Annotated in this window: 81 protein-coding genes, 5 tRNA genes, 2 other RNA genes and 2 pseudogenes (1 of these 90 cut by a window edge); 67 read left to right on the top strand and 23 right to left on the bottom strand. The window is 41.6% G+C overall.

The genetic code is table 11. The features are described 5' to 3' along the window. Positions 1-804: 804 nt before the first annotated feature. The 4 genes from C2M30_RS11910 to C2M30_RS11895 all read left to right on the top strand — a co-directional run bounded on the left by C2M30_RS11910 (position 805) and on the right by C2M30_RS11895 (position 9,797). Positions 805-2,220, top strand: coding sequence for an efflux transporter outer membrane subunit (locus tag C2M30_RS11910; protein ID WP_105171763.1), 1,416 nt, complete (start codon positions 805-807; stop codon positions 2,218-2,220). Further along, positions 2,210-3,514, top strand: coding sequence for an efflux RND transporter periplasmic adaptor subunit (locus tag C2M30_RS11905; RefSeq protein ID WP_105171762.1), 1,305 nt, complete (start codon positions 2,210-2,212; stop codon positions 3,512-3,514). Before C2M30_RS11910 ends, C2M30_RS11905 begins: the two co-directional genes overlap by 11 nt. Next, on the top strand, positions 3,511-6,624 hold the full coding sequence (locus tag C2M30_RS11900) for an efflux RND transporter permease subunit (protein ID WP_105171761.1): 3,114 nt from the start codon (positions 3,511-3,513) through the stop codon (positions 6,622-6,624). Before C2M30_RS11905 ends, C2M30_RS11900 begins: the two co-directional genes overlap by 4 nt. Positions 6,625-7,061: 437 nt before the next feature. Continuing rightward, positions 7,062-9,797 (top strand): TonB-dependent receptor plug domain-containing protein, encoded by a 2,736-nt coding sequence (locus C2M30_RS11895; RefSeq protein ID WP_010559628.1) that lies wholly within the window; start codon positions 7,062-7,064, stop codon positions 9,795-9,797. Positions 9,798-9,903: 106 nt separating this feature from the next. Here the strand turns inward: C2M30_RS11895 and C2M30_RS11890 are convergent, their stop codons facing one another. After that, positions 9,904-14,826 carry an ImpA family metalloprotease gene (locus C2M30_RS11890; RefSeq protein WP_158683390.1) on the bottom strand — a complete coding sequence of 1,641 codons (4,923 nt, stop codon included), beginning with the start codon at positions 14,824-14,826 and terminating at the stop codon, positions 9,904-9,906. 144 nt (positions 14,827-14,970) lie between these two features. Then, positions 14,971-15,153, bottom strand: a non-coding RNA gene (gene ssrS, locus C2M30_RS11885) — 6S RNA. Between the two features lie 176 nt (positions 15,154-15,329). Here ssrS and C2M30_RS11880 point away from each other — a divergent pair. The 8 genes from C2M30_RS11880 to C2M30_RS11845 all read left to right on the top strand — a co-directional run bounded on the left by C2M30_RS11880 (position 15,330) and on the right by C2M30_RS11845 (position 22,623). Continuing rightward, a complete protein-coding gene (locus tag C2M30_RS11880; protein ID WP_010559630.1) occupies positions 15,330-15,890 on the top strand; it encodes a UPF0149 family protein in 561 nt (186 codons plus the stop codon). A gap of 15 nt (positions 15,891-15,905) precedes the next feature. Continuing rightward, positions 15,906-17,225, top strand: coding sequence for a Xaa-Pro aminopeptidase (gene pepP / locus C2M30_RS11875; RefSeq protein WP_105171759.1), 1,320 nt, complete (start codon positions 15,906-15,908; stop codon positions 17,223-17,225). A gap of 16 nt (positions 17,226-17,241) precedes the next feature. Next, positions 17,242-18,414 carry a 2-octaprenyl-6-methoxyphenyl hydroxylase gene (gene ubiH / locus C2M30_RS11870; RefSeq protein WP_105171758.1) on the top strand — a complete coding sequence of 391 codons (1,173 nt, stop codon included), beginning with the start codon at positions 17,242-17,244 and terminating at the stop codon, positions 18,412-18,414. Continuing rightward, a complete protein-coding gene (locus tag C2M30_RS11865; RefSeq protein WP_105171757.1) occupies positions 18,414-19,580 on the top strand; it encodes an FAD-dependent oxidoreductase in 1,167 nt (388 codons plus the stop codon). Before ubiH ends, C2M30_RS11865 begins: the two co-directional genes overlap by 1 nt. 21 nt (positions 19,581-19,601) lie before the next feature. Further along, the gene (gene zapE, locus C2M30_RS11860; RefSeq protein ID WP_105171756.1) at positions 19,602-20,753 is read left to right on the top strand and encodes a cell division protein ZapE; all 1,152 of its coding nucleotides are present in this window, start codon (positions 19,602-19,604) and stop codon (positions 20,751-20,753) included. A gap of 121 nt (positions 20,754-20,874) precedes the next feature. Beyond that, complete coding sequence (locus tag C2M30_RS11855; protein WP_054980885.1) at positions 20,875-21,105, top strand: TIGR02647 family protein; 231 nt, start codon at positions 20,875-20,877, stop codon at positions 21,103-21,105. A gap of 76 nt (positions 21,106-21,181) precedes the next feature. After that, positions 21,182-22,009 carry a DUF4124 domain-containing protein gene (locus C2M30_RS11850; protein ID WP_105171755.1) on the top strand — a complete coding sequence of 276 codons (828 nt, stop codon included), beginning with the start codon at positions 21,182-21,184 and terminating at the stop codon, positions 22,007-22,009. Between the two features lie 230 nt (positions 22,010-22,239). Then, entirely contained in the window at positions 22,240-22,623 is a 384-nt protein-coding gene (locus tag C2M30_RS11845) for a DUF1842 domain-containing protein (RefSeq protein ID WP_100913786.1), read from the top strand. Between the two features lie 95 nt (positions 22,624-22,718). Here C2M30_RS11845 and speB read toward each other — a convergent pair whose 3' ends face one another. Both speB and speA read right to left on the bottom strand, forming a co-directional pair. Then, a complete protein-coding gene (speB, locus tag C2M30_RS11840) occupies positions 22,719-23,648 on the bottom strand; it encodes an agmatinase (RefSeq protein WP_105171754.1) in 930 nt (309 codons plus the stop codon). A 3-nt stretch (positions 23,649-23,651) separates the two neighbouring features. After that, positions 23,652-25,565: a biosynthetic arginine decarboxylase gene (gene speA, locus C2M30_RS11835; protein ID WP_105171753.1), complete on the bottom strand. Its 1,914-nt coding sequence runs from the start codon at positions 25,563-25,565 to the stop codon at positions 23,652-23,654. A gap of 249 nt (positions 25,566-25,814) precedes the next feature. Here speA and C2M30_RS21745 point away from each other — a divergent pair. The 4 genes and pseudogenes from C2M30_RS21745 to C2M30_RS11815 all read left to right on the top strand — a co-directional run. Continuing rightward, a pseudogene (locus tag C2M30_RS21745) lies at positions 25,815-25,943 on the top strand (RMD1 family protein); the annotation flags it as partial. A 164-nt stretch (positions 25,944-26,107) separates the two neighbouring features. Then, positions 26,108-27,118 (top strand): GlxA family transcriptional regulator, encoded by a 1,011-nt coding sequence (locus C2M30_RS11825; protein ID WP_105171752.1) that lies wholly within the window; start codon positions 26,108-26,110, stop codon positions 27,116-27,118. Beyond that, positions 27,115-28,362, top strand: a complete 1,248-nt coding sequence (locus C2M30_RS11820; protein WP_105171751.1) for a S41 family peptidase — start codon at positions 27,115-27,117, stop codon at positions 28,360-28,362. Before C2M30_RS11825 ends, C2M30_RS11820 begins: the two co-directional genes overlap by 4 nt. Continuing rightward, a complete protein-coding gene (locus C2M30_RS11815; RefSeq protein WP_105171750.1) occupies positions 28,362-28,670 on the top strand; it encodes a DUF1272 domain-containing protein in 309 nt (102 codons plus the stop codon). Before C2M30_RS11820 ends, C2M30_RS11815 begins: the two co-directional genes overlap by 1 nt. 195 nt (positions 28,671-28,865) lie before the next feature. Here the strand turns inward: C2M30_RS11815 and C2M30_RS11810 are convergent, their stop codons facing one another. Together C2M30_RS11810 and ssrA are read right to left on the bottom strand one after the other, a co-directional pair. Next, on the bottom strand, positions 28,866-29,819 hold the full coding sequence (locus C2M30_RS11810; protein ID WP_105171749.1) for a hypothetical protein: 954 nt from the start codon (positions 29,817-29,819) through the stop codon (positions 28,866-28,868). Between the two features lie 325 nt (positions 29,820-30,144). Then, positions 30,145-30,500: a transfer-messenger RNA gene (gene ssrA / locus C2M30_RS11805) on the bottom strand. Between the two features lie 216 nt (positions 30,501-30,716). On the opposite strand from ssrA, the gene C2M30_RS11800 reads away from it, so the two are divergent. Next, positions 30,717-32,015: a hypothetical protein gene (locus tag C2M30_RS11800; protein WP_158683388.1), complete on the top strand. Its 1,299-nt coding sequence runs from the start codon at positions 30,717-30,719 to the stop codon at positions 32,013-32,015. An 84-nt stretch (positions 32,016-32,099) separates the two neighbouring features. Here C2M30_RS11800 and rnt read toward each other — a convergent pair whose 3' ends face one another. Continuing rightward, the gene (gene rnt / locus C2M30_RS11795) at positions 32,100-32,759 is read right to left on the bottom strand and encodes a ribonuclease T (RefSeq protein ID WP_010559647.1); all 660 of its coding nucleotides are present in this window, start codon (positions 32,757-32,759) and stop codon (positions 32,100-32,102) included. 228 nt (positions 32,760-32,987) lie between these two features. Between rnt and C2M30_RS11790 the strand changes: the two genes are divergently transcribed. Beyond that, entirely contained in the window at positions 32,988-33,824 is an 837-nt protein-coding gene (locus C2M30_RS11790; protein ID WP_084616552.1) for a flagellar protein MotY, read from the top strand. A gap of 53 nt (positions 33,825-33,877) precedes the next feature. Here C2M30_RS11790 and C2M30_RS11785 read toward each other — a convergent pair whose 3' ends face one another. Both C2M30_RS11785 and C2M30_RS11780 read right to left on the bottom strand, forming a co-directional pair. Then, the gene (locus C2M30_RS11785; protein ID WP_010559649.1) at positions 33,878-34,207 is read right to left on the bottom strand and encodes a hypothetical protein; all 330 of its coding nucleotides are present in this window, start codon (positions 34,205-34,207) and stop codon (positions 33,878-33,880) included. A gap of 28 nt (positions 34,208-34,235) precedes the next feature. Then, positions 34,236-34,655 carry a CBS domain-containing protein gene (locus C2M30_RS11780; RefSeq protein ID WP_105171747.1) on the bottom strand — a complete coding sequence of 140 codons (420 nt, stop codon included), beginning with the start codon at positions 34,653-34,655 and terminating at the stop codon, positions 34,236-34,238. A 372-nt stretch (positions 34,656-35,027) separates the two neighbouring features. Here C2M30_RS11780 and C2M30_RS11775 point away from each other — a divergent pair, with 372 nt between their 5' ends. After that, the gene (locus C2M30_RS11775; protein ID WP_105171746.1) at positions 35,028-37,826 is read left to right on the top strand and encodes a collagenase; all 2,799 of its coding nucleotides are present in this window, start codon (positions 35,028-35,030) and stop codon (positions 37,824-37,826) included. Between the two features lie 67 nt (positions 37,827-37,893). Here C2M30_RS11775 and mnmC read toward each other — a convergent pair whose 3' ends face one another. Continuing rightward, on the bottom strand, positions 37,894-39,876 hold the full coding sequence (mnmC, locus tag C2M30_RS11770; protein WP_105171745.1) for a bifunctional tRNA (5-methylaminomethyl-2-thiouridine)(34)-methyltransferase MnmD/FAD-dependent 5-carboxymethylaminomethyl-2-thiouridine(34) oxidoreductase MnmC: 1,983 nt from the start codon (positions 39,874-39,876) through the stop codon (positions 37,894-37,896). A 207-nt stretch (positions 39,877-40,083) separates the two neighbouring features. On the opposite strand from mnmC, the gene fabB reads away from it, so the two are divergent. The 10 genes from fabB to purF all read left to right on the top strand — a co-directional run bounded on the left by fabB (position 40,084) and on the right by purF (position 53,874). Next, positions 40,084-41,298, top strand: a complete 1,215-nt coding sequence (gene fabB, locus C2M30_RS11765; protein WP_105171744.1) for a beta-ketoacyl-ACP synthase I — start codon at positions 40,084-40,086, stop codon at positions 41,296-41,298. 116 nt (positions 41,299-41,414) lie between these two features. Continuing rightward, entirely contained in the window at positions 41,415-42,542 is a 1,128-nt protein-coding gene (locus tag C2M30_RS11760; RefSeq protein WP_105171743.1) for a 4-phosphoerythronate dehydrogenase, read from the top strand. 1 nt (position 42,543) lies between these two features. Continuing rightward, a complete protein-coding gene (locus C2M30_RS11755) occupies positions 42,544-43,560 on the top strand; it encodes an aspartate-semialdehyde dehydrogenase (protein WP_105171742.1) in 1,017 nt (338 codons plus the stop codon). Between the two features lie 321 nt (positions 43,561-43,881). After that, positions 43,882-47,928, top strand: coding sequence for a FimV/HubP family polar landmark protein (locus C2M30_RS11750; RefSeq protein ID WP_105171741.1), 4,047 nt, complete (start codon positions 43,882-43,884; stop codon positions 47,926-47,928). 100 nt (positions 47,929-48,028) lie between these two features. Further along, on the top strand, positions 48,029-48,820 hold the full coding sequence (truA, locus tag C2M30_RS11745; protein WP_100913774.1) for a tRNA pseudouridine(38-40) synthase TruA: 792 nt from the start codon (positions 48,029-48,031) through the stop codon (positions 48,818-48,820). Between the two features lie 131 nt (positions 48,821-48,951). Beyond that, positions 48,952-49,827, top strand: coding sequence for an acetyl-CoA carboxylase, carboxyltransferase subunit beta (gene accD, locus C2M30_RS11740; RefSeq protein ID WP_010559658.1), 876 nt, complete (start codon positions 48,952-48,954; stop codon positions 49,825-49,827). Between the two features lie 29 nt (positions 49,828-49,856). Beyond that, a complete protein-coding gene (gene folC / locus C2M30_RS11735; RefSeq protein WP_105171740.1) occupies positions 49,857-51,125 on the top strand; it encodes a bifunctional tetrahydrofolate synthase/dihydrofolate synthase in 1,269 nt (422 codons plus the stop codon). A gap of 2 nt (positions 51,126-51,127) precedes the next feature. Beyond that, positions 51,128-51,778: an SPOR domain-containing protein gene (locus C2M30_RS11730; protein WP_105171739.1), complete on the top strand. Its 651-nt coding sequence runs from the start codon at positions 51,128-51,130 to the stop codon at positions 51,776-51,778. A gap of 60 nt (positions 51,779-51,838) precedes the next feature. Next, the gene (locus C2M30_RS11725) at positions 51,839-52,327 is read left to right on the top strand and encodes a CvpA family protein (RefSeq protein WP_010559661.1); all 489 of its coding nucleotides are present in this window, start codon (positions 51,839-51,841) and stop codon (positions 52,325-52,327) included. 26 nt (positions 52,328-52,353) lie between these two features. Further along, positions 52,354-53,874 carry an amidophosphoribosyltransferase gene (gene purF / locus C2M30_RS11720; protein WP_010559662.1) on the top strand — a complete coding sequence of 507 codons (1,521 nt, stop codon included), beginning with the start codon at positions 52,354-52,356 and terminating at the stop codon, positions 53,872-53,874. A 92-nt stretch (positions 53,875-53,966) separates the two neighbouring features. Here the strand turns inward: purF and C2M30_RS11715 are convergent, their stop codons facing one another. Continuing rightward, the gene (locus C2M30_RS11715; RefSeq protein ID WP_010559663.1) at positions 53,967-54,569 is read right to left on the bottom strand and encodes a Yip1 family protein; all 603 of its coding nucleotides are present in this window, start codon (positions 54,567-54,569) and stop codon (positions 53,967-53,969) included. A 262-nt stretch (positions 54,570-54,831) separates the two neighbouring features. On the opposite strand from C2M30_RS11715, the pseudogene miaE reads away from it, so the two are divergent. Further along, positions 54,832-55,606 (top strand): annotated as a pseudogene (gene miaE / locus C2M30_RS11710) (tRNA isopentenyl-2-thiomethyl-A-37 hydroxylase MiaE). A 24-nt stretch (positions 55,607-55,630) separates the two neighbouring features. Here miaE and C2M30_RS11705 read toward each other — a convergent pair. Both C2M30_RS11705 and C2M30_RS11700 read right to left on the bottom strand, forming a co-directional pair. Then, entirely contained in the window at positions 55,631-56,356 is a 726-nt protein-coding gene (locus C2M30_RS11705; protein ID WP_105171738.1) for a UDP-2,3-diacylglucosamine diphosphatase, read from the bottom strand. 44 nt (positions 56,357-56,400) lie between these two features. After that, entirely contained in the window at positions 56,401-56,895 is a 495-nt protein-coding gene (locus C2M30_RS11700) for a peptidylprolyl isomerase (RefSeq protein ID WP_010559666.1), read from the bottom strand. A 141-nt stretch (positions 56,896-57,036) separates the two neighbouring features. Here C2M30_RS11700 and cysS point away from each other — a divergent pair, with 141 nt between their 5' ends. Beyond that, positions 57,037-58,413 (top strand): cysteine--tRNA ligase, encoded by a 1,377-nt coding sequence (cysS, locus tag C2M30_RS11695; protein ID WP_105171737.1) that lies wholly within the window; start codon positions 57,037-57,039, stop codon positions 58,411-58,413. Positions 58,414-58,481: 68 nt separating this feature from the next. On the opposite strand, the gene folD is transcribed toward cysS, so the two are convergent. Continuing rightward, positions 58,482-59,336: a bifunctional methylenetetrahydrofolate dehydrogenase/methenyltetrahydrofolate cyclohydrolase FolD gene (gene folD / locus C2M30_RS11690; RefSeq protein ID WP_010559668.1), complete on the bottom strand. Its 855-nt coding sequence runs from the start codon at positions 59,334-59,336 to the stop codon at positions 58,482-58,484. 271 nt (positions 59,337-59,607) lie between these two features. Here folD and C2M30_RS11685 point away from each other — a divergent pair. The 11 genes from C2M30_RS11685 to C2M30_RS11635 all read left to right on the top strand — a co-directional run bounded on the left by C2M30_RS11685 (position 59,608) and on the right by C2M30_RS11635 (position 69,005). Then, positions 59,608-59,684 (top strand) — tRNA-Pro (locus C2M30_RS11685). 43 nt (positions 59,685-59,727) lie between these two features. Next, positions 59,728-59,804 (top strand) — tRNA-Arg (locus tag C2M30_RS11680). A gap of 37 nt (positions 59,805-59,841) precedes the next feature. Further along, a tRNA-His gene (locus C2M30_RS11675) sits at positions 59,842-59,917 on the top strand. Between the two features lie 20 nt (positions 59,918-59,937). Continuing rightward, positions 59,938-60,014: transfer RNA gene (locus tag C2M30_RS11670), tRNA-Pro, on the top strand. 26 nt (positions 60,015-60,040) lie between these two features. Next, positions 60,041-60,117 (top strand) — tRNA-Pro (locus C2M30_RS11665). Positions 60,118-60,423: 306 nt separating this feature from the next. Beyond that, positions 60,424-61,728 (top strand): trigger factor, encoded by a 1,305-nt coding sequence (gene tig, locus C2M30_RS11660; protein ID WP_010559669.1) that lies wholly within the window; start codon positions 60,424-60,426, stop codon positions 61,726-61,728. A 190-nt stretch (positions 61,729-61,918) separates the two neighbouring features. Next, on the top strand, positions 61,919-62,530 hold the full coding sequence (gene clpP, locus C2M30_RS11655) for an ATP-dependent Clp endopeptidase proteolytic subunit ClpP (protein WP_105171736.1): 612 nt from the start codon (positions 61,919-61,921) through the stop codon (positions 62,528-62,530). A 111-nt stretch (positions 62,531-62,641) separates the two neighbouring features. After that, positions 62,642-63,925, top strand: coding sequence for an ATP-dependent protease ATP-binding subunit ClpX (gene clpX / locus C2M30_RS11650; RefSeq protein ID WP_010559671.1), 1,284 nt, complete (start codon positions 62,642-62,644; stop codon positions 63,923-63,925). Between the two features lie 173 nt (positions 63,926-64,098). Further along, on the top strand, positions 64,099-66,456 hold the full coding sequence (gene lon, locus C2M30_RS11645) for an endopeptidase La (protein ID WP_105171735.1): 2,358 nt from the start codon (positions 64,099-64,101) through the stop codon (positions 66,454-66,456). A 204-nt stretch (positions 66,457-66,660) separates the two neighbouring features. After that, positions 66,661-66,933, top strand: a complete 273-nt coding sequence (hupB, locus tag C2M30_RS11640; protein WP_010559673.1) for a nucleoid-associated protein HU-beta — start codon at positions 66,661-66,663, stop codon at positions 66,931-66,933. A gap of 164 nt (positions 66,934-67,097) precedes the next feature. Continuing rightward, positions 67,098-69,005, top strand: a complete 1,908-nt coding sequence (locus C2M30_RS11635) for a SurA N-terminal domain-containing protein (RefSeq protein WP_105171734.1) — start codon at positions 67,098-67,100, stop codon at positions 69,003-69,005. A gap of 79 nt (positions 69,006-69,084) precedes the next feature. On the opposite strand, the gene C2M30_RS11630 is transcribed toward C2M30_RS11635, so the two are convergent. The 6 genes from C2M30_RS11630 to pspF are packed head-to-tail and all read right to left on the bottom strand — an operon-like array spanning position 69,085 to position 75,504. Continuing rightward, positions 69,085-69,846: an ATP-binding cassette domain-containing protein gene (locus C2M30_RS11630; RefSeq protein WP_100913753.1), complete on the bottom strand. Its 762-nt coding sequence runs from the start codon at positions 69,844-69,846 to the stop codon at positions 69,085-69,087. Continuing rightward, a complete protein-coding gene (locus C2M30_RS11625) occupies positions 69,846-70,844 on the bottom strand; it encodes a peptide ABC transporter ATP-binding protein (protein ID WP_010559676.1) in 999 nt (332 codons plus the stop codon). Before C2M30_RS11625 ends, C2M30_RS11630 begins: the two co-directional genes overlap by 1 nt. Further along, positions 70,845-71,738, bottom strand: coding sequence for an ABC transporter permease subunit (locus C2M30_RS11620; protein ID WP_105171733.1), 894 nt, complete (start codon positions 71,736-71,738; stop codon positions 70,845-70,847). Then, the gene (locus tag C2M30_RS11615; RefSeq protein WP_100914537.1) at positions 71,725-72,759 is read right to left on the bottom strand and encodes an ABC transporter permease; all 1,035 of its coding nucleotides are present in this window, start codon (positions 72,757-72,759) and stop codon (positions 71,725-71,727) included. The genes C2M30_RS11620 and C2M30_RS11615 overlap by 14 nt, the downstream gene beginning before the upstream one ends. Continuing rightward, complete coding sequence (locus C2M30_RS11610) at positions 72,759-74,441, bottom strand: ABC transporter substrate-binding protein (RefSeq protein WP_105171805.1); 1,683 nt, start codon at positions 74,439-74,441, stop codon at positions 72,759-72,761. Before C2M30_RS11610 ends, C2M30_RS11615 begins: the two co-directional genes overlap by 1 nt. Continuing rightward, entirely contained in the window at positions 74,425-75,504 is a 1,080-nt protein-coding gene (gene pspF, locus C2M30_RS11605; RefSeq protein ID WP_105171732.1) for a phage shock protein operon transcriptional activator, read from the bottom strand. Before pspF ends, C2M30_RS11610 begins: the two co-directional genes overlap by 17 nt. A 184-nt stretch (positions 75,505-75,688) precedes the next feature. Here pspF and pspA point away from each other — a divergent pair, with 184 nt between their 5' ends. The 8 genes from pspA to C2M30_RS11565 all read left to right on the top strand — a co-directional run bounded on the left by pspA (position 75,689) and on the right by C2M30_RS11565 (position 82,360). Beyond that, positions 75,689-76,354, top strand: coding sequence for a phage shock protein PspA (pspA, locus tag C2M30_RS11600; protein WP_010559681.1), 666 nt, complete (start codon positions 75,689-75,691; stop codon positions 76,352-76,354). Positions 76,355-76,385: 31 nt separating this feature from the next. Further along, positions 76,386-76,619: an envelope stress response membrane protein PspB gene (gene pspB / locus C2M30_RS11595; RefSeq protein WP_010559682.1), complete on the top strand. Its 234-nt coding sequence runs from the start codon at positions 76,386-76,388 to the stop codon at positions 76,617-76,619. Then, a complete protein-coding gene (gene pspC / locus C2M30_RS11590) occupies positions 76,616-77,026 on the top strand; it encodes an envelope stress response membrane protein PspC (RefSeq protein WP_105171731.1) in 411 nt (136 codons plus the stop codon). The genes pspB and pspC overlap by 4 nt, the downstream gene beginning before the upstream one ends. 37 nt (positions 77,027-77,063) lie before the next feature. Then, entirely contained in the window at positions 77,064-78,500 is a 1,437-nt protein-coding gene (locus C2M30_RS11585) for a YcjX family protein (RefSeq protein WP_105171730.1), read from the top strand. Then, positions 78,497-79,528 carry a TIGR01620 family protein gene (locus C2M30_RS11580; RefSeq protein ID WP_105171729.1) on the top strand — a complete coding sequence of 344 codons (1,032 nt, stop codon included), beginning with the start codon at positions 78,497-78,499 and terminating at the stop codon, positions 79,526-79,528. The genes C2M30_RS11585 and C2M30_RS11580 overlap by 4 nt, the downstream gene beginning before the upstream one ends. A 125-nt stretch (positions 79,529-79,653) precedes the next feature. Further along, positions 79,654-80,835 carry a trans-sulfuration enzyme family protein gene (locus C2M30_RS11575; RefSeq protein WP_105171728.1) on the top strand — a complete coding sequence of 394 codons (1,182 nt, stop codon included), beginning with the start codon at positions 79,654-79,656 and terminating at the stop codon, positions 80,833-80,835. A gap of 372 nt (positions 80,836-81,207) precedes the next feature. After that, positions 81,208-82,005 (top strand): phenylalanine 4-monooxygenase, encoded by a 798-nt coding sequence (phhA, locus tag C2M30_RS11570; protein ID WP_010559687.1) that lies wholly within the window; start codon positions 81,208-81,210, stop codon positions 82,003-82,005. Positions 82,006-82,018: 13 nt separating this feature from the next. Continuing rightward, positions 82,019-82,360 carry a 4a-hydroxytetrahydrobiopterin dehydratase gene (locus tag C2M30_RS11565; RefSeq protein WP_010559688.1) on the top strand — a complete coding sequence of 114 codons (342 nt, stop codon included), beginning with the start codon at positions 82,019-82,021 and terminating at the stop codon, positions 82,358-82,360. A 71-nt stretch (positions 82,361-82,431) separates the two neighbouring features. Here the strand turns inward: C2M30_RS11565 and dapD are convergent, their stop codons facing one another. The 3 genes from dapD to map are packed head-to-tail and all read right to left on the bottom strand — an operon-like array spanning position 82,432 to position 86,687. Next, the gene (gene dapD, locus C2M30_RS11560) at positions 82,432-83,259 is read right to left on the bottom strand and encodes a 2,3,4,5-tetrahydropyridine-2,6-dicarboxylate N-succinyltransferase (protein ID WP_105171727.1); all 828 of its coding nucleotides are present in this window, start codon (positions 83,257-83,259) and stop codon (positions 82,432-82,434) included. A 9-nt stretch (positions 83,260-83,268) separates the two neighbouring features. Next, positions 83,269-85,884 carry a [protein-PII] uridylyltransferase gene (glnD, locus tag C2M30_RS11555; protein ID WP_105171726.1) on the bottom strand — a complete coding sequence of 872 codons (2,616 nt, stop codon included), beginning with the start codon at positions 85,882-85,884 and terminating at the stop codon, positions 83,269-83,271. An 11-nt stretch (positions 85,885-85,895) separates the two neighbouring features. Next, entirely contained in the window at positions 85,896-86,687 is a 792-nt protein-coding gene (map, locus tag C2M30_RS11550) for a type I methionyl aminopeptidase (RefSeq protein ID WP_100913748.1), read from the bottom strand. Positions 86,688-86,991: 304 nt separating this feature from the next. On the opposite strand from map, the gene rpsB reads away from it, so the two are divergent. The 17 genes from rpsB to dnaE form a co-directional block, all read left to right on the top strand. Next, the gene (gene rpsB / locus C2M30_RS11545) at positions 86,992-87,720 is read left to right on the top strand and encodes a 30S ribosomal protein S2 (RefSeq protein WP_010559692.1); all 729 of its coding nucleotides are present in this window, start codon (positions 86,992-86,994) and stop codon (positions 87,718-87,720) included. A gap of 111 nt (positions 87,721-87,831) precedes the next feature. Next, positions 87,832-88,683, top strand: a complete 852-nt coding sequence (gene tsf, locus C2M30_RS11540) for a translation elongation factor Ts (RefSeq protein WP_010559693.1) — start codon at positions 87,832-87,834, stop codon at positions 88,681-88,683. A 119-nt stretch (positions 88,684-88,802) separates the two neighbouring features. After that, the gene (gene pyrH / locus C2M30_RS11535; protein ID WP_010559694.1) at positions 88,803-89,540 is read left to right on the top strand and encodes a UMP kinase; all 738 of its coding nucleotides are present in this window, start codon (positions 88,803-88,805) and stop codon (positions 89,538-89,540) included. A gap of 22 nt (positions 89,541-89,562) precedes the next feature. After that, positions 89,563-90,120, top strand: a complete 558-nt coding sequence (gene frr / locus C2M30_RS11530) for a ribosome recycling factor (RefSeq protein ID WP_010559695.1) — start codon at positions 89,563-89,565, stop codon at positions 90,118-90,120. 111 nt (positions 90,121-90,231) lie between these two features. After that, on the top strand, positions 90,232-90,993 hold the full coding sequence (uppS, locus tag C2M30_RS11525; protein WP_010559696.1) for a polyprenyl diphosphate synthase: 762 nt from the start codon (positions 90,232-90,234) through the stop codon (positions 90,991-90,993). 50 nt (positions 90,994-91,043) lie between these two features. Then, the gene (locus tag C2M30_RS22140; RefSeq protein ID WP_442792808.1) at positions 91,044-91,373 is read left to right on the top strand and encodes a hypothetical protein; all 330 of its coding nucleotides are present in this window, start codon (positions 91,044-91,046) and stop codon (positions 91,371-91,373) included. After that, a complete protein-coding gene (locus C2M30_RS22135; RefSeq protein WP_442792807.1) occupies positions 91,373-91,879 on the top strand; it encodes a phosphatidate cytidylyltransferase in 507 nt (168 codons plus the stop codon). The genes C2M30_RS22140 and C2M30_RS22135 overlap by 1 nt, the downstream gene beginning before the upstream one ends. Next, positions 91,879-93,084: a 1-deoxy-D-xylulose-5-phosphate reductoisomerase gene (ispC, locus tag C2M30_RS11515; protein WP_105171725.1), complete on the top strand. Its 1,206-nt coding sequence runs from the start codon at positions 91,879-91,881 to the stop codon at positions 93,082-93,084. Before C2M30_RS22135 ends, ispC begins: the two co-directional genes overlap by 1 nt. Further along, positions 93,084-94,430, top strand: a complete 1,347-nt coding sequence (rseP, locus tag C2M30_RS11510; protein ID WP_105171724.1) for a sigma E protease regulator RseP — start codon at positions 93,084-93,086, stop codon at positions 94,428-94,430. Before ispC ends, rseP begins: the two co-directional genes overlap by 1 nt. A gap of 18 nt (positions 94,431-94,448) precedes the next feature. After that, complete coding sequence (gene bamA, locus C2M30_RS11505; RefSeq protein WP_100913743.1) at positions 94,449-96,920, top strand: outer membrane protein assembly factor BamA; 2,472 nt, start codon at positions 94,449-94,451, stop codon at positions 96,918-96,920. Positions 96,921-96,933: 13 nt separating this feature from the next. Further along, positions 96,934-97,455, top strand: a complete 522-nt coding sequence (locus tag C2M30_RS11500; protein WP_010559701.1) for an OmpH family outer membrane protein — start codon at positions 96,934-96,936, stop codon at positions 97,453-97,455. 8 nt (positions 97,456-97,463) lie between these two features. After that, positions 97,464-98,483 carry a UDP-3-O-(3-hydroxymyristoyl)glucosamine N-acyltransferase gene (gene lpxD, locus C2M30_RS11495; protein ID WP_105171723.1) on the top strand — a complete coding sequence of 340 codons (1,020 nt, stop codon included), beginning with the start codon at positions 97,464-97,466 and terminating at the stop codon, positions 98,481-98,483. Between the two features lie 75 nt (positions 98,484-98,558). Then, positions 98,559-99,011: a 3-hydroxyacyl-ACP dehydratase FabZ gene (gene fabZ / locus C2M30_RS11490; RefSeq protein ID WP_010559703.1), complete on the top strand. Its 453-nt coding sequence runs from the start codon at positions 98,559-98,561 to the stop codon at positions 99,009-99,011. A 3-nt stretch (positions 99,012-99,014) separates the two neighbouring features. Further along, complete coding sequence (lpxA, locus tag C2M30_RS11485; RefSeq protein ID WP_010559704.1) at positions 99,015-99,785, top strand: acyl-ACP--UDP-N-acetylglucosamine O-acyltransferase; 771 nt, start codon at positions 99,015-99,017, stop codon at positions 99,783-99,785. Then, positions 99,785-100,945, top strand: coding sequence for a lipid-A-disaccharide synthase (lpxB, locus tag C2M30_RS11480; RefSeq protein WP_105171722.1), 1,161 nt, complete (start codon positions 99,785-99,787; stop codon positions 100,943-100,945). Before lpxA ends, lpxB begins: the two co-directional genes overlap by 1 nt. Continuing rightward, positions 100,938-101,540 (top strand): ribonuclease HII, encoded by a 603-nt coding sequence (gene rnhB / locus C2M30_RS11475; protein ID WP_105171721.1) that lies wholly within the window; start codon positions 100,938-100,940, stop codon positions 101,538-101,540. The genes lpxB and rnhB overlap by 8 nt, the downstream gene beginning before the upstream one ends. A gap of 31 nt (positions 101,541-101,571) precedes the next feature. Next, on the top strand, positions 101,572-102,513 hold the beginning of the coding sequence (gene dnaE / locus C2M30_RS11470) for a DNA polymerase III subunit alpha (RefSeq protein WP_105171720.1). It continues 2,550 nt past the right edge of the window; only the first 942 of its 3,492 coding nucleotides appear in the window; the start codon lies at positions 101,572-101,574; its stop codon lies off the right edge, out of view.

The raw sequence follows: 102,513 nt of genomic DNA, 5'->3' as shown, positions 1-102,513 counted from the left end.
TAACATGTAGTGTTCTACATAAGAATTTTTTAACGCAGTTAATGAGGCGTTTAACTCGCTAGAATGACAAAGTAGTTAATAAAATTGGTAGGAGTCCGATGAGAAAATACCTCCTTGTATTTTCCAAGCCATGCTGCGCATGTTCAAAATTGTTCCTGACAATTTTGTCCGCCTCCATTGTTGGGCACCACTTATTCTAAAACTCAGGCCTTTAGGTCGGTTTTTTTATGTCTGAAATTTAGTGTTTTGCGAAATCTCATTATACCAATTGCATTAATTGATAGGTCACTTATTGCGACAGAGAAACGGTTCATAAACAAGGCGAAAAATTTAACATGTAGTTGTTCTACATAAGAATTTTTTAACGCAGTTAATGAGGCGTTTAACTCGCTAGAATGACAAAGTAGTTAATAAAATTGGTATGAGTTCGATGAGAAAATACTTCCCTGTTTTTTCCGAGCCATGCTGCGCATGTTAAAAATTGCTCCTGACAATTTTGTCCGCCTCAATTGCTGAGCAGCACTTATTTTAAGTTCCTTTATTTATTTTTTCTTTTAATTTATGTCTTTGTAAGTGGCTGTTTTAAATTGACTTTAAGCTATTTTATCTATTGGCGACTAGTTCAATCGTCCATTTACTTGTCACGTACTCGATTAAGTTTTGACTGTTAGTCATAATGATCTTATTGGCAGGTGTTTCTGTATTAGCAATGAATGTAAGTCTATGTAAAGTTTATTGAGACACTTCTTAGACAATTATTAAACTATGATATTGAAGATATTTATTCTCTAGTGAGAAGACACCATGGGCAACAGGTTGAAGCCGCTTTTCAAAGTAAATCTCGCTGTAGGTTTACTGATAACATTAGCTGGCTGTAATACAACAAATAAAATAACGTCAGATTATCGGACTAACATAAATACCCCCGAAGCATGGCAGGCGCAAAGCCAATACTTGGCTGTGAAAGGTAATTGGTTGAACGAATTGCAAAATACGCAAGCGTTCGAGTTGGTTGAAAAAGCACTTGCGAATAACCGCAGTTTGCAGCAAAAGGCATTAGATATTGCCGTTTCGAAACAACAACTCATCGTGACTGGTAGTGATTTATGGCCAACTCTTGATTTATCGCTTGCAAGTAATCGCCGCTATAATCCAACTACAGATAGCTACTCCAATGGTAATGGGCTAGACCTAAATTTATCTTATGAATTAGATGTTTGGGGAAAGCTATCGGCAAAAGAGCGAAATGCTAATTTAAATGTGATGGCATTAGAAGCCGATTACTTATCGCAAAAACAAGCATTAGTTGCCGCTGTCGTTAAAGCTTGGTTTGCCGTAATTGAGGCGAATAACCAAGTTGCACTTCTAAACGAACGACTTGTGCTTGCACAACAAAATTTAGAGATCATAGAGTCGGGATACCGCCAAGGACTCAATGACGCGCTAGATGTGTACTTAACACGCAACGAACTTAACAACGAAAAATCTCGCTTAGTTGCGCAGCAAAATACGCAAGTAGAGCGCATTAGGGATTTAGAGTTGCTGCTAGGTGACTACCCATCGGGTTTACTTTCGGTGACTGCTGAGCTTCCGTTATTAACATCAGATATTCCACTTGGTATGCCGTCAGAGTTAATCACTCGAAAGCCATCGCTTATTGCAAGTTGGTATAACTTGCTGGCAAAAGATGCGGCGCTTGCCTATGCCCATAAACAGCGTTTCCCTAGTTTAAAATTGACCGGCAGCATTGGGCCAGATAGCAGTGATATCAGTGATTTACTGGCTGGTGGTAATGTTGCGTGGTCGTTGGCGGGGTCACTTACTGCGCCATTATTTAATGCAGGCCGCTTACAAGCCAACGAAGAAAAAGCATTGCTTGAACTTAATAAACAAGAACTTAGCTATTTAGATACTCTCTATTTAGCATTCCAAAGTGTTGAAAATGGCATTTCAGCCGAGCGTAATTTGCAGCAAAGGTACGAATCAACTTTACTCGCTGCTAATAACGCTAAGCTCGCTGAAACCTTATCATTTGAACAGTATTTGAAAGGTTTGGTGAGTTATACCACGGTACTTGATGCGCAGAAGCGTTCTTTTGACGCACAAAGTAGCTTAATAACGATAAAAAATTTACTGATAGCAAACCGTGTTGACTTACATGTTGCACTCGGTGGCGATTTTAACGTCGCAGAATTAAAGGAAAACGCTAATGCCAATTAATAAAACACGATTCCCACGTTTTGTAATGCCAGTTTTAATTTTGATTGTGGCGGGCATTATCGTCAGTGTTATTTTTAAAAATCCACCCACAGCAAAGCGTTTTGGTGGCGCTAAGCAAGCGCAACTTATTGTTGATGCAAAGACTATTGAACCGCGTTCTTACCGAGTACAGGTAGCAAGCTATGGAATTGTAAAACCGCGCACGCAAAGCATTTTAGTGGCACAAGTGTCAGGCGAAATCAGCTTTATCAGCGATAGCTTGCGCGATGGTGGTTTTTTTGAAAAGGGTCAAATGTTACTCAGCATTGATGAGCGCGACTATCTTGCTGAAGTAAAAATTGCAGAGGCCAGTTTATTATCGGCAAAGCAAGCGTTAGTTGAAGAGCAGGCGAGAGGAAAACAAGCGCTGGCTGATTGGCAGCGTTTAGGAAGTGGCGATGCTCCCAGTGATTTAGTGTTACGTAAACCGCAATTAGCCGCTCAGCAGGCTAACGTATTGTCGGCGCAAGCAAAACTTGAAAAAGCACAGCTTGTACTTGAGCGCACAAAAATTGTCGCGCCGTTTTCTGGGCGTGTACTTAAAAAGCATGTTGATATTGGTCAGGTGGTGTCAAACAATGCCCAACTTGCCGAGATTTTCGCCACCGATAAAGTCGAAATTCGATTACCGATTAATAATAAAGATTTAGCCTTTATAAATTTGCCAGAAGTGTATCAAAGTGGTGAAAAAACAAATCAAAATAGCCTTGTTACGTTTAATTCTGATCTAATTGGCGAGCAAATATGGCAAGGCACCTTAGTGAGAACGGAAGGGGCAATTAATGATGCATCACAACAACTTTATGTGGTTGCTCAAATTGAAGACCCGTACTCAACGCCGGTATCGGGACAAAATCCAGTGAAAATTGGCCAATATGTTAGCGCTACTATTACAGGTCGTGAAATTTCAAACGCCTTGGTCATTCCAAATAACGCGATTTATCAAGGTAGCTACGTTTATGTGTTGGATAAAGAAAATCAATTACTAAGAAAAGATATTGCTCTTGCTTGGCAGGGCGAAAGTGAGAGTTTGGTCGCGACCGGTTTAATGGCGAATGAGCGCTTGGTAGTAACACCGCTTGGTCAAGTAAGTAGTGGCACACGTGTTGCCGTTATTGGCGAAATGCCAGCAAAAAAACGCGACTCAGAGCAACGCGTAACTAAGTTAAAAGAAATTGCAAAACAGCGCGGAATTACCGTAGAGCAATTAAAAGCTGAACGTAAAGCCATGCGTGAACAGGAGAAAGCACTATGATCGCCTGGTTTACACGCAATCATGTTGCCGCAAACTTGTTGATGATCAGCATTTTAATCGGTGGCCTGTTTTCGCTAACAACACAATTACCGCTTGAAGTGTTCCCGTCGTTTGAAACCGACCGTATTAGCGTCAGCATGTCATTGCGCGGGGCAACACCGGAAGATGTAGAGCAAGGTATCACTATTCGCATAGAAGAAGCGGTGCAGGATTTAGAGGGCATTAAAGAAATCCGCAGTCGCTCCTCTGAAGGTTCGGCGTCAGTCACAATCGAAGTCGACACTGGTTACGACCCTCGCGATATGCTGGCCGACATAAAAAGTCGCGTAGATGCAATAAATACCTTTCCAAGTGATGCCGAAAAACCCGTAGTATCACTTGCCCAGCGAAAACGCGATGTGATTAACGTGACTGTTTCAGGCAATTATTCAGAGAAAGAAACCCGTGAATTTGCTGAACAGGTTCGCGATGATTTATTGCGTATTCCGGGCGTAACTCAGCTTGAGCTTGACGGTGTTCGTAACTATGAAATTGCGGTCGAAATAAGCCAAGATAAACTGCGTCAATATCAATTAAGCATTGCAGATATTAGCAATGCGATTGATCGTTCAAGTGCTGATATTTCGGCGGGTAATTTACGCTCAAGTGGCGGTGATATTTTACTGCGCTCGAAAGGCCAAGCGTACTACAAAGATGAATTTGCAAGTATTATTGTAAAGAGCTTGCCAGATGGCTCACTGATCCGTTTATCTGATGTGGCCAATATTCAAGACGGCTTTGAAGAATCACCCGTTCGCACGCGTTTTAATGGTAAACAAGCTGCGTTTATTGAGGTGTATCGCATTGGCGACCAAAGTGCGATTGATGTGGCTGATAAAGTAAAAGAGTATATTCAAAGTCAGCAAGGCAAATTACCAGCAGGGTACGAGCTAAGTTACTGGGATGATGACTCTGTTATCGTCAAAAATCGTATTTCAACATTAACCTCAAATGCATTACAAGGCGGCATTTTAGTGCTTGCTTTATTGACCTTATTCTTACGTCCCGCGATTGCGTTTTGGGTGTTCATTGGTATTCCTGTGTCATTTATGGGCGCATTTCTAGCCATGCCACTTTTTGGCATCACACTCAATATTATGAGTCTGTTTGGCTTTATATTGGTACTTGGTATTGTTGTTGATGATGCCATTGTTACCGGAGAAAACGTTTATACTCACTTAAATGGCTCTGAGTCAGGAGAGGAAGCGGCCATAAAAGGCACACAAGAAGTTGCAACGCCTGTAACGTTTGGCATCTTAACCACAGTAGCGGCGTTTTTACCGCTCGCATTTATTGATGGCGCTCGTGGCGCATTATTTGCGCAAATTCCGGTTGTTGTTATCCCAGTTCTACTTATGTCGTTGGTGGAATCTAAATTTGTATTACCGGCTCACCTTAAGTACTTAAAGTTGCGTAAGGAAAAAGGGCAGGTAAGCAAATTTAGTCAGTTTCAACAGAACTTTGCAGATGGCTTTGAACGCAAAATTTTTAAATACTACCGTCCTCTTCTAAATAAAGCAGTGAGTAATAAAGGCATCACATTATCTTTATTTGTGGCGATATTTTTTATTATTTTGTCATTGATTATGAGCGGCTGGACTAAATTTATTTTCTTTCCGCGAATTCCGAGTGAAACCGTGCGTGCAAACCTCACCTTACCAACCGGTACGCCTTTTAACGTGACGGCAAAATACATTGACTTAATGGCTGATAAAGCAGAGGTATTGCGAGAAAAGTATCGCGATCCCGATACCGGTGAGAGTGTCATTATAAATGTACTTGCTACCACAGGCGGGCGCGGTGGCGCAACAAACACCGGTGGCGTGCGTTTTGAAATAACGCCACCAGAATCTCGCGCCCTTGATATTGGCTCGCGCGAATTGGTATCCGAGTGGCGCGGTCTAATAGGACAAATTCCAGGAGCCGAAACGCTAACATTTAGAGCCGAAATTGGTCGTTCAAGCGATCCAATAGATGTGCAACTAACGGGTATGTCTCTGACTACTTTGCAGGAAGTGGCCGACCAAGTTAAAAAGCATTTGGCAACGTACCCTACCGTTTTCGACATTGCTGATAGCTTAAGTGATGGTAAGCAAGAGTTACAATTAGAGCTTACCGCGCAGGGGAAGGCGCTGGGTTTAACCCGTACGGATGTAACACGTCATGTACGAAATGCATTTTTTGGTGTTCAGGTGCAGCGTATTCAACGTGGTAGAGACGATGTACGCGTAATGGTGCGTTTACCACTCAGTGAGCGCAGTTCACTTACTACATTAAATGCGTTGCTGATTGATACGCCAAGCGGTGGTCAAGTACCGTTAAATCATGTAGCAACATTAACGCCGGGTAAAAGCCCATCGAGCATTTATCGTATTGACCGTTTCCGTACGGTAAATATCACCGCGGATATTGAAAAAGCCAATACGAATATGACCGTATTGCAGGCAGAGTTAAAAGACTTTTTAGATGGCTTAGTCGCAAAGTATCCTGGTGTGCGTCATTCACTGGAAGGTGAAGCAAAAGAGCAGCGCGAGTCGTTTAGCTCCCTCGGATGGGCGCTGATTTTCGTATTTTTTGTCATTTATGCGCTATTAGCGATACCTTTTAAATCGTATATTCAACCGCTTATTGTTATGAGTGTAATTCCTTTTGGCATGATTGGTGCGGTACTAGGTCATTGGATAATGGCAATGGAACTAACCATTATGAGTTTACTCGGTATGCTTGCGTTAATTGGCGTAGTAGTTAACGACTCCTTGGTATTGGTTGATTATATTAATAAACGACGAAATGATGGCCATGATCTTATGGAAGCCGTGTTAACTGCAGGTGTATCGCGCTTTAGACCAGTAATGCTTACAAGTATTACCACGTTCTGTGGCTTAATGCCGTTATTGTTTGAACAGCAAACTCAAGCGCAGTTTTTAATTCCAATGGCCGTATCACTTGGCTTCGGAATAATTTTTGCCACGTTAATTACGCTAATTCTGGTGCCAGTAAATTACTTAATTGTTGAGAAGTTAAAGACGGGATATGCAAAACTAACCGAGACAAATCAGCAAACAGCTTAAGTAGCGAGTTACTCTAGTGCCCTAAATATAGCGTACTGAGTGTACTTAAATTTATTGCATTCGAATGGTTATATTTGAGAACTTTGCGCATATTTGGTTGGTACTAAATCTGTTGATGTTCCTAAGGCAATAGGTTCGCTAATCAAAAACGTCATTTATAAAAAGGAGCTTCGGCTCCTTTTTTATTCTTTTTATAAAAATTTTTCGTGATTATATTTAGTCACATGCCTTTTTCTATCTTACTGATAAATAAGTATTAAAAGTACTGTTGCAGTCAAATCAATAAACGTCTTATTAATATTTTGTATACAAAAGTGTAAAAAAGTATTAATTTATGTAGAAAGTATACAATATATTTTATATAAAGTGTTGCGTGTTACAAACTCTCACATCAGTAACACGTACGTAAATTATTTTTATAAATGGCGAGTAAAATAATGAAAACAAATAAATGGGGTTCTCAAACGGGCTTTAAAAAGGCATTACTACCTTTCACGATTTCTTCACTTCTTCTTGGTGCACCAGCACTTATGGCTGCCGAAGAAGATGCAGCAGCAGAACAAGTAGAACGTATTGCAATTACTGGTTCGCGTATTAAACGCGTTGATATGGAAGGGGCGTCACCGGTTATTTCAATTACTGCGGCTGATATGGAATTATCGGGCTTTTCAACAGTAAGTGACGTTTTACGTAACTCAACACTAAACAGTTTTGGCTCATTTGGTGGCGCATCAAACAATGGGTGGAGCTCGCAAGCGCAAGTTGCACTGCGTGGTGCCGATCCTCGTCAAACTTTGGTTTTAATCGATGGCGTTAGACTGACTAAATCACCAGTTACGGGTGGCTCTGCAAACTTAAATATGATCCCAACTGCGGCAATTCAGCGCATTGATATTTTAACTGATGGTGCGTCGGCGGTGTACGGTTCAGATGCCGTAGCGGGTGTAATCAACGTAATTTTAAAACGTGATTATGAGGGTGCTGAGTTTTCAGCAAAACTTGAAACGCCAGATACAATCGATAGCGGCGATTCGCAGCGTTATACGTTTACAGCTGGTGGTTCGTCAGATAAAACATCGTTTGTATTTGCTTGGGAGCACTATAAAGAAGAACAAGTTCTATACGCTGACTTACCTTATGCGAAAGCGCAACTTAAAGAAGAAGGGTTAGATCCACGTTATCTTGATAACTGGCATGGTATTAGTCCAACAGGTCGCGCATTAGAGCAATGGAGCAATGGTTGGGTAACGCAATCACTAAACCAAGAAAATAACTGTGATGTATATAACGGTCAAGGCTCTGGCACATTTATCGGTCCATTAACGCGTTTATCTGATGAAAGCTACTCAATTTGTGGTTACGACTGGACGCAAGCGGCGCAAGTTTTACCAGAAACGCGTCGTGACTCTGTAATGGCTAACTTCACTTATTCATTAACTGAAGATACAAGCATGTTTGTTCGCGGTATGTGGATGAACCAAAATACAGTCGATGTTTCGGCCGGCGACCCTGCATGGTTCCCAGTAGATGACGCATTGCCAGCACGCACAATTACCACATCTGATGGAACAACACTTAACTTAACGCCGGTGGAAGCGGGCGGTTGGTTCGGCTACCGTATGAATTCAGCGGGCGACCGTACTGCAGATCACAATGACAACTCGCTTGATTTAGCAGTTGGTTTTGACGGTAACTTTGGTGATGTTTACTGGGACCTAAGCGCTAACTATGCACGTTACGATGCATTTACATGGGGCACAAATTACACAAGTACGCCACAGCTTTCAGGTTCAGTAGGTGGTTTTGATGACGACGGTGTATGGCAAGGTTGGGATCCGCGTGACCCTGAATCTCGTCCACCAGCATCAGTATCAGCAAACTTTGATAAGTTCCGCCGTGCAACACAAACAGCCGTTCGCGGTGGTTTACAATTTGATATCGTAGAATTACCGGCAGGTGCATTGTCAACTTATGTTGGTGCATCACATACTCGTGAAACTTACTACAGCAAAATCGATGGTCAGGCTGAAGCGGGTAACGTAAGTGGTGGTAACGGCGGTAGCGGTGGTGTTGGTTCACGTACTGTTTCTGCAGCATTTACTGAGGTGGCTATTCCTGTTATTGAAGGCATGGAAGTGAAACTAGCCGCTCGTTATGATGATTACAGCGACTTTGGTGGCACATTTAATCCACAAGCAAATATTAGCTACCGTCCAATCGATAGTCTATTACTTCGCGCTTCAATAGGTAGTGGTTTCCAAGCACCATTATTAACCGATTTATACAGCGATGTAGTGCGCGGTTATGCTGAAAACGAAGTAGATTTTATTGGCTGTTATCAAGATGGCATTAGTATTGGCGATTGTGAATATCGTACATCTTACTGGGCAAGTTCAGGTGGTAACCCAGACTTAGAGCCAGAAGAATCAGATAACACGAACTTGGGTGTAGTTTGGCAGTTCTCAGACGGTTGGTCACTTTCAGCCGATTACTGGACGCTTGATGTAGAAGGCCGTGTAGATACGATTGACCACGAATTACTGCAAATTATGCAAATTCAAATTTGGGAAACTGAAGGTCAAAACGTACCAATTTCAGCGCGTTTACCGGGTGTTGATATTCTTTACCGTGGTGACAATGTTTCTGAAATTATTAGCCCATTAGCAAACGCTGGTTTACGTGAAAGTGCCGGTCTTGATATGACACTGACAGGTAAGTTTGACTTTGAAGCTGCAGGTGAACTTGATTTTGACCTAAATTGGTCGCACATGGTGGCGTACAAAACCAGCTTTATTAATGAAGAAGGTGGTGTAGAGCTTGGTGAAGATGAACTTGGTGATGTTTACCGTCCACAAGATCGAATCAACGCTAACATTACTTGGTCACTTGGCGATCACGCTGTAAACCTATACTCATACTACATTTCTGCACAAGAAAATGCGTATGTTGATGATAACGGTGAAAAGCAAGTTACCAATGAGTTGGATTCGTTTACTGGTCACAACTTAACGTACACCTATAACGCGCCGTGGGATGCAACTGTGTCAATTGCTGCGTTAAATGTACTTGATGAAGATACGCCACGCGAAACCAGTTCACCGCGTGAACCTGTGTTATCGCTTTATGATGTACGTGGTCGCGTATTTACGTTGAACTACACACAGCGTTTCTAACATCAACCTAATTATTAACTCTCTTAATTTCCCTGGAGTTAGTTAGCGAAAGCCCAGTTATAATAACTGGGCTTTTTTTTGTTGCTGTTGTAAAAGGGTGGAGTGGTTAGTTATGTGGCCATGTTTGTGTGCCATCAACAGGTAATTCAGTTTGATTTAAACTCGAGCAATAACCTGTGCCTTCACTTGTGTAAAATACTTCTGCTAGTTCGTTAAAACCATTCGATTTTACCTGTGTTTGCGCTTTATCTGATACGGTGAATCCGTACATGGTAAACCACTTGGTTAAATCAAGCTGCGTAATGTGGCTCAATGAAATATACAGCCAATCGTTGCGCGCAATACTGGCAACTTCCGCTCGGGTGTAATTGGCAAAGCCCAAGCCTACTTTTTTACTTTCCCACGCGCTATCTGAATCATCAGCTCGATAAAATTCTCGCTCCCAAATATGCAGACGTGGGTAAACAAACCAGCCGTTATTTAGGGTATTTTGTGCTTGTGCGGCCATCATAAGCTGCATGTAAATAGCATGATGTTCAGACCAGCTTTTCGTTAAGTTAGCTTGCATATAAGCGACAGGATCGGCATCAAGTTTACTTTGCTGCAACGTATTAAATAGCTCTTTAAACGGTAGGCTTTGGCAGCTAGCAGACTCACCTGTTTCATCTTCGTAAACTGATTTACTAAAGTACGAATAAAAGTTTGTATTGGAGTGACCGCCATAGCCTTCAAAGCGCATGCTACCGCGTTCTATGCCATGGCCAAGTTCGTGTAAGTCACCATGACCCGTTGGGCTAAAGTTCCAACCTGCATCATATGGGTTGCCACTACAACCCCAGCCACAAGTGGGTTGGTCGGCATTCATATGCTTAACAATATCAATGGTATCAACATCTAAACCACGAGCTGTTACAAAGTCGTGTATTTCTGGTTCAACATCAATGCCAGGACCTTTAAAGCCTGCAAGTACATGCACTAAGTTATGAGTATAGCGAGATGTTGCATTGGCAAAGTCAGATGCCACAGGCCAAATGCTACCAGCTAGCGATGCTTCTAATTTAGTCAGTTTTGAATGCACTTCAAAGCCGGGAGTTGCAATTTCAGCCCAGTCATAATCGCCGCTTGCCATACGCTCTGCAAAAATGGCGTCGTCAGCTTTATTGCGCCAGTGCGGGTGACGACCAATGTGGGTAAAGCTGAAGCTCACATCCACATCTTTTTTATTAAATGCGATTTGAATTGGCCCACCATAACTTGAAGTAAGGGTAACTGATTCGTTGGGTTTTACTTCAATTTTTTGCGTTTGCAGTAGATAAGGTCGGTTGTATTTATTTTCATTAAATATATGCGTTGCGCCGGTACGCAGCGTATTAATAAATACATGGGTTGAAACATCTTGGGTGTCGGTGCGTGTCACGGTAAAGCTTTGCCCAGGAATAGCGTACACCCCAGCAGAGCGAAAGTATGGTTTTGCCGTTAGCGTAACTGAAGCATGCTCTGGGGTAATGTGACTGAAATCAGAGCGACTAAAGTTACCCATATCTGGCTGAATAGGGTTGATATCTCGTACATTGTAAACCGCGTAATCGGCATACAAAGATTTAAAAAATGAGGTAGTGTCCGTCGCGATTTTATCCATCGGGAAACTAACCGTTTGACGATAATAATCAGCCAGCAAAATCAGCAGTTTATTTAAACGATAGTCAGCACTTGTAAAAATATTACGTTTTTCACTATCAAACCTGTTAAACATTGCTTTGACGGCATCGGCACCGGCAAAAAATTCGCTCTGAGTATTTGATTCTGTAGGGCAGCTGCGCGTTTCACAATTTGATAAATCGACATTAAAGTTACCCGCTTTAAAATTATTTAGCAGGGTATTTATTGCCACCATATCGCTTGGCAAGGTATTAAATACTGTACTTGGATTAAAGTCGTCCAAGTAAAGCTTCCACCAATAGTTATCATTTTGATGGTTAATATTTAGCAGTTGTAATAATTTACGGCCATGATCGCCTATACCACCATCATACTGGATGTATATTACAGGGATATCTTGTTCAAGTGCCGAGCTAACCGCATCTAAAACGGCTTGTTTGTCATCACCATCACGCACCATGCGAGAAATGATAATTACATCGGGCTTAGCAGCAATACACTGAGCCAGTTTATTGCCATCGCAATCACCTGCTTGGTTGTAAGAAACATTACTGTAGTTATTATCAAGCCACGCGCGCGTTAAACTGCGGTCTCTAAACCAGTAGCTTTCGTCAAGCTGAGTTAGCACCACATTAAATTGGTTTTTAGTGGTTGTGGATGTTTGTGTAAGCCAATCAAATGCATTGGTCATAAAGGTTAGCATTTGGTCGTTTACCGTGTTTCTAAATGGGTTGCCACCATATGCTAGGTATCTGCCTGTGTTTTCAGTTTTACTGCCGGCAATTGCGATAGGCAATATTCTATCTGGCCCGCCAGATTGATTTGAGTTGGTGGTGTAAAGCACAGTATCGTTAAACGGGTATTGGCCTTGTAAAATCGCTGCGTCATGCGTTGGGTCCCAATCAATCGCGGTTAGCACGCCACCTTGTGCATTTTGTTTAAACAATTGTGATTTAATCGAGTTAAAACGCGCCTTATGTGACGATAACTCGTTAATCGCAGCATTTAAGATGGTATCACTTTCCTTAACAACCAAAGCATTACCGGTTTCAATGGCAATTGTCAGCCAGCTCTTTTCAACTTCTAAAGTGAGTGATTGAGTATTACTTTCTTTACCGTCAGATAAGCTAAACGTTAACTGCTGTGAGCCAACATTGTCATCATTCGCACTGCCCGTAAGCGTCTTAGTATTTTGATTAAACGAAAGCCATGTTGGTAAATTAACCGGGGTAATAGTGATTGTATCGTTATCATCGTCTTTAACGTTTAGCGCTAGGCTAAATGGTTCATCCGCTCGTGTTTTAGCTGTTGTTGTGAGCAGTACAGGCAGATTGTTAATTGCTTCAACGGTTATCTCAATAGTGAGTGTTGCTTCGGCCTTACCGTCAGATACGCTAATTGCAATATTAGAGTACGTTGCCACGTTATCCTTAGTTGGCGTACCAAATAGGCGACCCGTTTTATTATCAAAACTTAGCCAATTTGGTAAGTTTTTCACGCTAAAGTTAAGACTATCCCCATCGCTATCTTTCGTGGTTGGAATAAATTCGTAAGCAGTGTTTACTACTGCATTATTAGGTGTACCTGAAATTTCAGGTGGGTTATTGGTAATTGGCGCAGCATCCACGGTAATGCTCACGGTCATACTCGCAGTATCTTTGCCGTCATTAACGGTAATTACAATATTGCTATAGGTACCAACGCTTTGTTCATGCGGCGTTCCGTATATCTCACCCGTTATAGTATTAAAGGCAGCCCAGCTTGGCAGATTACTTACACTAAAGCGTAAAGAGTCACCGTCAGCATCACTTGCGGTTGGAATAAAAGAGTAAGCTGAGTTAGCTTGTGCATTCAAAGGTGTGCCTGAGATAACGGGTGGGTTATTGGTGATTGGCGCAGCATCCACGGTAATGCTCACGGTAATACTTGCAGTGTCTTTGCCATCATTAACGGTAATTACAATATTGTTATAGGTACCAACACTTTGATCATGCGGCGTTCCGTAAATTTCACCTGTTATAGTATTAAAGGCAGCCCAGCTTGGCAGATTACTTACACTAAAGCGTAAAGTGTCACCATCAGCATCACTTGCGGTTGGAATAAACGAGTAAGGATAATTAGCTTGTGCAGTAGTTGGTATACCGGATATCACTGGTGGGTTATTGGTAGGTTCGGCAGCTAATACAGTAATCGAAAAGGTTAGTTTGCTTTGTAGCTTGCCGTCACTAACAGTTAGGTTGATGTTATTGTGTTGTCCAACATTGTCGCCTGATGGGGTGCCACTAAAAGTGGTGTTTGACTCATCAAACGAAAGCCATGTTGGAAGGTTATTAACCTCAAATGAGAGTGTATCGTTTTCTTTATCGGTAACAGAAAGCACAAATGTATATGCTTTGTTTTCATATGCGTTTGGCGGCGTACCTGAAATTTCAGGCGCTGTATTAGGAACGCTGTTATCTGATACTGTGATATCAAACATACCACTCACGCTGTATTCACCGTCAGAAATTGTGATTTTTATATCTTTATAGACACCTAAGTCACTTGTTTCGGGTGTACCTGTTATTTCGCCGGTAACATTGTCAAAGCTGAGCCAACTCGGTGCATTGTTTATTGCCATGGCGAGCGTATCATTTTGCGCATCGCTGATAATAGGCGTATAAGAAAACGCGCTATCAACAATTGCTGTTTGGTCACTGACTTTGATGCTTGGTGGCGTATTCACGCCTGTATTGCTTTGTACTTTAATATCAAAATTAAAAGCGACTTGGTTAACACCATCATTCACATTGAGTACTACATTTCGATGAGTGCCAACATCCTGCACACTAGGCGTGCCGCTTAATCTAGCTGTTTGCAGGTCAAATTCAGCCCAGGTTGGTGCATTTTCAATTGTAAAGGTAAGAACGTCGTTTTCTTTATCGTAAATGGTAGGCGTGAAACTAAATGCTTTACCAGCATAAGCACTTGGGATCTGACCCGACACAACAGGCGCTGTATTGGTTTCCTGTGAGTCAATGACTTGAACGCTGTATGTATAAGTTGATGAGCTCTTGCCATCCGATGCAATCAATTCGAATGTAGTACTTCCTAAATCCGTCACGGCTGGTGTGCCTGTGAGTATGTTGTTTGAAAGCGTCAACCAACTGGGCAAATTGTTGGCACTTATTGAAACAAGGTCGTTGTCTTTATCTGTAACAGTTGGTTTAAACTCGAACATTTTGCCAACAAAGGCATTGTCTGGCTCGCCAGTTAATGTAGGAGGAGTGTTGAGTACTATTTGCGTATTCTCTTCGCTGCTATCGCCACCACCACAGCCCGATAACGTAAGAGATGCAACAGCAAGAAAGATTGCACTGATGTTTTTCATTGTTATTGTTGTTAATTTTGCATTTAAGTTGAGTTTTAACTCTAACATTTGTGCAATAACAGAGGTATAACCAAAAAGTTGGTTTTTTAAGCTATGAATCAAAAAGTTAGCTTAAGGTAGAAAGGGAAATCATAAAGCAAGGAAGGTGTTCCCAAAAGTGCGGTATCAGGTGTCAGCCCTTGAACCCTAAGGCTCAAGGCGGAGCGCAGTTAGTTACCGTAGGCTTCTCGGTACATGCCGAGCTTGCGCAATAGCAATCTGAACTGAGTTCCTAAGAAAAGTTTATCGGCTCAGGGACGTAACCTTTCTCCAACACTCGAGGGAACACCTTTATTATAAGAAATATTGCCGAGATAACTAGTGCTAATCTAAGATTGTTTGATCAAGTGCAGCAAAAGTATTCAAATTGTGTGTGTTTTCAACACTGTTGTCTAAAACAATGGCGTGAATAGGGCGTCAGTGTTAGCATTATCATTGAACTACAGCAACTCAAATAGCGCGTTATGTCACAAGATTATCAAGCAACTCAAGTTACTCTCGAACAAAATGAACTGTTTATTATGCCAAGCGAAGTACACGGCGTTATTACCGGCTTACTTGCTTGCGGCATTGATATTGAAGATAAAGAATACCTAACAATTTTAAGCGATGTGTTTAATGACGGCATTGCATTTTCTGGCGATCTGAAAAAGTTATTAGTGGGCTTTTATAGCCAAATTCGCAGCACGCTAGACAATCGAGAACTGCAATTTGAGTTGTACTTGCCAGACGAAGATGAATCGCTACATGACAGAGCAAACGCTTTAGTATCATGGGTGTCAGGTTTTCTACTGGGTTTTGGCTTAAAACAAAAAGACTACGGCAAGTTATCCGCAGAGGTAAAAGAAGTTATTCACGACTTTACCGAGATTAACCAAATGGATACAACCTTTGATGAAAGCGAAGAAGATAAACAAGCGTTTCACGAAGTAGTTGAATATGTGCGTATTTCGGTGCATTTATGTTTTGCTGAACTCGGTAAAATTGAACAGCAAAACGCCGCGGTTAACACCACCATTCACTAAGCAGTAGGAAGTAATATGACACACCCACTTTCAATTTCAGTTGAAGAAGTAAATGCGCGTCGCAGTAAATTACTTGATGCAATGGCAGATAACTCAGTTGCGATTATTCCTGCCGCTGTTGAAATAACCCGTAGTCGTGATACTGAATTTGCGTTTCGCCAAGACAGTGATTTTTTCTATTTAACGCAATTTCCAGAGCCTGACGCAGTGCTCGTACTGGTAAAAGGCGAAACGGCAGAGTCGCACTTATTTTGTCGCGAGAAAGATAAATTAGCAGAGATTTGGTGTGGCCGTCGTATCGGTGCTGAAAAAGCAAAACAAGACTACGGTTTTGATAATGCATTCACATTAGCAGAACTTGACGACAGCTTGATTGATTTAGTGTCTGGTAAACAAACACTTTATTACGCACAAGGAACTTACAAAGAATTCGATGACAAAGTATGGTCGCTGTTAAGCACATTACGCGGTGCGCCAAAGCGTGGCTGGAAAGCACCAACGGTGATTAGTGATATTCGCAGCACTTTGCATGAAATGCGTCTGTTTAAATCAGATGCTGAGCTTGCAATTATGGCTAAAGCAGGTGAAATCAGTGCACAAGGCCATATCCGAGCGATGCAATTTGCTAAAGCGGGTGCCACTGAATACCAATTAGAAGCTGAACTTCATCACCATTATGCAATGAATGGTGCGCGCCACCCAGCGTATGGCACTATTGTTGGCGGCGGCGATAACGCTAATATTTTACACTACACCGAAAACAGCGATGTACTCAATGATGGCGATTTAGTGCTGATTGATTCTGGTTGTGAGCTAAATGGCTATGCAGCAGATATTACCCGTACCTTCCCAGTAAATGGCAAGTTTAGCGACGCGCAGCGTGAAGTATATGACTTAGTCTTAAAAGCGCAGCTAGCGGCACTTGAAATGGTAAAACCAGGCAATACGCTAAAACAAACCGCTGATGTTGTGGTGCGTATTTTAACGCAAGGATTAGTTGATTTAGGTATTTTAAACGGCGATATCGACAGCCTGATTGCAAACGAAAAATACAAAGATTACTACATGCATGGCTTAGGACATTGGTTAGGGTTAGATGTACACGATGTTGGTGAATATAAATTAGACGATCAAGACCGCCCATTTGCGCTAGGCATGGTACTGACGATTGAACCGGGGTTATATATTGCTAACGATAGCGACGCGCCAGAGAAGTACCGCGGTATTGGTATTCGCATTGAAGATGATGTGGTCGTTACAGAGCAAGGTCATCAAAATCTTACTGCAAGTGTGCCAAAAGCGATTGACGAAATTGAAGCAATAATGGCTCAGTAATTTCAGGTATAAAGCTATGTTCGACATTGTAATTGTAGGCGGTGGTTTAACTGGTGCGTGCGCAGCCCTTAGCTTAAAGTTGCGCAACCCAAAGTTAACTATCGCCGTAATAGAAGCGTTTGTTTCAACTGATGAAAGTCAACCAAGCTTTGACGACCGCAGTATTGCATTGGCAAGTGAATCATTTAAATATTTATCGGCACTTAATTTGTTAGATGCCAATAATGACTTTACTGCTGCAATAAACGATGTATTAGTATCTGATCGCGGCCATTTTGGTAAAACCCAAATATCGAGCGCAGAATATCAAGTACCAGCGCTTGGTTATGTGGTTGAGGTAAGACCATGGGGCCAACAATTACATAAAAAGATGGCATCACAAGGTATAGAATTGTACTGCCCAGATAAGGTGAGTAATTACCAACAGCATGTGAGCAGAGTTAACCTCACGCTTGAATCAGGCGCTGAGATCAGCACCAAATTGATGCTGGTGGCAGATGGCGCGCATTCTAAAACTTTGGCGCCATTGCACATTCATACCGAAACCCTCGATTATGACCAAGTGGCACTGATCGCCAATATTGAGGTGGCAGACGGTCACCACAATAAAGCATTTGAACGTTTTACAGAAACAGGCCCAATGGCACTATTACCAATGACGAAAAATCGTTTTTCATTGGTGTGGTGTGTTAAACCTGAACAGCAAGAGACCTTATTAGCACTGCCAGACGACGAATTTATAGCACAATTACAGACATCATTTGGCTATCGAGCGGGACTTTTCACCAAAGTGGGTATGCGTGCAGCGTATCCTCTTAAAGTGGGTAAGCCGGAGCGTTTAATGCATCATCGCGTTGCGATTTTAGGCAATGCTGCTCACCTTGTTCATCCTATTGCAGGTCAAGGCTTTAACCTTGGTTTGCGCGATGTGATATTACTTGAAAAGCTTGTGACTGACGCGCTTGCAGCGAAACAAGATATTGGCGATGTAAGTCTGCTTAATCGATACCAAGTTGAGCGAAATCAAGATGTTGACACTGTGTTGTGGTTAACTGATGCTCTCGTTAGAGGATTTTCTAATGATAACCGTGCGTTTGCATTAACGCGCAGTCTTGTTTTAACCGCTATGGCCAAGTGTAAACGTGTAAAAGCGCCACTAGCAAAACAACTGATGGGGAATGTAGGTTAGTGAAACAGGTTCAAGCAATTGTTGTTGGTGGTGGCTGCATTGGGTTAAGCGCAGCGCTAGGCTTAGCTAATCTTGGCAAAAAGGTGTTATTGATTGATGCAGGCAAGCCAGCTCAGGTAGATAGCGACGAATTTGGTTTACGAGTCAGCGCGATTAGTAAAGCAAGCCAAGCACTTTTTGAAAAGCTTGGGATCTGGCAGGGCATTCAAGCACAGCGCTTAGCTGCTTACACAAATATGGATGTACGCGATAAAGATTCAATTGGTCGCATTCACTTTGCTAGTAACGAACTCGATTTATCTGAGCTTGGTCATATTGTCGAAAACGAAGTGATCCGTCAGGCGCTGATTACTCAATGTGAAAAAAACGACAATTTAGAAATTTTGTTCGAAACACCGTATAGCAGCATTCATCAAACCGATGAGCAAGTATTGGTTACCCTTGCTTCTGGTGAGCCGGTTATGGCAGAGCTGTTAATTGCGTGCGATGGCGCAAATTCAGCAATTCGCAGCCAATTTAAAATGCCAATTACGTTTTGGGATTATGACCATCACGCAATAGTGGCAACCGTTAAAAGCCAAGTTCCACACGCAAATACAGCGCGCCAAGTGTTTTTACCTACAGGCCCGCTCGCATTCTTGCCATTACCTGAGCAAAATACCCACTCAATTGTGTGGTCTACTTCGCCGGAACATGCCAAACAACTATTGGCAATGGAAGAGGGCGAATTTAATAAAGCACTTACTGCTGCATTTGATAGTGAACTAGGTTTATGTCGTGTAAATAGCCAACGACTGAGTTTCCCACTTAAAATGCGCTATGCAAGAAAGTGGGTCGAAAATCGCGTGATGTTAATGGGGGATGCGGCGCATACCATTCACCCGCTAGCTGGCCTTGGCATGAATTTGGGCTTAAAAGATGTAGCAAAATTACTACAGTTAGTTGCAGATGAACAAAGTAGTGTATTTGCCAGTGGCAAACTATTGCGTCAATACGAAATGGCACGAAAAGCCGATGCACAAACGCATATTGCAATGATGCAGGGGTTAAAAGAGCTGTTTGAGGGCAGCAACCCAGTTAAAAAGCTGATCCGTGGCATTGGTTTAAATGTGGTTGATGCCGCTAAACCAATAAAGCACTTGTTTGCTGAAAAAGCACTGCAATAACGTCTCCTAGTTTGGCGCATAATGCGCCAAATCTTTGCACTTATGTCTATCTCTCAAACAGCCATCGGACCTCTCGATACATACAACAACGCGTTAGCCAAGGGTTTTAAACATGATGCGGCGCAAGCGGTTGCTGTCGCTGCGCTGCAAGATTGTTATTTAGCTTTGGAAAATAAGCGAAAAGCCGTAACAGGCGTTTATTTATATGGCCCTGTTGGCCGTGGTAAAACCTGGTTGATGGACAGCTTTTTCAACGCGTTAACCGTGCCTGCAAAGCGTCAGCATTTTCATCACTTTATGCGCTGGGTACATCAACGCTTATTTCAATTAACAGGTCGTGAAAACCCGCTTAATGTGCTTGCAAGTGAACTGGCAAGTGAAGTTGATGTACTGTGTTTTGATGAGTTTTTTGTTAGCGATATTGGCGATGCAATTTTATTAAGTGGTTTGGTACAGGCGTTTTTTGACCAAGGTTTAGTGCTGGTGGCCACCTCTAATCAGCACCCTAATGCGCTTTACGAAAATGGTTTTAATCGTGAAAGGCTGCTTCCTGCCATTAATGCGTTAAAACAACATATGCAAGTGTTAAGTGTCGATGGTGGACAAGATCATCGCTTACACCCAGGTGAACAATTTTGTCGCTATTGGGTCAATCAAGCAATCGCATTAGAAACGAGTTTTACCAATACGTTTTTAGCACTGGACCAGCAGCAAATGATAACCACACCGTTTGAGTTAGGTCATCTACAAATTCCAATACATAAGCGCAGCGAGCAATTGCTTTTGTGTGATTACAGTGCGTTATGCGAGCAACCATTAGCTGCGGTCGATTTTATTGCTTTATGTGATTCGTTTAAGGCCATATTTTTAGACAAGGTACCGCAACTTTCATGTCAGTCGGTTACTAAGCAAATAGCGCGGGGCACGGAAGATGGTGCGGTGCGCGTTGCTGCTGGCGATCGTGAATTGCCAATGCTGTCGCGAAAAGACGATGGCGTGCGCCGCTTTATCGCGTTAGTTGATGAGTGCTATGACCGTTCAATTCCACTTTACATTAATGCCGATGTGCCTTTAGATGAACTATATACGCAAGGTATTTTGGCGTTTGCATTTAGGCGTACACTAAGTCGTTTGAATGAAATGCAGCTTGCGCGTTTTCAGTACAAACCTTAAACAAAATACTGTGTAAACAAAGTATTATTGAAAATTCAGTGTTTTACATGAGCAAGATCAAGCAATTTTAAAAAGCTTATCTATACTGTGTAACGGAACCAATAATAAAAAAGGAAACACAATGAGCCTAGCGACAGAACAAATCACCGATTTAGAATTACTTTTAAAATTCCCTACAGCGAGTGCGATGCAAGGTCTTAAAATTCATCATGATGCGCCAGAAAGTATGCAGGCCTCGGCAAAACGTTTATTTGATCGTGGCATTATTGATCAAGTAGATGGTGGCTATCTAACCGAGTTAGGCCATGAACTACAACAACACGCGTTACATTTAACCAACGCACTAAAATAATACCGCGCAAAATAAACAGTCCAAAACCTGTCTAGATTGGTGTAATCTAGACAGGCTACGTTAAATAAGGACTGTTATGTTTAATCTTAAATTTCCCCTTTTATCTGTTTGTTTATTGAGTAGTTTTGCGTCTTATAGTGCAATTTATAAGTGCGAAATTGATGGTGTACTAACGTTTAGCGATACCCCATGCAGTGATAAATACGAGAAAATCGAAGTCAGTCCACAAGTAATCAAAAAGCGCCCGCAGTCGGGAGCGAAGCAAAATACCGATTCAACCGATAACTACGTTAAATCTCGTCAGTTAAAGCGCGAGATAGATAAAGTGAAAGCGCGTATTAAAAAGCTACAAAAAGACATGGATGCCGAGATAAGCGAGGTTAAAAACATGACAGTGCGTACTGCAAATAACCTTTATGGTGCCACTCGTTCAGAAGCGTTAGCACTTGAAATGAATGCCATTACAGAACGTTACAAATCGTCTATTGAGTTAGAGCAAGGTAATTTGGAACGTTTGCAAAAAGAGCTAAATAAGCTTAATAGCAGTAGTCAAAGCAGCGGTATTAGCGGTAACTCACACGAGCAAGAATTAAATCGCATTGGCAGTTATGTTGAACAGCGCGCGGTAGAGCGAAAAATAGCAAATAATAATGCGCAAATAAAGCGTTTACAGCGTGAAATGAATGACGAATTAGCAGCCTTAAAAAATCAATCTGGGCAAGCCAAAAGCAATATTGCTGGCGCCAAACTGCAGCAATCGCTGGCACAAGAAATGGCCGCAATTAACAAGCAATATCAAGTAAAAATCGATGCGTTGGCAAAAGATAATACACTGCTACGAGCACAAAAAAATAAAGCGCCAAAATCATCCTCGCAGAATTTTAACGGTGATGGAGAACAATAAATACCGTTATGCTACCTTTTGACAATCTTGAATTAATTCTTACCTAGCTAAGCAATTGATTTTGAATGGCTATTTGTTTTTTCAAATCCTTTCTTTTTGGCATGTTATAAGATGTGATAACCAAATATAGCTACGTAAACTAGCCTTTTTGATGGTTGATAACTGTTCAATCAAACATTGCTTAACCTGAATTCAGGTTGCTTAGCCAATTCATTAAAGAGGAACTTAACATGGCTGATTCAAGTTTATATTTGGTAAAACTGCAATTTAAACCCGAAGCACTAGGTGCCGGATCTATGGTGTTACAGCTAGCCGTTAATCCAAGCACAGGTACAATTAACGGTGCAGCAGAAGGACATATTTTAGAAGGCACGCAGCATTCGCCAAGCTTTACAGGAAGTGGTTCAGGGCATTTGCATGCAACAGGCTTAGGCACAAGTACAAAAGTGGCGGCATTGACCGGTAATGCTGTTGTGTCATTCCCACCACCTGCGATTGGCAGTTATCAAACTAATTTCACCGCATCGCTTTCTGTTGATAATAACTGGAGCGGTACAGGCAGTTTCTCTGTCGGTGATAATACCTATGCATGTCAGGTATCTATGATTGATTAATAGGGCTTGAAAACCCTATAAAAAATAAACACGCCCCCTAAAAAAAAGCCTGTGAAAACACAGGCTTTTTGTTGGGTGCCAAAATATAAACGAGGTTAATTGCCAAGCTTATGTTTATACGTCCACAAATGCAGCATTTCGAGCGCAATGGTGGCGCCTGCAAGTGCGGTAATTTCGCTGTTATCGTAAGCGGGAGCCACTTCTACCACATCCATTCCTACAATATTCAGCCCTTTTAATTCGCGAAGAATATTGAGCGCTTTGTCGGTGGTTAAGCCACCACATACTGGTGTGCCCGTACCTGGTGCAAATGCTGGGTCAAGTGCGTCAATATCAAAGGTTAAATACACAGGTAACTCACCCACTGAATGTTTAATCATCTCGGCAATCGTGTGTGCCGATAGTGCATTACTTTCAGCGCCATCAATCACTTTAAAGCCATGCTCAGCTTGGGTGTAATTGGTGCGAATACCCACTTGCACCGAGCTATTTTTGTCGATGAGTCCCTCGTTTGGCGCATGGTAAAACATAGTGCCATGATCATACTGACTGCCATTAGCATAGGTATCTGTGTGCGCATCAAAATGCACTAACGCCATTTTGCCAAAACGTTTTGCATGGGCGCGTAAAAGCGGCAAAGTAACAAAGTGATCGCCACCAAAACTTAAAAGGCTTTTACCTTGTTCTAAAAGTTGTGTGGCTGCATCTTCTACTTGTTGTGTAAAACCTTCGCTATCGCCCGGTGCAAACACCAAGTCGCCTGCATCAATTACAGTACAATGGTCGTTTAGTGTAAATGGCCAAGGGTAACGGGTTTCTTCCCATGCAAGATTTACAGATGCGCGGCGCATTGCATCTGGGCCCATGCGAGCACCAGAGCGACCAGAAGTTGCCATATCAAATGGCAAGCCCAGTATAACCACATCAGCATCACTTGATGTTGGGTCGTTAACTAATGGCTGGCGCATAAAAGTTGCGCCGTTGCCAAATAGCATGCCGTTGTGTTTTTCAAAAACCTTAACCATAGGTTAAATATCTTCCAAGTAGGTGTAGCCTTTTAAACCCGCATCTAGCTCAGCAAGAACTGCGCTGCGCTCGTGCTCAGGTAATTTACTATTCGCTAATTGAGCAAATGCGTGTCTGAATTCTTCTGCATCTAAGTGCACATAACGCAGCATATCTTCTACGCTGTCGCCTTCGTTAATTTCAACAATTTCGCTGTTGCCATCTTCATTTACATTGACTACCACACTGTGAGTGTCACCAAATAGGTTGTGCATATCCCCTAAGATTTCTTGATAAGCGCCCACTAAGAAAAAGCCTAACAAGTAAGGTGAATCGGCCTGCCAATTTGGCACTGGCAAGGTGGTTTCAATACCTTGTCCATCGACGTACTGGTCGATTGTGCCATCTGAGTCACAGGTAATATCAAGTAGCACTGCACGGCGATCTGGCATAGTTTCTAAACCAGAAAGCGGTAACACTGGAAACACTTGATCAATGCCCCATGCATCTGGCAGCGATTGAAATAGCGAAAAATTAACAAAAAATTTATCCGCTAATCGCTCGTTTAACTCGTCCATAATTGGCCGATGAAAACGGTTTTTGCCATCCATCAACTGTTGTAATTCGTAGTTAATACGCAGTGTAATTTGCTCTGCCCATGCGCGTTGCTCTAGGCTTAAAAGGCCCATTGCAAACTGGCTGTGGACTTCGGCTAGGTCGTTAATGCAATCGTGATAAATCTCAATTAACGCTCTGTCATCAACACGGTTATTAAGTTGTAACCACGAACGCCACATGTTTTGTAAAAGTAGTGGTGCATCGCTTTCAAGCCCTGGCAATTCTTCTACCTGATACGATTCAGTGCCAATCACATTGGTAATAAGTACCGCGTGATGCGCTGTTAACGCACGGCCAGATTCTGAAATAATCATCGGCATTGGTTGCTCATACTGTTTACACATGTCACCAATGGTGTAGACGATGTTATTTGCATATTCAGCAAGCGAGTAATTCATAGAATTGCTCGATTGGCTGCGCGTGCCGTCGTAATCAATAGCTAAACCACCACCCACATCCATACAGGCTAAATTTGCACCTAAACGGCGCAATTCACAGTAAAAACGTGCTGCTTCACTAACACCTGTGCGCACATCGCGAATGTTCGCCATTTGTGAACCTAAGTGAAAGTGAACGAGTTGTAGTGCGCTTTCCATTTTGTGCGATTTAAGCTCAGCTAATACGCTTAATACTTGTGATGCAGATAAACCAAACTTTGATTTTTCACCACCGCTTGCTTGCCACTTGCCTTTACCTTGCGATGCTAAACGTACGCGCACACCTAAGCGTGGGCTTACGCCAAGTTTGTGTGCTTCTTCAAGCACCATTTCAAGTTCAGAACGTTTCTCAAGCACAATATTAACTTTGTGACCAAGCTTTTCGCCAATGAGTGCTAAGCGAATATACTCGCGGTCTTTATAGCCGTTACACACAATCACAGAGCTGACTTTTTGTGCCATCGCAAGTACTGCAAGCAGCTCTGCTTTGCTACCTGCTTCTAAACCTAATTGCTTTACCGATTGGCTCGCTTGGCTTGCTAAAATTTCTTCCACCACTTCGCGTTGCTGGTTTACTTTAATTGGATAAACCAGTAAGTAGTTGTTGCTGTAATCATAGCTTTCAATAGCCGCGTTAAACGCATTGCATAAGCTATGTACGCGGTGGTGTAAAATTTGCGGAAATCGCACAAGCGCTGGTAACGATAACCCTTGCTGTTGAATTTGTTCGGCAATTTTAGACAAACTTACTGCATGCGTTGGCTTCGCCATATTTGGTGACACAGTAATTTCGCCTTGGTCATTAATGCCATAATAACCTTGGCTCCAATGAGGTACATTGTAGCTTGCACGAACATGTTCAATTGCAGTGGTTTCTTTCATTTCTACCCTTAAAAAATAAATCGGTCATAAGACCAAAAAGTGCGCGCATTTAAATGGAATAGGGGGGTGAAGTCCAACACAAAATTTTTGTCGTATCGACAATTATTATGTTGTGAAAAAGCGCATTAAAATATTTATTTTTAACGAGTTACAGGCTATAAACCAAAAGCAAATTGGTGACTCAGAATTGCGGTTAACTGGTTTTACTCGGAGCGACTACATGCGTGAACTAGCGAACACCAGTATTTAAAAAAATCCGCAACCATTCACAACTTGGTCGACATGCTAAGTACCGAGCAAAATCACAAGCACTCTGCGTTTTTAGAGTGGGTGATTATTATTTTAATTGCTGTCGATATCGCGATTTATTTCTTTTAAGCCTGTGCTTAAATTTTAAAAGCAACAAAAAGCCTGTGTATCTCACAGGCTTTTTTTTACATGTTTTATGCCTCTAAAATAAATACTTAAATGTCTGATTATGTCGTTTTAATGTATTAAATGACATTTTAGGCGGGGTATGATGAGCACGTGGAGGAACACACATGACGATTAAACAAGTTTACTTTATTGCAAATGGATTTCAGGCGCTCGACTTATTTGGCCCGCTTGAAGCGTTTATGGAAACCAATAGTTTTAAACGCGGCGCTTACGATAGTAAGTTATTGGGCATAAATGGTGAGGACGTACAAACGGCATATCATCAAAAAGTGAGCGTTGATTTTACGCTAGAAGATGACTTTGAACTGGATGATTTGATTATTTGTGGTGGTACAGGCATGCGTACACTTGCGCTTAGTCACAATGAACTCGCAGTGCTCAAAAAAATAGCGTTAAAAGCAAAGCGCGTATTTAGCATTTGCACGGGCGCTTTTATTTTGGCCCAACTCTTTCAGGATAAAGCGTTAACTCTGACAACCCATTGGCGTCATGCAGCTAGTTTAGCCAAACAACATCCCAATAAAATTGTAACACCAGAGCCACTCTTTATTCGTGACCACACTATTTGGTCATCAGCTGGCGTGTTATCGGGCGTGGATCTTGCCCTTGCGATTATTCGTGAAGATTACGGCAACAGTATGGCGGCAAAAGTCGCGAAAGATTTGGTGGTATATTTACAGCGTGCAGGATCACAGCAGCAATATTCCGATGTGCTTGCGCTGCAATCGGGTGACAGTTTAAAACTTTCGCCACTTATCGACTGGCTAGCAACACAGCTTAATAATGCAATTTCAGTTTCGCGCATGGCAGAGTATTGCAGTTTAAGCGAAAGGCAGCTTACGCGGTTGTTTAAATTGCACCTTAACTGCACGCCGAGCCATTACTTTCGTACTCTAAAACTCAACCATGCACGGGATTTGCTATCTCAAGAAAATAGCAATTTACAACTAATCTCAAGCAAGCTGGGGTTTAATAATTACGATAGTTTTCGCCGCGCCTTTACCAAACAGTTTGGTGTTTCTCCTTCACATTATTTAAATGGTACACGTCACTCTTCAACAATTACCAAAAGCACGTTCATTCAAGATGAAGTGCTGCTAGGAGAAGGGCAATGAGAGCACAACTGATTTTAGCGATACTGGTTGTTGCATCGTTTAATTTAAACGCAGCCAATTTAACAACAAAGCAGCAAAAACTGTGGTTGGAAGATATCGACTTTTATCAAAATGAAGTTAAAACAAAGCATATCAACCCATTTCATACTTTATCCGAAACTGAATTTAATCAACATATTAGCGATTTAAAAAATGATTTAGCGAACCTTACTGAAGTAGAGGTAGAAGCACGCCTAATGGCAATAACTGGTGCTTTGGGGGATGGGCATAGTAACTACTTTATGATGTCTGGGTCGCATCAACATTTTCCGCTTCGCTATAAATTTTTTGAAGGCACATTGCGCATAGTTGATACAACAAACGCTTATCGTTCGCTTCGAGGCACAGAGTTAAAAGCCATAAATGGTAAAAGCGTGAGCGAACTATTTAACATTGTTTCACCGTTGTTACCTGGTGTGGATAACCAATTTAGTGCAAAAACGAGTTTTGAATATTACCTAACGTTGCATAAGTTGTTGCTGGGATTAAATATTGTAAAAGAGGGACAGCCCACAAAGTTTGAGTTTTGGCACGATGGCCAAGTGATTGAAAAAGCGATACAGCCTGTTTCAATGGGGGAGTTTGGCCAATTAAGTTCAGCATTTTCGATAACAACGCCAAAGTTGCAAAATACCGATATTGCGATGCCGGGCATTAGATTAAGTTATTTTAACAAAAAGAACATCGCCTATTTTGCGTTTAATTCATACCCCAAATTTGAACAGGTTGTTGATAATTGCACGGCATTACAAACAGAGCTTAAAAGTGCGCAATCGCGGTATTTAGTGATTGACTTCAGAGGAAACGGTGGAGGTAATTTTTATACGGGACTTGCATTTTCATCTTGCTTATTACCCCTTGACCAATTTGATTGGCAACACGGGGTTTATGTACTCACCGATAGCCAAACATTTTCAGCGGCCATGAGTAATACGGTGCAATATCAGCAGATTTTAAACGCAAAAGTTGTTGGTACGCCAACTGGGGGCGACCCAAATCATTATGCAGAAAGTTATCGTTTTACTTTACCTAATTCAAAACGAAAGCTGAGTTTATCAAAGCGCTATTATGCCTTTGCAAAAGAGTCTACAGATGCCATCTATCCCGATATTCAAATAACACCAACTTGGCAAGACTATCAAAACGGCAAAGATACCCTATTGTTCGAAGTGCTTAAGTTAATTAATCAACATAAGGGGCAATAATGTTAAAACTTAAACCAAACTGCGAGTGTTGTAACAAAGCTCTCTTGCCAACATCAACCGATGCAATGATCTGCAGTTATGAGTGCACGTTTTGTAAAACATGTGTTGAAAAGGTACTTTTAAACGTATGCCCGAATTGCGGTGGCGGCTTTTCACCTCGCCCTATTAGGCCAAAATTAGCGAGAAGAGAAGGTGTTAGCTTAAAGCACCAACCAGCTTCAAAAAATAAAGTTCATACACCATATAGCATTGAAGAGATTAAGCTATTCGCAAAGGCCCATTGCGCTATTTCAGCAGCTGATCGGTAGACTTGCTTGGAAATGTCTTAATGGTTAGTTGAATGAGTTATAAAGAATTTTAGACAAAAGAAAAGCCGCTAAAAAGCGGCTTTGTCTGTGCTATTGGTGGGCTGGGGTCATCTTAACTGGGTTTTTAATTTTCTGATTTTAAATAACTATTAGTAAAATGTTTTATTTTGGTGTTACTTCTGGTGGTACTTTAGTTCACATTTTGATTAAGACTGATAGTCCTTCATCAAGCGCAATAATTTCCTTAATAGTGTTTAGCTTACTTTTAAATGGTTTTGAGCTATCTGTGTCTTTAACGCTTAGTGCTTCAAATAAATTGACTGAGTTTTCTAATTCATACACTACGAGTTTCAGGAATGTAAATTTATAGCCGATCTTTTCGAGGAATAAATATCTGAAGTATCCTTGTGTTGAATCTGATTTAAGTTGGTTTATAGCCTCTAGAAATGAATATATTTGTGGAGGCGTGAAGTTAAGTAAATTAGACTGAATATTTTCACGGTTTTCATAAATCCATTTATAGATTTCATTATTTGTTATTAACGAATTAGAGTTGATAAGATCTTTATAGCTTTGGGTTAGCTTTTTTTCGTCCGTTTCTAGGTCTACCAATAGTTTATCTAATCTTTCAATATTTTCTGATTCTAGGTGTTCAACTAATGTATTTAGAGTGATTGAAATATCTTTGACAAATAGTGAGTCGTGAGCTTTATTTTTCTCTTCCTTAAAAGTTTTCAAAGCATAAAAAAAAGTAGCAAATAAGAATACAGGAGATAACATATTATTAAAATAAACTGCTGTTGACTCCCAATTTTTTAACGGAGTGTAAAAGCTTAATTCAAAACGACAGAAAAAGAAGATCACAATAGCTATGGTGTAAACAACTAACGCAGCAAGTAACTTGTGAGCAGATATAAGATTTGAAACCTTTGACATCAATACATTAATTTTGTTAAACAGTATTAACACCCATTCAATGAGCTCTTTAAGACTTTTACTTGAGTAAAAAATAGCTTTTTTACATAATTTTGGAGTCTTTGGTACTAACGTAAGCGTTATTGTAATAATTAAGATAATTAAGGCTAGAGTGAATACCCCGAGCAAGCACATTAAACAAATAAGCAAAAAAACAGTTAAACTTTCTAACATTGTAATCGTATGAATTAAAAGTATATTCCCGAAAACTTAACATACTAAAAACTAAATCCATATAATTTTAATAACTTATCACCACTTAATTGCCAATACTGTTCTTCTAACTCAACAATATGATCACGCTTTTTCTGATAATTAGCCCTGCGCATGTATTTAGGTTTTAAAAACCATTTAGCCGACTCGGTAAGGTTATAAATATCTGGCTGATAGCCCCATAACGCAACTCTAAGCTTTCTTACGTGAATCAATGGGGTCGGAGTTGTTGATTTAGTGAAGATAAAAACAAAAAAGCCTGTGCAATGCACAGGCTTTTTATATTTGGTGGAGCTGGGGGGATTTGAACCCCCGTCCGAAAAGCGTCGACCTTCGGTCCTACATGTTTAGTATCGTCTTTTGGTTAACCTTTAAATCTCGGACGAACACGATAAGTAAAGGCGAGGCCGCTTCAATTTAGCCCTTCAACCCCGGCCAGGGTTTCCGTAGCGATCTTGTGTAGGGTGACACTTCGAATCTCAGTCCACAAGAATACTTGAGTGAAGTGCTAGCGGGAATTAAGCCGCTAGAGCGTAAGAATCGTCGTTTGCGATTACTTTAAATACGGCTTTTTTACGAGGCCAGCCGCACCTCGACATGCACCTTAGGCTTCATGAATCCCGTCGAATCCTAATCAGCCCCTGAATTTGTTTCATCTGAATCATACTCAGTTGGCACGATTATAACGCTTAGTTTTTATGTTAAACAAGGGCAAAGCACAATTAACTGTATTTAAATGGTTTAATCGCTTTAAATTTAAACGAATGTTGATTTGAAATTGAGTTGGCAGGGATTGCTTGCTTGTTAATATTGCTCGGCGCTATACAATGCAGCTGATTGAAATAATGGAGGTTTTCAATGAGTATCAGTAAAACAATAATAATATGTTTGATGTGTATCGCGATGAACGCGGTTGCAAAGAGTAATGTAGCGCTGTCGATTAATGTTGAAAAACAGATTGGTAGCAACGTGTGGCAAGTAAGTTATCAATTGCCCAAATTTACTCAAACGTTAGATTTTTCACACTTACCACCTCATTATCTGACTAACCATTTTGCGCTTAAAGGCAAAGCGGTGGTTAAAGATGACAGCATAATTACGCTAACTAATCCTAATGACATTTTAATGCTTGAAGTTTCCGATGGTTTTGATGTGAGTGAACTTAGATTTAATGCGCCGTTTATTAACTTTTCTAACAACGACGCGTTTTATGCTGACTATTTCGTGCCACATTCATTGAAAGTGGCGGGTGAATTAATAACACGCGATGCGCTAAGTGTGACATTTAATATAACAGCAAAGATGAAAAATGAGCAAAATCAGCGAACGCGCACCATTAATAACATATCGTCGTTGAATTTAGCGCAGTTTGTTACTCTAACTTCACCGTCAAATGCCTCTAATCATGGTGTTTCTTTCGTTATTGAGCCAAATTTGCCAAATGAGTTTAAAGTGCAGCTTGAGCAAAATAGCGCTAAATTTATGAATTATTTAAGCCAACAGTTTAATTCCCCTTTAAACCGCGACGTTACATTTTTGATTAACGCTAATAGCAATGCGCTATACATTGGTTTTTTGGGTAGCGCACTATCCAACCAAGTTATGTTTGAGATATCAGGGCAAGATGCAGTGCAGCACCCTAGTAAATACCAACGAACAATTTATTTAACCCTAGCACATGAAGCGTTACACCTTTGGAATGCACATTTTTGGCAACCATCAGATGGTACACCGATTTGGCTGTACGAAGGCTCAGCTGACTTTTTTGCCTATCGCGCAATGGTGCATTCAGGCTTAATGCCACAATCGCATTTTGAGTATTTTTTACAGCAGCAACAAAAAGACTGTTTAGAAGGGGTTAAACAAACTGCGCTTTCACATCTGGAGTCAACGCCATCAATTGGTGCAAGTTATCCTTGTGGTCGGGTATTTTTTGAAGTGTTAGCTAACGCGTTGAATAAAAATGCTTTTGAGCTTTGGCTTGAAATTATGAACGTAAGCGAAGGGCAAAGTTATTCGGTAGAAGATGTGTATGTGTTTATTGAAAGAGCCGAATTATCTGACTCGTTAATACACGCGTTACAAGACATCTTATTTAACAATGAAAAAGCACATGACACGCTGAAAAGCATTATTTCAGCGCAATCAAAGCACTAAACGTGCCACTTAGCACGCGCAGCCAAAAGCTGCTTAGTGCATAAACCCATATATCAAAAGTAACGGTGGTAATAAACCCCGCCGTTACTCACCTAATTGCTCAGAATCGTTTGGCATTGGCCAGCCACCTAAGGCTTGCCATTTATTTACGATGTAACAATAAAGCTCGGCGGTGCGCTCGGTGTCGTACAGTGCGCTGTGGGCTTGGCTGTTATCGAATTCAATGCCTGCGGCGCGACATGCTTTTGCAAGCACAGTTTGACCAACTGCTAAGCCAGCTAGGGTGGTTGTATCAAAACTTACGAATGGGTGAAACGGTGTACGCTTAATATTATTGCGCTCAATTGCGGCATTTAAAAAGCCGTGATCAAAGGCCGCATTATGCGCTACGACAACACTGCGCTGACAACCTGCTGCTTTTTGTGCTTTGCGCACAGCTTTACAGATTTCTTTTATTGCTTCGTCTTCTTTTACCGCGCCACGCAAGGGCGAAAATGGGTCAATGCCATTAAACTCAATAGCTGATTGCTCAATATTGGCACCCTCAAACGGTTCTACGTGAAAATGTACAGTTTTGTCGATACTTAGTTCGCCTGAATCGTCCATTTTTAGTAGGCTGACAGCAATTTCTAACAATGCATCGGTTTTATTATTAAAGCCTGCGGTCTCGACGTCGATAACTACAGGAAAGAAACCGCGAAAACGCTTGGCAAATAAAGTTGTTGGTGCTTCAGCTTGAGACATATACTTACTTTCAGTGCTTATTAAGGCCGCGTATTATGTCAAAATTAGGTTGTTGCTGACCAGTAAAATATTACGCAAGGACGTTTGATTTAGGTATATTTATTGCTTAAATTTTAATAGGGTGTTGCTTGTTGCAGCGGTGTTTTAATTTAACCAAGCGTTTATCAGATTTAGGAGACCTCAGTGCGAGTAAAAAAGCAAGTACAGTGTTTGTTCGTTGGTCTGTCGATGGGTGCTGTGTTTTCTGCCAATGCGGCGCTACGTAGTTACGGCGCAGCTGAAAGCAATGCAATTTGGAATACCCCTGAAGCATCACGTTTAAGTTGTCAGTTAGAGCATAATATTCCGCGCTTTGGTAAGGCGCGATTTTTAGCGACTGCGAGTAAAGATAAACCGCTGCATTTCACCTTAGATATGCTTATTAAACCAGAAGGTTACGATGTTGCTGATGTGCTGTCAGTGCCACCTATTTGGAAAGCGGGTAATCCTGCGCGTAGCTTATTTGATGCTAATTTGTTGAAGCAGTTTGATACAGAGCTAGATTCAAAAGCATCTTGGTTACTGCTAACCGAACTTGAAAAAGGTAATGTTCCAACGTTTTATTATCAGGATTGGCATAACAGCCAAGACAAGATCAAAGTTGAATTGTCGTCGGTTAATTTTCGTCGTAATTACTTAAGCTTTTTAGAGTGTCGCGATGCGCTATTGCCATTTAGCTTTGATGATATTGCGTATACAGTGATGCGGTATGAGTCGAATAGCAGCGAGTTAACGCGTGATTCGAAAAAGCGTTTAGAGAAAATAGGGTTATATTTGGAGAACGATCCTAATATTGATTCGGTGGTAATTAATGCCTACACCGATTCATACGGTGGTCGCTATATTAACCAACAACTTTCTGAAAAGCGTGCCGATGCAATTAAAAGCTACATGACTGAAAAGGGCATAGCAGCAGAGAAAATTGTTACGCAAGGGTTTGGCGAAAAACGCCATGTTGCAACCAATAACACCATTATTGGTCGTGGCAAAAACCGTCGGGTAGTTATTCAAATAGAAAAGGTATAGCGGTCTTTAGCAGATAAGTCTGTTAAGACGGTTTCTAAATTATGATGACGAAGTTATTTCGTCATCATAATACTTACTTCACACCAGCTTTCTTGCTGGTAAAAACCAATCTTAACGCGTTTACCCGATACCGTATAAAAATATGTATAGCGGCCAATGTCTTCTGTGATGGTTTCTGGCTCACCTAAGGTATTGCGATAAAACGCCATTACAGAATCTAAGTCTTGTTTTACAAAACCGGAGATGATCATAGGGTAATCGTCTTCAAGTGCCATACGTACTTGAAAATCGTTCGGAAGGGGTACGTCGTCAATATTTGCTTGCGCCGCAAAGCTAAAGCTCATTAAAACGCCCAGTGCGATACTGCAACATAACTTCTTCATTTTATCACTCCTGATCACCCATTGTGGGTTAACTTTCTAATAGTGTTAAGGATAGTCTAACGAAATCGGATGAGGTAACTATTCCTTGCAACTGGTTGTTGTCGTCTACGACAGGCAAACATCCGTGCCGATTGTTTAAGAAAAAGCGTGCCGCTTCGGTCAATGGCATTGTCGCGTTGGCGAAAACCACGTCTTTATCCACTAGCTCTGAAACAGGTACTTGCTTTTCCCTTCTATTTAACGCATTTACGCCGTATTTGTCTAGTAAATACATGGTTTTAGCAAGCACACTTTTTTGTGTCACCATACCGTAAAAAAGGCCATTTTCTAAAACAGGAATATGGCGAATATTATGATCTTTCATCATTTGGTGAACATCAGCCATCGTATTGTCTAGTTCAATTGATAGCACGTCACACGTCATTAACTCTGCAATTGTTTTTGTCATAACTATTAACTTATTAGTGAACTTAATATTAAGTTTAGCGCTTATTTGTTTTGTCGCTTTGCGCTAGGGCAATGTAAGCCCGAATAACTGTTGTTTTTAGCGCAATTAAACTTACCAGCACGGCATCTCAAAGTAACTATTGCAAATATAGCGTGATTTTCTAATACAATTTTCGCATTTTTACAATATAACCAATTGAAAAATATACATTAACAAAAAAACTGTTAGTTTGCCCCTATATTTAGAACAAAAGTTAATATATTGTATACAGTATATTGAATCCATGTTTTATCGATTCAATATGTCGTTCAGCAACGAAACTCGATACTGGTTTTATCGAAAAATTATGACAACAACAATTGGAAATAAACAATGAAACTTACAAAATTGGCGTTAGTGCTTGCCACATTAAGTTATGGTCAAAGTGCGTTTGCAGCCAGCGCGCCTATTTCACAAAATCAACCTAAGGTTCACCATCATGGTGTTGAGTCTAAGCGCATGGACAACGCGCCTACTGCGGTAACCACTCAACAATCTACGCACACTTTCGATCACGCGCACAAACGTATTCCTACGCTTAAATCACAAAGTATGCAGCAAGCTGCTGCGGCAACGTGTGATGTGAACGCTTTAGCAACTAGTAACTCAACCCAGCTAATTAGTGAAATTAAATCGCAGGGTACAACTTGCGTTAATGAACTATTTGGTGCAGCGAGTAACATTCAAGTTGCGGCGTACGATTCAAATAATATGTACGCAGTGGCGAATCACGTTAAAAACCTTGCTGATAGCTATCAAGGCGGTGGTGATAACGATATCGAAGCATTATTTTTGTATCTGCGTGCCGGTTATTATGTGGAGTTTTATAACGACCAAGTAACGTTTGCGTCTTGGGTAAAACCAGCTGTTAAGAATGCCATTGATGCATTCGTAAACAATAGCCATTTTTACGATGACAATGATGCGCACGGTAAGACACTTTCTGAAGTACTTATCACCATGGATAGCTCTGAGCAGCAAGATGTGTATTTACCAGTGGTTGTTGAATGGCTAAACCGTTGGAATGCAAGTTACGCAGGCAAGTGGAATATGCGTGGCGCGGTAAACGGCGTATTTACAATTTTATTCCGTGGGCAATGGAATACTGAGTTTAAAAATAAAATTGGTTCGGCGAATGATTTGGTAAGTGCACTTGCGAAGTTTACAACAAGTACTTATATGATCGATTCTGATGCTGAATTTATGATTGCAAATGCAGCACGTGAATTAGGCCGATTAAAACAATACCCTGGCACTATTCAAACAGCTGTTGATGCAGCGTTAAATCGCATTTTCTCTGATTACCAAATGTATGGGTATGGCGATTCGGTATGGTTAGGTGCGGCAGATACAGCGGGTTACCATGGGAGCTGTGATACCTATAATATTTGTGGATTTGAAGAGCAACTTGAATCACAAGTGTTATCACAAACGTATACCTGTAGCAGCACCATTAAAATCCGTTCACAAAATATGACTAGCGCGCAGCATCAAGCAGCGTGTAGCAAAATGGGTTATGAAGAAACGTATTTCCACGGTCAATTGCAAACCAATAACACACCGGTTGCTGACGACGTGAACAGCCAGCTACAAGTGAATATTTTCGACTCAAGTGACGACTACGGTAAATATGCAGGTGTTATTTTTGGTATTAACACTAATAACGGTGGTATGTACTTAGAAGGTAACCCATCAACACCGGGTAACATTCCAAACTTTGTTGCGTATGAAGCAAGCTATGCGAATGCCGACCACTTTGTATGGAACTTAGAGCACGAGTATGTACATTATCTTGATGGTCGTTTTGATTTATACGGCGGCTTCAACGCACCAACAGAAGCAATTGTGTGGTGGAGTGAAGGTGTTGCAGAGTACATTGCAAACGAAAATGATAACCCTGCGGCAATTGATACTATTAAAGATGGTTCGACTTATAGCTTAGGTACGGTATTTGAAACAACATACGATGGTTTTGACCAAGATCGTATTTACCGTTGGGGTTACTTAGCAGTTCGCTTTATGTTCGAAAATCATCGCGATGAACTAAACCAAATGTTAGCGTCAACACGTTCAGGTGATTGGGCAGGGTATAAATCACGTATCAATACCTGGGCAACAAACTATGATGCTGAGTTTACACAATGGACACAAGCGCTTGCTAACGGTGATACAAACCCACCACAAAATAAAGCACCTGTGGCAGTAATCAATGGTCCATACAGTGGCGAAGTAGGCGAGTTAATTTCGTTTACAAGCAATGGCTCTTACGATGAAGAATCAAGTATCGCGTCATACAGTTGGGACTTTGGCGATGGCACATCAAGTTCAGAAGCTAACCCAAGCCACAGTTACGCAACCGCGGCAGACTATGCAGTAACCCTTACTGTGACTGATTCAGAAGGTGCAAGTGCTAGCGTGTCAACTACAGCAACAGTGACAGGTACACAGCCACCAGTTGGTAATGAGCTACAAAACGGCGTAGCGCAGCAAGTAACGGGTAACACCGGCGATGAGAAACGTTTTGTTGTAAACGTACCTGCAAACGCCAGTGATTTAGAAATTACTTTAAATGGTGGCTCGGGTGATGGTGACTTATATGTGAAGTTTGGTGATGCACCAACAATGGAAAGCTATGACTGTCGTCCATATGTTGGTGGTAATAGCGAGCGTTGTACTATTGCAGAGCCACAAGCGGGCACTTATCACGTAATGGTTTACGGCTATGCTAACTTTGATACGCAACTAAAAGCTAACTACACAGTACAAAGTGGCGGTGGTTTTAATGTACCAAATGCGTGTGCAACAGAGGGCCCAAGTGGCGGCGGTCGTTTATACGATGGCGATGTGATGTGTCTTGCTGAACAAGAACCAATTTGGTTAAGCATTGCGGATGTAAGTGGTGCAACAAGTGTAGCTATTACTACATCAAATGGTTCTGGTGACATTAATCTAGAATATCGTAATGGCGGTTGGCCAAGTGCTGGTAGTGTAGATGCATCATCACAAAATGTGGGTAATGGTGAGTGTATTTACATCACTAACCAAAGCGAGTATTGGGGTTATGTAAAAGTCTCAGGTACTGCAAGTGGTGCGTCGATTGTTGTCGACTTTAATACGCCAGGTTGTCGTTAATTTCCCGAAATTAACTCTCAAAAAAGCCGCATAGTGCAAACTATGCGGCTTTTTTTATCGCTTGTTTTTATATTTTGTTGCGTTTTAAATCGCGCACAATAAAGCGATTAGGGTGTAGCATTTCACTGATATGGGTTGGCACAGGCAATGGCTCGTCACAAAGTGCTGCTACTAACATCTCCGCCGCAAGTGGCGCTGTACAAAGCCCGCGAGCACCTAAGCCGGAAAACACAAATAAACCGTTATTTGGGTTAGCATCAGTTGCAAAGTCGTAATGTTTGCCGTTTCTCAGTGGCGCAAAGTTGTTTAACAAAGTGTCTTCATCGGGAACTTCACCAACGATTGGTTGGTGATCTGGGGTTGTGCAGCGAATAGCGGCTTTAGCATCGAGAATTGACTCTTCGGTGATCCCCAACTGCTCAGGGTAAAACGAGCGCAATTGATTTAAATTAATTAAGTTGTCGCTACTACTAATTTCTCGACTCATACTACGTTTTTCAAACGTTGCGCCCATACAGTGAGTGTTATCTAACTGGGGAGTGAAATACCCTTTATGACACAGCACGGTTTTTAGCTTTTGCGATAAGTCGTTTGCCATAACGCGGGTAACTTGACCACGTACAGGGCTAAATGGCAGTACTTGGGTTTGTGAAAAGCGGGTGGTTAACTCACCACAGGTGATGAACACTTGGCTAAATTCACCAACATCTTGATTGTTTGAATCAATAAGTTGATAGCCATTTTGTGTTTTTACAATATCGCTAATTTCGGTGTTAAAAACGATATTATGTGGTGTATTACTATTACTTGCAGCGAAAATAGCGTTTACTAATGCCGGTGGTTTTACCCAGCCAGCTTCACTAATAAATAAGCCAGAAAAATTAGCCTCAAAGCCGGCAATATCGTTTGCTTGTTGTGCTGATACACCGCGAATTAAAGAACTTGGCCATGCGTTTTTTTCTATAAGGCGCTGTTGAATTTCTACTTTACTATCGCTGATACCATGTAATAGTACACCGCACCAATCGTGTGGATAGTGATAGCCATCATCATGTATTTGCTGATAAACACGTTTAGCATAATGAAAGCTATGAGCAAAAAACTCGCTTATGGCATTAAAATCAGCTTGTAGATTTGGGTAAACAGCGCCTTGGTGATTATGTGACGCACCTTTTGCGAGCGCATCATCTTTACAAAAAATATCGCAAGCTATGCCCCGTTTTGCAAAGCTGTGAACTAAGGTTGCAGTGGCAATGCCGCCGCCAATAATCGCAACTTTTTCAAGTGATTGCGTGCTACGCTCAAAATAGGCTGGTTGTGTACTGCTTTGGTTTGCTTTTTCTAATGTGCCAACCACCATTTCACGTTTACGGCCGTAGCCTTTAACTTTTTTTACGCTAAAGCCCGCATCGGCAAGGCCTCGGCGTACAAAGCCAGCGGCGGTAAAGGTGGCAAAGGTACAGTCGCTACGCCCGAGGTTGGCCATGCCATCAAATAACGACTGTTGCCACATATCCGGGTTTTTACTGGGGGCAAAACCATCAAGATACCAGGCATCAACAATGCCGTTTTCACCGTAACAAAGCTGTGGCAGCGTGTCTTGAATATCGCCAAACCACAAATCCAATATAACGCGACCTTGATCAAACTCTAAACGATGACAGCCTGCAATGGCAGTTGGATAACTTGCGACAAGTTGCTCACTTAAGCTTGTTAACTCTGGCCAAGCAGCAAGCGCTTGTTGCAGCGCTGATTGTTCAAGCGGGAATTTTTCAAAGCTAATAAAGTGCAGTTGTTCAACTGATTTGTCGCTATCTTGGTTAAACCGCTGCCAGGTGTTTAAAAAATTTAGCCCTGTACCAAACCCCGTTTCAGCAATAACAAAATGCCTTCTCGGGTGACTTTGCCAACGCGAAGCAATATTGTTTTGTTGAAAAAACACATAATCTGACTCTAACAAGCCGTTATCGTTCGAAAAATACACATCATCAAAGTCTTGTGCGACCGGTGTGCCTGATTCATTAAACTCAATTTTTGCGTGGCGGATCATAATTATTTAAAACAAACTTAACGTAGCGCTATTGTACGAGATATAGGGGGGCGGTTAAACTTGATTTAGAACAATTAAGTCTTATTTATTTAGCAGTTAAAGTTAAAATACTGTAAATTCGAAACACGTGTACGCTGAGATTAGACCAGTTTTTTGTAAATAACACGTAGAATAGAGCACAATTATCTTTGTAGAAAAGGTTTATCCATGAAAAGAGCCGTAATTACGGGTATCGGTATTGTTTCAAGTATCGGTAATAATCAAGAAGAAGTACTTGAATCATTAAAAGCAGGCCGTTCAGGCATCACATTCAATCAAGAGTTTGCAGATTTAAAATTACGTTCAAATGTGAGCGGTAGCATTGATCTTGACCCGAAAGAGCATGTTGATCGTAAAGCATTCCGTTTTATGGGTGACGCAGCAGCGTATTCATATATCTCAATGCAACAAGCAATTGAAGATGCTGGCCTAAATGAAGAGCAAGTTTCTAACCCGCGTACGGGCATTATTGTAGGTTCAGGTGGTGGTTCATCTAAGTATCAAGTTGAAGCTGCTGATATTCTTCGTGAAAAAGGCGTTAAGCGCGTAGGTCCATACATGGTTCCGCGTACTATGGCATCAACTACGTCAGCATGTTTAGCAACACCGTTCAAAATTAAAGGTGTTAACTACTCAATCAGTTCAGCATGTGCAACGTCAGCACACTGTATTGGTAACGCAGTTGAGCAAATTCAGTTAGGCAAACAAGATGTTATTTTTGCTGGTGGCGGTGAAGAACTTCACTGGACACTAGCAATGGAATTTGACGCGATGGGTGCATTATCAACGAAGTATAATGAAACTCCTGAGCTTGCTTCACGTACTTATGACGCAAATCGTGATGGTTTTGTTATTTCTGGCGGTGGCGGTATCGTTGTTGTTGAAGAATTAGAGCACGCGCTTGCACGTGGTGCGAAAATCTACGGTGAAATTGTAGGTTACGGCGCAACGTCAGACGGTTACGACATGGTTGCACCATCAGGTGAAGGCGCAGTTCGTTGTATGCAACAGGCGCTTGCCACGGTTGAAGGTGATATTGATTACCTAAACACGCACGGTACATCAACACCGGTAGGTGATGTAAAAGAGCTTGGCGCAATTCAAGAAGTGTTTGGTGGTAAATCACCTGCAATCAGCGCGACAAAAGCAATGACAGGTCATGCGCTGGGCGCCGCTGGTGTACACGAAGCGATTTACTCAATTCTAATGCTACAAAATAACTTTGTTGCGCCATCTATCAATATCGATGAATTAGATGAGCAAGCTGAAGGTTTAGATATCGTAAAAGAAGCGCGTGAAACCGAGCTTAACACTGTGATGTCAAACAGCTTCGGTTTTGGCGGCACAAACGCAACGCTTGTAATGCAAAAATACAAGGGTTAATTAGCGAACGTTTTAGTTATCGCTAAATGAATCTAAGAAAAGCCACTTAAGTGATTGAGTGGCTTTTTTATTCCCGTTAAAATAGCGTATCACCCGTTTGCCTTAATAGGACAAGTATGCGCATTCTTGCAGACCAAAATATGCCTTTGGTCGAAGAGTTTTTTTCAGAATTCGGTGAAATCACTCGATTTGCCGGTCGTGAGCTAGATCCCCAACAACTTATTGATACTGATATTCTATTGGTACGTTCAATTACCAAAGTTGATGCCAATTTATTAGCGCATGCAAACAAACTGAAATTTGTTGGTACTGCAACCATAGGCACAGATCACGTTGATCAAACGCTGTTACAGCAAAAAGGTATCGCGTTTTCCAGCGCTCCGGGCTGTAATGCAACGGCGGTTGCTGAATACGTGGTGTCGAGCCTGTTAGCGCTTGCGCAAGAAGATGGTTTTAGCTTGCGCGATAAAACGGTCGGTATTATTGGAGTAGGCAATATTGGTAGCCGCCTTGCTGTTAAACTTGAAGCTTTGGGCTGTAAGCTACTTTTGTGCGATCCGCCAAAGCAAGCTGCCGGCGAGCTAAGCGAAGGTGTGTCATTTGATACGGTGATTGAGAAAGCTGATATCTTGAGTTTTCATGTGCCATTAGTAAAAGAAGGCATTCATAAAACAAAACATTTACTTAACCACGGTAATCTAGCCAAGTTAAAATCAAATGCGATTGTGGTGAACTCATGTCGCGGTGATGTGATTGATAACTCCGCATTACTCAACTTTATGCAAGCGGGCGGTGGATTATCGTTAGTGTTGGATGTCTGGGAGAATGAGCCGAATATAGAACAAGCGTTACTGCCATATACACGCATTGGCTCAGTGCATATAGCCGGTCACAGCCTTGAGGGTAAAGCTGGAGGAACGGATATGTTGTATCAAGCAGTGTGTCAGCAATTCGGTAAACCAACAACGCACAAAATGGCAGATTTTCTCCCTCAACCTGAGTTTATGGCGGTACATTTAGGCACAACGTTTAGCGATGCAAATATTTGTCAGTTAGTGCATAGCGTGTATGATGCGCGCCGCGATTATGGCTTATTAAAAAACGGCTTAAACAGCGAAGGATTCGATAGTTTAAGAAAAAACTATCCGGGACGTCGCGAATTTAGCACTTTAACGGTAAAATGCAGTTCAACTGCAAATGCAAAACGTTTAAGCCAACTGGGCTTTAACGTGATTGAGGAATAACATGTCACAAAAATTCAATGTTGCCGTTTTAGGTGCAACGGGCCTAGTAGGCCGTCAAATTATCGAAACACTAGAAGAGCGTAAGTTCCCAATTGATACGCTGTATTTATTGGCATCAGAGCGCAGTGCAGGCGAAGATATTAAGTTTGCAGGCGAAGACATTGAAGTGATTGATGTTGAGACCTTCGATTTTTCTAATGCCCATATTGCCCTGTTCTCAGCGGGTGGCAGCGTTTCGGAAAAATATGCACCAATTGCAGCAGAAGCAGGGTGTGTGGTTATCGACAATACCTCACATTTTCGTTACGACTATGATGTGCCCTTAGTTGTGCCTGAGGTTAACCCTGAAGCACTGAGTGACTTTAGAAATCGCAATATTATTGCTAACCCGAATTGTTCAACTATTCAAATGATGGTGGCACTAAAGCCGATTTATGATGCCTATGGTATTGATCGTATTAACGTAACTACTTATCAGTCTGTTTCAGGTGGTGGTAAAAAAGCGGTAGATGAGTTAGCAAAACAAACAGCAAACCTAATGAATGCGCGTCCACTTGAAAACGACGTATTTCCAAAGCAAATCGCGTTTAATGTGATCCCACAAATTGATTCGTTTGAAGATAACGGCTACACCCGTGAAGAGATGAAAATGGTGTGGGAAACGCAGAAAATATTCGGCGATAGCAGTGTAATGGTTAACCCAACCGCTGTGCGCGTACCTGTGTTTTATGGTCACGCAGAAGCGATTCACCTAGAAACGCGTATGCCGGTAGATGTTGAACATGTGAAGCAGTTATTAAACGATGCGCCTGGCGTAGAATATATCGAAGATGAGCAAGACTACCCAACACCGGTGACCGATGCGAGCGGCAATGACGCGGTATATGTTGGCCGCGTACGTCAAGATATTAGCCACCCTCACGGATTAAATCTGTGGGTTGTATCTGATAACACACGTAAAGGTGCGGCAACAAATAGTGTACAAATCGCAGAGTTGTTAATCGAACAATACCTATAATTGTCAATTCTTTGATGCCAAACAATTATACCACCGTAATTGTTTGGCATTATTCGTAACTTATTGAGTTTCAGTTTAAAGCGGCACGTTCATATACTGAGATAATGTAATCCCGCCAGTTACTTTACTAATGCTAATTAATGGATATTCAGTGTTTTCTGGTTTATAGTTTTACGCTGAAAATTATAAAAAGAGTCGCACTATTTTAAGCTGTTACAGCTAGGAAACTATAAAAATGGTGCAAACTTTGCATAAGTTTGATGTTCGAGCACCGTGTTCAAGAACATATAAACTTCTCAGAGTTAATATTAAAGGAAACCCATGCGCAGCTTCTTTTCTTCAAAAGCGATTATTCTATTTTCGGCAGTGTTGCTAGGTGCATCGACCCTATCATTTGACCTTTTTGCCGACAGCACTCGCATCCGCGGACCGAAAAACGTAGATATTGGTGAACAGGGGAAACGTTATGGGCCTATTCGCGATTCAGACACGCTATGGCGCATCGCAACAAAATTAAGACCTGATAACTCGGTTACGATTTATCAGGTAATGCAAGCGATTTATCAGAAAAACCCGAATTCTTTCCTCGATAATAATATTAATCACTTGCGCCCTGGCGCTTACTTAGCAATGCCATCAATGCGCGAGATCCGAAGCATTAATGCAGGCTTTGCCCAAGAGCGTTCAGAGCTAGATGACAAACTTTGGGATAAAAAGGTTAAAGGCGAACTTACGCAAACCGAAATCGACGTTGTTGCAAAGCAAGCAGAGCAGGCGAAAAAAGAAGATGTAATCGTTGCTAAAAAAGAGTTAAGTGACGAAATTAAGCAGGCAAAAGAAGCACAAAATGAGAAGTTAGAGCAGCTTAAAGACGAATTTAAATCATCGGTTGATAACGTTGAGGCAATTCTTAACGAAAATGAAAACCTGAAAAAGCAAGTTACCAGCTTATCAACTGAACTTGAGCATATTCGCGGTCAATTAGACAGCGATAGGCAAACACTAGACGAATTAAAAGCGCTACTTGCTGACCAGCATCGCATTCTTGCAGAACAAGAAGCCAAGGCTAAGGCTGAGGCGGAATCATTTAGTTTACAAAATTTGACTAATAACCCACTGCTGTTAGTAGTGCTTGCACTTATTCCTGGGTTTTTAATTGTTGGCGGTGCAATTTATTGGTTTAAATCGCGTGCAAATAAAGTTGAACCTGAAGAACCTATTTTTGATACACCAATGTCAAAGGTACCAGACCCTATCGTAAACGATACGTTAGATGATGATTTAAGCGATGGGTTAGATGACGTTCTTGCAGATAACACAGTAGACGATGATTTAAGTTCAGGTTTAGACCAAGGATTAGACGACCCATTTGATGATGTGCTCGATCAAAGCTTTGACGATGCACTAGACGATGATGTTGTTGCACTTGATGATGATCTAGACGATACACTGGGCGAACCTGAAGACTTGCTCTACGAAGATGAAGAGCCTGCGCTCGAAGAAACTAACTCGCTGCTAGATCAAGACGAGCTTGATGGCTTACTTGGTGATGCACTTGATGATGATTTGCTAGATGAAAGTGATTCAGATGATCTCGTGCCAGATTTAAATAATGATAGTGCAGACGACGAATTAGCAGATGCTGACGATATTGATGCGATTCTAGCGCAAGATTTTGACACAGGCGCTGATAGCGATGATGTGGCGATTGACGAAATAGCAGAAAGCGATAGTGAAATTGAACTAGATATTCCAGAAGAGCAAGAGCCGCTCAGTCAGGAAGAGCCTGATGTAGCTGATGTTGATGCTATTATGGATGAGCTAAGTAATGATGAGCTAGAGTCTGAAGTAACAGAAAGCGAAGAAGAGAAAGAACCTGAAATCCAATTAGATATGGATGATATTGATGCGATGATCAATGAGGTTGAGGCTGATGATACCGACCTAACCAATCTTGATGCATTAATTGAAGAGGCTAACTCAGATGCAGAACGTTTAGCTGCGCAACAAGCCGCTGCAGAAGCTATTGCAAATACAGATACATCAGAAAATGAACTTGAAGATTCGCTCGATTCAGATGATATTTCTGTTGACACATTAGAGGAACAAGCAGAAGAAGTTGAGGCAAGCGATGTTGATGATATTGACGCATTGTTAGATGAAGCTGCGCAGTCGACAGAAGCTACTGAGTCAGATGATGATATTGATGCCTTATTAGAGCAGACAGCTGAAAGTGATAACGGATCGGCACTTGATGACATCGATGAGCTAATTGAACAAAGTGTAGAACCAGAATCTGAATTAGATGCGACAGAGCCAAATGATACTGAAATTGATGTTGATGATGTAAACGTCGAAGCAGCTGCCCTTGTAGATGAAATCAGCTCTGAAGCGTTAGACGAGCCAGTAGAAGAATCACTAGATGATTCACTCGAAGACTCGTTGGATGACACACTTGCATCAAGTGAAGATGCGCTAGATAAATTAGATGAACTTGATACGATTGCGCCAGAAGCGCAAGAATTCGAAGCGCTTGAATCTGATGAAGCGTCTAGTAATGCCGATATCGATGAAATTGATGTTGACGACATTAATGTTGAAGCTGCCCTTGAAGACGAAATTATCTCTGAGGAATTAGACGAGCCAGTAGAAGAGTCGTTAGATGATTCACCTGTATCTAATGAAGAGGCGCTAGATGAGCTTGATGCAATTGAGCCAGAAGCGCTTGAATCTGATGAAGCGTCTAGTGAAGCTGATATCGCTGAAATTGATGTTGATGATGTAAACGATGAAGCTGTCGCCCTTGAAGACGACATCACCTCTGAAGAATTAGATGAGCCAGTTGAAGAGTCACTAGATGATTCACTCGAAGAGTCATTGGATGACTCGTTTGCATCAAATGAAGAAACACAAGACGAACTTGGTGCTATCGAGCCAGAAGCGGAAGAATTAGAAGCACTTGAACTTGATGAAGCGTCTAATGATGCAGATATCGCTGAAATTGATGTTGATGATGCAAACGGTGAAGCAGCCGCCCTTGAAGACGAAATCATCTCTGAAGAATTAGATGAGCCAGTAGAAGAATCAATAGAAGAGTCATTAGATGAGTCACCTGTATCTAATGAAGAGGCGCTAGACGAGTTCGATGAACTTGACGCAATTGAGCCACAAATAACAGCCTCAGAAGATATTGACGCATTTGAGTCTGATTTAACGGATATTGATGCTAACAACTTCGATAATTTAACTGAGCAAACGGTCGAACATGATTTATCGATGCTTGATGAATCTGCACCTGATTTGCAAACAGCAGATGAAGCGTTACTCGATGCACTTGATGGTGACGATGCATTATTAGATGCGCTTGATGAACCACTTGAAATAGCTGAGCAGAATGAATCAGTAGAAAGTGATGAGGCAACAGATACGCTTGAGCCAGAGCAATTGCTTGAAGATATGGCTTTTCCTGATGGTGAATCGTTAAACGACGATGAATTAGAGAATGATCTTAATGATACGCTTGATATTGGCATCGACGACAGCATTTTATCTGAAGAAAATGTTGATTTTGGTGATGATCCATTAGCAATTGATGTTGATCTTGGTGCTGAAGATGAGCGTTTGTCTGAGCAATTTGAGAGTGACGAGCAATTACGCGCCGATACACCAAGTCAAACCCTTGATGAATACCCAGAACTTGAACTGGATGAAGCGCTTGAAGAGCTGGATGCGCCAGTGTTTGATAACGAGCAACCGTTACCAGAAATCGAACAAGCGCAAGCAATCAATGATGAAGTTATTACAACAGAAGATCTATCAGCGACAGAATCAGAAAATGACGACTTACTTGATGATGATTTGTTAGGTAGTGACTTAGACAATAGCAATGATATGCTAATCGATGAGCTAGAGAGTACTGACTTTGACAGCTTGTTGAATGAATTAGCAGAGCCTGAGCCTATTTCTAGTGAATCTCAGAAAGATTTTGAATTAGATTTTGATTCTTTACTTGATGAAAAGTCAGAAGCGGAACCGTTTGAAGTAGAAGAGATTGATACTGCCGAATCAGATTATTTAGATATTGATGATCTGCTTGACGAAAGTGATGATTTAGACGCCGATAATGAGCCTTATCAAAATGTAGATATGGACGTTGGTTTAGGTGATTTTGAGGATTTACTGGCAGGGGAAGACTCGCTAGATGTCGATACCGAGAACCAAGGTTTTTCTGCAAAACTAGACCTTGCTCGCGCATACCTTGAAATTAACGATTCAGAAAGTGCGCTGAAAGTTATTGACGAAGTGATCAAAGACGGCCCGCCTGAAGTACAAGACGAAGCGCTTGCATTAAAACAGCAACTGTCTTAAGTTTAATTTGAAAAAGCCCGCATAGCGGGCTTTTTTATACTTGGTATCAAGACAAGCTCTCGGTATAATTAGGGTTTTTCAAATTCATGGAATAGTGTTCATGCGAGTCGCTCTAGGCGTAGAATATGATGGTTCTCAGTACAGTGGTTGGCAGCGCCAACAACACGTAAACAGTGTACAAGAAGAGCTCGAAAACGCGCTTTCAAAGATCTGTAACGAAAAAATAGAAGTGACTTGTGCGGGTAGAACCGATGCTGGTGTACATGGAACAGGGCAGGTAGTGCATTTTGACACCACCGCTGATAGAGCCATGGTGGCGTTTACGCTCGGTGTGAATGCCAACTTACCGGATGCCATTGCAATTCGCTGGGCAAAACAAGTAAGTGAAGACTTCCATGCGCGTTATAGCGCAACAGCAAGACGCTATCGCTACATTATATATAACAGTACTTATCGACCAGGCATTTTACGTTCGGGTCTTAGTCATTATCACCACCCACTCGATGTAAAACAAATGCAGTTAGCTGCGCCTTATTTGTTGGGCGAGCAAGACTTTACATCGGTGCGCGCTGTGCATTGTCAATCAAAAACGCCGTTTCGAAACATTATGCATTTAAATGTTGAACGTTATAACGACTTTATTGTGATTGATATTAAAGCCAATGCGTTCGTTCACCACATGGTACGAAATATTGCCGGATGCTTAATTGATATTGGTCAAGGCAAGTATCCACCAGAGTGGATGCAACAAGTATTAGCGCTTAAAGATCGCACCCAGGCATCTGCAACGGCAAAGCCTGGTGGGTTATATCTAGTGGAAGTGGATTATCCTGAACATTTTGAAATACCTAAATCGAATCCAGGGCCGCTATTTTTACCAAATAGCTTATAAAAAACCGATTAATTAACACAATTTAGCGACATATTAGACCAGTTTTTTATACCTTAGTCGCACGATTAGTGTTTTAATTGCAAAAATTTTCTGTGTAGTTCAAAGCAGATATAGCAGTGAGAGAGATTTAAATGAGCTGGTTAGAAAAAATCTTACCAAAAACAACCAAGTCTACGGGTCGTAAAGAAATTCCTGAAGGTGTTTGGGCTAAATGTGGTGATTGTGACACGATCGTTTACAAGGCAGAACTAGAAAAACAACAACATGTTTGCCCTAAATGTGATCATCATATGCGTATTGGCGCACGTAAACGTCTTGAGCAGTTTTTAGATGACGGTGAGCGTCTAGAGCTTGGCCAAGAGTTTGAGCCAAAAGATGTTTTAAAATTTAAAGACTCAAAGAAATACTCAGACCGTATTTCAAGCGCACAAAAAGTAAGTGGCGAAAAAGACGCACTTGTTGCGATGACTGGCCGCTTAAAGGGTGTACCGGTTGCTGCTGTGGCATTTGAATTCTCATTTATGGGTGGTTCAATGGCATCGGTTGTTGGTGCGCGCTTTGTTGAAGCAGTTAACAAATGCTTAGAGCATAAAATGCCTCTAATTTGTTTCTCTGCATCAGGTGGTGCACGTATGCAAGAAGCCCTTATGTCACTAATGCAAATGGCAAAAACCAGTGCTGCACTGGATAAAATGAGCGAGCAAGGCTTGCCGTTTATTTCGGTACTTACTGACCCAACTATGGGTGGTGTTTCTGCATCATTAGCAATGTTAGGCGATATTAATATTGCTGAGCCGAAAGCGCTAATTGGTTTTGCTGGTCCGCGTGTAATTGAGCAAACAGTACGTGAAACGTTACCAGAAGGTTTTCAGCGCTCTGAATTCCTTTTAGAGCACGGCGCAATTGATATGATTGTTGACCGTCGCGAAATGCGTGACACCATTGCACGCCTAGTTGCGAAATATATGCACTTGCCGTCAACTGAACAAGAGCATAGAATTGCATAATCTAAACTGATTTAGCAACTTATTGCACTATGACACATGTTGTACCAAGCCAATCATCGAGTCTAGATGATTGGCTTTGTTATTTAGAAAGTATTCATCCTTCAAACATTGATATGGGTTTAACGCGCGTTCGCCAGGTCGGTGAAAAGCTCGGTTATACCGCACTTCCTAATGTTATTTTAATCGCAGGTACCAATGGTAAAGGCACAACTGCACGTTGTTTAGAAGCCTTATTACTATCTCAAGGTTATTCAGTTGGCACTTATGCATCACCCCATTTAATTCGTTATAACGAACGTGTACGTATTAATGGGTCGGAATTACCAGACCAAGATCATGTTGCAGCGTTTCATGCGCTAGAGCAGGGGCGTGGTGAAATTAGTCTGACTTATTTTGAATTTGGCACACTGGCGGCACTTGAAGTATTTAAACAGAAAAAGCCTGACTACATCTTATTAGAGGTAGGTTTAGGTGGTCGATTGGATGCTACCAACATTGTTGAGCCGATTGCTTCTGTTATAACAACTATCGATTTAGACCACAAAGAATACTTAGGTGATACTCGAGAGTTGGTTGGTCGCGAAAAAGCAGGTATTTTCAGAGCTAATGCGCCTGCGATTGTCGGTGATTTGGCTATTCCAAACTCCATTTGGCAATATGCAGAAGAGCTGGGCACACAGGTAACTGCGGCACAAAAAGATTATTCGTTTGCACTGACAGCTGATTTGCTAACGTACCAAAATGGCGATTTAAACATGTCTTTACCGGTACCGAATATTCCAGCGCAAAATGTGGCAACGGCGATTACAACGCTTTACATACTAGGGTTGCTGCCAAATGAAAACACCATTTGTGATGTATTGGCTAACCTTACGGTTGAAGGACGTTTTCAATGCTTGAGCGAACAGCCGTTGGTGTATGCGGATGTTGCACATAATCCTGAATCGGCACGATACTTAGCATCAAAATTGGCGACATTTCAAGCACAGGGCAAAACGATTATTGCACTTGCTGGTATGCTGCAAGACAAAGACCAAAAAGCGGTGTTTAATGCGGTTAAGTCAAATATTGATCAATGGCATTTAGCCAATCTAACGTGCTTTAGAGGCGATAAAGCCGATAATTTATTACAGCAATTACACAGTGAAATGGACAAGCCAAATGCAACAATTCATGACAGTGTGGCAAGCGGCTTGCAATCGGTTTTAGCAAATATGACCGAAGATCAGTTGCTAATTGTATTTGGCTCATTCTACACTGTGGCTGATGCAATCGCGTTTTGGCAAAATAAGGAGTAAAGGTGAATAGTCAATTTATCAATCGCTTAGTGGGTACGGTTATTGTTGTAACAGCGGCGATTGTATTTATTCCTAATATATTAGATGGCGAAAAAGTACAAAAACGCGAAACGTTTAAAGATATACCTGAACGCCCAGAATTTAAAGCGATCGATTTAGATCCAGAACCCGATCAAGTACTTGCGCGCGAGTCATTGCCAAGTACGCCCGTGATTGAAGAAGCCGCAATCGATGAAGGCGAAAATTCGCCATTCAATAGTGATTTGGTTGAAAAAGCGCAAAATGAAGCCGAGTTTACGGAAGAAAAGAAAGTTGCAACGGTTGATTTAGGTGAAACACCAACGGTGAACGATACTAAAGTTGAACCGAAAGTTGCGGTTAAACGACCTGAAAAAAGTAATCTTGAGGATTTCGCTTGGGTGATTCAATTAGGTAGTTTTTCTCATAAAGCGAACGTTGAATCGTTACTTGCGAAGCTTAAAGGTGCGGGCTTTACTGCGTTTACAAAACCGATTAAAACCCCATCAGGCACACTTACAAAAGTGTTTGTAGGGCCTGAGTTAGATAAGCAAAAATTAGAATCACAATTACCCCAATTGAAAAAATTAACCAAGCTGAATGGCCGAGTGACACAATTTGAAATCACAAATTGAGCTGGCAATTAGGCGTAAGCTTATATAAAATGCGCGCGAAACATAAAAGGGCAGGTTAATATGATCTGGGTAGATTACACCATTTTGGGTATCATCGGACTTTCATCCTTAGTAAGTTTGATGCGCGGCTTTGTTAAAGAAGCAATGTCGCTTGCTGTTTGGATCGCTGCCTTTTTTATCTCAAGCATGTTTTATGAACATCTCGCCGTCTTCCTTGCTGACACTATCTCCGAACCCCTAGTACGTAATGGCGCTGCAATCGCAATCTTGTTTTTCTCTACCTTGATTGTTGGCAGTTTAGTGAATTATGTACTTGGAGAACTCGTTCAGCGCACAGGTTTATCAGGTACAGACCGAATTATTGGTTTAGTGTTTGGCGCATTGCGTGGCGTGCTCATAATTAGTGCACTATTATTTTTTCTCGATGCTTTCACCAGCGCCCCAAGTAAAGACTGGTGGAGTAGTTCAAGTTTAATTCCAGAGTTTAGCTTTATTATCGAATGGTTTTTTGAATACCTCGAAGATAATTCAAGCTTCTTAACTCAATAACCCCTTATCAGGCGAGGATTTTTCTCATGTGTGGTATCGTTGGTATCGTCGGAACTACCCCGGTAAATCAAACTCTTTATGACGGTTTAACCGTTTTACAACACCGTGGTCAGGATGCGGCGGGTATTATTACCATTGACAATAACACCTTTAGCTTACGTAAAGACAATGGCCTAGTGAAAGATGTATTTCACACGCGCCATATGAAGCGTTTACAAGGCGATATGGGTATTGGTCATGTTCGTTACCCAACGGCAGGTTCTTCAAGCTCAGCTGAAGCACAGCCGTTCTACGTAAACTCGCCATTTGGTATTGCGCTTGCGCACAATGGCAACTTAACCAATGCAGAAGCGTTGAAAGAAGATTTATTTAAAACAGCAAAGCGCCACGTTAACACCACATCAGATTCAGAAGTATTACTGAATATCTTAGCCCATGAACTAGCCAAACCGAATAAACTTGAGCTATCGCCTGAAGACGTATTCACTGCGGTAACAACGGTAAACAGTAAAGTTGTTGGTGGTTACGCGTCAATTGCGATGATTATCGGCCACGGTATGATTGCATTTCGTGATGCTAACGGTATTCGCCCACTGGTATTTGGTAAACGCGAAACTGAGCAAGGTGTTGAGTACATGTTTGCATCAGAAAGTGTTGCACTTGATGCGTGTGGTTTTGAATTTATTCGTGATGTTGCGCCAGGCGAAGCCATTTTTGTATCAAAAGACGGCCAGCTACATTCACAGCATTGTGCACAAAATGCAGCATACAGCCCATGTATTTTCGAATTTGTATACTTTGCACGTCCAGACTCGACAATCGATAAAATCTCGGTTTACGCTGCACGTGTAAACATGGGTACTAAACTAGGTGAAAAAGTAAAACGCGAATGGGCTGACAAAGAAATTGATGTTGTTATTCCAATTCCTGAAACTTCGTGTGATATCGCGTTAGAAATGGCAAACGTACTTGACCTTCCTTATCGTCAGGGCTTCGTTAAAAACCGTTACATTGGCCGTACTTTCATTATGCCTGGTCAAGAGCTACGTAAAAAATCGGTTCGCCGTAAGCTAAATGCCATCGCACAAGAGTTTAAAGGCAAAAACGTATTACTTGTAGATGACTCAATTGTACGTGGTACAACATCGGCACAGATTGTTGAAATGGCGCGCGAAGCAGGTGCTAAGAATGTTTATTTTGCATCAGCAGCACCGGAAATTCGTTTCCCGAACGTATATGGTGTTGATATGCCATCAGCGCAAGAGCTAATTGCACATGGCCGCGAAGTTGAAGATATCAATGCAAGCATTGGTGCAGATGGCCTAATTTATCAATCGCTGCCTGATCTTATTAGTGCAGTAAGCAAAGAAAACCCTGAAATCAGCAACTTCGAAACATCTGTGTTCGATGGCAATTATGTTACAGGTGATATCGACCAAGCTTACTTAAATCGTATTGATGCACTGCGTAATGATGCGGCTAAATCCGGTCGCGAATCAGCGATGTCATCAGGTTTAGAGCTTCATAACCAAGATGCGAGTGAATAACTTCTAAGAAATTAATCGATAAAAAAGGAGCTTTTAGCTCCTTTTTGTTTTTATTAACTATATAGTTTGCTGGAAATAGGAATTAGACGGTTTTAGCCTGATGTAAACATAGGACCAAAACCTGATGTCCACATAATTGCGGTTGCCGCAAGAATTATCACCAGTAACACTAAACCGCAGGTCACTACTGAACTTGCGTAAATAAAACCTCGCTCTTCAGGAATGTGCATTAAAATAGGCACGCCGGTATACAGTAAGTACACTGAGTAAGCGACTGCGCCACAACCCACAATCACGATAAACCAAAGCTCTGGATATACCGCCGCTAGTGCCGACATAAAAATAGGTGTTGAAGTGTAAGCTGCAAGCTCAAGTGTTTGCGTATAACTTGGCTCTGCACCAAACGTAATTGCCATCCAATGTGCTAGGTAGGCAAGTGTAAATACGCCGGCAATAAGGGCGAAGTACATTGATATCGCAAGTAGCATTGCGCTTGATTCAGTTAAGAAAATCCGGTCGCCTACGCCAACACTCCAGCCTAAGTAAACCGATGAAAAATACCCCATAATGCTTGGTACTAAAGCAATCAGTAGAATGTGTGACATGCTGTACCCAAAGCTTTCGTGGCGAGCATCAATTGTTTGCCATTCTTCTTTTGGGTGAGCATATAAGCCCCAAAGATGATTTAATATCATATTGTGTTCCTTGTATTACCCTAAACGGATTGGCTAATGTGGTTTTTGACTTCAAATTCATCACTTAGCGTTTGTTGTTTTTTTAAACAAGCTCACTACTACTTATTGGTTATTGTTAATAAAATGTCAAGAAATATAATTTAGGGTTGCTTTTGAAATCTGATAAAGATCAATCTAAGCAAAGGCGGCGCAAGAAGAATCAAGACTTAGTTTAAGTTGTTATGATAAAATTAATTATTATTCATTTTTGTCTAACATAGATATGAGTCTAGCGAAATATCAGGAACTATTAGCGCCCATTTATCAGTTTTTACAGTGTGAAACTCCCGATGAATGGATCACCGAAGCCAAAAAAGCAGAAAACTTACCTGTTTTATTACTCGATCATTTAATTTGTGAATTAAAAGCTGGGCAAACGGCTATGTGGTTAATTCGTAAATATGCCGCAGACAAAAAAAGTGGCGAAGCCTTACTTGAATGGTTTCAGCCTTATGAGAAGTTTGTCTATAAAAAAGAAGGTTCGCTTGAATCTTGCTGAACATTACAAATTAAGTAAAGAAATTGTGCCAAAGAGTGACTCTAACTTTGGCCAAGACTTAATTGATAAAATGGTATTGCTAATTAAAGAAGAGCTTCATCATTTTTACCAAGTTCTAGAGATAATGGTTGCTCGTGGTATTGAATATGAAAATATTACAGCAAGCCGTTACGCTAAAGGCATGATGACTCATGTACGTACCCACGAGCCTGCAATTTTGGTAGATAAACTGATTTGTGGCGCTTACATTGAGGCACGTTCTTGCGAGCGTTTTGCCAAGCTGGCACCACACTTAGATGATGAATTGTGTAAGTTCTATATTTCATTGCTTCGCTCAGAAGCGCGTCATTATGAAGATTATCTGGCCCTTGCAGAGCAAGTTGCCGGAGAAGATATTTCCGATCGCGTAAAGTTTTTCGGTGAAATGGAAGCCGAGCTTATTTCATCACCGGATGATGATTTTAAATTTCACAGTGGAAAACCAAAAGAGCGCAGTTAGCGCTCTTTTTGATTGTGTTACATTTTATAAAGGCTCACTAATCAGTTTAATGCCTTGTTGTGATGCCTCGATATACCATAAATCAGTATACCAATCGCCAAGTACATAGCGCGTTTTATTATTATCATACTTATGCACATTAGGGCGGTGAGTGTGGCCGTGGATCATCTGGCTGACGTTAAATTTAGTAAAGGTGTCACTCACAGCTCGCTCGTTAACATCCATAATAGCCTGCGACTTCATTTTTTTTGATTGTTTGCTGTGAGCACGAATCTTAGCCGCTTTTTTTTGGCGAAAACTGAGCGGTAAATTAAGCATTAATGTTTGCCACCACCAAGAGCGACTCTTTTTACGGAATTTTTGGTATTCGATATCGTCGGTGCAGAGCTCATCGCCATGACAAACTAGCGTTGGCGTGCCGTATAAATTAATGATTGTTTGATCTGGCAGGAGCGTCATATTGCAGGCTTTGGCGTAGCGCTTTTTAATTAAAAAGTCGCGATTACCATGGGTAAAATAGAGTTTTACCCCTGCCTGACTCAATTCGTTTAATTCATTGGCAACTTTTTGATTGAGTGCCGTATGATTGTCATCGCCAATCCAGGCTTCAAAAAAGTCACCCAAAATATACAGGGCATCTACTGATTTTGCGTTCTGCTTTAAGTTATCTATAAAGTTAAAAAAGCCTTGATTGATCAAGGAGGTGTCGTCGCTTAAGTGCAGATCTGCAATAAAGTAGGTTTTATTCATAATAGATAAGAATTTGCCCCAGTTACCCGAGGCAAATATGCTTATTAAGCGTCGATAGTTGCGCTTTCAATCACAACTGAATCAAGCGGTACGTCTTGGTGGAAACCATAACTACCTGTTGGTACTGCTTTGATTTTCTCTACGATGTCCATGCCTTCAACAATCTCGCCAAATACACAGTAACCCCAACCTTGCGATGTTTCGCTAGTGAAGTTTAAGAAGTCATTGTTGTTCACATTAATGAAAAACTGTGCTGTTGCTGAGTGTGGATCTGGCGTACGCGCCATTGCAATCGTACCTACTTTATTTTCTAGGCCGTTATTTGCTTCGTTTTCAATTGGTGCTTGTACGTCCTTTTGTTCCATATCAGCAGTGAAACCACCACCTTGAACCATAAAGCCGTCAATAACACGGTGGAAGATAGTACCGTCGTAAAAACCCGATTTTACGTAGTTAATAAAGTTTTCTACTGTTTTCGGTGCTTTTTCTGCATTTAAAGCGATTTTGATGTCGCCAAAATTGGTTTTAATAGTAACCATGTTTATTCCAACTGTTAGTTTTTAATAAGTGTCAGGCTATTTTATAAAATATCTGGTAATAGAACAAAGAAAGATTTATCCGTTAACCACAACCATGTTAAAATGCCGCTTTAGTATGCGCAAACATAGAGGAAATTATAAATGTTGCAGATTTACAACACACTTACACGACAAAAAGAAGCCTTTAAACCACTTGTAGCTGGCAAAGTAGGCATGTATGTGTGTGGTATCACCATTTATGATTACTGTCACGTTGGTCATGCACGCACTTATGTGTCGTTTGATGTGATGAATCGTTTTCTTCGCCACAGTGGCTTTGATGTTACTTATGTACGTAATATCACAGACGTTGATGATAAAATTATTAAACGTGCAAACGAAAATGGCGAAGCAATTGATGCGCTAACCGTACGTATGACCAAAGCGATGCACGAAGATTTTGATGCGCTGAATATGTTGCCAGCTGATATCGAGCCAACAGTAACCGGTCATATGGATGAAATCATTGAGATGATTGAACGCTTGGTTGAGAAGAATCATGCCTATGTTGCAAGCAATGGTGATGTGCTTTTCGATGTATCAACCTTTGAGCAGTACGGTTCACTGTCGCAGCAAGATTTAGATATGTTGCAAGCGGGCACGCGCGTAGACGTTGCTGAAGGCAAAGACGATCCACTTGATTTTGTACTTTGGAAAAAAGCTAAGGTAGACGAACCGTCATGGTCAAGCCCGTGGGGCGAAGGTCGCCCAGGTTGGCATATTGAGTGTTCAGCAATGAGCAATAAGCATTTAGGCGCGCATTTTGATATTCACGGCGGTGGTTCAGATTTACAATTCCCTCACCATGAGAATGAAATTGCCCAGTCATGTTGCGCTACCGGTGAAAAGTATGTGAATACGTGGATCCACACAGGCATGGTACAAGTAAATAAAGAAAAAATGTCTAAGTCGTTAGGCAACTTCTTTACTTTGCGTGATGTACTGAAAGAGTATGATCGAGAATCGGTACGCTTTTTCTTAATTAACGGTCATTATCGTAGCCAGCTAAATTACTCAACCGAGAATTTAGAACAAGCGCGTGCAGCAATGGAGCGTATCTATACTGCACTTCGTGGTGTTGAGGTGGTCGAAACATCACTTGAAAATGACTATGTGGCACGCTTTAACACTGCGATGAATGATGATTTTAATACGCCTGAAGCACTGCCTGTTATTTTTGAGCTGGCAAAAGAAATTAACCGTTTAAAAGATGAAGATGCGAACCAAGCTGGTCAACTTGCATTTATTCTTAAAACACTCGGTGAAATTCTAGGCATCGCACAGCAAGATCCTGAAAGTTTTTTGCAAGGTGAACAAGCCGATGATGAAGTAGCAGAAATTGAAGCGCTGATTATACAGCGTAATCAAGCCCGTGCTGACAAAAACTGGGCACTAGCAGATGAAGCGCGCGATAAGCTAACCGCTTTGGGTGTTGTGCTAGAGGATAGCGCAGGCAAAACAACGTGGCGTAAAGCTTAACTTTTTAAGTTTGAACAATAAAAAAGGTTGCCACGGCAACCTTTTTATTGGGATTTGAACTCTAAACTCTAGCTGTGATATGTCTCACATGCTTCAAGCGTGTTAGCAATTAAGCTCGCCACTGTCATTGGGCCAACACCACCTGGTACAGGGGTAATAAAGCTCGCGTTTTCAGCTGCAACATCATATGCCACATCACCCACTAGTTGACCTGACTCTAAACGGTTAATACCTACATCAATAACGATGGCACCTTTTTTAATCCACTCACCAGGAATAAATTCAGCTTTACCCACAGCCACAACAACTAAGTCAGCACGGCGAACGTGCTCTTCAAGGTTTTTAGTAAACTTATGACAAACGGTTGTTGTACAACCAGCAAGTAACAGTTCTAACGCCATTGGGCGACCTACAATATTAGATGCACCAACAACTACTGCGTCCATACCTTTGTATTTAACACCAGTTGAATCAAGCAATGTGATAATACCTTTAGGTGTACACGGACGAAGCGCAGGCATACGCTGTGCTAGTCGACCTACGTTATAAGGGTGGAAGCCATCAACATCTTTATGTGGTGTAATTCTTTCTAAGATTTGCTCTGCATCTAAACCTTCAGGTAACGGTAGCTGTACTAAGATACCGTCAACTTCTGAATCATTGTTTAGCTGTTCTACTAAATCGAGTAGTTGCTGTTGTGTTGCATCACCAGGTAAATCGAACGACTTAGACACAAAACCCACTTCTTCACATGCTTTACGTTTTGAGCCAACATAAACTTGACTAGCAGGATCTTGACCTACTAACACAACCGCTAGGCCGGGGGCGCGTAGTCCTTGTGCTTTACGTTCTGCTACACGTTCTGCAACAGATGTTCTAACTTGTTTTGCAATTGCTTTGCCGTCAATGATGTTTGCTGACATTAAAAAACCTACATATAAGATACTAAAGTGTGGAGTGGGGCGCATTTTCTCATGAATTTAAACAATAGCCAACAGGTGTTAGCGGACAAATGTCCGATATGTTTGATTATCTTTTATGCGTCAAAGTCATGCTTTTAACAAAATGTGAACACTTAGGGTTAAATTTAACCAGTTGAACAGTTTTTTCAAAAAAAAGGTTTGACGGGGCAAGGTCAAATCACTATTATGCACCCCGTTGTTTACGAGCACTCACATGAATGTTCAAAACAGTCGGCGTTTAGCGCAGCTTGGTAGCGCACTTGGTTTGGGTCCAAGGGGTCGCAGGTTCAAATCCTGCAACGCCGACCACTTTTTTATAAAGGGTTTCTGCACGTAAGGTGTGGTTCGAAATGCGCCCGTAGCTCAGCCGGATAGAGCAACGGCCTTCTAAGCCGTCGGTCGAAGGTTCGAATCCTTCCGGGTGCGCCATTTTATAAAAGTAAACAACACACTGCATAAAGTAGTGGCGGCTGTAGCTCAGTTGGTAGAGCCCTGGATTGTGATTCCGGTTGTCGCGAGTTCAAGTCTCGTCAGTCGCCCCATCTTACTTTAGTACTGTTTTCGGCGTTTAGCGCAGCTTGGTAGCGCACTTGGTTTGGGTCCAAGGGGTCGCAGGTTCAAATCCTGCAACGCCGACCATTTTTACAGTACACACATCTTATAGTCGGCGTTTAGCGCAGCTTGGTAGCGCACTTGGTTTGGGTCCAAGGGGTCGCAGGTTCAAATCCTGCAACGCCGACCACTTTATCTCCCTCAAAAATCTTTCATTTTGCTTCAAAATTCATCGAAATTATCCGTGTTTTTATCCATTTTCATTAATTTCACTAGGATGCTCGACTATCTCAATTATTGCGTTATAATGCCGCGTCTAAAGTTTAACTTGAAACGCTTCATACCAATCTGATAAGCAAATTTGATGGTTTGATTATCAGATTGGTATTAGGGTTATTCCACAGTGAGCAATAAAGCGATACACACTCTTTTTTGCACATGTCACTGGGTAAAGGAAGGCGTAAAAAACGCCATATTTAAAAGATTGAGGTAAAACATGCAAGTTTCTGTTGAGACTACTCAAGGCCTAGAGCGCCGCATTACAATCACTGTTCCAGCTGAGAACATTGATACAGAAGTTAAAAAACGCTTACAACAACTTTCAAAAACACAGCGTATCGATGGTTTCCGTCCAGGCAAGGTTCCTGTGTCAATCATCAATAAGCGTTACGGTGCAGCAGTACGTCAAGAAGTTGCTGGTGACCTTATGCAACGTCAGTACATTGATGCGGTAATCGCTGAGAAACTAAACCCAGCTGGCGCGCCTTCATTCGAGCCAAAAACGCTTGAAGCTGGTAAAGACTTAGAATTCTCTGCAACTTTTGAAGTTTACCCAGAAGTTGAAATCAAAGATTTAGAAAAAATCTCAGTAGAGAAGCCAGTTGCAGAAGTAACTGACGCAGATCTTGAAAACATGCTTGTAACACTTCGCAAGCAGCACGCTACTTGGGTTGAAACTGAAGAAGCAGCTGCAGCAGAAAGCCGTGTAACAATCGATTTCGTAGGTACTATCGACGGTGAAGAGTTTGAAGGCGGTAAAGCTGAAAACTTCCCACTAGAACTTGGTCAAGGTCGTATGATCCCAGGTTTCGAAGACGGTATTGTTGGTAAGAAAGCGGGCGAAGAAGTTGTTGTTGACGTAACGTTCCCTGAAGAATACCACGCAGAAAACCTTAAAGGTAAGCCTGCTCAGTTCACTATCACTGTAAACAAAGTTGAAGTTCAAGAACTTCCTGAACTTACAGATGAGTTCGCAGTAACATTCGGTGTTGCAGAAGGCGGTTTAGACGCACTTAAAGAAGAAGTGAAGAAAAACATGAGCCGTGAACTTGACCAAGCTGTTAAAGCACAGGTTAAAGATCAGGTAATTAAAGGTCTTCTTGAAACTAACGAAATCGAAGCGCCTAAAGCACTTATCGGTCAAGAAATCGACGTACTTCGTCAGCAAGCGGCACAACGTTTTGGCGGCGACGCTAAAAACATGCCTGAGCTTCCTGCTGAGCTATTCCAAGAGCAAGCAGCGACTCGCGTAAAGACTGGCCTACTTTTAGGTGAAGTAATCAAGTCAAACGAGATCAAAGCAGACGACGCTAAAGTTGAAGAGCTTATCGCTACTATGGCTTCAGCATACGAAGATCCAACTGAAGTTGTTGAGTACTACAAGTCAAACGAGCAACTTATGCAACAGATGCGTAATGTAGCGCTTGAAGAAGCTGCAATTGATTCAGTACTTGCAAAAGCAACTGTTTCAGAAGTAGCAAAAGGCTTTGACGACATCATGAATCCACAAGCTGCGCAATAAGTCATTGACTTAAACGTTAGCTAACGATTAAATGGCTCGTGTATCTCTGCAAAATTTGCAGTTTGTACCGGGCCATTTTTATTGCCGGTAATCTGATAATCAGTTGGAATGTTAATTCCGCATAGTTTCAGCGTCATATGTTAACAAAATTACGTTTGGACTTTGTTAGCACAAAAGGAAAGTATTAATAATGTTAAATAACCCAGTCGATCCTTTAAATGCATTAGTGCCTATGGTAGTTGAGCAAACTGCTAAAGGTGAGCGCTCATACGACATCTATTCGCGATTATTAAAAGAACGTGTTATCTTTCTAACAGGTCAAGTTGAAGACAATATGGCTAACTTAATTGTGGCTCAATTATTGTTTTTAGAATCAGAAAACCCTGAAAAAGACATTTTTATTTATATTAACTCGCCAGGTGGCTCGGTTACCGCGGGTATGGCAATTTACGACACCATGAAGTTTATCAAGCCAAGTATCAGTACGGTATGTATTGGTCAAGCGGCAAGTATGGGCGCATTTTTGTTATCTGGTGGTACTAAAGGCAAACGTTTCTGTTTACCAAATTCTCGTGTGATGATTCACCAACCACTGGGTGGCTTCCAAGGTCAGGCATCTGATTTTGAAATTCATGCTAAAGAAATTTTATCAATCAAAGATAAACTGAATAGATTAATGGCTGAGCACACAGGACAGCCACTTGAAGTTGTCTCAAACGATACCGATCGTGATAACTTTATGAGTGCTCAACAAGCAGTTGACTACGGTTTAGTTGACGGCATACTTTCACAGCGAGATTAATTTAGCGTTGCTAATAAACCTTTGCCATAATGGTAAAGAAGCTCGTTGTAAACAAACGCCTTTTATTTAGGTAAAATAAAAAGGTCGGGAAGAATATTAAGAGGTAGCTTAATGTCTGAAAATCGGAGTGACGGCGATAAGAGCGGAAAATTACTCTACTGCTCATTTTGTGGTAAAAGCCAGCACGAAGTTCGTAAACTTATCGCAGGACCATCAGTGTATATCTGTGATGAGTGTGTTGAACTGTGTAATGACATTATTCGTGAAGAAATAAAAGATATTGCGCCAGCGCAAGCTAGCCAAGATCGCTTACCAACACCAAAAGAAATTCGCAGTAACTTAGATGACTATGTAATTGGTCAAGAGCATGCGAAGAAAGTACTTTCGGTTGCAGTATACAATCACTACAAACGTTTACGTCATTTAACTGGCAAAAACCCTGTAGAGCTAGGTAAAAGTAATATTTTGCTTATCGGTCCAACAGGTAGTGGTAAAACATTGCTTGCAGAAACCATGGCTAAGCTACTTGATGTACCATTTACGATGGCAGATGCAACCACGTTAACTGAAGCAGGTTACGTAGGTGAAGATGTCGAAAACATCATTCAAAAGCTGCTACAGAAATGCGATTACGATGTTGAAAAAGCGCAGCGTGGTATTGTTTATATTGATGAAATTGACAAAATTTCACGTAAAGCAGACAACCCATCGATTACTCGTGATGTATCGGGTGAAGGTGTGCAGCAAGCATTACTTAAGCTAATTGAAGGCACGGTTGCGTCAGTTCCACCACAAGGTGGCCGTAAGCATCCACAGCAAGAGTTTCTACAAGTAGATACTTCTAAAATCTTATTTATCTGTGGCGGTGCATTTGCAGGCCTAGATAAAGTGATTGAAGCGCGTGGTAGCAAAAATACCGGTATTGGCTTTGGTGTCGATGTTAAATCAAGCGACTCAAAACGTTCACTTACGGAAGCGTTCCAAGACGTTGAACCAGAAGACTTGGTTAAATATGGTCTTATTCCTGAGTTTATTGGTCGTCTACCTGTTGTTGCAACACTAGGCGAGCTTGACGAAGCTGCACTTGTGCAAATCTTAAGTGAGCCGAAAAACGCATTAACCAAGCAATATGGTTCATTGTTTGAAATGGAAAACGTTGAGCTGGAATTCCGCGAAGACGCACTTAAAGCGATTGCGCATAAAGCAATGGAGCGCAAAACTGGTGCTCGTGGTCTTCGCTCAATTGTTGAAGGTGTACTGCTTGATACTATGTACGAGTTACCATCAATGGATGAAGTATCAAAAGTCGTAATCGATGAAACAGTAATCAAAGGTGAGTCAGACCCAATTCTGATTTACGAGAATGCAACGCCTGATAAAGCAGTATCAGAATAGTTGTTTGATTATTGAACGAAAAAGGGGCCAAATGGCTCCTTTTTTTATAAAAGCATTGATCTCTTGATTAACTATCCCCATATTCACAAATAATCTAAAAATTTATAATTTGCTGACTAAACTGAATACAGTTTAAAAAAGCTAAAGTTACCAGTTTTACGCAAGGAACAAGTATGACCCTTGAACGTACCGATACGATTGAAATTCCAGTTCTCGCACTACGCGATGTAGTTGTGTATCCACACATGGTTATTCCGCTCTTTGTTGGCCGTGAAAAGTCAATAAAATGCTTAGAAGCCGCAATGGATAACGATAAGCAAGTACTGCTTGTTGCACAAAAAGACTCAAATATTGATGAGCCAGAAGCATCAGATATTTACGAAGTAGGCACAGTTGCCACTATTTTACAGTTATTAAAACTGCCAGACGGTACGGTAAAGGTACTTGTTGAAGGTACGCAACGTGCTGCAGTCAAAGAATTTGTAAGCACTGATGAATTTTTTGTTGCGACTGCTGAGTTTTTAGAATCAACTGAAATCCCAGAAGCTGAGCAAGATGTATTTATGCGCAGCGCTGTAAGCCAGTTTGAAGGCTACGTTAAGCTAAATAAAAAGATTGCGCCAGAAGTATTGAGCTCAGTGCAAGGCATTGAAGAAACAGCGCGCCTAGCTGATACCATGGCTGCACATATGCCGCTTAAAGTTTCTGAAAAGCAAAAAGCGCTCGAATATGCAGATGTTAAAGAGCGTTTAGAGTTTTTAATGGCGTTGATGGAAGGCGAAATTGACTTATTGCAAGTTGAGAAGAAGATTCGTTCACGCGTTAAAAAGCAAATGGAAAAAAGCCAGCGTGAGTATTACCTCAATGAGCAGATGAAAGCGATTCAAAAAGAATTAGGTGACATGGATGATGTACCTGATGAGTTTGAAGGCTTAACCAAAAAAATTGAAGAAGCGGCAATGCCGGCAGAAGCAGAAGAAAAGACCAAGTCTGAGCTAAACAAGCTGAAGATGATGTCACCAATGTCTGCTGAGGCGACAGTGGTACGCACTTACATCGATACTATGATAGGTGTACCTTGGAAAAAACGTTCTAAGGTGAAAAAAGATCTTGCGAAAGCAGAAGAGATTTTAGATGCCGATCACTATGGTCTTGATAAAGTGAAAGAACGCATTATTGAGTATCTTGCAGTTCAACACCGCACCAATAAGCTAAAAGGCCCAATTTTATGTCTAGTGGGTCCTCCTGGTGTAGGTAAAACGTCACTAGGCCAATCAATTGCTCGCTCAACAGGCCGTAAGTACGTGCGTATGGCACTCGGTGGCGTGCGTGACGAAGCTGAAATTCGCGGTCACCGTCGTACTTACATCGGCTCTATGCCGGGTAAAATCGTACAGAATATGTCGAAAGTAGGCGTTAAAAACCCGCTATTCCTATTAGATGAAATCGATAAAATGTCATCTGATATGCGTGGTGATCCGTCATCAGCATTATTAGAAGTACTTGATCCTGAACAAAATACGAGCTTTAACGACCATTACTTAGAAGTTGACTACGATTTAAGCGATGTTATGTTTGTGGCAACGTCAAACAGCTTCAATATTCCAGGTCCATTACTGGATCGTATGGAAGTTATTCGTCTTTCTGGTTATACCGAAGATGAAAAGCTGAATATCTCGATTCGTCATTTAATTCCAAAGCAAATAAAGCGCAATGGATTAAAAGAATCTGAAATATCAATTGAAGACAGCGCAATTATCGGCATTATTCGTTACTACACCCGTGAAGCGGGTGTGCGTAGCTTAGAGCGCGAAATTTCAAAACTTTGTCGTAAGGCAGTTAAGAACATCTTACTTGATAAGTCGCTGAAACAAGTCGTAATCAATGAAGACAACCTTGAAGATTATCTCGGCGTTAAGCGTCATGATTACGGCAAAGCGGAAGACAGTAATAAAGTTGGCCAGGTAACCGGTCTCGCGTGGACTGAAGTAGGCGGTGATTTGCTGACTATCGAATGTGCGTCAATGGCGGGTAAAGGTAAGCTTAACTACACAGGTTCACTTGGCGATGTAATGCAAGAGTCGATTCAAGCGGCAATGACAGTAGTACGTAGCCGTGCAGAAGCGCTGCGCATTAATGAAGATTTCTACGAAAAACGCGATATTCACGTTCACGTACCAGAAGGTGCGACACCAAAAGATGGCCCAAGTGCGGGTATTGCAATGGTGACAGGACTTGTATCGAGCTTAACGGGCAATCCCGTGCGCTCAGAAGTGGCGATGACAGGTGAAATCACCTTACGCGGTGAAGTATTGCCAATTGGCGGCTTAAAAGAAAAGCTGTTAGCGGCACACCGTGGTGGCATTAAGACCGTGATTATTCCAAAAGAGAATGAGCGTGACTTAAAAGAGATCCCAGAAAACGTAATGGAAGGGCTTTCTATCCACCCTGTTAAGCGAATTGAAGAGGTACTTGAACTCGCTTTAGCCGAGCCAATTGCTAGTTTTTCAATCGAAACGGCAAAAAATTAAAAAAATTCATCAAAAACCGTCGAAAAGGGCTTTTCAAATAAAATGTCTGTGCTAATTTAGGCACTGTAATTTTGCTAGCCCTTTAAATACGGTGATTAGCGCGAATTTTTATTGTTAATTTAACGCATTATTTTGGTGCATTAACTTAGCCTTTGTGTGGTCTTATACCACGATTAAATAATAACAATGGAAGGGGATGATATAGTGAACAAGTCTCAACTAGTTGATCAAATCGCAACAGATGCAGATATTTCTAAAGCAGCGGCAGGCCGTGCGTTAGATTCATTTATCGAATCAGTAACAGGTGCACTAAAAGACGGTGATTCTGTTGCATTAGTAGGTTTTGGTACTTTCTCAGTACGTGAGCGTGCTGCTCGTACAGGCCGTAACCCACAAACTGGTGAATCAATTGAGATTGCTGCAGCAAATATTCCATCTTTTAAAGCGGGTAAAGCGCTAAAAGACGCAGTAAACTAATTGACTGTAGAAGGCTAAACTTGCCAATTTCAAAATAACCTTTGAAACAGCAATTTTAATCTTCAAGTAAAAAGGCGCATCTGCTAAGATGCGCTTTTTACATATATAGCGTCCTGTAATTTCAGTCTGAAATTGACACTGAAACAGAATAAAAGAGAAAAACAATGCTAGAGAGAATTAGAGAAGGCTCACAAGGTGCTACGGCAAAAGTCATTTTAACCTTAGTGATTTTATCATTTGCTCTTGCCGGTATTGGTAGTTATTTAGGTCAACCTACGGAAACGCCTGTTGCAACTGTCAATGGCAAGGAAATTAGCCAGATGAGCTTCGCTCGTGCTTATGAGAATGAACGCAGTCGTCTAGAGCAGCAATTTGGTGAATATTTTTCACAAATCGCGTCAGACCCTGCATATGTCGCACGTATGCGTGAAAACGTAATGCAACGCTTAGTGCAACAAGAGCTACAAATGCAACTTGCACAAGAACTAGGCTTGCGTGTAAGCGACGAAGCAATCAAAAAAGAAATCCGCAATATTCCTGCATTCCAAGTTGCTGGTCAGTTTAATAATGATCGCTACCTTCAAGTAATTCGCCAAATGAACTATCAACCAGATGGTTTCCGCGATTACTTACGTAAAGAAATGACGCTAAACCAATTAGCGACAGCGTTAATTGCAACTGACTTCACGTTAGATAACGAGCTTGCGAGCGCAGTAAAACTGCAAAACCAATTACGTGATATTGAAACTGTGACGTTAAGCGCTGCAAACTTCAAATCAGACGTAGCGGTTTCAGAAGACGAAATTAAAGAATACTATCAGCTTAATCAAAACCAGTTTATGGCTCCTGAAATGGTGGCATTAGAGTACATTGAGTTAAAAGGTTCAGAGCTACCACTTGAAGAAGCCGTAACAGACGCTGAAGTTGCAGCTAATTACGAAGAAAATAAGGCACTATACATGGAGCCTGAGCGTCGTCGTGTTGCACATATTCTTGTTGAGAACTTAGAAGACGATGCAGCTGCACAAGCAAAAGCGGAAGAAATTTTAGCTGAGTTACAAAACGGTGCTGATTTTGCAAAACTAGCTGAAGAAAAGTCAGATGACTTAGTCAGCGCAGAGCTAGGCGGTGATCTTGATTGGATTGACCGCGATATGATGGACCCTGAGTTTGAAACCGCAGCGTTCGCGCTTGAAAGCGTAGGCGATATTTCTGAAATCGTAAAAACAGAATTCGGTTACCACATCATTAAACTAACAGATTACGAGCCAGAGCAAGTAAAAGAACTTGCTGAAGTATCTGCAAATATCAAAGCGCAGTTAGAACTTGATAAACGTTTAAATCAATTTTATGAAGTACAAACACGTGTTGCAGATCTTGCATTTGAAGTTGCAGACAGCTTAGCTGATGCAGCAGAAGTTGCAGGTGTTGAAGTTAAGAGCACTGAGTTATTCTCACGTAGTAACGCACCAGCGCCACTTAACAACCCTAATGTGTTAAATACAGCATTTTCGGTAGAGATTTTAGAAGATGGTGTTAACTCTGAGCTGATTGAAATTGCAGATGAACACATTGTGTTTATTCGTGCAAAAGAGCATAAAGCGGCAGCGGTAAAACCACTTGAAGAAGTGACTGCGGGTATTCAGCTAACACTTGAGAACCAAAAAGCGAGCGAACTTGCAAAATCTAAAGCACAAGAGTTATTCGCGAGCCTACAAGCAGGTACTGCACTTAGCGAAATCGCAACACAAGCAAATGCTGAAGTGGTTTCGACTGAAGCGGTAACACGCCAGTCGTTTGCACCATCATATGAAGTAGTTCAAGCTGCATTTAAAATGCCAACACCAAATGATGCGCAAAGTGCTGAGTTAGTGACGCTTGGTAACGGTGATGTTAGCTTAGTTGTGTTAAATAAAGTGTATGACGCACCAGCGGCAGAAATTAACGACCAACTACGTGATGGTATTGCACGCCAGCAAATGAATAAACACTATGAGAGCTTTATCGAAGCGTTAAAAGACGATGCTGAAGTGAAAACAGCAGCAGTTGAAACGCAAGAGCCAAACTTATAATGTTTCGCAATAAAAAAGCGCCCAAGGGCGCTTTTTTTATGTCTTTAATTAATGCTTCTTTAGTTACGCTAAGCTTTGCTTAGTTAGCGAGCATGCGTTCAGCCAACTTAGTTTGTGGCTTGGCAAAGACTTGATGTGTTTCGCCATACTCAACCACCTTGCCTTTGTGAAGCAGTAACAAGCTGTCACTCATATGCTTTACTAAGCTTAAGTGGTTAGTGATAAGAATATAGCTTAACCCTGTTTCGCGTTGTAATCGCAACAAAAGGTTTACCGTTTGCGCCCGTACTGACGGGTCGAGTGAGGACAGTGCTTCATCTAACACTAAGATTTTAGGGTCGAGAATAATTGCCCGAGCAAGCGCGACACGCTGAATTTGGCCGCCAGAGAACATATGCGCGTAGTAGTTGCGGTGTTCGGCAAGTAAACCTACGTTCAAAAGCGTTTGGTTAATGCGTTCTCTGCGCTGCTGTTTATCTAAGTCGGTATTTAGCACTAAAATTTCGCCCAAGATGCTACCAATGGTATTACTCGGGTTTAAGCTTTTCATCGGATCTTGGAAAATTAGGCGAATATCTTTACTGTTTTCTACGCGTTTTCCGCCATCTTCAATTATCTGGCCATCCAGTAGAATTTGTCCTGAGCTTGCGGTATCAGCGCCCGCTAAAATTTTACCTAATGTACTTTTACCTGACCCTGTTTCACCGATGATGGCGAGGGTTTCACCTTTGCCTAAGCAAAACGATACATCAGAGACCGCATTAAACTGCTTACTTCTAAAAAGCCCTGCGCGCACATTAAAGTGTTTGTGCAGTGCTTGTACCTTAAGAATAGGTTCCATTAGCACTTTTCCTTGTCTTGATTAAGCGGAAAGTGACAGGCATAGGTGTGACCATGGCTATCTGACACCGGAGGTGTTGCCACACATTCTCGCTGAGCTTGCGGACAGCGTGGTCCAAGTCGGCACCCTATAGGAAGGTGCTGCAAGGTCGGGATTGTGCCTTTGAGCGCGTAAAGCGGTGCTTTATGAGCTAAGCTTTGGTTATATTCAGGCAAACTTTTAAGTAACGCTTGGGTGTAAGGGTGTTTTGGCTTAGTAAATAATGTTTTAGTACGTCCAGCCTCGACCATTTGTCCGCAATATAAAACGTGTAAGCCATGAGTCCAATCACTTAGCTCAGATAATTCGTGACTGATCATCAAAATAGACATGCTTTTGAGCTGATTTAAACTGCGTAGCAAACGAAAAATTTGTGCACGTGTTGTGCTCTCAAGCGCTGTTGTCGGCTCATCGGCAATCAGTAACTTTGGTGAGCGTGCAATTGCCATTGCAATCATCACTTTTTGACAAATACCTTCCGAAAGTTCATGGGGATAGCTGTCAAATACGTGTTCATGCTCTTTAATGCCGACTTTGTGTAGTAATGCCTTTGCACGTTTTTTTAACAATAAGCGCTTTTGAAAAAAATGACCGTTAATTTTATCGCGCGGAATACTTTCAATCAGCTGATCGTAGATTTTCGCTGTGGGATCAAGGCAGCTACTAGGTTCTTGGTAGATCATCGCGATTTCATTGCCGATTAACTGGCGACGTTTTTCACCACTTAATCGCATTAAATCGATGCCACGCCAATGCATGCGGTCGGCTGTGATACGCCAGCGCGCATTTAACACGCCCATTAATGCTTTGGCGATTAAACTTTTGCCCGAGCCAGATTCACCAACAAGGGCATGCACTTCACCTTCTTTTAAGCTAATGCTAACGCGGTCCACCGCGCGGATCACCGTTTCGCCGGTGTCTAACTCTATCGTTAAGTTACGAATATCAAGCAATTGCATTTAGCTGGCCTTACGTTTTTGCAGTGCTTGGCGCAAACCATCACCAACTAGGTTAGTAGATAAAATAGTAATAAATAGCAAGAAGCCGGGCAGGGCTACTGCCCATGGGGCAAGGTAAATTAAACTTAAGTTTTCTGCCAAAATTGCGCCCCATTCAGCAGTAGGCGGTTGAGCGCCTAATTGCAAAAAGCCAAGTGCTGCGATATCCAGTATGGCAGTCGATAACGACATGGTAAAAATTAATACAATTTGCTCGTATATATTGGGCAAAATACCTTTTAATAAAATACGCCATTTACTCGCACCATCAAGGCGGTGAGCAATCACATAATCTTTGCTTATTTCTTGGCTAACAATATTTCGGATTGAATGAATGTATTGCGGTAACAGTGACAGAATAATTGCCCACACTGTGTTCATTAAGCCAGGACCAAGAATTGCCACAATAATAATTGCCAACAGTAAACTTGGGATTGCCAGTGTTACATCAAGTAGGTGATTTAAAACCGAAGAACGCCAGCCTTTAGTAAGTGCTGCTAAAATGCCTAAAATGACACCAAAAAGAGTTGTTAATAATGCCGTGATAATGGCAAGACCAAAGGTCATAGTGGCACCGTTCATTAAGCGCGAAAGTAAATCACGCCCTAGGCCATCGGTTCCAAGTAAAAAGTTTACGCTACCTTGATCATCCCAAGACGGCGGTAAAATAAGCGAATTATTATGCTGCTCGTTGATACCATAAGGTGCAATAAGCGGCGCAAACATGGCAAGAACGGTTAAAAATAAAAATACCCACAGGCCTAACAACGCAAGGTGATTCGACTTAAAGTTACGCCACAAATGGCGTAATGGCGACTTGTTTGAGTCTTCGGTAAATAACTTAAACTTTGCCATGACTTTGATTTCTCGAAACTGGGTCTAATAGGTTGTGTAAAATGTCTGCCGCAATATTCGCGATAATCACAAATAACGATACGGTTAATAAGCCACCTGAAATTGCTGGGTAATCGCGCTGATAAATACTGTTAATCAGCCATTGTCCAACGCCTGGCCATGAAAAAATAACCTCAGTGATCATCGCGAGCGTAATCAGTGTACTAAACTGCAAACCAATTTGTTTTATGATTGGTAGTAGGGCATTTTTTAGCGCATGGCGGGTGATAATTTCATATCGAGTCAAGCCTTTAGCGCGTGCAGTCTTAATATAGGGCTTATCTAATACAGTGAGCGTAGAGTCTTTGGTAAAGCGCGTGAGTACACTGGTTGGATAGGTTGCGAGCACTAAAGTTGGTAGCGTTAAGTGTTTAAACGCATCAATAAATGCCTGTTGTTTATAATCGATATCACTAAGGGCAATATCAATCAAAATAAACCCAGTCGTATCAGGAATTTCATACAGTAAGCCGACGCGGCCACTCATTGGCAGCCAACCTAGCTGTAAGCAAAACACCATGATTAAAATAAGCGCTAGCCAGAATATAGGGGTCGAAATGCCTATCAGTGCAAATGAGTTGATCGTGTAATCGGGTAGTCGTTTGTGATACGCCGCCGACAAAATACCCGCAGGAACACCAATAATAATCGACACAATAAGGGCATAAAATGCAAGCTCTATCGTTGCTGGGAAAAGCTCTTTAATATGCTCAAAAACCGGCTGTCCGGATGAAAAAGACGTACCCCAATCACCATGAAAAATATTAGAAATAAACTTGCCATACTGCGCAATATAACCTTTATCAAGGGCATATTTTTGGCTCAGCGCATCGCGTTCCATTGGTGTGGGTGTTTGCACACCACTTAAATTTGAAATCGCTTCACCTGGAAACAAATACGCCAATGAAAACGTAAATGCGCTTAATAACAGCAGCATAAAGAAGAATAGCGTTAGCCTTCTCGCAAGGTAGTCACGTAACATCATTGCGCTTTCCTCGCATTAGCGAGCGAAATACCACCAAATGGCGGTACTTCAACACCTGTGATGTGTGTTGATTTAGCTTGAAGGCGCAGTCCATGGGCAATTGGCAGTAAAGGTAATTCTTGAGCAACCATTTGTTGCGCAGCAAAGTAAATTTCTTTTCTCGCCTCAATATCTTCAGTGTCGTGGGCTTTTGTTAGCAGTAAATCAAACTCAGCGTTACACCAATTTGAAGGGTTCTTACCGCTAAATACTGATGCACAGCTTAAAATCGGGTTTAAAAAGTTATCGGGTTCTGGCGAGTCAGCTGCCCAGCCAATTAAAACCGAATCGTGTTGATGCAGGGTTAATCGCTCAAGAAACGTGTTCCACTCGTACTCAATAATATTCACTTTGATGCCAATTTGCTTTAATTCGCTTTGAATAAGCTCGGCCATTTTACGGGCGTTAGGATTATAAATACGGCTTACTGGCATCGCCCACAGATCCATGGTGAAGCCATCTTTATAACCTGCGGTTTCAAGTAATGATTTTGCTAGCTCTAAATTATAGCTAGGGTAGTTTGGTTGGGCTTGGTAGGCCCAAGATTCTGGCGGCAAAATAGATTGTGCCATATCTGCGTTATTAAAATAGACCGCTTGCAGTATTTTCTGTTTGTCGATGGCGTGTGAAATTGCGCGACGTACTTCAACTTTATCAAATGGTGCTTTTTGCGTATTAAAGGCTAGATATCCCACATTTAAATTTGCTAATTTTTCAACGGCGATGTCTTCACGGTTATTTAAAACTTCGATGTGTGCGCTACTCGGGTGAGCTGCAATATCACACTCGCCAGTAAGTGCCTTAGCGATGCGGGTGTTGGAGTCTGATGTAATATCAAATACCAATTGTTCAATGGCTACATCACTTTTCCAGTAATCTTCATTGCGATAAAAGCGCACAAAGGCATCTCGTTTAAAACGTTTATATTTATAAGGGCCTGTGCCGATAGGTAAGCGGTCGATATCTTCCAAAGACTCATTTTTACTTAGCATATCGGCATATTCTTTTGATAGCACAATGGCAAAATCGGTGGCCATGTTGGATAAAAAGCTGCTATCTGGGCTAAACAACTCGAATGTAACTTGGTACTCGCCTGTTTTTGTCACTGAGCGAAATGACTGATCTAAACCAATACTTTGGAAATACGGGTAATTACCACCGCCGACAAAATGGTAAGGGTTATAAACATCAAATAAGCGGGTAAATGTAAACACTACATCGTCTGCATTAAGTGAGCGGCTTGGTGTAAAGTAATCGGTTTGATGAAACGCCACATCCTGGCGCAAATTAAACACCACTTTTTTGCCACTATCTAGCAATGACCAACTGGTTGCTAATTCGGGTATAAATTCACCACTGGTTGGGTCGATTGATAGCAAACGGTTATAGAGTTGATGAGAGATAATGTCGATGGTTGACCCTGTGGTGGTCAACTGTGGATTAAATGCCACCGGGTTTGCTTCCGAGCAGTACACTAAGCCATTAATGGTCTTTTGCTCTTCAAAGGTGCACGCAGCAAGTAAGGTGCATGCGAAAATAGCCGACACCTTTGAGCAGTTAGTACGAAGTAATTCGAGTAATTTTGGCAAGTTACTTCTTTTTTTATCCGTTTGTGTTGTTGTGTTACAACGTTCGCGCATTGGCATCTAATAAATTGTATTTTTTTAAGTAGCCTCGCAGCTGATGGTAGGTTAACCCTAAGCTATCGGCCGTTTTTCTTTGATTATATTGGCAATACTTCAATGCGTCATTAATTAAATCAATTTCGTACTGATTTGATAATGTTTTTAAGTCACATGGAAAGTTAAATTCTGGCTTGCTGGTTACTGGCTCGTCCACAACTGGTGGCGCAACAGCGTTAGTCGGCTCAATTGGGGCGACGCTGACACGATCGTTTGTTTTAACTTTTTGTTTTGGTCTAAATGGGCTAATAAATGGGTCGAGTATAATTTCATGTACAGGCACATGCGGGTTGGCAGCGCGATAAACACTTCGTTCAACCGCATTTTTAAGTTCACGAATATTGCCTGGCCAGTGGTAATCAAGCAAAGTTTCTTGTGCTTTTCGTGTAAAACCGCTGAATAACTCCCATTCAAGATCTCGCGCCATATTAATTGCAAAGTTTTCAGCAAGTAGCAAAATATCTTCTTTACGTTCTCTTAAAGGCGGCAGTGTGATTACATCAAAAGCCAAGCGGTCGAGTAAGTCGCTGCGAAACTCGCCTTGCTCAGCAAGACTGGGTAAATCCTCATTGGTTGCGCAAACTAAACGCGTATTAACGCGTACAGTGGATTTACCGCCAACACGCTCAAACTCACCATACTCAATGACACGCAATAGCTTTTCTTGAATAAGACCTGAGGTATTGGCTAATTCATCTAAAAACAGTGTGCCACCATCAGCTCGCTCAAAACGCCCTTCATGGCGTTTGCTTGCGCCGGTAAATGCGCCCGACTCATGTCCGAATAATTCACTTTCTAGCAGGTTTTCGTTTAGTGCCGCACAATTAAGCTTTACATAATTTTGGTCCCAACGGCTTGAGAGGAAATGTAAACGTGCAGCAATCAGTTCTTTACCTGTTCCGCGCTCGCCAATTATGAGTACGGGCTTATTAAGCTGTGCTACTTGCGATACATGCTCTAATACTTCTAAAAAGCTGTTAGACTGACCTAAAAGATTGTCCTGTTGATTAGTGCGACTCATTTTTGCTAACTCTTAGTCAAATTTACTAACATCTAGTGTATTTTAATTCCGGATGTGTTTAAAGTATTTTGTATTTCAAAATATTTCATTTTAAAATCAATACTTTAAATGTATTTAAAAGTTGGCAAGCATCTTGATACAGTACAAGCGGTCAGTCATAAATTTTAAAATTGAGGAAAGTATTATGGGAATTTTTTCACGCTTTGCAGATATTGTGAATTCAAATATCAATGCTTTGTTAGATAAAGCAGAAGATCCAGAAAAAATGGTTCGTCTGATTATTCAAGAAATGGAAGACACGCTTGTAGAAGTGCGTTCTACCTCGGCAAAAACCATTGCCGAAAAGAAAGAACTAGTACGTCGTGTTGAAAAACTTGAGCAGGAAGCTGCTGATTGGCAAGCAAAAGCTGAGTTAGCACTAAGCAAAGAGCGCGAAGATCTAGCGCGTTCAGCACTTGTTGAAAAGAAAAAATCAACCGAAGCGGCAACCGCAGTAGCGCATGAGCTTGCGCAAGTTGAAGAGCACATTGAAAAATTGCAGCAAGAAGTTGCAGCATTGCAAGACAAACTAGCTGATGCAAAAGCACGTCAAAAAGCAATTATTCTTCGTCAACGTTCTGCTGAGTCGCGTTTAGGTGTTAAGAAAGCGCTTGATTCATCTAAAGTGGAAGATGCACTAAGTCGTTTTGAACATTACGAGAACAAAATTGATGGCCTTGAGTCGCAAATTGAATCGTATGAAATGGGTAAGAAAACATTGTCTGATGAAATCGCCAGTCTTCAAGATGAAGAGAAAATCGATGATGAACTAGCAGCTCTTAAGAAAAGCATGGCTAAAAAAGATAAGTAATAATTAAAGCTTGGGAGAGCAGGAGGGCACTATGAGTGGGTTTGAAGCAATAGCAGTTCCAACAATCTTGTTTATGATTTTTGTTGCACCATTATGGCTAATTTTACATTACCGCAGCAAAAAGCAAGTGAGCCAAGGTTTAAGTGAACATGAACATCGTCAGCTAATTGAACTGGCAAACAAAGCAGAAAAAATGGCCGACCGCGTGAAAACGCTAGAGTCTATTTTAGACGCGGAGGCGCCTGAGTGGAGGGCTAAGGTATGAGTAGACGTAGAGGCGAATTATATCGTGACCCAAAACGTGGCAAAGTAGCTGGTGTTTGTGCAGGGTTAAGCGACTACTTTAATATGGAGCTATGGCTGGTAAGAATTATTTTTATTTCAGCAGTACTCTTGCTCGGTGGCCCATTCTTTATTGTTGCTTACATTGCATGCTGGTTTATTTTAGAGGTAAAGCCAGAAACTTTACCTAATCAAAATAAAACAGAAACGGTTAATACTGAAAAACCGATCGAAGTTAAGTCGAAAGTGTGGCAAGCAGGTGAACCACCACGTCGCGCGCTTCACGACTTAAAAGAACAGTTTGATCGCATTGATGGCCGCTTACAAGCTATGGAAAAGTATGTTACTTCACCGGAGTTTACTGTAAGCCGTGAAATCAACAAACTGTAGCGATAAGACAACGTATCTAAACGGATAAGTCTCACCATTGGCAAACTTATCCGTTTTGTTTGTTAAGGAGAAAGTTATCAACCAATCGGAAAAGTTACAAAAACTGCGTGCCAAAGCACAAAAACTAGTAAAACGCGGTTTAGATCAACATGTAAAACTTGCCGTAACAGGACTGAGTAAAAGTGGTAAAACCGCTTTTATTACATCGTTTATTCATCATTTAACGCAATCCAAAAGCAAGCTGCCATTTTTTTCATTACAACAGCAAGAGCGTTTTATTGCGGGCAAACTCGTAGGCCAAGATGATTTAAGCGTTGCTAGCTTTGACTATGGTAACGCGTTAAATCAGTTGCAATTGGGTAAATGGCCGGCATCAACCAACCGATTAAACACCTTACGTTTAAACATTAAATATAAGCCGAATAGTGGTTTACGCGCCCATCTAACCGATGTTAGCACCCTAACAATCGATATTTTTGACTATCCTGGCGAATGGTTACTTGATTTACCTATGCTTGATGAGTCGTTTTTGGCATGGAGTAATCGTCAATTTGCATTGCTTAAAGAGCAGCCGCGAGCAGCTCATAGTGAAACGTTTATCAATAAATTATCGCAATTTGATTGGGCCCAAGAAGTTGACTTCGACCAACTTAAACAGTTTGCACATGAATATCGAGACTTATTACTGATATTTAAAAATCAGTGTCAATTAACGCAGTTACAGCCTGGCCGTTTAATTATGCCTGGTGAGTTGGAAGACGCACCAATTACTCATTTTTTCCCAATCCCTGAGATTGATGAACAAACACTGTTAAGCGCTCCTGAAAACAGTTATTTAGCAACCCTTAAAACACGTTATGAGCAATATAAAAAAGACGTTGTTAAGACCTTTTACAGTAACTTTTTTGGCGGCTTTGACAGGCAAATTATTTTGGTTGATTTATTAGGTGCGCTAGATAAAGGACGCGATGCACTGGTAGAGCAAAGTGATGTCCTTAAGTCGCTATTAAAGCATTTTGACTATGGCAAAAATAACTTTTTAAGCCGCTTGTTTTCACCCAAGATCGATAAAATTTTGTTTGCTGCAAATAAAGTTGACCATTTGAGTGTTGAGCATCATAAAGACTTAGCGTTATTACTTAACAATTTAGTGCTTGATGCGCAAAATGAATTGAATTACCAAGGCGTCATGGTGGAAACCATGGCGATGAGTTCAGTGAAAGCAACCAAGCAGGTACAAGTAAAGGAAGGCGGAGAAATACTTAATTGTATTTATGGTAAATCAATCGAAAGTGAGCAGTTGCTAACGTATTTGCCAGCGCAACCACCAATGCGTTTGCTTTCACCGGAACAGTGGCCAAATAATGGCTTTAACTTTCCAAGCTTTTACCCGATATTAAACGCGCAGCATCAGCTTGAGCATGTCAGGTTAGACCATGTAATAGAGTATTTAATTGGAGATAAGGTGCTATGAGTGAATTGCAACAAGGCCGTGTTATCAAAGAATGCGAGCCGCAAAACGATAGCCAATTGGATTCATTATTCGAACAAAGTCAGCAATTGCAGCAAGGTAAAGTTGTTGCCCAATCACACAGCGAACTAGAAATGGCTGAAACGCCACTTGAAACTGAATTAGATTCGTTAACAAAGCCGACGAAGCCTAACTGGCTGGCGCGTATTTTTGTTTTATCGCTGGTGACGTTAGTGTTGTCTGAAGTCATTTTTACGATTATTGAGGCAATTAGCACGTCACCGTTTTTAGCCGCTGTGTACGGCGTGGCGGTGTCAACGGCTTTGGCTTTAGTTGGTAAAGTCGCTTTTCGTGAATTCCGTTTATTACGAAAATTAAAAAATACAAAAATTCAGCAGCATGATGCCGCTAGATTAATGCAATCTGTGCAAATTGGCGAAGCGGAAAGATTTCTAACTAAAATCAACGGTCACCTTAGTAATGATAAGTTAGCGCAAATGCTCTCCAAGCTCGATGCCCATCACACAGATCAAGAGGTGATGTCGCTGTATGCTAATACCGTTTTGGTCGAGCAGGACGAAAAAGCACAGAATATTATTAAAAAATACGCTTCTACCTCAGGCGTGATGGTGGCGATATCGCCTATCGCATTAGTCGATATGGCGGTGGTGCTATGGCGTAGCACAAAAATGATTGAAGATATTACCCAAGTGTATGGTTTGCCGTTAGGGTATGTCAGTCGCATAAAGTTGTATCGTATGACATTAAAGCAAATGCTGTTTGCGGGCAGTGCTGAGCTTATCAGCGATTTTGCTACAACCGCATTAAGCGCTGAACTCGCTGGCAAGTTATCTGCACGTGCAGCACAAGGGGTGAGTGTGAGTATATTTACGGCACGTATCGGCTACAAAGCAATGGAATTAAGTCGTCCACTACCGGGCTTACCAAATAAGAAAAACTTGTTAACATCATGCGTTAAACTCGCCATAGACAGTGTAAAAAGCAAAGACAACGGACAGAGTGGAAAATAAACTTTACGCATTTTCAGCCTTTTGTATACAATTTTAGCCGTCTAACAATCTAGCGTGCTTGTTGTTTTTTCAGTTGTGCATTAATTATGTAGTTAATAATTATGACAACAATTTAAGCAAGTAGTATGAAATCACAACTTTCGGATAACAGTTTATGTATCCATGGCGGAAAACAACACGATCACGCCCATGGTCCTCTTAGCACGCCTATTTACCAATCTTCTACCTTTGTTTTTGATAACGCAGCGCAAGGCGCTGCGCGTTTTGCGGGCGATGAAGCAGGCTATATTTATTCTCGCCTTGGCAATCCAACGACCCGAGAGCTAGAACTTAAAATCGCGGCATTAGAAGAAATGGAAGATGGCGCTGCCACGGCTACTGGCATGGGCGCTGTATCAGCATCTGTTCTGAGCTTTTTAGCTCAAGGTGATCACTTGATTGCCTCAAAAGCGGTGTATGGTTGCACCTTTGCTTTGTTTTCTCATATGTTACCTAAGTTTGGTATTGAAGTGACATTTGTTGATATGGAAGATCACGGCGCAGTTGAAAACGCACTTAAACCGAATACAAAAATGATCTTCGCTGAAACGCCAATCAACCCCAATCTTGTGGTTATAGACCTAGCGTTTATTGGTGACTTTGCCAAGCGCCATAATTTAATTTCGGTAATCGATAACACCTTTATGACGCCGTTACTGCAAAAACCAAAGCACTTTGGTATCGATATTGTGCTGCACAGTGCAACTAAATACTTAAATGGTCATGGCGATGTGGTTGCGGGCTTAGTGTGCGGTAGTAAAGAGCATATCGAAACCATTAAGCTCACTGTGTTAAAAGATATTGGTGCAACCATTAGTCCGCACGATGCGTGGTTAATTATTCGCGGTATGAAAACACTCAGCGTTCGTATGGAAAGACACTGTAACAACGCGCAAAAAGTCGCTGAATTTTTAGCACAGCACGAAAAAATCGAACAAGTATATTACCCAGGCCTAAAATCCCATCCCGGTAATAAGTTTATTGGCACGCAAATGAAAGCGGCTGGTGGTGTAATTGCGTTTGAGCTAAAAGGCACACTTGAAATGGGCGCACAATTTATTAACGCAACTAAATTGTGCACGTTAGCAGTAAGCTTAGGTGATGCTGAAACGCTGATCCAACATCCCGCATCGATGACACACTCTCCTTATACACCTGAAGAACGCTTAGCTGCTGGGATCTCAGATGGGTTAGTGCGTATTTCTGTTGGCCTTGAAGAAGCTGACGATATTATTGAGGATTTAGCACAAGCATTAGCGCAAATTTAATGTTCTCTATTTGGCTAAGTTGAAGAGGCGTTTAGCCTCTTTTTTTGTTTCGAAGTAACTAGTAAAAGCTAAAAAAGGCTTCTGTTAACATTTGCCTCCTTGTGAAAGTGATTTTGTGTAATTTTATTTTTACAGTTGTGTTGATTTTAGGCTCTTTATTTACAGTGGTGGTTTTAAATGTTTACTGGTGTGTAGTTTTAAGTTTACATTTTACGGCTTTGTGGCAAGTACCAAAACTGCCGCAGTCATTACCTTTTGAGTAACTTTGTCATAACATCTAGAACATCTGAATTCAGCGTGTAATGTCACCGTTTTGCGTTTGAATGTTGTGCTTAAGCAAGTACGTCACTTGCTGATGAAGAGATGAAATTTATGGGCAAAAGTAGTAGTTATATTTCTAAACAGCCGGATGATAATGGGTTTATCAATTGGTCTGATGAAGAAAATCAAATTTGGTCAGAACTGATCGCACGTCAATTAGAATGTATAAAAAACAAGGCGTGTGATGAGTATATGCATGGCTTAGATAAGCTAAACCTGCCGTTAGACCGCATTCCACAATTAGAAGAAGTGAGTAAAGTGCTTCGCGAATCGACCGGTTGGGAATGCGCGCCAGTACCTGCATTGATTGATTTTGACGAGTTTTTCCGATTGCTGGCAAATAAAAAATTCCCGGTAGCGACTTTTATTCGCTCACGTGAAGAGTTTGATTATTTGCAAGAGCCAGATATCTTTCACGAGATCTTTGGTCACTGCGCTATGTTAACACACCCTGCATTTGCAGAGTTTACACATAAATACGGTCAACTTGGCTTAGCTGCTGAGAAAAAAGACCGCGTATATTTAGCGCGTTTATATTGGTTTACCGTCGAGTTTGGCTTAATGCAAACTAAAGATGGTCTACGCATTTATGGCGGTGGCATTTTATCAAGCCCAGGCGAAACCCAATATGTGTACTCAGATGTACCACAAATCAAGCCGCTTGAACCACTCGATGTGCTACGCACGCCGTACCGTATCGATATTATGCAACCTTTGTATTACACCATTAATGCAATTGAAGATTTATTTGATATTTCACAGCTCGATATTATGTCGCTTGTAGAAAAAGCAAAAGAGCTAGGGCTCCACGAGCCACTATTTCCACCTAAACAAAAGAAAGCAAGTTAGAAAAGGGTTTATTATGTCTGAATTAAGTGCTCAAAAATGTGAAGCGTGTCGTGCTGACGCACCAAAAGTTTCAGATGAAGAGCTAGCCGTATTAGTTAAGCAAATTCCTGATTGGACACCAATTGTGGTTGACGGCATTATGCAATTAGAGCGTGTATTTAAGTTCAAGAACTTTAAACTCGCGTTGGAATTCACCAACAAGTTAGGTGCAATGGCGGAAGATGAAGGTCACCACCCTGGTATCTTAACTGAGTGGGGCAAAGTAACAGTAACTTGGTGGAGCCACTCAATTAAAGGTCTTCATAAAAATGACTTTATTTGTGCCGCTAAAACAGATGCACTGCTAGAAGACTAATTGCTTCTAAACAATAAAAAAAGGGCGCTAATTAGCGCTCTTTTTTGTGTTTTTAGTATGCGTTTAACGCATTATTCGCTTACTGAGCGAAGTAGGGCATTAATACCTACTTTTTCACGTGTTTGCTGATCAACTTTTTTCACGATAATTGCAGCATATAAGCTGTGTGAGCCGTCTTTTGATGGCAGTGAGCCAGGTACAACTACGGCGCCAGCCGGTACGCGGCCATAATGAGTTTCGCCTGTTTCACGGTCATAAATACGTGTGCTTTGGCTAATGTATACGCCCATTGAGATTACCGCGCCTTCTTCAACAACAACGCCTTCTACAATTTCAGAACGAGCGCCAATAAAGCAGTTATCTTCAATAATAGTTGGGTTTGCTTGTAGTGGCTCTAGTACACCACCAATGCCTACACCACCTGATAAGTGAACGTTTTTACCGATTTGTGCACATGAACCTACGGTTGCCCATGTATCAACCATTGTGCCTTCATCAACGTAAGCGCCAATGTTTACGTAAGAAGGCATTAACACTACATTTTTGCCTACGAAGCTGCCCTGACGAGCCACTGCGTTTGGTACTACGCGCATGCCTTCTTGCTTAAACTGCTCAGGCGTGTAGTCAGTGAATTTAAGCGGTACTTTGTCGAAAAACTGGTTTACACCATCGCTCATTGGTGCGTTGTCACGAATTCTAAATGATAATAACACCGCTTTTTTAAGCCATTGGTGCACAACCCATTCACCTGAGATTTTTTCAGCCACACGTGCTTTACCTGAATCTAACAAAGCGAGGGATTCGTTAATAGCGTTGAAAACCTCATCAGAAACTGATGCCGGTGAAATATTATCGCGATTTTCCCATGCTTGCTCGATGGTTAATTTCAATTGTTCCATAGTGTGCCTTTAATCGTTTTCGGAATTGAATTTTTCAAGAAGGCGGTTTTTTAAATCGCCACATTCTTGTTCATTTAATGCGTTATAGCCAGCGTTAGATACCACAAAAAAATCTTCAGCACGTTCGCCTATGGTCGTAATGCGCGCGGCGTGTATATGTAACGCTAAACTTGAAAATACATCGGTTATTTTGGTTAATAAGCCTGGAATGTCAACCACTTGAATTTCTACAAGGGTGCGGTCTTTACGCCCATGTGGTGACACAATAACTCGGGGCTTAATATTAAAGCCTTTAAAGCGCTTTTTACGGTTCTTTTTGACTCGAACTTTCTTATTTGGTTCGTCAATAACTTGCTGAATTGACTTCTTAATAGAGCTAGCGCGACTTTGGCTCGTTACCGGCTCACCGTTTTGTTCTAAAATAACAAAATTATCAACTGCATAGCCGTCTTTGGTATTCATTATTTGCGCGTGTAATATGTTGGCTTTTTTAGCGCCCAACACCGCTACCAAACGCGCAACTAAATTGGCTTGGTCTGGGCAGTAAACAAATACTTGGCTACCGCCATTAATAGGCTGACCAGAAAGCAGCACCAATCCTTTACTAGAGTCTTTTGACGCCAAGATATGCTCGCATTGCCATGCAATCATTTGCGTTGAAAAACGCGTGAAATAATCGGGCTTAAAACGCAGCCACAATGCATCAATTTGACCTTCTGCAAACCCTAAATTAAGTAAGCGTTGTTTTGCTTGTGCTTTTTTATCGCGAATTTGGTCACGTAAATCCATCGGGTTTTCAAGACCGCGGCGCAGCGCACGTTGTGTGTGGGTATAAAGATCGCGCAGCAGTGTACTTTTCCAATCATTCCACAAGTTATCGTTGGTGGCGCGAATATCAGCAAGCGTTAAGCAATAAAGGTAATCGAGTTGCTTTTCATTTTTAACACGCGCCGCAAATTCAGCAATCACGTCAGGGTCGTTAATATCTTTGCGCTGTGCAGTCACCGACATAAGCAAATGGTTTTCCACAAGCCATGCAATAAATTTACCCTCAAAGGTTGTTAAGCCGTGTAATTTGGCAAACTCTCTGGCATCTACCGCACCAAGCTCGGAGTGATCACCACCGCGGCCTTTGGCAATATCGTGGAAAATACCCGCTAAATATAATAGCTCTGGCTTTTCCATGCGTACCACAATTTCACGACACAGCGGAAACGTATTGGCGCACTCTGGCTGGAAATAATGATACAAATTTTGAATTAAACGATGGGTGTGTTCATCTACTGTATAGGCATGGAATAAATCGAACTGCATTTGCCCAACGATATTACGCCAATTTGGTAAATACGCCGATAAAATGCCGTGTTTATGCATTAACGTAAAGGCACGCCCCATACCATTAGGATGGGAAATAAGCTTAAGCAGCATAGTGCGACACAGCGAATAATCTTGTAAGTCGCCTAACAAACGACGTCTTACCTGGCGCAGTAAACGAATTGTACTTGGGTAAATATGGGTAATCTGTGGGTTATCTGCAATGTGCCAAAACAGCTCAATAATTTTTTCACGGTGAAAAAATACTTGCGGATCTTTTACTCGAATTTGATGGCCAATTTGTTCAAAGTCAGCGTCAATACTGGTTACTTTATAGTTTACATGGCCTGTTAAAATGCTTTGTTCGAAGTAGGATAACAGCATTTGGTTAAGTTCACGCACACGCCCCATAATGCGAAATAATCGCTTCATCATACGTTCAACGGCTGCACGCCCATCGTCGCCAAACCCGAGCAGTTTAGCCGCTACCGGTTGATGATCAAAGAGTAACCGGTTTTCCATGCGCCCAGCCGCTAGGTGCAGTGCAAAGCGAATGTTCCACAGGTTAACAATGCATTCAAGTAACTCTTGATGCTCTTCAAACGTTAAGTAACCGTGTTCTACTAGTTCTTCGAGCGTTTGTGAGCGAAAATGCTTTTTTGCGACCCAAATAATGGTTTGTACGTCGCGTAATCCGCCTGGGTTTTCTTTTAAATTGGGCTCTAGGTTATACGCCGTGCCATGACATTTTTTATGCCTTATTTCCTGTTCATCGCGCTTAGCGATAAAAAAGGTATCCGATTTCCACGCTGACGTCTCTACTAACTTTTTTTGTAAATGAGCAAAATTATCAGGATCACCACATACCAAGCGAGATTCAAGCAAGCTGGTAGCAAAGTTAACATCGCTTTTTTTCTGTTCTATGGTTTGTTTGATAGTGCGAACGCTATGACCGATATCGAGGCGCAGATCCCATAAAAAAGTGACAAATTGAGCGATAGTTTCTTGTGTTTCTTTGTTGGGTTCTTTATTGACCAGCAATAAAAAATCGATATCTGAAAAAGGGTGCAGTTCGCCGCGGCCATAACCGCCAATGGCAATTAAATCGCCGTGTTCGCGTAATTGATAGTGATCATAAAGCTGGCTTAAAATCGCATCGATTAACTGTGCGCGGGCTTTCACTAAGCGCTCGACAGGCTGATGTGAAAATTGTTCTTCGAGCCAAAGGTAGAACTGTTCTAGAAGGTGTTTGTAGTCATCAAGTTGCTCGCATTTTGCGAGCAACTGGGTAAATTTTTTTGTTATTGCCATTGATGGCCTTCTTATTCGCTGTGTTCGATCACTCTCGGAAGCTCATCATCTGATCGTAGCGTAAGAATTTCAACTCCGTTTTTAGTCACAAGTAGCGTGTGTTCCCATTGTGCCGACAGTGAACGGTCTTTTGTTACCACAGTCCACTCATCTTTTAGCAGCTTACATTGGCGTTTACCAACGTTTACCATAGGTTCAATAGTAAAGCACATGCCTTCTTGCAGTACTTCACCTGTACCCGGTTTGCCGTAGTGCATTACTTGTGGCTCTTCGTGGAATTCAGCGCCAATACCATGACCACAGTATTCACGTACGATTGAGTAATTAAAGCCTTCAGCATATTTTTGAATTGCGGCACCGATGTCACCTAAGCGAACACCTGGTTTTACCATTTCGATAGCAAGGTATAAGCTTTTTTGGGTAATTTCACATAAACGCTTTGCTTGAATTGACGGTTGACCAACGTAAAACATTTTAGAAGTATCACCGTGGTAACCATCTTTAATTACCGTAATATCAATATTGATAATGTCGCCATCTTTTAGCGCTTTATCGTTTGGAATACCGTGACAAATTACGTGGTTAACTGAGGTACAAATTGACTTTGGAAAACCGTGATAATTTAAAGGAGCTGGGATCGCATCTTGCTCGTTTACAATGTAATCGTGGCAAATCTGATTTAACTCTTCTGTGGTCACGCCAACCTTAACGTGAGGCTCAATCATTTCTAACACTTCAGCTGCTAAGCGTCCTGCAACTCGCATTTTTTCGATTTCAGCTGGGGTTTTAATCACTGCACTCATTTAGGCTCCAAAATTCTTTAAATTATGGTCAAACACGACACTTTTTAGCTAAGTTGTTTGACTGAAAATTACTCATAAAATTTGAGTTCTGTTTGTTAATATGGTATAAAGCGCGCCGTATTTTTACAATTAAAATTTAAATTTCCTCGGGATTTTTGAGTTGATTGTAGTGAATACACATAAACTTTAATTTTTAACACACACACATATCGGCACATACACTTGGGTGCAGTGAGCAAAATGCGAGCTGTTGGTGCTATGGGATATGTGGAGGCCTAACCCAAAATTACAGAGGAATATTAAAATGGCAAACGTTTCTATGCGCGATATGCTACAAGCTGGCGTACACTTCGGTCACCAAGCACGTTACTGGAACCCTAAGATGAAGCCGTTCATCTTCGGTGCACGTAACCGCGTACATATCATCAACCTAGAGAAAACTGTACCTTTATTCAACGAAGCAATGTCTTTCCTTAAAGGCGTAGCATCAAACAAAGGTAAAATCCTTTTCGTTGGTACTAAGCGCGCTGCAAGCGAAGCAGTTAAAGAAGCTGCACTACGTTCTGACCAGTTCTACGTAAACCACCGTTGGTTAGGTGGTATGCTAACTAACTGGAAAACAGTTCGTCAGTCAATCAAGCGTCTTAAAGACCTTGAAACTCAAAGCCAAGACGGTACTTTCGAAAAATTAACTAAGAAAGAAGCGTTAATGCTTACTCGTGAAATGGAAAAGCTTGAAAAGAGCCTTGGCGGTATCAAGAACATGGGCGGTCTTCCAGACGCTATCTTCGTTATCGACGCTGATCACGAGCACATTGCTATTAAAGAAGCAAACAACCTAGGCATCCCAGTAGTATCTGTTGTTGATACTAACTCAAACCCAGACGGTGTTGATTTCATCATCCCTGGTAACGACGATGCTATCCGTGCTATCCAGCTTTACACTAACGCTGTAGCTGACGTGGCTGTTGAAGGCCGTGAAAGCAACATCGCTGTTCAAGCTGAAAAAGACGACTTCGTAGAAGCTGAGTAATAGCGCTTACCAAGCTTTCATGAAACGATCATAGAAAGCTTGGTATTCTGATGATTAGGGGGAGCTTGCTCCCGCTTATTTTAAATAGATTTTGGATTTGAGGACATACTAATGGCTGTAACTGCTGCCCTAGTTAAAGAATTACGCGAGCGCACTGGCGCTGGCATGATGGATTGTAAAAAAGCACTAACTGAAACTAACGGTGACATCGATCTAGCGATCGAGAACATGCGTAAGAGCGGTGCTGCTAAAGCTGCTAAAAAAGCGGGTAACATCGCTGCAGAAGGTACAATCCTTATCAAGCAAGGTGCTGGTTTCACTGCACTTCTAGAAGTTAACTGTCAAACTGACTTCGTTGCTAAAGACGAAAACTTCCTAGGTTTTGCTAACACTGTTCTTGACGCTGCTGCTGAATCAAAAACTGACATTGAAACGCTTAAAGCTCAATTCGAAGAAACACGTGTTGCACTAGTTGCTAAAATCGGTGAAAACATCAACGTTCGTCGCGTTGAGTACATCGATGGTGACAAAGCGTCTGCATACCGTCACGGCGACCGTATCGGTGTTGTTGTTACTGGTGAAGCTGACGAAGAAACACTTAAGCACGTTGCTATGCACGTTGCTGCTTCTAAGCCTGATTTCCTTAACCCAGAAGATGTACCTGCTGAGGTTGTAGAGAAAGAAAAAGCGGTTCAAGTTGAAATCGCAATGAACGAAGGTAAGCCAGCAGAAATCGCTGAGAAGATGGTTGTTGGTCGTATGAAGAAGTTCACTGGTGAGATCTCTCTTACTGGTCAAGCATTCATCATGGAACCTAAGAAAACAGTTGGCGAATTCCTTAAAGAGAAAGGCGCGACTATCTCTGGTTTCACTCGCCTAGAAGTAGGTGAAGGTATCGAGAAGAAAGAAGAAGACTTCGCTGCTGAAGTAGCTGCACAAATCGCAGCAGCTAAAGGCGAGTAATCGACTTTTTTCACTTAGCAAAATGGCTTTTGCTTTTGCGCTAAGAGATAAAATTATTTAGAATAACCGCGCTATCATTAGCGCGGTTATTTTTTGCAACTTTTTCAGCCAGGATTACTATGAACACAAATCGTAAGCCAGTTTTTAGACGAGTTTTACTTAAATTAAGCGGTGAAGCTTTAATGGGCCAAGAAGGCTTTGGTATCGACCCATCAATTCTTGACCGTATGGCACAAGAAATTAAAGAACTTGTAGAGTTAGGCGTTGAGGTAGGTGTGGTAATCGGTGGTGGTAACTTCCTACGTGGCGGTACACTTGCTGAAAACGGTATGAACCGTGTTGTTGGTGACCACATGGGTATGCTTGCAACCGTGATGAATGGCCTTGCAATGCGTGATGCACTGCACCGTGCCTATGTAAATGCACGTTTAATGTCAGCGATTCCACTTAACGGTGTATGTGACGCGTATAACTGGGCTGAAGCAATTAGCTTACTAAAAACCGGTCGTGTTGTTATTTTCTCTGCGGGTACTGGTAACCCATTCTTCACTACAGATTCTGCTGCGTGTTTACGCGGTATTGAAATTGAAGCAGATACCGTTTTAAAAGCAACTAAAGTTGACGGCGTATACAGCGATGATCCGGTGAAAAACCCTGAAGCAACGCTTTACCCAACATTAACTTACAACGAAGTAATCGAAAAAGAATTAAAGGTGATGGACCTAGCGGCATTTACCCTAGCTCGTGACCACAATATGCCAATCAGTGTATTTAACATGAATAAACCAGGCGCGTTAAAACGTGTTATCCTTGGTGAAGATGAAGGTACGCTGATTACACATAAATCAGCAGAATAAGCTATTAGTTAGGAAGATTAACGTGATTAAAGAAATCCAACAGCATGCTGCAGAACGTATGCAAAAAAGTGTTGACGCGCTTGGCTCACAATTATCAAAAATTCGCACAGGTCGCGCACACCCAAGCCTTTTAGACGGTATTCAAGTATCTTACTACGGTGCTGATACACCACTTAACCAAGTGGGTAACGTAACAATTGAAGACAACCGTACACTTGCGATCACTGTGTTTGACAAAACACTTACGCAAGCAGTTGAAAAAGCAATTATGGCGTCAGATTTAGGTTTAAACCCTATGTCTGCAGGTACGGTTATTCGCGTACCATTACCACCGCTTACAGAAGAGCGTCGTAAAGATCTTATTAAGATCGTACGTGGTGAAGTTGAAGGCGGTCGTGTTGCAGTTCGTAACATTCGCCGTGATGCTAACTCGGACGTTAAAGCATTACTTAAAGATAAAGAAATTTCAGAAGATGAAGCGCGTCAAAGTGATGACGAAGTTCAGAAGCTAACAGATAAATACATCAAAGAAATGGATGCTATTTTAGCTGCTAAAGAAGCGGAATTAATGGAAATCTAAATCAATTTTTGAGCGCTTTTGCGCTCAATCATTGAACAACTAAATTATTAGTTTTAAAGCGCTGTCTAGGGTATACTAGACGGCGCTTTTTACTTTAGGAAACGACACTTAATGACAATCACTAAGGATGCTATTACCCAACAAAGCTTACCGCGTCATGTTGCTATTATTATGGATGGCAATGGGCGTTGGGCACAAGCAAAGGGTAAGCCTCGTGTGTTTGGTCATAAAAAGGGCGTCGAATCGGTGCGTAATGCGGTAAAGTTTTGTCGCCAACTAAATATCGAATCATTAACGCTTTTTGCATTTAGCAGTGAAAACTGGCGACGTCCGGAACAAGAAGTCAGCACCTTAATGGAGCTTTTCATGTTTGTGTTGACCAACGAAGTAAAAAAACTCGATAAAAATAACGTCAAGTTGAAAGTAATTGGTGATATTAGTCGTTTCTCTGAGAAGCTACAAAAAAGTGTAGCAAAAGCAGAGCAAATGACCATGGATAACACCGGCTTAACACTTAATATCGCAGCTAACTATGGCGGACAATGGGACATAGCAAACGCTGCGAAACAACTGGCAAAACAGGTTGAGAATGGCGAAATAGCCGCTGATGATATTGATGAAACTAAACTGTCACAGTACATTAGTATGCAAGAACAAGCGCCACTTGATTTGTTAATTCGCACAGGAGGCGACTTACGCATAAGCAACTTTTTATTATGGCAAGCTGCTTACGCTGAACTTTATTTTACTGATACACTTTGGCCAGATTTTAATGAACAGGCATTTGCAGATGCAATTGCGTGTTATGTTTCACGAGAGCGTCGCTTTGGTTGTACTGGCGAACAAATAAAAGAACTACTCGCTCAATCGTGATTTTTATAGGGTAATTTGATTTGTTAATAAAACGCATACTGACTTCTTTAGTGCTAGCGCCAGCTGCACTTGCACTAGTTTTTTTTACACCACTTGAATTGTTTAGCTTAATTGCAGGATTAATTGTATTGCTCTCAGCGTGGGAGTGGTCGGCATTTATGGGGCTTAAAAAATTCGCTTCTCGCATAAGCTATGTTGCTGGCATGGCAGTTATTCTATTTATGCGAACATGTACTGGCCGATTGAAAGCTTATGGCAAAATGGCCAACTTGTTGGCTCGGCTAATTACGTATTTACGCTTGCTGTTGCGTGGTGGCTTGTTGCCTGCGCACTGGTATGGACGTACCCTAGAACCGCAAAAGCATGGCACGCAGGCTTAATGATGCGCGCAATTGCAGGTTTACTCACCTTGTTACCTATGTGGTTAGCGCTTAATGTGCTTCGCAGCAGCGAATATGCAACAAACGCGACACAAGGCTCAGTTTTGATTATGGTTGTACTGGGTATTGTGTGGAGTGCTGATATTGGCGCTTACTTCTCAGGTAAAAATCTTGGCAAACATAAATTAATGCCATTAGTTAGCCCAAATAAAACCATCGAGGGGCTAGTGGGCGGTCTAATTTGTTCTGCGATTTTTGTTTTAGCATTTTGCTATTTTACTAAGGTGCCAAGCGATAAATGGTTTATTTACGCTGCAATGGCCGCTGTAGTTGCCTTGTTCTCAGCGGTGGGTGACTTATTAGAGAGCATGTTTAAGCGTGAAGTTGGTTTGAAAGACAGTGGCTCATGTTTACCTGGCCACGGCGGTATTCTCGACAGAATTGATAGTTTGACTGCTGCGGCACCGCTTTTCGCTGCATTTTATGCGTGGACCTTGGTGGCGTAATGCAACGTATTACCGTTCTTGGCTCTACAGGTTCGATTGGCACTAGCACCTTAGACGTGATTGCAAGAAACGCAGTTGCTTATCAGGTGTTTGCGTTGGTTGCTGGTGGAAATTGGCGCTTAATGGCAAAGCAATGCACGCAGTTTTTACCACAATACGCTGTAATGCAATGCCCTGATGCGGCAAAACAACTTGAGGCTGAAATTACGCGCTTGGGAATTTCAACCAAGGTGCTGTGTGGTCAACAAGCGGCAGCTGATGTGGCCAGTGACGATAACGTTGATGCGGTAATGGCTGCTATTGTTGGCGCCGCGGGTTTATTGCCAACACTTGCTGCGATTAAAGCCGGTAAGCGCGTGTTACTCGCAAATAAAGAGTCTCTTGTCATGTCAGGCGAGCTTTTTATTAATGCAGTTAAGCAATCAGGCGCGACGTTATTGCCGATTGATAGTGAACACAATGCGATTTTTCAGGCGATGCCAGCAAGTGTGCAAGAGCATTGTTACAGCGCAAATTTACAGCAACATGGTGTCAGCAAAATTTTGTTAACGGGCTCGGGTGGACCATTTAGAACGCGCGATTTAAGCACCTTTGCCAATGTTTCAGTTGATGAAGCTGTCGCCCATCCAAATTGGGATATGGGTCAGAAAATATCAGTTGATTCAGCCACCATGATGAATAAGGGCTTAGAGTTTATTGAAGCAAAGTGGCTATTTAACGCTGAGCCTAGTGATATTCAAGTTATCATCCATCCTCAAAGTATTATTCACTCAATGGTGCAATACACCGATGGTTCGGTATTGGCACAAATGGGCAATCCCGATATGCGTACGCCAATCGCACACGCTTTAGCGTTTCCAAAGCGCATTGAAGCGGGTGTTGAACCACTGGATTTCACTAATATGCTTGATTTTAGTTTTAACGCACCAGACTTTGAGCGTTACCCAAATTTAAAGCTTGCAATAGATGCTTGTTCAGAAGGGCAGTACGCAACAACCACAATCAATGCTGCGAATGAAGTGTCTGTGGCCGCATTTCTGGCAAAGAAAATCAGCTTTTTAGACATTTATAAAATCAATGCTCAGGTACTCGATAAAATCGCAAAGAGTCATAAACAGCTAAAAATTAATGACCTAGATATTATTTTGCAGCTTGATAGCGAAGCGCGTCATTATGCAACGAATATGATTGCAGGGAGTTGTTAATGGAATTTTTGTGGAACTTACTGTCGTTTATATTAGTCATTGGCATTATTGTTGTCGTTCATGAATATGGTCACTTTTGGGTAGCAAGGCGCTGTGGTGTTAAAGTGCTGCGTTTTTCAATTGGTTTTGGCAAACCTTTGTTTAGATGGCACGACAAACTCGGCACCGAATACGTTGTCGCGGCGATCCCACTTGGTGGTTACGTGAAAATGCTCGATGAACGTGTTGAAGAGGTTGCGAGTGATGAACGTCATTTAGCGTTTAACAACAAATCAGTTTACCAACGCATTGCGGTGGTTGCGGCAGGACCAATGGCGAATTTTATTTTCGCCATTATTGTATCTGCCATTATGTTTATGGTTGGTGTGCGCTCACTTCTGCCTGTTATTGGCGAGGTAGTGCCTGGCAGCTTAGCAGAGCAAGCAAGGTTGCAAGCAGGACAACAGATTACCGCGATAAACGACAAAGACGTATATGGCTGGCGTGAAACCTTATTGGTTTTGATGGAAAATATTGGCGAGCAGCAAGTACGCGTTAGTGTTAAAGACGATGATTTAGGTTATCAACAAACGTATCTCGATTTATCTAATTGGCAGTTAAAAGACGACGGCAACCCCATTGTTGATATCGGTATTAAACCGTTCAGACCTGCAGAGACCATGCGCCTTGGTCATGTACAAAAAGGCAGCCCTGCTGAATTTGGTGGGCTTCAGGTAGATGATGAAATTCATTTAGTTAATGGTGAAGCAATGCCATCGTGGCATGCATTTGTCACTCGAATTCAGCGCTCGCCAAATACGCCATTATTGCTTACTATAAGCCGCGGCAATGACAAGCTAAATATTGAGGTTACTCCTGGTAGCAAAAAAAGTGAGCAAGGGCTTAATCAAGGCTACTTAGGTGTGATACCCTTTGTTGAAAATTGGCCATCGTGGATGATTTCAACACAACAATACGGCGTATTTGATGCCATTGTTTTGGGTGTTGATAAGACAATTCAACTAATCAATGTCAGTTTTGCAACAGTAGTTAATTTGATAACAGGACAAGTCTCTGTTGCGAATCTAAGTGGTCCAGTGGGAGTGGCAATTGGCGCTGGAGCCAGCACCAGTAGTGGTATTATGCCGTTATTGGAGTTCTTAGTATTTGTTAGTGTAAGTATTGGTTTTTTCAATTTGTTACCGCTACCAATTTTAGATGGCGGTCATTTAATGTATTACATCATTGAACTTATCCGAAAAAAGCCAGTCTCTGAAAAGACACAAGAATTAGGTTTTAGGATTGGTGCGCTAATCCTTATATTGTTAACTTGCCTTGCGCTGTTTAACGATTTTACGCGGTTATAAAGGAAATCAAATAATAACATGGCTATAAGAAAACAATTGGCTGTAATAAGTTTATTGGGAGCGAGTTTTACTGCTCTCGGCCAACAAGACTCCTTTATTGTAGAAGATTTAAGAGTTGAAGGATTGCAGCGTGTTGCACTAGGTGCAGCATTAACGCATATTCCAATTAACATTGGTGATAACCTCGACAGTTACACAATTTCAAAAACAATCAAAGCGCTTTACGGCTCAGGCCACTTTGACAACATCAAGGTGGTACGTGATGGTGATGCGGTTATCTTTCAAGTAACCGAAAGACCAACCATCAGCATTATCGAGTTCGAAGGCAACAAAGATATTAAAGATGAGCAACTTAACGACAGTCTAGAGCAACAGGGGATCCGTAAAGGTGAACCGCTCGATATGGTTGTTGTAGATGGCCTTGAAAAAGGTCTTGTTGAGTTTTTCCACGGTATTGGTAAATACAACGCTGAGATTGAAGTATCAGTGTCACGCTTGCCACGTAACCGTGTAAAGCTAAAGCTTGAATTCAAAGAAGGCGATGCTGCGTCAATTCGTCAAATCAACATCGTTGGTAACGAGTTATTTTCTGACGAAGAACTTCTCGCATTGGCTGAATCGCGTCAAGATTTGCCTTGGTATATGTTTATGTCAAATGACAGATACCAAAAGCAAACGGTACAAGGCGACTTAGAAAAAGTACGTAGCTACTACCTAGACCGCGGTTATTTGAAATTCAATATTGATTCAACGCAAGTGTCAGTAAGCCCTGATAAAGAATCAGTATACGTTACAGTAAACGTTACCGAAGGTGAGCAGTTTACTGTTAAAGAATTCGACTTTATGGGTGACTTGCTCGGCCGTGAAGAGTTAATTCGTGCGGTTATTCCACTTAAAACGGGCAAACTATACAACGGCTCAGTGGTTACTGCATCGGAAGAGTTTATCAAAAACTACCTTGCACGTTTTGGTTATGCCAATGCTGAAGTACGTACCATTCCTGATATTGACGAAGAAAATAAAGAAGTAAAATTAACGCTATCAGTTGACCCAGGTAAGCGTATTTATGTGCGTCGTATTAACATCGGTGGTAATGAAATTACGTCGGATGAAGTAATTCGTCGTGAAATTACCCAGTTAGAAGGTGCGTGGCTATCAAATAACACGCTTGAGCGCTCTAAATTACAAGTTCAGCGCTTAATGTATATGGAAAACGTTGAGTTTGATGTATCGCCGGTACCGGGTAAAGATGACCAAGTAGATGTTGATTTTACCGTTAAAGAGCAATCAGCTGGTAGCTTTAACGCAGGCCTTGCATACGGTTCATACAATAAGCTGCAATTTAATATTGGTGTAAGCGAATCGAACTTCTTAGGTACGGGCGACCAAGTTGCGTTTAACGTAAGTACGGCTAAAGGTTCTCAAAACGTAAGCTTGTCACATACCGACCCGTATTTTACGAAAGACGGTATCAGTTTAGGTAACTCCATTTTCTTCTCAAACTTTGATGCAAGTAAATACAGCTTAATCAACTATAAGAGTAAACGTTATGGTATTGGTTCAAATATCGGTATTCCGGTAAATGCCAACAACCGACTTAACTTTGGTGCGACAGTTTCTAAAGAATTCTTATCTGAACTATCAGAATATGAACAAACACGTATTATGCGTGAGACGTTCTTAGATCCAGAAAACCCGGATGCAGGTTTCGAATTCTTAAAGCTTGAATTAAGTGCTGGTTGGTCACGTGTAACGCTTAACCGCGGTATGTTCCCAACGGCAGGTTCTAAACAAAGCTTAACGTTTAAAGCAACGACACCTAATTCAGATCTTAACTACTTTAAGATCAACTATGATTCGCGTTTCTACTGGCCATTAAGTACTAACCACAAGTGGGCATTTTCAGCGAAAGCTGGATTTGGTTACGGTAATGGTTACGGTACTACCAATGGCTACGATCAGATTTTACCGGTACAGGAATTCTTCCGTATTTCTGAAATGGATTTACGTGGCTTTGAGCGTAATACAATCTTACCAAGAGCAATCGTAGTTTCACCAAATTGGTTACCGGGCACACCAAACCCTGATGGTACGCAAGGGCCAATTGGTAGCGATCCTGAGTTTGATACTGTTATCCCTCAAGGGCGCGTAGGTGGTAACGTAAAAGCCGTGGCCGGTCTTGAAATGATTGTACCTACGCCATTCCTTGATGACGAAAACAGCAGTTCGGTACGTACCAGCTTATTTGTTGATGCAGCCAACGTTTGGGATACTGAGTTCGATATTGATCGTTACTCTAACTTAACGCCAGATCAACGTGCGTTACTTGAAGATTATTCAGATCCAAGTCGTTTCCGTGCATCAGCAGGTTTATCTATCCAGTGGATTTCGCCTATGGGCCCTATGGTAATTAGTTTTGCCTACCCACTGAAAAAAGAAGATGATGATAAGACTAAAGGCATCAGCTTCAACATTAGTAACACATTCTAAAAGGAATAAATTCGTGAATAAAATGATTAAAACAACCGCCATGACTTTGTTAGCTACTTTTCTAATGGGTGCTTCTGCAAGTTCATTCGCTCACAAAGTTGCTGTTGTAAATGTACAACAAGTATTTAGTGGTTCTCCGCAGGCGTCTGCGATTAAAGCAACGCTAGAAGAAGAGTTTCGCGAGCGCAGACAAGCACTTGAAAAACTACAAGGCGATATTCGTTTTGAAGTTGAAAAATACCAGCGTGAAAACGCAACAATGAGCAAAGCGCAAAAAGAAGCAAGCCAAAAGAAAATTCAAGAGCTACAAAAAGCATTGCAAGAGCAAGGTCAGCCACTTCAGCAAGAAATGCAAATGCGTCAAGCACAGGAAACTAAAAAGCTAGAGACTGTGATTTTTGATGCTATCGCTGCAGAAGGTAAAGCAGGTAAGTACGACGAAGTAAAACCAGCGGGTTCACTTCTTTACTTCAACGAAAAATCAGTGGATAACATCACCTCTAAAGTAGCAGAGCGTGTAGCAAAGGCTAAATAATAAAGCTTATGAAATTACAGCAAATCGCTGAGATTTTAAATGCTGAGCTGGTCGGTGACGACTCGCTCAGCATTTCTCGTATAGCAACCCTAGAAAATGCGACCGGCAACGAGATTAGTTTTCTCGCTAACAAGAAGTACCGCAGCAAACTTGCCAGTACCCAAGCAGGTGCGGTGATTTTGTCACCGCAAGATGCAGATTATTTTACTGGTAATAAAATTATTGTTGCGAATCCGTACTTAGCCTACGCATTGTTAGCGCAAGCGATGGACACCACGCCTAAACCAGCAACTAATGTTCACCCTTCGGCAATCATTGACCCAACGGCAAAGCTTGATAAATCAGTATCAGTTGGTGCCAATGTGGTAATTGAAGAAGGTGTTGAAATCGCTGCTGGCAGTTCAATTGGTGCTGGTAGCTTTATTGGTAAGGGTGCTAAAATAGGGACCAATACGAAAATTTGGGCTAATGTAACGATTTATCATCAAGTTGAAATTGGTAATTCGTGTTTAGTTCATGCTAATACCGTAATCGGTGCCGATGGATTTGGCTATGCCAATGAAAAAGGTCAGTGGGTGAAAATCCCGCAGCTTGGTACTGTTGTTATTGGCGATAATGTTGAAGTTGGCGCAAGTACAACCATCGATCGTGGCGCCATTGATGATACTATCATCGAGCGCAACGTGATTATCGATAACCAAGTACAAATCGCGCATAATGTCGTGGTTAAAGAAGGCACCGCGATTGCTGGGTGTACGGTTATTGCAGGCAGTACGACCATTGGCAAGTACTGCCAGATTGGTGGCTTGTCAGGTATCGCAGGACATATTGAAATTGCCGATGGTGTTGTTTTAACGGGTATGTCAATGGTAATCAGTGGCATTGACAAACCGGGTGTTTATTCTTCGGGTGTACCGCACAGTGAGAATAAAGACTGGCGTCGTAATATGGCACAGTTACGTCAGCTTTCAGCAATTAATAAGCGATTAAAGGCAGTGGAAAAATCACTGCCGGAGCGTGACGAGTAGTCTTCGTCACGTACTAAATTATCGCGCAGTATAAATACGGGCGCGAAGAGATTAGTTAGGTTAAGGAAACACATTTTGGCAGAACAACTAAACAGCTTTGATATTCAAGAAATCCTAAAGCTATTACCGCATCGTTACCCAATGTTATTGGTTGATAAAGTCGTTGACTTTGAGCCGGGCAAAACGCTTCACGCGATTAAAAATGTCACAGCAAATGAGCCAATTTTCACAGGCCACTTCCCTGAGCAGCCAATTTTCCCTGGCGTAATGATTTTAGAAGCATTAGCACAAGCAACAGGTTTATTAGGTTTTAAAACAACTGAAAACCGTGGCGACAATGAGCTATATTTATTTGCAGCCATTGATAACGCACGCTTTAAACAACCTGTGTTACCAGGTGACACAATGCACTTACACGTTGAATTCTTAAAAGAACGCCGCAACATGTGGAAGTTCTACGGTGAAGCGAGAGTTGACGGCAAAGTAGTGTGTTCAGCTGAGTTAATGTGTGCAAGAAGAGAGTTATAATACGTGATCCATCCTACTGCAATTATTGAGCCTGGCGCTCAACTTGGCAACAACGTAAAAGTTGGTCCTTACAGCTACATCGGCAACGACGTGGTGATTGGTGATGATTGTATCATCGAATCACACGTAGTGATAAAAGGGCCGTCAACAATTGGTTCTGGTAATCATATTTTCCAGTTCGCTTCAGTGGGTGAAGCGTGCCAAGACAAAAAGTACAAGGATGAACCAACCAAGCTGATCATTGGTGACAACAACGTGATCCGCGAATGTGCCACAATTCACCGTGGTACCATTCAGGATGAAGGCATCACCAAGATTGGCTCAAATAACTTATTTATGGCGTATACACACGTTGCCCATGACTGTGTGATAGGCAATAACTGTATTTTCGCTAATAACGCAAGTGCGGCTGGTCACGTACATATTGGCGACTGGGTAATTTTGGCGGGCAACTCAGGTATTCATCAGTTTTGTCATATCGGTTCACATGCGTTTATTGGCATGTACTCTGGTGTTAACCAAGATGTACCACCGTTTGTAACAACTATCGGCACACCAGCACGTCCTGTGGCAATCAACACTGAAGGTCTAAAACGTCGTGGCTTTGAGTCAGATGAAATCATGGCATTACGTCGCGCATACAAGCAGTTATACCGTAAAGGTAATAAACTGGATGCGGCACTTGTTGAAATGGAAAAAGAAGCCGAGCAGTTCAAAGCAGTGCAAAACATGATTGATTTTGCTAGAAACTCAAGTCGAGGGTTAATTCGTTAATGATCTCGAATGAGCCACTTCGAATTGCACTTATCGCCGGGGAACACTCCGGCGATATTTTAGGTGCAGGTTTAATTAAAGCACTAAAACAGCATTACCCAAATGCCACATTTGAGGGCATTGGCGGTCCGCGTATGCTGGCTGAAGGGTTTAAAACCCATTTTCAAATGGAAGAACTCGCCGTAATGGGCGTGTTTGAAGTAATGCCTAAGTTATTTCGTCTACTCAGCATTAAAAAGCAAATTGTACAGCGTTTTATCGATAACCCGCCGGATATTTTTATTGGCATTGATGCACCCGACTTTAACTTGCGCGTTGAAAAGCCGTTAAAGGCTGCTGGTATTAAAACTGTGCATTATGTTAGCCCATCGGTGTGGGCATGGCGTGAAAAACGTGTTTTTAAAGTGGCAGAAGCCACTAATTTAGTGCTTGCATTATTACCATTTGAAAAAGCGTTTTACGATAAACACAATATTCCATGTGCGTTTGTCGGCCATACTTTGGCGGATGAGTTGCCGCTCGAAGATGAACAAACTGCCAGTAGAGCGCTGTTTGATTTATCAGCTACAGATAAAGTGTTAGCTGTTCTGCCGGGCAGCCGAGGCTCTGAAGTTACTTTATTAAGTGAACCCTATATTCAAGCGGTGTTGTTACTTAAAGCCGAACTACCCAAGTTAAAAGTATTGGTGCCTTTGGTTAATGAAAAACGTAAAGAAGAGTTTTTAGCTGTCGCAACCAAGCTCAATGCGGCAGATATATTTACCCTTGTTGATGGCAAATCGCGTGAAGTAATGACCGCTTCTGATGCGGTGTTATTAGCGTCGGGTACGGCAGCACTTGAATGCATGTTACTTAAACGCCCTATGGTGGTTGGCTACAAGCTAAAAGCCCTGACATATCACTTAGTGACACGTTTATTTAAATTTAACATTGAACACTTCTCACTGCCTAATTTATTGGCAGGAAAGCAACTAGTGCCTGAGCTATTGCAAAATGATTTAACCCCTGAAAATTTGGCAACAACTTTAAAACCATTGTTAGAAGAAGATCAAACAGCATTAAAACAAACGTTTTATGAAATGCATAAGTCATTAAGGCTTGACGCCAGTAAACAAGCGGCACTGGCTGTAAGTAATGTAATAGAGAACAAACATGACTGAGATTATTCGTCCAAATACGCAACTTATTGCAGGTGTTGATGAAGTAGGGCGTGGTCCGCTCGTGGGCGATGTGGTAACCGCTGCGGTTATTTTAGATCCATCAAAGCCAATCGCGGGTCTTGCCGATTCAAAAAAGCTAACCGAAAAAAAGCGCTTGGCACTTTACGAAGAAATTATTGAAAAGGCGCTGTGCTTTCATATTGCCCGCGCCAGCGTAGCAGAAATTGACGAGCTTAATATTTTGCATGCTACCATGCTTGCGATGAAGCGCGCGGTGGAAGGCTTATCAATCCCAGCAGAGTTTGTGTTTATTGATGGTAATCGCTTGCCAGATATCAATGTACCTGCACAAGCCGTTGTTAAAGGTGATAGCTTAGTTGCCGAAATTAGCGCAGCATCAATTCTTGCCAAAGTGACCCGTGATAATGAAATGAAAGCACTGGATACTGAGTACCCAAATTATGGCTTTGCCGGCCATAAAGGTTACCCAACCAAGGCGCATTTAGAAGCACTTGCACTTCACGGTGTTACGCCGCATCATAGACAAAGCTTTAAGCCCGTAAAAACAATAATAGAACAGACCAACAATTGCTAATTAATGCTTGGTCAATCAAGTTAGGCAGATAATGCAAGACCCTAAATTTATACACTTACGTGTTCACAGTGATTATTCAATGGTGGACGGCTTAGCAAAAACTAAGCCTATCGTCGGTAAAATTGCAGAGCTGAATATGCCTGCATTTGCCATTACTGATCAAATGAACTTGTGCGGTTTAGTGCGCTTTTACGGTGCTGCGCATGGTGCTGGTATTAAACCCATTGTTGGCGCTGATCTGTGGTTACACAGTCCTGAATTTCCCGATGAGCCTTGTCGTTTGGTCGTACTTGCTAAAAATAATGCGGGCTATAAGAACCTTACACTGCTTATTTCCAAAGGCTATCAACGCGGCCACCTTATGCAACGTCCTATGGTTGATAGAGAGTGGCTTATTGAGCATAAAGAAGGCCTTATTTTACTCTCAGGTGCCAAAGACGGTGACTTGGGTAAAGCCTTATTAAAAGGCAATAATGATTTAACCAAATCCATTGGTAACTTTTATTTAGAACACTTTAAAGATCATTACTATATTGAGCTAACGCGCACTGAGCGCGAGCAAGAAGAAGATTATTTGCATAGTGCGGTGGCTTATGCTCAATACTCAGGTTTGCCGGTTGTTGCCACCAACGAAGTCGTGTTTCTCAATAAAGAAGACTTTGAAGCTCATGAAATTCGTGTTGCTATTCACGATGGTTTTACCCTTGATGATAAACGCCGTCCTAAACGTTTTTCAGAGCAGCAATATTTAAAAACCGAAGAACAAATGTGTGAGTTGTTCTCGGATATTCCAGAAGCACTGGAAAACTCGGTAGAAATTGCCAAACGTTGTAATGTTACCATTCAACTTGGCACTTACTTCTTACCAGATTACCCAACGGGTTCTTTGTCGATTGAAGATTTCTTAGTAAAAGTATCGGAAGATGGTCTGGAAGAACGTTTGCAGTTCTTATTCCCCGATGAAGAAGATCGC

Source organism: Pseudoalteromonas sp. T1lg24 (genome assembly GCF_002964745.1).
Taxonomy (GTDB): domain Bacteria; phylum Pseudomonadota; class Gammaproteobacteria; order Enterobacterales; family Alteromonadaceae; genus Pseudoalteromonas; species Pseudoalteromonas spongiae.
Note: the sequence above shows the minus strand (reverse complement) of the source record. Positions and strands in the feature narration are given on the sequence as shown.

Coding starts and splice junctions, on each gene's coding strand:
- C2M30_RS11905 (WP_105171762.1), top strand. CDS start 2,210: ATGCCAATTAATAAAACACGATTCCCACGTTTTGTAATGCCAGTTTTA.
- rnhB (WP_105171721.1), top strand. CDS start 100,938: ATGACTGAGATTATTCGTCCAAATACGCAACTTATTGCAGGTGTTGAT.
- C2M30_RS11610 (WP_105171805.1), bottom strand. CDS start 74,441: ATGCGCGAACGTTGTAACACAACAACACAAACGGATAAAAAAAGAAGT.
- C2M30_RS11900 (WP_105171761.1), top strand. CDS start 3,511: ATGATCGCCTGGTTTACACGCAATCATGTTGCCGCAAACTTGTTGATG.
- tsf (WP_010559693.1), top strand. CDS start 87,832: ATGGCTGTAACTGCTGCCCTAGTTAAAGAATTACGCGAGCGCACTGGC.
- C2M30_RS11895 (WP_010559628.1), top strand. CDS start 7,062: ATGAAAACAAATAAATGGGGTTCTCAAACGGGCTTTAAAAAGGCATTA.
- C2M30_RS11810 (WP_105171749.1), bottom strand. CDS start 29,819: ATGTTAGAAAGTTTAACTGTTTTTTTGCTTATTTGTTTAATGTGCTTG.
- C2M30_RS11880 (WP_010559630.1), top strand. CDS start 15,330: ATGTCACAAGATTATCAAGCAACTCAAGTTACTCTCGAACAAAATGAA.
- folD (WP_010559668.1), bottom strand. CDS start 59,336: ATGTCAGCAAACATCATTGACGGCAAAGCAATTGCAAAACAAGTTAGA.
- C2M30_RS11825 (WP_105171752.1), top strand. CDS start 26,108: ATGACGATTAAACAAGTTTACTTTATTGCAAATGGATTTCAGGCGCTC.
- rpsB (WP_010559692.1), top strand. CDS start 86,992: ATGGCAAACGTTTCTATGCGCGATATGCTACAAGCTGGCGTACACTTC.
- C2M30_RS11630 (WP_100913753.1), bottom strand. CDS start 69,846: ATGGAACCTATTCTTAAGGTACAAGCACTGCACAAACACTTTAATGTG.
- C2M30_RS11565 (WP_010559688.1), top strand. CDS start 82,019: ATGTCTGAATTAAGTGCTCAAAAATGTGAAGCGTGTCGTGCTGACGCA.
- glnD (WP_105171726.1), bottom strand. CDS start 85,884: ATGGCAATAACAAAAAAATTTACCCAGTTGCTCGCAAAATGCGAGCAA.
- C2M30_RS11790 (WP_084616552.1), top strand. CDS start 32,988: ATGGGTGCTGTGTTTTCTGCCAATGCGGCGCTACGTAGTTACGGCGCA.
- C2M30_RS11855 (WP_054980885.1), top strand. CDS start 20,875: ATGAGCCTAGCGACAGAACAAATCACCGATTTAGAATTACTTTTAAAA.
- C2M30_RS11575 (WP_105171728.1), top strand. CDS start 79,654: ATGAAATCACAACTTTCGGATAACAGTTTATGTATCCATGGCGGAAAA.
- pspC (WP_105171731.1), top strand. CDS start 76,616: ATGAGTAGACGTAGAGGCGAATTATATCGTGACCCAAAACGTGGCAAA.
- C2M30_RS11725 (WP_010559661.1), top strand. CDS start 51,839: ATGATCTGGGTAGATTACACCATTTTGGGTATCATCGGACTTTCATCC.
- C2M30_RS11785 (WP_010559649.1), bottom strand. CDS start 34,207: ATGAAGAAGTTATGTTGCAGTATCGCACTGGGCGTTTTAATGAGCTTT.
- C2M30_RS11625 (WP_010559676.1), bottom strand. CDS start 70,844: ATGCAATTGCTTGATATTCGTAACTTAACGATAGAGTTAGACACCGGC.
- clpX (WP_010559671.1), top strand. CDS start 62,642: ATGTCTGAAAATCGGAGTGACGGCGATAAGAGCGGAAAATTACTCTAC.
- fabB (WP_105171744.1), top strand. CDS start 40,084: ATGAAAAGAGCCGTAATTACGGGTATCGGTATTGTTTCAAGTATCGGT.
- ispC (WP_105171725.1), top strand. CDS start 91,879: ATGCAACGTATTACCGTTCTTGGCTCTACAGGTTCGATTGGCACTAGC.
- C2M30_RS22135 (WP_442792807.1), top strand. CDS start 91,373: ATGATGCGCGCAATTGCAGGTTTACTCACCTTGTTACCTATGTGGTTA.
- C2M30_RS11755 (WP_105171742.1), top strand. CDS start 42,544: ATGTCACAAAAATTCAATGTTGCCGTTTTAGGTGCAACGGGCCTAGTA.
- C2M30_RS11700 (WP_010559666.1), bottom strand. CDS start 56,895: ATGGTTACTATTAAAACCAATTTTGGCGACATCAAAATCGCTTTAAAT.
- purF (WP_010559662.1), top strand. CDS start 52,354: ATGTGTGGTATCGTTGGTATCGTCGGAACTACCCCGGTAAATCAAACT.
- pspA (WP_010559681.1), top strand. CDS start 75,689: ATGGGAATTTTTTCACGCTTTGCAGATATTGTGAATTCAAATATCAAT.
- pspF (WP_105171732.1), bottom strand. CDS start 75,504: ATGAGTCGCACTAATCAACAGGACAATCTTTTAGGTCAGTCTAACAGC.
- mnmC (WP_105171745.1), bottom strand. CDS start 39,876: ATGATCCGCCACGCAAAAATTGAGTTTAATGAATCAGGCACACCGGTC.
- C2M30_RS11890 (WP_158683390.1), bottom strand. CDS start 14,826: ATGAAAAACATCAGTGCAATCTTTCTTGCTGTTGCATCTCTTACGTTA.
- dapD (WP_105171727.1), bottom strand. CDS start 83,259: ATGGAACAATTGAAATTAACCATCGAGCAAGCATGGGAAAATCGCGAT.
- C2M30_RS11815 (WP_105171750.1), top strand. CDS start 28,362: ATGTTAAAACTTAAACCAAACTGCGAGTGTTGTAACAAAGCTCTCTTG.
- accD (WP_010559658.1), top strand. CDS start 48,952: ATGAGCTGGTTAGAAAAAATCTTACCAAAAACAACCAAGTCTACGGGT.
- bamA (WP_100913743.1), top strand. CDS start 94,449: ATGGCTATAAGAAAACAATTGGCTGTAATAAGTTTATTGGGAGCGAGT.
- C2M30_RS11760 (WP_105171743.1), top strand. CDS start 41,415: ATGCGCATTCTTGCAGACCAAAATATGCCTTTGGTCGAAGAGTTTTTT.
- C2M30_RS11820 (WP_105171751.1), top strand. CDS start 27,115: ATGAGAGCACAACTGATTTTAGCGATACTGGTTGTTGCATCGTTTAAT.
- lon (WP_105171735.1), top strand. CDS start 64,099: ATGACCCTTGAACGTACCGATACGATTGAAATTCCAGTTCTCGCACTA.
- tig (WP_010559669.1), top strand. CDS start 60,424: ATGCAAGTTTCTGTTGAGACTACTCAAGGCCTAGAGCGCCGCATTACA.
- lpxD (WP_105171723.1), top strand. CDS start 97,464: ATGAAATTACAGCAAATCGCTGAGATTTTAAATGCTGAGCTGGTCGGT.
- map (WP_100913748.1), bottom strand. CDS start 86,687: ATGAGTGCAGTGATTAAAACCCCAGCTGAAATCGAAAAAATGCGAGTT.
- cysS (WP_105171737.1), top strand. CDS start 57,037: ATGTTGCAGATTTACAACACACTTACACGACAAAAAGAAGCCTTTAAA.
- pspB (WP_010559682.1), top strand. CDS start 76,386: ATGAGTGGGTTTGAAGCAATAGCAGTTCCAACAATCTTGTTTATGATT.
- C2M30_RS11845 (WP_100913786.1), top strand. CDS start 22,240: ATGGCTGATTCAAGTTTATATTTGGTAAAACTGCAATTTAAACCCGAA.
- ubiH (WP_105171758.1), top strand. CDS start 17,242: ATGTTCGACATTGTAATTGTAGGCGGTGGTTTAACTGGTGCGTGCGCA.
- phhA (WP_010559687.1), top strand. CDS start 81,208: ATGGGCAAAAGTAGTAGTTATATTTCTAAACAGCCGGATGATAATGGG.
- rseP (WP_105171724.1), top strand. CDS start 93,084: ATGGAATTTTTGTGGAACTTACTGTCGTTTATATTAGTCATTGGCATT.
- clpP (WP_105171736.1), top strand. CDS start 61,919: ATGTTAAATAACCCAGTCGATCCTTTAAATGCATTAGTGCCTATGGTA.
- C2M30_RS11750 (WP_105171741.1), top strand. CDS start 43,882: ATGCGCAGCTTCTTTTCTTCAAAAGCGATTATTCTATTTTCGGCAGTG.
- C2M30_RS11635 (WP_105171734.1), top strand. CDS start 67,098: ATGCTAGAGAGAATTAGAGAAGGCTCACAAGGTGCTACGGCAAAAGTC.
- speA (WP_105171753.1), bottom strand. CDS start 25,565: ATGAAAGAAACCACTGCAATTGAACATGTTCGTGCAAGCTACAATGTA.
- folC (WP_105171740.1), top strand. CDS start 49,857: ATGACACATGTTGTACCAAGCCAATCATCGAGTCTAGATGATTGGCTT.
- C2M30_RS11620 (WP_105171733.1), bottom strand. CDS start 71,738: ATGGCAAAGTTTAAGTTATTTACCGAAGACTCAAACAAGTCGCCATTA.
- pyrH (WP_010559694.1), top strand. CDS start 88,803: ATGAACACAAATCGTAAGCCAGTTTTTAGACGAGTTTTACTTAAATTA.
- rnt (WP_010559647.1), bottom strand. CDS start 32,759: ATGTCTCAAGCTGAAGCACCAACAACTTTATTTGCCAAGCGTTTTCGC.
- C2M30_RS11580 (WP_105171729.1), top strand. CDS start 78,497: ATGAGTGAATTGCAACAAGGCCGTGTTATCAAAGAATGCGAGCCGCAA.
- C2M30_RS11705 (WP_105171738.1), bottom strand. CDS start 56,356: ATGAATAAAACCTACTTTATTGCAGATCTGCACTTAAGCGACGACACC.
- lpxB (WP_105171722.1), top strand. CDS start 99,785: ATGATCTCGAATGAGCCACTTCGAATTGCACTTATCGCCGGGGAACAC.
- C2M30_RS11715 (WP_010559663.1), bottom strand. CDS start 54,569: ATGATATTAAATCATCTTTGGGGCTTATATGCTCACCCAAAAGAAGAA.
- C2M30_RS11615 (WP_100914537.1), bottom strand. CDS start 72,759: ATGTTACGTGACTACCTTGCGAGAAGGCTAACGCTATTCTTCTTTATG.
- C2M30_RS11800 (WP_158683388.1), top strand. CDS start 30,717: ATGAGTATCAGTAAAACAATAATAATATGTTTGATGTGTATCGCGATG.
- pepP (WP_105171759.1), top strand. CDS start 15,906: ATGACACACCCACTTTCAATTTCAGTTGAAGAAGTAAATGCGCGTCGC.
- C2M30_RS11910 (WP_105171763.1), top strand. CDS start 805: ATGGGCAACAGGTTGAAGCCGCTTTTCAAAGTAAATCTCGCTGTAGGT.
- C2M30_RS11780 (WP_105171747.1), bottom strand. CDS start 34,655: ATGACAAAAACAATTGCAGAGTTAATGACGTGTGACGTGCTATCAATT.
- C2M30_RS11775 (WP_105171746.1), top strand. CDS start 35,028: ATGAAACTTACAAAATTGGCGTTAGTGCTTGCCACATTAAGTTATGGT.
- C2M30_RS11850 (WP_105171755.1), top strand. CDS start 21,182: ATGTTTAATCTTAAATTTCCCCTTTTATCTGTTTGTTTATTGAGTAGT.
- zapE (WP_105171756.1), top strand. CDS start 19,602: ATGCGCCAAATCTTTGCACTTATGTCTATCTCTCAAACAGCCATCGGA.
- truA (WP_100913774.1), top strand. CDS start 48,029: ATGCGAGTCGCTCTAGGCGTAGAATATGATGGTTCTCAGTACAGTGGT.
- uppS (WP_010559696.1), top strand. CDS start 90,232: ATGACAATCACTAAGGATGCTATTACCCAACAAAGCTTACCGCGTCAT.
- speB (WP_105171754.1), bottom strand. CDS start 23,648: ATGGTTAAGGTTTTTGAAAAACACAACGGCATGCTATTTGGCAACGGC.